The sequence below is a fragment of the Streptomyces sp. Q6 genome (assembly GCF_036967205.1).
Lineage (GTDB): Bacteria > Actinomycetota > Actinomycetes > Streptomycetales > Streptomycetaceae > Streptomyces > Streptomyces citrinus.
The window spans coordinates 336252-450133 of sequence record NZ_CP146022.1 but is presented as its reverse complement, the minus strand read 5'-3'; the positions used below and the strand labels follow the sequence as shown (position 1 = coordinate 450133).

General features: G+C 72.7%; 98 protein-coding genes and 13 pseudogenes (2 of these 111 cut by a window edge). 66 read left to right on the top strand and 45 right to left on the bottom strand.

All coding sequences use genetic code 11. From position 1 onward, the window contains the following. The 5 genes and pseudogenes from V2W30_RS02280 to V2W30_RS02260 form a co-directional block, all read left to right on the top strand. A pseudogene (locus tag V2W30_RS02280) lies at positions 1 to 749 on the top strand (shikimate dehydrogenase); it begins 153 nt to the left of the window's first position. A 44-nt stretch (positions 750 to 793) separates the two neighbouring features. After that, on the top strand, positions 794 to 2578 hold the full coding sequence (locus V2W30_RS02275; RefSeq protein WP_338693182.1) for a bifunctional sugar phosphate isomerase/epimerase/4-hydroxyphenylpyruvate dioxygenase family protein: 1785 nt from the start codon (positions 794 to 796) through the stop codon (positions 2576 to 2578). A gap of 46 nt (positions 2579 to 2624) precedes the next feature. Beyond that, complete coding sequence (gene glsA, locus V2W30_RS02270; RefSeq protein ID WP_338693180.1) at positions 2625 to 3833, top strand: glutaminase A; 1209 nt, start codon at positions 2625 to 2627, stop codon at positions 3831 to 3833. Continuing rightward, positions 3737 to 4366 (top strand): STAS domain-containing protein, encoded by a 630-nt coding sequence (locus V2W30_RS02265; RefSeq protein WP_338693178.1) that lies wholly within the window; start codon positions 3737 to 3739, stop codon positions 4364 to 4366. The genes glsA and V2W30_RS02265 overlap by 97 nt, the downstream gene beginning before the upstream one ends. Further along, a complete protein-coding gene (locus tag V2W30_RS02260; RefSeq protein ID WP_338693176.1) occupies positions 4351 to 4473 on the top strand; it encodes a hypothetical protein in 123 nt (40 codons plus the stop codon). Before V2W30_RS02265 ends, V2W30_RS02260 begins: the two co-directional genes overlap by 16 nt. Before the next feature lie 27 nt (positions 4474 to 4500). On the opposite strand, the gene V2W30_RS02255 is transcribed toward V2W30_RS02260, so the two are convergent. Next, complete coding sequence (locus tag V2W30_RS02255) at positions 4501 to 5220, bottom strand: GntR family transcriptional regulator (protein WP_338693174.1); 720 nt, start codon at positions 5218 to 5220, stop codon at positions 4501 to 4503. Positions 5221 to 5389: 169 nt separating this feature from the next. Between V2W30_RS02255 and V2W30_RS02250 the strand changes: the two genes are divergently transcribed. The 6 genes from V2W30_RS02250 (at position 5390) to V2W30_RS02225 (ending at position 11179) form a co-directional block, all read left to right on the top strand. Further along, positions 5390 to 6415: a BMP family ABC transporter substrate-binding protein gene (locus V2W30_RS02250; RefSeq protein ID WP_338693172.1), complete on the top strand. Its 1026-nt coding sequence runs from the start codon at positions 5390 to 5392 to the stop codon at positions 6413 to 6415. Further along, complete coding sequence (locus V2W30_RS02245; protein WP_338693170.1) at positions 6412 to 7092, top strand: ATP-binding cassette domain-containing protein; 681 nt, start codon at positions 6412 to 6414, stop codon at positions 7090 to 7092. The genes V2W30_RS02250 and V2W30_RS02245 overlap by 4 nt, the downstream gene beginning before the upstream one ends. Continuing rightward, positions 7092 to 7982, top strand: coding sequence for an ATP-binding cassette domain-containing protein (locus V2W30_RS02240; RefSeq protein ID WP_338693169.1), 891 nt, complete (start codon positions 7092 to 7094; stop codon positions 7980 to 7982). Before V2W30_RS02245 ends, V2W30_RS02240 begins: the two co-directional genes overlap by 1 nt. Positions 7983 to 8187: 205 nt before the next feature. Continuing rightward, positions 8188 to 9216 (top strand): ABC transporter permease, encoded by a 1029-nt coding sequence (locus V2W30_RS02235; RefSeq protein ID WP_338693167.1) that lies wholly within the window; start codon positions 8188 to 8190, stop codon positions 9214 to 9216. Then, positions 9213 to 10139, top strand: coding sequence for an ABC transporter permease (locus V2W30_RS02230; protein WP_338693165.1), 927 nt, complete (start codon positions 9213 to 9215; stop codon positions 10137 to 10139). Before V2W30_RS02235 ends, V2W30_RS02230 begins: the two co-directional genes overlap by 4 nt. 44 nt (positions 10140 to 10183) lie before the next feature. Further along, complete coding sequence (locus V2W30_RS02225) at positions 10184 to 11179, top strand: ornithine cyclodeaminase family protein (RefSeq protein WP_338693164.1); 996 nt, start codon at positions 10184 to 10186, stop codon at positions 11177 to 11179. Positions 11180 to 11197: 18 nt separating this feature from the next. On the opposite strand, the gene V2W30_RS02220 is transcribed toward V2W30_RS02225, so the two are convergent. Beyond that, a complete protein-coding gene (locus tag V2W30_RS02220; protein ID WP_425244468.1) occupies positions 11198 to 12022 on the bottom strand; it encodes a DUF1206 domain-containing protein in 825 nt (274 codons plus the stop codon). Positions 12023 to 12260: 238 nt separating this feature from the next. Here V2W30_RS02220 and V2W30_RS02215 point away from each other — a divergent pair, with 238 nt between their 5' ends. Beyond that, positions 12261 to 13484: a 4-hydroxybenzoate 3-monooxygenase gene (locus V2W30_RS02215; protein WP_338693162.1), complete on the top strand. Its 1224-nt coding sequence runs from the start codon at positions 12261 to 12263 to the stop codon at positions 13482 to 13484. 53 nt (positions 13485 to 13537) lie between these two features. Here the strand turns inward: V2W30_RS02215 and V2W30_RS02210 are convergent, their stop codons facing one another. From V2W30_RS02210 to V2W30_RS02195, 4 genes are all read right to left on the bottom strand, one after another. After that, positions 13538 to 14992 carry a SulP family inorganic anion transporter gene (locus V2W30_RS02210; RefSeq protein ID WP_338693160.1) on the bottom strand — a complete coding sequence of 485 codons (1455 nt, stop codon included), beginning with the start codon at positions 14990 to 14992 and terminating at the stop codon, positions 13538 to 13540. 8 nt (positions 14993 to 15000) lie between these two features. Next, complete coding sequence (locus tag V2W30_RS02205) at positions 15001 to 15582, bottom strand: carbonic anhydrase (protein WP_338693159.1); 582 nt, start codon at positions 15580 to 15582, stop codon at positions 15001 to 15003. Positions 15583 to 15652: 70 nt separating this feature from the next. Further along, positions 15653 to 15970, bottom strand: a complete 318-nt coding sequence (locus V2W30_RS02200) for a hypothetical protein (protein WP_338693157.1) — start codon at positions 15968 to 15970, stop codon at positions 15653 to 15655. A gap of 193 nt (positions 15971 to 16163) precedes the next feature. After that, positions 16164 to 16655: an HPP family protein gene (locus tag V2W30_RS02195; RefSeq protein WP_338693155.1), complete on the bottom strand. Its 492-nt coding sequence runs from the start codon at positions 16653 to 16655 to the stop codon at positions 16164 to 16166. Between the two features lie 239 nt (positions 16656 to 16894). On the opposite strand from V2W30_RS02195, the gene V2W30_RS02190 reads away from it, so the two are divergent. The 6 genes and pseudogenes from V2W30_RS02190 to V2W30_RS02170 all read left to right on the top strand — a co-directional run bounded on the left by V2W30_RS02190 (position 16895) and on the right by V2W30_RS02170 (position 22723). Then, entirely contained in the window at positions 16895 to 18220 is a 1326-nt protein-coding gene (locus V2W30_RS02190; protein ID WP_338693154.1) for a lipase family protein, read from the top strand. A 108-nt stretch (positions 18221 to 18328) separates the two neighbouring features. Further along, entirely contained in the window at positions 18329 to 18739 is a 411-nt protein-coding gene (locus V2W30_RS02185) for a RidA family protein (RefSeq protein ID WP_338693153.1), read from the top strand. A gap of 126 nt (positions 18740 to 18865) precedes the next feature. Continuing rightward, a pseudogene (locus V2W30_RS41465) lies at positions 18866 to 19348 on the top strand (ABC transporter ATP-binding protein); the annotation flags it as partial. Positions 19349 to 19438: 90 nt separating this feature from the next. After that, positions 19439 to 19540, top strand: a pseudogene (gene fecE / locus V2W30_RS41460) (Fe(3+) dicitrate ABC transporter ATP-binding protein FecE); the annotation flags it as partial. Between the two features lie 128 nt (positions 19541 to 19668). Beyond that, complete coding sequence (locus tag V2W30_RS02175) at positions 19669 to 20652, top strand: iron-siderophore ABC transporter substrate-binding protein (protein WP_338693149.1); 984 nt, start codon at positions 19669 to 19671, stop codon at positions 20650 to 20652. Positions 20653 to 20657: 5 nt separating this feature from the next. Next, positions 20658 to 22723 (top strand): annotated as a pseudogene (locus V2W30_RS02170) (iron ABC transporter permease). Positions 22724 to 22726: 3 nt separating this feature from the next. Here the strand turns inward: V2W30_RS02170 and V2W30_RS02165 are convergent. After that, positions 22727 to 23203: a peroxiredoxin gene (locus V2W30_RS02165; RefSeq protein WP_338693147.1), complete on the bottom strand. Its 477-nt coding sequence runs from the start codon at positions 23201 to 23203 to the stop codon at positions 22727 to 22729. 146 nt (positions 23204 to 23349) lie between these two features. Between V2W30_RS02165 and V2W30_RS02160 the strand changes: the two genes are divergently transcribed. Further along, positions 23350 to 24168 carry an isocitrate lyase/phosphoenolpyruvate mutase family protein gene (locus V2W30_RS02160; RefSeq protein WP_338693145.1) on the top strand — a complete coding sequence of 273 codons (819 nt, stop codon included), beginning with the start codon at positions 23350 to 23352 and terminating at the stop codon, positions 24166 to 24168. A 127-nt stretch (positions 24169 to 24295) separates the two neighbouring features. Beyond that, positions 24296 to 25285, top strand: coding sequence for an Acg family FMN-binding oxidoreductase (locus tag V2W30_RS02155; RefSeq protein ID WP_338693143.1), 990 nt, complete (start codon positions 24296 to 24298; stop codon positions 25283 to 25285). A 15-nt stretch (positions 25286 to 25300) separates the two neighbouring features. Here the strand turns inward: V2W30_RS02155 and V2W30_RS02150 are convergent, their stop codons facing one another. The 3 genes from V2W30_RS02150 to V2W30_RS02140 all read right to left on the bottom strand — a co-directional run bounded on the left by V2W30_RS02150 (position 25301) and on the right by V2W30_RS02140 (position 30738). Next, complete coding sequence (locus tag V2W30_RS02150) at positions 25301 to 27079, bottom strand: GAF domain-containing sensor histidine kinase (RefSeq protein ID WP_338693141.1); 1779 nt, start codon at positions 27077 to 27079, stop codon at positions 25301 to 25303. Between the two features lie 108 nt (positions 27080 to 27187). Next, positions 27188 to 29863, bottom strand: coding sequence for a pyruvate, phosphate dikinase (ppdK, locus tag V2W30_RS02145; protein ID WP_338693139.1), 2676 nt, complete (start codon positions 29861 to 29863; stop codon positions 27188 to 27190). 14 nt (positions 29864 to 29877) lie between these two features. Next, the gene (locus V2W30_RS02140) at positions 29878 to 30738 is read right to left on the bottom strand and encodes a universal stress protein (RefSeq protein ID WP_338693137.1); all 861 of its coding nucleotides are present in this window, start codon (positions 30736 to 30738) and stop codon (positions 29878 to 29880) included. 337 nt (positions 30739 to 31075) lie between these two features. On the opposite strand from V2W30_RS02140, the gene V2W30_RS02135 reads away from it, so the two are divergent. Beyond that, complete coding sequence (locus V2W30_RS02135) at positions 31076 to 31771, top strand: response regulator transcription factor (RefSeq protein ID WP_338693136.1); 696 nt, start codon at positions 31076 to 31078, stop codon at positions 31769 to 31771. Positions 31772 to 31800: 29 nt separating this feature from the next. Here V2W30_RS02135 and V2W30_RS02130 read toward each other — a convergent pair whose 3' ends face one another. From V2W30_RS02130 to V2W30_RS02115, 4 genes and pseudogenes are all read right to left on the bottom strand, one after another. Further along, positions 31801 to 32424, bottom strand: coding sequence for a universal stress protein (locus V2W30_RS02130; RefSeq protein ID WP_338693134.1), 624 nt, complete (start codon positions 32422 to 32424; stop codon positions 31801 to 31803). Between the two features lie 140 nt (positions 32425 to 32564). After that, a pseudogene (locus tag V2W30_RS02125) lies at positions 32565 to 32654 on the bottom strand (universal stress protein); the annotation flags it as partial. Positions 32655 to 32681: 27 nt separating this feature from the next. Then, the gene (locus V2W30_RS02120; RefSeq protein ID WP_338693132.1) at positions 32682 to 35051 is read right to left on the bottom strand and encodes a phosphoketolase family protein; all 2370 of its coding nucleotides are present in this window, start codon (positions 35049 to 35051) and stop codon (positions 32682 to 32684) included. Between the two features lie 70 nt (positions 35052 to 35121). After that, the gene (locus V2W30_RS02115; RefSeq protein WP_338693131.1) at positions 35122 to 35985 is read right to left on the bottom strand and encodes a universal stress protein; all 864 of its coding nucleotides are present in this window, start codon (positions 35983 to 35985) and stop codon (positions 35122 to 35124) included. 178 nt (positions 35986 to 36163) lie between these two features. On the opposite strand from V2W30_RS02115, the gene V2W30_RS02110 reads away from it, so the two are divergent. From V2W30_RS02110 to V2W30_RS02025, 18 genes and pseudogenes are all read left to right on the top strand, one after another. After that, positions 36164 to 36664, top strand: coding sequence for a hydrogenase maturation protease (locus tag V2W30_RS02110; protein WP_338693130.1), 501 nt, complete (start codon positions 36164 to 36166; stop codon positions 36662 to 36664). Positions 36665 to 36668: 4 nt separating this feature from the next. Then, positions 36669 to 36857 (top strand): annotated as a pseudogene (locus V2W30_RS02105) (acylphosphatase); the annotation flags it as partial. An 83-nt stretch (positions 36858 to 36940) separates the two neighbouring features. Further along, a pseudogene (locus V2W30_RS02100) lies at positions 36941 to 37755 on the top strand (Sua5/YciO/YrdC/YwlC family protein); the annotation flags it as partial. Next, positions 37750 to 38964, top strand: coding sequence for a carbamoyltransferase HypF (locus tag V2W30_RS02095; protein ID WP_425244656.1), 1215 nt, complete (start codon positions 37750 to 37752; stop codon positions 38962 to 38964). The pseudogene V2W30_RS02100 and the gene V2W30_RS02095, both read left to right, overlap by 6 nt. Positions 38965 to 38969: 5 nt before the next feature. Beyond that, on the top strand, positions 38970 to 39338 hold the full coding sequence (locus tag V2W30_RS02090; RefSeq protein WP_338693126.1) for a HypC/HybG/HupF family hydrogenase formation chaperone: 369 nt from the start codon (positions 38970 to 38972) through the stop codon (positions 39336 to 39338). Further along, positions 39335 to 42026, top strand: a pseudogene (locus tag V2W30_RS02085) (GNAT family N-acetyltransferase). Before V2W30_RS02090 ends, V2W30_RS02085 begins: the two are co-directional and overlap by 4 nt. A gap of 39 nt (positions 42027 to 42065) precedes the next feature. Next, positions 42066 to 42776, top strand: coding sequence for a CBS domain-containing protein (locus V2W30_RS02080; protein ID WP_338693124.1), 711 nt, complete (start codon positions 42066 to 42068; stop codon positions 42774 to 42776). Between the two features lie 26 nt (positions 42777 to 42802). Next, positions 42803 to 43318: a flavodoxin domain-containing protein gene (locus V2W30_RS02075; RefSeq protein WP_338693123.1), complete on the top strand. Its 516-nt coding sequence runs from the start codon at positions 42803 to 42805 to the stop codon at positions 43316 to 43318. 927 nt (positions 43319 to 44245) lie between these two features. After that, positions 44246 to 45376, top strand: coding sequence for a 4Fe-4S dicluster domain-containing protein (locus tag V2W30_RS02070; protein WP_338703443.1), 1131 nt, complete (start codon positions 44246 to 44248; stop codon positions 45374 to 45376). Continuing rightward, entirely contained in the window at positions 45373 to 45837 is a 465-nt protein-coding gene (locus V2W30_RS02065) for a cyclic nucleotide-binding domain-containing protein (protein WP_338693122.1), read from the top strand. The genes V2W30_RS02070 and V2W30_RS02065 overlap by 4 nt, the downstream gene beginning before the upstream one ends. Further along, positions 45834 to 46646 (top strand): FAD/NAD(P)-binding protein, encoded by an 813-nt coding sequence (locus tag V2W30_RS02060; RefSeq protein WP_338693120.1) that lies wholly within the window; start codon positions 45834 to 45836, stop codon positions 46644 to 46646. Before V2W30_RS02065 ends, V2W30_RS02060 begins: the two co-directional genes overlap by 4 nt. A gap of 5 nt (positions 46647 to 46651) precedes the next feature. Continuing rightward, positions 46652 to 47449, top strand: coding sequence for an oxidoreductase (locus V2W30_RS02055; RefSeq protein ID WP_338693118.1), 798 nt, complete (start codon positions 46652 to 46654; stop codon positions 47447 to 47449). After that, a complete protein-coding gene (locus V2W30_RS02050; RefSeq protein ID WP_338693116.1) occupies positions 47446 to 48810 on the top strand; it encodes a Ni/Fe hydrogenase subunit alpha in 1365 nt (454 codons plus the stop codon). The genes V2W30_RS02055 and V2W30_RS02050 overlap by 4 nt, the downstream gene beginning before the upstream one ends. 9 nt (positions 48811 to 48819) lie before the next feature. Beyond that, the gene (locus V2W30_RS02045) at positions 48820 to 49458 is read left to right on the top strand and encodes a CBS domain-containing protein (protein WP_338693114.1); all 639 of its coding nucleotides are present in this window, start codon (positions 48820 to 48822) and stop codon (positions 49456 to 49458) included. Next, positions 49455 to 50575, top strand: a pseudogene (gene hypD / locus V2W30_RS02040) (hydrogenase formation protein HypD). Before V2W30_RS02045 ends, hypD begins: the two are co-directional and overlap by 4 nt. Next, a pseudogene (gene hypE / locus V2W30_RS02035) lies at positions 50572 to 51605 on the top strand (hydrogenase expression/formation protein HypE). The pseudogenes hypD and hypE overlap by 4 nt, the downstream one beginning before the upstream one ends. A gap of 111 nt (positions 51606 to 51716) precedes the next feature. Next, complete coding sequence (locus V2W30_RS02030; protein ID WP_338693112.1) at positions 51717 to 53351, top strand: phosphodiester glycosidase family protein; 1635 nt, start codon at positions 51717 to 51719, stop codon at positions 53349 to 53351. 33 nt (positions 53352 to 53384) lie between these two features. Further along, entirely contained in the window at positions 53385 to 54380 is a 996-nt protein-coding gene (locus tag V2W30_RS02025) for an alpha/beta hydrolase family protein (RefSeq protein WP_338693110.1), read from the top strand. A 51-nt stretch (positions 54381 to 54431) separates the two neighbouring features. On the opposite strand, the gene V2W30_RS02020 is transcribed toward V2W30_RS02025, so the two are convergent. The 3 genes from V2W30_RS02020 to yicI form a co-directional block, all read right to left on the bottom strand. Continuing rightward, on the bottom strand, positions 54432 to 55796 hold the full coding sequence (locus tag V2W30_RS02020; protein WP_338693108.1) for an FAD-dependent oxidoreductase: 1365 nt from the start codon (positions 55794 to 55796) through the stop codon (positions 54432 to 54434). A gap of 176 nt (positions 55797 to 55972) precedes the next feature. Then, the gene (locus V2W30_RS02015) at positions 55973 to 56380 is read right to left on the bottom strand and encodes a VOC family protein (RefSeq protein ID WP_338693106.1); all 408 of its coding nucleotides are present in this window, start codon (positions 56378 to 56380) and stop codon (positions 55973 to 55975) included. Between the two features lie 46 nt (positions 56381 to 56426). Further along, positions 56427 to 58655 (bottom strand): alpha-xylosidase, encoded by a 2229-nt coding sequence (gene yicI, locus V2W30_RS02010; protein WP_338693104.1) that lies wholly within the window; start codon positions 58653 to 58655, stop codon positions 56427 to 56429. Between the two features lie 293 nt (positions 58656 to 58948). On the opposite strand from yicI, the gene xylA reads away from it, so the two are divergent. From xylA to V2W30_RS01985, 5 genes are all read left to right on the top strand, one after another. Further along, positions 58949 to 60115, top strand: coding sequence for a xylose isomerase (gene xylA, locus V2W30_RS02005; RefSeq protein ID WP_338693103.1), 1167 nt, complete (start codon positions 58949 to 58951; stop codon positions 60113 to 60115). 126 nt (positions 60116 to 60241) lie between these two features. Continuing rightward, the gene (locus V2W30_RS02000) at positions 60242 to 61516 is read left to right on the top strand and encodes a sugar ABC transporter substrate-binding protein (protein WP_338693101.1); all 1275 of its coding nucleotides are present in this window, start codon (positions 60242 to 60244) and stop codon (positions 61514 to 61516) included. Between the two features lie 14 nt (positions 61517 to 61530). Next, positions 61531 to 62484, top strand: a complete 954-nt coding sequence (locus V2W30_RS01995) for a sugar ABC transporter permease (protein WP_338693099.1) — start codon at positions 61531 to 61533, stop codon at positions 62482 to 62484. A gap of 5 nt (positions 62485 to 62489) precedes the next feature. Then, positions 62490 to 63323, top strand: coding sequence for a carbohydrate ABC transporter permease (locus tag V2W30_RS01990; protein ID WP_338693097.1), 834 nt, complete (start codon positions 62490 to 62492; stop codon positions 63321 to 63323). A 7-nt stretch (positions 63324 to 63330) separates the two neighbouring features. Next, positions 63331 to 64719, top strand: a complete 1389-nt coding sequence (locus V2W30_RS01985) for a GH1 family beta-glucosidase (protein ID WP_338693095.1) — start codon at positions 63331 to 63333, stop codon at positions 64717 to 64719. A gap of 133 nt (positions 64720 to 64852) precedes the next feature. Here the strand turns inward: V2W30_RS01985 and V2W30_RS01980 are convergent. From V2W30_RS01980 to V2W30_RS01950, 7 genes and pseudogenes are all read right to left on the bottom strand, one after another. After that, positions 64853 to 65577, bottom strand: a pseudogene (locus tag V2W30_RS01980) (dienelactone hydrolase family protein). 143 nt (positions 65578 to 65720) lie between these two features. Beyond that, complete coding sequence (locus tag V2W30_RS01975; RefSeq protein WP_338693093.1) at positions 65721 to 66980, bottom strand: ROK family transcriptional regulator; 1260 nt, start codon at positions 66978 to 66980, stop codon at positions 65721 to 65723. Between the two features lie 13 nt (positions 66981 to 66993). Next, on the bottom strand, positions 66994 to 67407 hold the full coding sequence (locus V2W30_RS01970) for a 5-carboxymethyl-2-hydroxymuconate delta isomerase (protein ID WP_338693091.1): 414 nt from the start codon (positions 67405 to 67407) through the stop codon (positions 66994 to 66996). 132 nt (positions 67408 to 67539) lie between these two features. Beyond that, positions 67540 to 68046, bottom strand: a complete 507-nt coding sequence (locus tag V2W30_RS01965) for a hypothetical protein (protein WP_338693089.1) — start codon at positions 68044 to 68046, stop codon at positions 67540 to 67542. Positions 68047 to 68141: 95 nt separating this feature from the next. Continuing rightward, the gene (locus V2W30_RS01960) at positions 68142 to 69017 is read right to left on the bottom strand and encodes an alpha/beta hydrolase family protein (RefSeq protein ID WP_338693087.1); all 876 of its coding nucleotides are present in this window, start codon (positions 69015 to 69017) and stop codon (positions 68142 to 68144) included. Between the two features lie 81 nt (positions 69018 to 69098). After that, positions 69099 to 69758: a YceI family protein gene (locus V2W30_RS01955; RefSeq protein WP_338693085.1), complete on the bottom strand. Its 660-nt coding sequence runs from the start codon at positions 69756 to 69758 to the stop codon at positions 69099 to 69101. A gap of 181 nt (positions 69759 to 69939) precedes the next feature. After that, positions 69940 to 70575 carry an isochorismatase family cysteine hydrolase gene (locus V2W30_RS01950; RefSeq protein WP_338693084.1) on the bottom strand — a complete coding sequence of 212 codons (636 nt, stop codon included), beginning with the start codon at positions 70573 to 70575 and terminating at the stop codon, positions 69940 to 69942. A 153-nt stretch (positions 70576 to 70728) separates the two neighbouring features. On the opposite strand from V2W30_RS01950, the gene V2W30_RS01945 reads away from it, so the two are divergent. Next, positions 70729 to 71118 (top strand): hypothetical protein, encoded by a 390-nt coding sequence (locus tag V2W30_RS01945; RefSeq protein WP_338693083.1) that lies wholly within the window; start codon positions 70729 to 70731, stop codon positions 71116 to 71118. An 83-nt stretch (positions 71119 to 71201) separates the two neighbouring features. Here the strand turns inward: V2W30_RS01945 and V2W30_RS01940 are convergent, their stop codons facing one another. Next, entirely contained in the window at positions 71202 to 71393 is a 192-nt protein-coding gene (locus V2W30_RS01940; RefSeq protein ID WP_338693082.1) for a hypothetical protein, read from the bottom strand. Between the two features lie 215 nt (positions 71394 to 71608). Between V2W30_RS01940 and V2W30_RS01935 the strand changes: the two genes are divergently transcribed. The 6 genes from V2W30_RS01935 (at position 71609) to V2W30_RS01910 (ending at position 76926) form a co-directional block, all read left to right on the top strand. After that, a complete protein-coding gene (locus tag V2W30_RS01935) occupies positions 71609 to 72481 on the top strand; it encodes an oxygenase MpaB family protein (protein WP_338693081.1) in 873 nt (290 codons plus the stop codon). Between the two features lie 116 nt (positions 72482 to 72597). After that, complete coding sequence (locus V2W30_RS01930; RefSeq protein WP_338693080.1) at positions 72598 to 72876, top strand: hypothetical protein; 279 nt, start codon at positions 72598 to 72600, stop codon at positions 72874 to 72876. Continuing rightward, positions 72873 to 74378, top strand: coding sequence for a helix-turn-helix transcriptional regulator (locus V2W30_RS01925; protein WP_338693079.1), 1506 nt, complete (start codon positions 72873 to 72875; stop codon positions 74376 to 74378). Before V2W30_RS01930 ends, V2W30_RS01925 begins: the two co-directional genes overlap by 4 nt. A gap of 63 nt (positions 74379 to 74441) precedes the next feature. Further along, positions 74442 to 74807, top strand: a complete 366-nt coding sequence (locus V2W30_RS01920; RefSeq protein ID WP_338693078.1) for a MerR family transcriptional regulator — start codon at positions 74442 to 74444, stop codon at positions 74805 to 74807. 46 nt (positions 74808 to 74853) lie between these two features. Next, the gene (locus tag V2W30_RS01915) at positions 74854 to 75918 is read left to right on the top strand and encodes a zinc-binding dehydrogenase (RefSeq protein WP_338693077.1); all 1065 of its coding nucleotides are present in this window, start codon (positions 74854 to 74856) and stop codon (positions 75916 to 75918) included. Positions 75919 to 76023: 105 nt separating this feature from the next. Next, the gene (locus V2W30_RS01910) at positions 76024 to 76926 is read left to right on the top strand and encodes an NADP-dependent oxidoreductase (RefSeq protein WP_338693076.1); all 903 of its coding nucleotides are present in this window, start codon (positions 76024 to 76026) and stop codon (positions 76924 to 76926) included. 74 nt (positions 76927 to 77000) lie between these two features. Here the strand turns inward: V2W30_RS01910 and V2W30_RS01905 are convergent, their stop codons facing one another. The 3 genes from V2W30_RS01905 to V2W30_RS01895 all read right to left on the bottom strand — a co-directional run bounded on the left by V2W30_RS01905 (position 77001) and on the right by V2W30_RS01895 (position 80246). After that, a complete protein-coding gene (locus V2W30_RS01905; RefSeq protein WP_338693075.1) occupies positions 77001 to 77606 on the bottom strand; it encodes a GNAT family protein in 606 nt (201 codons plus the stop codon). Then, positions 77603 to 78772, bottom strand: coding sequence for a ThiF family adenylyltransferase (locus tag V2W30_RS01900; RefSeq protein WP_338693074.1), 1170 nt, complete (start codon positions 78770 to 78772; stop codon positions 77603 to 77605). Before V2W30_RS01900 ends, V2W30_RS01905 begins: the two co-directional genes overlap by 4 nt. 148 nt (positions 78773 to 78920) lie before the next feature. Further along, positions 78921 to 80246: a phosphatase PAP2 family protein gene (locus tag V2W30_RS01895; RefSeq protein WP_425244467.1), complete on the bottom strand. Its 1326-nt coding sequence runs from the start codon at positions 80244 to 80246 to the stop codon at positions 78921 to 78923. A gap of 298 nt (positions 80247 to 80544) precedes the next feature. Between V2W30_RS01895 and V2W30_RS01890 the strand changes: the two genes are divergently transcribed. Genes V2W30_RS01890 through V2W30_RS01880 form a run of 3 tightly spaced genes read left to right on the top strand, consistent with a single transcriptional unit; the run spans position 80545 to position 82579 of the window. Then, on the top strand, positions 80545 to 81288 hold the full coding sequence (locus V2W30_RS01890) for a hypothetical protein (RefSeq protein WP_338693072.1): 744 nt from the start codon (positions 80545 to 80547) through the stop codon (positions 81286 to 81288). A 30-nt stretch (positions 81289 to 81318) separates the two neighbouring features. After that, positions 81319 to 81534 carry a DUF6479 family protein gene (locus V2W30_RS01885; protein ID WP_338693070.1) on the top strand — a complete coding sequence of 72 codons (216 nt, stop codon included), beginning with the start codon at positions 81319 to 81321 and terminating at the stop codon, positions 81532 to 81534. A gap of 7 nt (positions 81535 to 81541) precedes the next feature. Continuing rightward, positions 81542 to 82579 carry a PHP domain-containing protein gene (locus V2W30_RS01880; protein WP_338693068.1) on the top strand — a complete coding sequence of 346 codons (1038 nt, stop codon included), beginning with the start codon at positions 81542 to 81544 and terminating at the stop codon, positions 82577 to 82579. An 18-nt stretch (positions 82580 to 82597) separates the two neighbouring features. Here the strand turns inward: V2W30_RS01880 and V2W30_RS01875 are convergent, their stop codons facing one another. After that, positions 82598 to 83593 carry an endonuclease/exonuclease/phosphatase family protein gene (locus V2W30_RS01875; RefSeq protein WP_338693066.1) on the bottom strand — a complete coding sequence of 332 codons (996 nt, stop codon included), beginning with the start codon at positions 83591 to 83593 and terminating at the stop codon, positions 82598 to 82600. A gap of 275 nt (positions 83594 to 83868) precedes the next feature. On the opposite strand from V2W30_RS01875, the gene V2W30_RS01870 reads away from it, so the two are divergent. The 3 genes from V2W30_RS01870 to V2W30_RS01860 all read left to right on the top strand — a co-directional run bounded on the left by V2W30_RS01870 (position 83869) and on the right by V2W30_RS01860 (position 86211). Next, positions 83869 to 85122, top strand: a complete 1254-nt coding sequence (locus V2W30_RS01870; RefSeq protein ID WP_338693064.1) for an MFS transporter — start codon at positions 83869 to 83871, stop codon at positions 85120 to 85122. A gap of 123 nt (positions 85123 to 85245) precedes the next feature. Continuing rightward, the gene (locus V2W30_RS01865) at positions 85246 to 85812 is read left to right on the top strand and encodes a hypothetical protein (RefSeq protein ID WP_338693062.1); all 567 of its coding nucleotides are present in this window, start codon (positions 85246 to 85248) and stop codon (positions 85810 to 85812) included. 84 nt (positions 85813 to 85896) lie between these two features. Next, the gene (locus tag V2W30_RS01860) at positions 85897 to 86211 is read left to right on the top strand and encodes a WhiB family transcriptional regulator (RefSeq protein WP_338693061.1); all 315 of its coding nucleotides are present in this window, start codon (positions 85897 to 85899) and stop codon (positions 86209 to 86211) included. 12 nt (positions 86212 to 86223) lie between these two features. Here V2W30_RS01860 and V2W30_RS01855 read toward each other — a convergent pair whose 3' ends face one another. From V2W30_RS01855 to V2W30_RS01845, 3 genes are all read right to left on the bottom strand, one after another. Continuing rightward, on the bottom strand, positions 86224 to 88182 hold the full coding sequence (locus tag V2W30_RS01855) for an acyl-CoA dehydrogenase (protein ID WP_338693060.1): 1959 nt from the start codon (positions 88180 to 88182) through the stop codon (positions 86224 to 86226). Positions 88183 to 88276: 94 nt separating this feature from the next. Further along, a complete protein-coding gene (locus V2W30_RS01850) occupies positions 88277 to 91405 on the bottom strand; it encodes a discoidin domain-containing protein (protein ID WP_338693058.1) in 3129 nt (1042 codons plus the stop codon). 291 nt (positions 91406 to 91696) lie between these two features. Then, positions 91697 to 92755, bottom strand: a complete 1059-nt coding sequence (locus tag V2W30_RS01845) for a vWA domain-containing protein (RefSeq protein WP_338693056.1) — start codon at positions 92753 to 92755, stop codon at positions 91697 to 91699. A 231-nt stretch (positions 92756 to 92986) separates the two neighbouring features. On the opposite strand from V2W30_RS01845, the pseudogene V2W30_RS01840 reads away from it, so the two are divergent. Further along, positions 92987 to 93841 (top strand): annotated as a pseudogene (locus tag V2W30_RS01840) (IS5 family transposase). Positions 93842 to 93845: 4 nt separating this feature from the next. Here the strand turns inward: V2W30_RS01840 and V2W30_RS01835 are convergent. Together V2W30_RS01835 and V2W30_RS01830 are read right to left on the bottom strand one after the other, a co-directional pair. Beyond that, complete coding sequence (locus V2W30_RS01835; protein ID WP_338693055.1) at positions 93846 to 94151, bottom strand: antibiotic biosynthesis monooxygenase family protein; 306 nt, start codon at positions 94149 to 94151, stop codon at positions 93846 to 93848. A gap of 143 nt (positions 94152 to 94294) precedes the next feature. Continuing rightward, the gene (locus V2W30_RS01830; protein WP_338693053.1) at positions 94295 to 95278 is read right to left on the bottom strand and encodes an SDR family NAD(P)-dependent oxidoreductase; all 984 of its coding nucleotides are present in this window, start codon (positions 95276 to 95278) and stop codon (positions 94295 to 94297) included. 55 nt (positions 95279 to 95333) lie between these two features. Between V2W30_RS01830 and V2W30_RS01825 the strand changes: the two genes are divergently transcribed. Then, positions 95334 to 95765 carry a MerR family transcriptional regulator gene (locus V2W30_RS01825; RefSeq protein ID WP_338693052.1) on the top strand — a complete coding sequence of 144 codons (432 nt, stop codon included), beginning with the start codon at positions 95334 to 95336 and terminating at the stop codon, positions 95763 to 95765. On the opposite strand, the gene V2W30_RS01820 is transcribed toward V2W30_RS01825, so the two are convergent. The 7 genes from V2W30_RS01820 to V2W30_RS01790 form a co-directional block, all read right to left on the bottom strand. After that, the gene (locus tag V2W30_RS01820) at positions 95762 to 95995 is read right to left on the bottom strand and encodes a DUF7489 domain-containing protein (protein ID WP_338693050.1); all 234 of its coding nucleotides are present in this window, start codon (positions 95993 to 95995) and stop codon (positions 95762 to 95764) included. The genes V2W30_RS01825 and V2W30_RS01820 overlap by 4 nt on opposite strands. 48 nt (positions 95996 to 96043) lie before the next feature. Then, positions 96044 to 96868, bottom strand: a complete 825-nt coding sequence (locus V2W30_RS01815) for a SigB/SigF/SigG family RNA polymerase sigma factor (protein WP_338703441.1) — start codon at positions 96866 to 96868, stop codon at positions 96044 to 96046. Between the two features lie 139 nt (positions 96869 to 97007). Then, positions 97008 to 97151, bottom strand: coding sequence for a hypothetical protein (locus V2W30_RS01810; protein WP_338693048.1), 144 nt, complete (start codon positions 97149 to 97151; stop codon positions 97008 to 97010). Positions 97152 to 97314: 163 nt separating this feature from the next. Continuing rightward, the gene (locus V2W30_RS01805) at positions 97315 to 99222 is read right to left on the bottom strand and encodes a glycogen debranching N-terminal domain-containing protein (protein ID WP_338693046.1); all 1908 of its coding nucleotides are present in this window, start codon (positions 99220 to 99222) and stop codon (positions 97315 to 97317) included. After that, the gene (locus V2W30_RS01800) at positions 99219 to 100568 is read right to left on the bottom strand and encodes an MGH1-like glycoside hydrolase domain-containing protein (protein WP_338693044.1); all 1350 of its coding nucleotides are present in this window, start codon (positions 100566 to 100568) and stop codon (positions 99219 to 99221) included. The genes V2W30_RS01805 and V2W30_RS01800 overlap by 4 nt, the downstream gene beginning before the upstream one ends. Further along, positions 100565 to 101365: a sugar phosphate isomerase/epimerase family protein gene (locus V2W30_RS01795; protein ID WP_338693042.1), complete on the bottom strand. Its 801-nt coding sequence runs from the start codon at positions 101363 to 101365 to the stop codon at positions 100565 to 100567. Before V2W30_RS01795 ends, V2W30_RS01800 begins: the two co-directional genes overlap by 4 nt. A 14-nt stretch (positions 101366 to 101379) precedes the next feature. Then, on the bottom strand, positions 101380 to 102426 hold the full coding sequence (locus tag V2W30_RS01790) for a zinc-binding alcohol dehydrogenase (protein ID WP_338693040.1): 1047 nt from the start codon (positions 102424 to 102426) through the stop codon (positions 101380 to 101382). A 130-nt stretch (positions 102427 to 102556) separates the two neighbouring features. On the opposite strand from V2W30_RS01790, the gene V2W30_RS01785 reads away from it, so the two are divergent. Genes V2W30_RS01785 through V2W30_RS01765 form a run of 5 tightly spaced genes read left to right on the top strand, consistent with a single transcriptional unit; the run spans position 102557 to position 108101 of the window. After that, entirely contained in the window at positions 102557 to 103960 is a 1404-nt protein-coding gene (locus V2W30_RS01785; protein ID WP_338693038.1) for an ABC transporter substrate-binding protein, read from the top strand. Positions 103961 to 104000: 40 nt separating this feature from the next. Further along, entirely contained in the window at positions 104001 to 105026 is a 1026-nt protein-coding gene (locus tag V2W30_RS01780) for a sugar ABC transporter permease (RefSeq protein ID WP_338693036.1), read from the top strand. A 14-nt stretch (positions 105027 to 105040) separates the two neighbouring features. Next, a complete protein-coding gene (locus V2W30_RS01775; RefSeq protein WP_338703440.1) occupies positions 105041 to 105907 on the top strand; it encodes a carbohydrate ABC transporter permease in 867 nt (288 codons plus the stop codon). 50 nt (positions 105908 to 105957) lie between these two features. After that, positions 105958 to 107214: an ROK family transcriptional regulator gene (locus tag V2W30_RS01770; RefSeq protein ID WP_338693034.1), complete on the top strand. Its 1257-nt coding sequence runs from the start codon at positions 105958 to 105960 to the stop codon at positions 107212 to 107214. Then, a complete protein-coding gene (locus V2W30_RS01765) occupies positions 107211 to 108101 on the top strand; it encodes a Gfo/Idh/MocA family oxidoreductase (RefSeq protein ID WP_338693032.1) in 891 nt (296 codons plus the stop codon). Before V2W30_RS01770 ends, V2W30_RS01765 begins: the two co-directional genes overlap by 4 nt. Positions 108102 to 108125: 24 nt before the next feature. Here the strand turns inward: V2W30_RS01765 and V2W30_RS01760 are convergent, their stop codons facing one another. Beyond that, positions 108126 to 109079: a helix-turn-helix domain-containing protein gene (locus V2W30_RS01760; RefSeq protein ID WP_338693030.1), complete on the bottom strand. Its 954-nt coding sequence runs from the start codon at positions 109077 to 109079 to the stop codon at positions 108126 to 108128. A 110-nt stretch (positions 109080 to 109189) separates the two neighbouring features. Here V2W30_RS01760 and V2W30_RS01755 point away from each other — a divergent pair, with 110 nt between their 5' ends. After that, positions 109190 to 110221, top strand: coding sequence for a saccharopine dehydrogenase NADP-binding domain-containing protein (locus V2W30_RS01755; RefSeq protein WP_338693029.1), 1032 nt, complete (start codon positions 109190 to 109192; stop codon positions 110219 to 110221). Positions 110222 to 110277: 56 nt separating this feature from the next. Here the strand turns inward: V2W30_RS01755 and V2W30_RS01750 are convergent. The 3 genes and pseudogenes from V2W30_RS01750 to V2W30_RS01740 all read right to left on the bottom strand — a co-directional run bounded on the left by V2W30_RS01750 (position 110278) and on the right by V2W30_RS01740 (position 112519). After that, positions 110278 to 111125 (bottom strand): annotated as a pseudogene (locus tag V2W30_RS01750) (IS5 family transposase). 31 nt (positions 111126 to 111156) lie between these two features. Beyond that, positions 111157 to 111321 (bottom strand): hypothetical protein, encoded by a 165-nt coding sequence (locus V2W30_RS01745; protein WP_338693027.1) that lies wholly within the window; start codon positions 111319 to 111321, stop codon positions 111157 to 111159. Positions 111322 to 111583: 262 nt separating this feature from the next. Continuing rightward, positions 111584 to 112519 (bottom strand): transposase family protein, encoded by a 936-nt coding sequence (locus V2W30_RS01740; RefSeq protein ID WP_338693025.1) that lies wholly within the window; start codon positions 112517 to 112519, stop codon positions 111584 to 111586. A 724-nt stretch (positions 112520 to 113243) separates the two neighbouring features. On the opposite strand from V2W30_RS01740, the gene V2W30_RS01735 reads away from it, so the two are divergent. Next, a protein-coding gene (locus V2W30_RS01735; protein WP_338693023.1) for a hypothetical protein crosses the window boundary here: on the top strand, positions 113244 to 113882 show its 5' portion. The gene runs 21 nt beyond the window's last position; only the first 639 of its 660 coding nucleotides appear in the window; it begins with the start codon at positions 113244 to 113246; its stop codon lies beyond the right edge, outside the window.

Here is a 113882-nt window from a genome sequence, read left to right as displayed (position 1 = left end):
GCGGTGGGCGAGCTGCTGCGCGCCGCACGTGACGTGGGCTTCGACGGACTGAACATCACCCACCCGTGCAAGCAGCTCGTCATCGAGCACCTCGACGCGCTCTCCCCGCAGGCCGAGGCGCTCGGCGCCGTGAACACCGTCGTCATCGCCGACGGCCGCGCCACCGGCCACAACACGGACGTCACCGGGTTCGCCGCCTCCTTCGCGCGCGGCCTGCCCGACGCCGCGATGGAACGGGTCGTGCAGCTCGGCGCCGGGGAGCGGGCGCCGCCGTCGCCCACGCCGTCCTCACCCTCGGCGCGGGCCGGATCACCCTCGTCGACCCCGCCCCCGAGCGCGCCGCGGCCCTCGCCGACTCCCTCGACCGGCACTTCGGCGCGGGCCGTGCCGTACCCGCCGCGCCGGAGTCCCTCGCCGCCGCGCTCGCCGACGCCGACGGCATCGTCCACGCCACCCCGACCGGCATGGCCGCCCACCCCGGCCTCCCGCTCCCCGCCGGCCTGCTGCACCCGGGGCTGTGGGTCGCCGAGATCGTGTACCGGCCGCTGGAGACCGAACTCGTACGGACCGCCCGCGCCCTCGGCTGCGCCGTCCTCGACGGCGGGGGCATGGCGGTCTTCCAGGCCGTCGACGCGTTCCGCCTCTTCACCGGCCGCGAGCCCGACGCCGCCCGGATGCTCGACCACTTCACCGAACTCACCTCCGCGAGCGAGGAGCGGAACCGGTCGGCGGCGGCAGCCGGCCGCTGACCGCGACCGCCGCCCCCTCGCCACCACCCCGGAAGGAACCCGTCGTGCGCACCTCCATCGCCACCGTCTCGCTCAGCGGATCACTCACCGAGAAGCTCACCGCCGCCGCCCGCGCCGGCTTCGACGGCGTCGAGATCTTCGAGAACGACCTGCTCGCCAGCCCCCTCACCCCCGAGCAGATCCGCGACCTCTGCGCCGACCTCGGCCTGAGCATCGACCTCTACCAGCCGATGCGCGACATGGAGGCCGTCCCCGACGACGTCTTCGCCCGCAACCTGCGCCGCGCCGAGCACAAGTTCCGGCTCATGCGCCGGCTCGGCGCCGACACCGTCCTCGTCTGCTCCAGCGTCTCCCCGCTCGCCGTCGACGACGACGCCCTGGCCGCCCGCCAGCTGCGCCGACTCGCCGAACTCGCCGACGGGTCCGGGATCCGGGTCGCCTACGAGGCGCTCGCCTGGGGCCGCCACGTGAACACCTACGACCACGCCGCCCGGATCGTCGAGGCCGCCGACCACCCGGCGCTCGGCACCTGCCTCGACAGCTTCCACATCCTGGCGCGCGGCAGCGACCCCAAGGGCATCGAGGACATCCCCACCGAGAAGATCTTCTTCCTCCAGCTCGCCGACGCCCCGCTGCTCGCCATGGACGTCCTCCAGTGGTCCCGCCACTACCGCTGCTTCCCCGGGCAGGGCGCTCTGGACGTCGCCGGGCTGCTGCGGCACGTCCTGAACGCCGGATACACGGGGCCGCTGTCCCTGGAAGTGTTCAACGACGTGTTCCGGCAGGCCGAGGCCGGACCCGCGGCCGTCGACGCGCTGCGTTCCCTGATCACCCTCCAGGAGGCCGTCGGCGTCGGCGAGCTGCCCGCACCCGTCGTCCCCACCGGGATCGCCTTCGCCGAACTGGTCACCCCCGACGTCGAACCCGCCGCGGCCCTGCTGCACGCGCTCGGCTTCACCCGCACCGGACGCCACCGCGGCAAACCCGTCGACCTGTGGGAGCAGGGCCAGGCCCGCGTGCTGCTCAACACCGGGCCCGCCGCCCGCCGCGACGGGACCGTCCTCGCCGCCGTCGGCCTGGAGACCCCGGACCCGGTCCGCGCCGCGCGCCGCGCCGAGGCCCTGCTCGCCCCGGTGCTGCCGCGCCGCCGCGCCACCGGAGACGTCCTGCTCGACGCCGTCGCCGCTCCCGACGGCACCGAACTCTTCTTCTGCGCCACCGGAAGGCCCGGACTCCCCGACTGGAAGGGCGACTTCGCGCCCACCGGCGAACAGGCCGTCGACAGCGACGTCCGGGGCGTCGACCATCTCGCCCTCACCCAGCCCTGGCACCAGTTCGACGAGGCCGTCCTCTTCCACCGCGGCGTCCTCGGCCTCGACGTCCAGGAGAGCGTCGACGTCGCCGACCCGTACGGACTCCTGCGCAGCCGGGCGGTCTCCACCCCCGACGGCGCCGTCCGCATCGCCCTCGGGGTCGGGCCCGCCCCCGGCGACGACCACGAGCGGGCCCAGCACATCGCCCTCGCCACCGACGACGTCGTCGCGGCCGCACGCCGCTTCCGCGCCGCCGGCGGACAGCTCCTCGCCGTGCCGGGCAACTACTACGACGACCTCGCCGCCCGCTTCACGTTCGGCCCCGGCGAACTGGAGATGTACCAGGAGCTCGGCATCCTCTACGACCGTGACGCCCACGGCGCCTTCCGGCACTGCTACACCCGCACCCTCGGCCGCGTCTTCTTCGAACTGGTCCAGCGCGACGACGGCTACCGGGGATACGGCGCCCAGAACGCCCCCGTACGCCTCGCGGCGCAGCACGCACCGGCGGGGTGACGGCTCCCGGTACGCGGGGACGCCTGGCATGGGTTTGGATGGGCGGGTGCGAGACGATCAGCGGAACCCGAGACATGACGAGGGCCCGGCGTGCGAGCGCGGTCCGGTACCGGCCGGTGACCCGCTGACCGGGCTCCTCGACCGGGTGCGCGCGGACCTGCGCGACCTCGACGACGGCGAGCCTGCCTCCTACATCCCGGAGCTGGGCCGCGCCGACCCGACCCTGTTCGGCCTGAGTCTGTGCACGCTCGACGGCCAGGTCTACGGCAGCGGGGACACGGCGGTGCCCTTCACCGCGCAGTCCGTGTCGAAGCCGTTCGTGTTCGCGCTCGCCCTCGCCGACCAGGGCGTCGAGGACGTCCTGGCCCGGGTCGGCGCCGAGCCGAGCGGCGAGGCGTTCAACTCGATCCGGCTCGAACCCGGCACCGGACGCCCGCCCAACCCGATGGTCAACGCCGGTGCCATCGTGACCAGTTCACTGGTCGCGGGAACCACCCCCGACGAACGGTTCGCCCGCATCCTCGACGGGCTCGGCGCCTTCGCGGGCCGGCCCCTCGCCGTCGACGAGGCCGTCTACGCCTCCGAACGCGCCACCGGCGACCGCAACCGCGCCCTCGCCTACCTCATGCACAACGCGGGCTCCCTCACCGGCGACGTCGAGGAACAGCTCGCCGTCTACTTCCGCCAGTGCTCCGTCCTCGTGACCTGCGACGACCTCGCTGTCATGCACGCCACGCTGGCCGGCGGCGGCGTCAACCCGGTCACCGGCGAACGGGTCGTGGCCCCGCGCCACGCCCAGCACGTCCTCGCCGTCATGGCGACCTGCGGGATGTACGACGCCTCGGGCCAGTGGATGCTGCGCGTCGGCATGCCCGCCAAGAGCGGCGTGTCCGGCGCGATCGGTGTCGCGCTGCCCGGCCAGTTCGGGATCGGCGTGTTCAGCCCGCCGCTGGAGGAGAAGGGCAACAGCGTGCGCGGCATCGCCGCCTGCCATCTCCTGTCCGACCAGTTCGGGCTGCACCTGATGCGGGCCACCGCCCCCGAGCGCCGCCCGCTGCCGCCGCGCTCCCTGCACCCGTCGCCACTGCGCTCCTGCGCCACCGCCCGCGCGCCCAGCGCGCCGCGCTCGACGCGCACCCGGACCGCATCCGCGTCCACGTGCTCCAGGGCGACCTCGACTTCGCCACCGCCGAACAGACCCTGCGCGCCGCCCGCGAACTGGCCGCCGCCGTCGGCTGGTTCGTGCTCGACCTGACCCGGGTCGGCCGCATCGAACCCGTCGCGGCCGACCTGGTGCGCGCCCTCGGCGAGGATCTGCGCGGGCGCGGGGTGCGGATGGTGCTCGCCGATCCGGACGAGCGGCAGGCGATGAGCCGCACCAGCGACGAGTTCCCCGACCTCGGCAGAGCCCTGGAGAGCTGCGAGGACGCGCTCCTCGTCGGCCTCGGGCTCGATCCCGAGGCGCCCGTGCCGCTCGCCGACTGCGATCTGTTCGGCCGCGCCGACGCCCGGCTGCGCGCCGCCCTCGCCGAGGCCTTCGACACCCGGCACCTTGCCGCGGGGAGGCCGTCGAGACCCCGCGCACACCGCGGCCCGAGGTGCTGGAACGGATCGTGCTCTGGTACGTCGAGTCCGGCCGCCTCGCCGTCCGCGCCGACGCGCCGGGCGCCGTCGTGGTGCGCCGCACCTGGTCCGCGGGCCCCGGCGCGGCCCTCACCCCGGCCGACTTCCCGCCGCGCTTCGCCCGCCAGGTCGTCGCCGAGCGGGACACGGTGTGCCGCACCCTGACCGCCGCGGGTCTGGCCCGGCTGCGCGCCGAGGTCCCGGCGGCGGTGGCGTTCCTGGAGCGGGCGCCGCTGGAGGGCGCGGAAACGGTGGACCGGCCCGGCGGCTGAGGGCGGGCGGGGAGGCGACGACGGGCCCTACGAACCGCGGCGCCGCCTGCGGGCCGCGACCTCCTGCGGATCGATCTCCGGATGCGACCAGCGGGCGGCCAGGGCCAGGGACTCGGCGCGCCCGTCGGTGACATGCGCGTGCGCCACGGCGGCGGCACGGTCCGCGTCACCGGCCGAGATCGCCGCGTACAGCTCCTCGTGCTCGGCGCACTGCCGGGCCGGGTCGCGCTGGGCGGTGAGCCGGAACAGCCAGTGCGTCCGCGCTTCGAGGGGCCGCATCATGCTCGTCAGGAGCGGGTTCGCGGCCAGCTCCACGATGTCCGTGTGGAAGCCCGCGTTGGCGGCGGCGATCGCGGCGCGGTCCTCCGCGCGGGTCGCCGCGCGCGCGGCCTCCAGACGGTCCGCGAGACGGGCGAGCCCGTCCGCGTCCGACCGCTCCGCCGCGAGCCGCGCCGCCAGGGACTCCAGGGACTCCCTGACGTCGAAGAGGTCGCGGACGTCGGCCGGGGTGAACGGCGCGACCAGCGCGCCCCGGTGCGGCACGAGCAGCACCAGGCCCTCCGCCTCCAGCCGGCGCAGCGCCTCGCGCAGCGGAATGCGGGAGACCTCCAGCTCGGCCGCGAGGTCCCGCTCCACCAGCCGCTGCCCCGGCTGGAGTTGGGCCTCCAGGATGCGCCGCCGCAGCGTGTCGTACGCACGGTCGCGCAGCGAACCGCGCCCCGTGCCCGCCGGGCCTGCCACTGTCACCAAGGGTTTCCTCCGCTCCATCGCGGTTTCCACAGTATGCGGACCGAGGACGGGGCACCGCACTGCTAACCGGCCGCTAACAAGCGGGAAACACCGGGCTCCCAGACTGAGGACGCGTAACGGTATACCACTAACGGGCTCGCGGGCCCCTCCCTCTGGAGGCACCTCAGTGGCACACATTCCTGCACGGCGTACGGGCGCGGCGCTCGCCGGTGGCGCACTGGTCCTGCTCGCCGGATCGCTCACCGGCTGCGGCGGCGAGTCGGCGGCGAACAGCGGCGACTCGGGCTCCGGCTCCGGCGAGCTCACGGTCGGCGTCCTGTTCCCCGGTTCGCTCTCCGACGACGGCTTCATGGAGTCGGCGTACCGCGGCTACCAGCGGGCCGCGAAGGAACACCGGGGAAAGGTCGCCTTCAGCAAGGTCGAACAGGTCCAGGCCGCCGACTACGAACAGGCCCTGGTCCGCTTCGCCACCACGTCCGACCTGGTCATCTCGCTCGGCGGGCAGACCGACGCGGACGTGCGCAAGGTTGCCGCCCGCTTCCCGAAGGTCAAGTTCGCCGAGGTCGGCGGCCCCGCCGACGGCAAGCCCACCGCCAACCTCGCCCTCTACGACCCGCAACAGGCCCAGGCCGCCTACCTGTCGGGCGCCGCCGCCGCGCTGCTGTCCAAGAAGAACACCGTCGGCTTCATCGGCGGCGCGGAACTCCCCGCCATCGTGAACGCCGCCAAGGAGTTCGAGCGCGGCGCGCGGCAGGCGAAGCCCGGCGTGAAGGTCCTCGCCCCGAGCTACGTCGGCGACTTCAACGACGCGGCGAAGTCCAAGCAGTCCGCGCTCGCCGACTTCGGCGCGGGCGCCGACGTCCTCGGCCAGATCCTCAACCTCGGCCACAAGGGTCTCGCCCAGGCCGCGACCGGCCGCGGCAGCCTGCTCATCGGCGGACCCATCGCCCACCCCTGCGGCAGCGAGAAGGCGTACGCCGGATACGTGGAGACCGACATCGGCGCCGAACTCGAATACGCCACCGACCAGCTGGTGCAGGGGAAGTGGAAGGCCGAGGCCGTCCACTTCGGCCTCACCTTCGAGGATCCGCAGAACAACCTCGTGCTCTGCGACGGCGCCGCCCCGGCCGTCGTCGAGAAGCTCGACGACATCAAGGCCCGGCTGGCGTCCGGGAAGATCACCACCCGATGACCGCGCCCGCTCTCGCGGCGTCCGAACTCGCCAAGTCCTACGGCGGACTGCGAGCCCTGGACGGCGTCGACCTCGTCGTCGAGGCCGGCACGGTGCACTGCGTCCTGGGCGAGAACGGCGCCGGCAAGTCGACCCTGTGCCACGCCATCGGCGGCTCGCTCACCCCCGACGCGGGCACGCTGCGCCTGTACGGCGAGGCGTACGCGCCGCGCCGCCCGGCCGACGCGCTGGCCGCCGGGGTGGCGATGGTGCACCAGCACTTCAGCCTCGTCGCCACCCTCACCGTCGGCGAGAACCTGCGGCTGCTGCGTCTGCCCGACCTCGCGCGGCGTATCGCGCGGGTCCGCGACACGTACGGGCTCCACCTCGAACTCGACGCGGTGGTAGGGGAGTTGCCGGTCGGGGTGCGCCAGCGTGTGGAGATCGTCAAGGCGCTGCTGCGCGAGCCGCGGCTGCTCGTCCTCGACGAACCCACCGGCGTGCTCGGCCCGGCCGAGACCGACGCGCTGCTCGCGACGTGCCGGCGCATCGCCGACGCGGGCCGCGCCGTCGTCCTCGTCACGCACAAGCTCGGCGAGGCCGTCCGCGCCGGAGACGCGGCGACCGTGCTGCGCGGCGGCCGCGTCGCGGGCGGTGGCCCCTCGCCGAGCTGCCCGCCGAACGCCTGGTGCCGCTGATGATCGGCCGCCCGGTGCGGGAGATCGACGCCGCACTGGCGGGGGCCGTGGGCCTCGCGGCCGCGGAACCGGCCTCGCGGACCCCGGAACCGCGCGAGCGCCCCGCGGTGAACGCACTGCGCCTGAGCGGGATCACCGTGCGCAGGCCGGACGGCACCCACGCCCTCGACGACGTCGAACTCGCCGTCGGCGCAGGGGAGATCGTCGGTGTGGCCGGCGTCGAGGGGAACGGGCAGAGCGAGCTGATGGCCGTGCTCGGCGGTGCCCTCGCGCCGGGGCGCGGCCGGATCGAGCTGGACGGCCGGGACGTGACCGCGGCCGGGCCCGCCGCACGCACTCGGGCCGGGCTCGGCGTCGTCCCCGAGGACCGGCACCACGAAGGCTGTGTACCGGCGCTGTCCGTCGCCGAGAACCTGCACCTCGGGCGGTTGGCGGAGTTCCGGCGCCTCGGCGTGCTCCTGGACCGCCCGGCCCTGGCCCACGCCACCGCCACGGTCCTCGACGACCACGGCATACGCGCCGCGGGCCCAGCCGCACCGATGGCCTCCCTGTCCGGCGGCAACCAGCAGAAGGTCGTCCTGGCACGGGAGTTGGCGCTCGATCCGCTGGTCTGCCTGGCCGCCGCGCAACCCACGCGCGGCCTGGACATCGGCGCCGTCGACGCGGTCCACACCCGTATCCGCGAAGCCGCCGCCCGCGGCGCCGGTGTCCTGCTGCTCTCCGCCGAACTCGACGAGCTCCTCGCCCTGTCCGACCGCGTGGTCGTCGCCTACCGGGGCCGCCTGCTCGGCCCGGTCGACCCGCGCGAGTCAGGGGCCCGCGAGCGGATCGGCGAACTGATGGTGGGCGCGGACGCCTCGGCGCAGTCACCGCCGCCGACCGGCGGCTGAGCGGTACCGCAGCCCGCTCGCCTCGTCAGCCCCCTCACACCCGGCGCGCGCCGCGCCGCCTCACCCACCCCGCCTCACCCGCCCCGAGGACCTCATGCCCGTACCGGCCACCACGACGTCACCGTCACCACCCTCACCACCGTCACTCGCCCCACGCCCGTCCCCCTCACGTCGCACGGCGCTGCGGACGCTGCCCCGCCATCCCGTGTCCGTCGCCGCGTTCGCCGCGGTGCTCGCCATCGGCGTCGGGATCCTGCTCGTCGTCGCGGCCGGCGCCGACCCGGCGACCGCCTGGCGGGCGCTCGCCGAGGGGATGTTCGGCTCGCCGTACTCCGTCGGCAGCTCCCTCGACTCCGCCGCCGTCCTGGCCCTGATCGCCACCGGATTCACCGTCGCCCACCGGGCGGGGCTCGTGAACGTCGGCGGCGAAGGGCAGTTGTGCGCCGGGGGAGTCGCCGCGGCCGCCACCGGGCTCGCCCTGCCCGACGCCGTGCCCGGTGTGCTGGGCGTCCCCGTCGTGCTCGTCGCCGGGTTCCTCGCGGGCGGCCTGTGGGCCGGCATCGCCGCCTGGCTCAAGGCGCGGCGCGGAACCAGCGAGGTCATCACGACGCTGCTCCTGAACTTCGTCGGCACCGGACTCGTCGCCGTCGCCGTCCACGAAGAGGCCCTGCTGCGCCAGCCCGTGACGTCCGCGGAGACCCTGCCGCAGTCCGCGCCGCTGCCCGCCGGAGCCCAACTCCCCCTGATCGGCGGCCCGGAGTCACCCGCGACGGCCGTCGTCGTGATCGCCGCCGTCGTGGTCGTGGCGACCGGCATCGCGCTGAAGCACACCGCCGTCGGCGTCCGGCTCGCCGCCGTCGGACACACCCCGGCGGCCGCCGCCCGCCTGGGCCTGCCCGTCCGGCGCCTCGAAGGCGGCGGCCTCGCCTTCGCGGGCGGCCTCGCCGGGGTCGCGGGCGCCGCGCTCGTCGCCACCGCGCCCTATGTGCTGGCCGAGCACTTCTCCTCCGGCTACGGGTTCTCCGGTCTCGTCGTCGGACTGCTCGCCCGCGGCTCGCTGACCGCCGTCGCCGCCGCCTCGCTCCTGTTCGGCTTCCTCACCAGCGGCGGCATCAACCTCCAACTCGCCGCCCAGGTCCCCGCGTCGACCGTCCAGATCGTGCAGAGCGTGCTCGTCCTGTTCATCGCCGCCGCCATGCTGTTCACCGCACGCCGTACGAGGAGCACCCCATGAGCGCCGTCGTCGACGAACTCGCCTCCGGCGGCGTACGGATGGCGCTGCCCCTGCTGCTCGCCTCGTCCGGCGAGCTCCTCAGCGAACGCGCGGGCGTCCTCAACCTCTCCGTCGAAGGCATGATGCTCACCGGCGCGTTCGCGGGCGCCGCCGGAGCCCACGCCGGCGGCAGCGCGGGCGTGGGCGTGCTGACCGCCCTCGCCGCCGGGCTGCTCTTCGCCGCGCTCCAGGCCCTGCTCAGCGTCACCCTGCGCGCCGACCAGATCGTCACCGGCATCACCGCCAACGCCCTCGCCCTGGGCGCGACGACATACGGCTCCCGGCTGCTGTTCGGCGACGGCGCGGGCGACACGGCGCTGCCCGGCTTCGACCCGCTGCCCGTACCCGGGCTGCACAGCATCCCCGTCCTCGGCCCCGCCCTCTTCGAGCAGAGCGCGCTCGGCTACGCGGGCTTCGCCGTCGCGGCCGTCCTCGCCCTCGCGCTGAGCCGCCGTACGACATGGGGGCTCGCCCTCGACGCCGTGGGCGAGGACGCCGTCACCGCCGACCGCTGCGGGCTGCCCGTGCGGTCCGTCCGGTACGCGGCCGTGCTGCTCACCGGCGCCACCTCTGCTCTCGCCGGCGCCCACCTCGCCCTCTCCGAGGTGCACGCGTTCAGCGACAACATCACCGGCGGGATGGGCTATCTCGCCGTCGTCGCCGTGATCGCGGGCCGCTGGCGGGCCTGGCCGACCCTCCTCGCCTGCCTCGTCTTCGGCCTCGCGCAGGCGCTCCAGTTCGCGGCGCCCGCTCTCGGCCTGCACCTGTCGGCGCCGCTCCTGACCACCCTCCCGTACGTCTTCGCGCTCCTCGCGGTGAGCGGTCTGGTGGGCCGCAGCCGCGCCCCGTCCGGACTCACCGTCCCGTTCGTACGCGGCGGTTGACCACCGCCGCGCCCCATCGACCCGCACTCGGGAGAACCCGCACGATGACCCTGATCCTCACCCGCTCCACCCTGCGCACCCTGCTCGCCGACGCGACCGAGGACGTCGCCGACGCCGTGGCACGCGCCCACCGCGACCTCGCCCTGGGACGGGCCGTGCTGCCCGCACCACCGGTCATGGCCGTGCCCGACTCCGACGGGGCGTTCCTCGCCATGGCCGCGGCCAGCGCCCCCGACGGGCTCGCCACGGTGAAGCTCCTCGCCGACCTGCCCGGCAACCGGGCCCGCGGCCTGCCCGCCCAGCGCTCCACCGTCCTCGTCGCCGACACCGACACCGGGGCCTGCCTCGCCCTCCTCGACGGCGCCGAGATCACCCGCGTCCGCACGGCCGCCGCGACCGCCGTCGCCACCCGCGCGCTCGCCCGACCCGACGCGGCGACCCTCGGCCTCGTCGGCACCGGCCCGCTGGCCCGTGCGCACGCCCGCGCGCTGCTGCCCGGCGGCCCGTACGAGCAGGTCGTCCTGTGGGGCCGCACCCCGGAGCACGCGCAGGCCCTCGCCACCTGGATCGGCGCCGAACTCGGCGTCCCCGCGAAGGTGCTGCCCGACCCGCGCGCCGTCACCGAGGCCGCCGACGTCCTGTGCACCCTCACCCCGTCCCGCGCACCGCTCGTGCGCGGCGCCTGGCTCAGCCCCGGCCAGCACCTCAACGCCGTCGGCGCCCCACCCCGCCCCGACCACCGGGAACTCGACACCGAGGCCGTCGTCCGCTCCACCGTCGTCGTCGACGCCTACGACACGGCCCGCGCCAAGTCCGGCGACGTTCTCCTGCCGTTCGCCGAAGGCGCCCTGCGCGAGGACGACTTCCGTCGCGAACTCGGCGACGTCCTGACCGGCAGAGCCCCCGGCCGCACCTCCCGCGACGAGATCACCCTGTTCAACTCCGTCGGCGTCGGACTCCAGGACCTGGCGGTCGCCCGGCTGCTGATCGACCTGGCGCGGCAGCGAGGCGTGGGCACGGAGGTGGATCTCACCGGGTGAGTTCCGGGGGCCGGCCGCTCACAGCTTCCGGTACTTGGCCTGCGCCCACGAGAACATGCCGAACACGGCGAGGCCCGCCGCCACCGCCGCGAGCAGCCAGGGGCCGGCCGGGGTGTGGCTGAACGAGCGGAGCGTGTCGTCCACGCCCTTGGCCTCACCCGGCCGGTGCCGGAACGCCGCCACCAGGAGGGAGGCGCCGCACGCGACGAACACCGCGCCGCGCGCCGTCCCGCCGACCGTCCCCAGCACGTCCACCCCGCGGCGCACCCCTTGCGACATCTCACCGATCCGCAGGTGCTTGCGGTAGCGGCGCATCACCGCACGCCCCGCGAGCCACAGCCCCGCCCCGGCGACACCCGCGCCGGCGGCGCCCACGATCCACTGTCCGCCCGGCCAGCCGAGCGCGGTCGCCGTGAGGTCCTTGGACTGCTTGTCGGAGCCACCGCTGCCGCTGCCCCGGTCCCCGGCCGCGTACGCGAGCACCGAATACCCCACCACGGAGTAGAAGACGAACCGGCCCGCGGCCATCAGCCGGTGCCCCACCCCGTCCCGGTCGAACAACGCCTGGGACAGCCGCCACAGGGCGAGAGCCACGATGCCGAGGCCGAGCGCCCACAACAGGACGTTCCCCAGCGGCTTGTGCGCCACCTCCGCCATGGCCCCGCCCCGGTCGGCCTGGCGCCCGCCGCCGTTGAACGCGATGCGCAGCGCGAGGATCCCGATGAGCACGTACACCACCCCGCGCGCCACGAAGCCCGCGCGGGTCGCCGTCTCCATCACCTTGCCGTCGGCCGCCCGGCGCACCTCGCGCCCGGCCCTCCGTGTATGCGCATCGATTCCCATGACCCCCGTGTTCCCCGACCCGGCCGGGCGACGCGCACCAGAAATTTCGCCGGTCCGCTCACCCTCGACCGGTCCGCCGACGACACCGCGCGTCAGCGGGGCGCGCGGGCGCCGCGCCTGAACCGCGTGCGCTCGAACACCCGCCCGCGCGCCTCCTGCGGCCTGCGTGAGCCGCTACGAACGGGTGCTGAATCCGTGAGGGGCCGCACGCCGTCGCCCGCGTCGGGATAATGGCCGCGTGACCGCCCATCGCCACCCCAAGTCCCCGCCCCCGCACCGCACTTCGGTCGTCATCGTGGGCGCGGGGCCCGCCGGACTCACCGTCGGCTCCGTGCTGCGGGCCGCCGGGGTCGACTGCGTCGTCCTGGAGTGCGAGACGCGCGCGTTCATCGAGACCCGGCCCAGAGCAGGTGTCATCGAGGAGTGGGCCGTGCGCGCCCTGGAGGAACGCGGCCTCGCGGACCACCTCCTCAAGCGCGCCGAGCGCCACTCCGCCTGCGAGTTCCGCTTCGCCGGGGAGCGGCACCGCTTCGACTACACCGAGGTGACGGGCGGCCGTCACCACTTCGTCTACCCGCAGCCGCTGCTCGTCACGGACCTGGTGCGCGAGTACGCCGACGTACGCGGCGGCGACATCCGGTTCGGCGCACGCGACGTCCGCGTGAAGGACATCGACGGCGACCGGCCCACGGTCGCGTACACCTGCCCCGACACCGGCCGCCGCCAGGTGCTGCACTGCGACTTCGTCGCCGGCTGCGACGGGGCGCGCGGCGCGAGCCGCGCCGCGCTGCCCGCGCGCCGGGTCCGCGTCGCCCGGCACGACTACGGGATCGGCTGGCTGGCGCTGCTGGCCGAGGCGCCGCCGTCCGCCGACTGCGTCCTGTTCGGCATGCACCCCGACGGTTTCGCCGGACAGATGCCGCGCAGCCCCGAGGTCACCCGCTACTACCTCCAGTGCGCGCCCGGCGACGACCCGGACAAGTGGAAGCCCGCCAAGGTATGGGAACAGCTCCACCGACGGCTCGCGGCGGCGGGCGCCCCGCCGCTCACCGAGGGCCCGCTGATCGAGAAGCGTGTCCTCGACATGCATGACTACGTCGTCGAACCGATGGCGTACGGGCGGCTGTTCCTCGCGGGCGACGCCGCCCACCTCGTCGCGCCGATCGCCGCCAAGGGCATGAACCTCGCCCTGCACGACGCGTTCCTGCTCGGCGACGCGCTCGCCGCGCACTTCGCCGGCGGCGGCGACGCCGCGCTCGCGTCGTACTCGACGGACTGTCTGCGCCGCGTCTGGGACTACCAGGAGTTCTCGCAGTGGCTGTCGGAGGTCTACCACGGGGTGTCGGGCCGTGACGCGTTCCGCGCGGGCACCACGCTCGCCCGGCTGCGCCGTCTGTTCACGTCGCCCGTCGCCGCGGCCGCCTTCGCCGAGCAGTACCTGGGCACCGCCGCGCGCTACTGAGCGCACGACGCGGCGCCCGGACCCGTGGGGACCCGGGCGCCGCGTGCCGAGACTCAGTCGGCGGTGACCTTCACCGGCTCCGTGCCCGCACTGCTGTGGCGCGCCGCCCAGTTCTCCAGCGCGGTGCGGCAGGCGTGGTCCAGATGGTGCACGCCCGACAGATCCAGCTCGACGGGACGGTCCGCGGGCAGCGCCTCCAGACTGTCCAGGAGCTTCGGCAGCCGGAGGAACGTGGCGTTGCCCGACAGGTACGCCTGGATCGGCCCGGCCCCCTTGTCTATGACGTCGAGCTTGATGTGCGAGGCGTCCCAGGCCGTCTTCACCACGGACAGGGCGAGGCCCACCAGGACCCCCTCGAACATGCTGACCGCGACGATCGACACCGCCGTGACCACCAGGATCAGCGCCTCACCGCGGTGCTCGCGCCACAGTGTCACGAGCGCCTCGACGGGGATCAGTTTGGCGCCCGCGTGCACCAGGACGCCCGCGAGCGCGGGGATCGGGATGTACGCGAGGACGCCCGGCAGGAGCGCCGCGAACAGCAGCAGCCACACGCCGTGCAGGACGCGGGAGGCCTTGGTGCGCGCCCCCGCCTGCACATTGGCCGCGCTGCGCACGATCACCGCCGTCATCGGCAGCGCGCCGAGCACACCGCACACCGCGTTGCCCGCGCCCTGCGCGACGAGTTCCTTGTCGTACGTGGTCCGCGGCCCGTCGTGCAACCGGTCCACGGCCGCCGCGCTGAACAGGGACTCCGCCGACGCGATCAGCGTGAACGCGACGATCGTGCCGAGCACGCCGAGGCCCGCGAGCTCCCCGAACGCGTCGAGGGACGGCGGCTGGACCGACCCGAGCAGGCCGTTGACCTCGACGGTCGCGACGGGGGCGCCGAACACGAGCGCGGCGAGCGTCGCGAGGCCGACCGCGGCCAACTGGGCGGGGACGACCCGGATCCTGCGCGGCAGCCGCTTCCAGAGCACGAGCACCAGCACGGTGCCGACGCCCAGGGCGAGCGAGGCGAGGGCGCGGGTGCTGCCGAACGCGTCGACGAACGCCTCGGGCAGCCCCGCTATCTTGCCGAGCCCCGACTCGGGCGCCTTCGCGCCGACGACCGAGTACAGCTGGCCCGCGATGAGGACCAGGCCGATGCCGGCGAGCATGCCCTCGACCACGGACACCGAGATGGCCCGGAAGTAGCGGCCGAGCTTCAGGGCGCCCATCGCGATCTGGAGGACGCCGGTCGCCAGCACGACGACGCCGAGCACCGGCAGTCCGAAGGCGCGCACCGCCTCGTAGACGAGCACGGTCAACCCGGCTGCGGGGCCCGAGACCTGAAGGCTGCTGCCGCGCATGATGCCGGTCACGATGCCGCCCACGATGCCGGTGATCAGGCCGAGTTCGGCCGGGACCCCGGAGGCGACGGCCACGCCGACGCACAGCGGGAGCGCGACGAGGAAGACGACGAGGGACGCGGTGACGTCCGCCTTGAGATGCGGATACCTGCTCATCGCGGTCCTCACAGGGCCTCGAACGTGTCGGAAGCGGTGCGGTGTTCGCGGACGCCGCCGGTGTGCACCTCGTAGTACCAGGCGCGCAGCCGCAGGCGGCCGTCGGCGAGCCGCCGCTGCACGCACGGGTACGTGCGCAGCCGCAACACCTGGGCGAGGACGTGCTGTTGGACGGCAGCGGAGACCGTCGGATCGGACGGGTCCCGCTGCTCGGGCCGGTCCGCCGCGTGCGCGAGCCAGTCGCGCACGGCGGGCACCGCCGCCAGATCGTCGCCGCGCACCAGCGCGCCGATCGCGCCGCAGTGCGAGTGGCCGCACACGACGACGTCCTGGACGCCGAGGACCTCCACGGCGTACTCGATGGTCGCGGCCTCGCCGCTGGGGCGGCCGCTGGGATAGGGGGGAACGATGTTGCCCGCGGTGCGCAGCTCGAAGAGCTCGCCGGGGCGGGCGCCGGTGATGAGGGCCGGGACGACGCGCGAGTCGGAGCAGGTGATGAACAGGACCTGCGGGGACTGGCCGTCGGCGAGCCGGGCGAACTCCTCAGGGCTCTTGCCGAACAGACGGGCGTGGTCGATGAGGGGCTGCATGGTGTGATTCCTCCTGGCGCGCTGTGGGGGCGCGTCGGGCGTGCAGGACAGGTGCGAAGGACTGTCTCTGTCAGCAGCGGAAGACCTGAAGGGCCGCCGCCGTGAGGGCTCTCGAGGATCTCGTCGGCCGGGAGTGCGCGTCGCCGGAGGGCGACGGGTCCGGCACGGTCACGGGGTCGGCCGCCACCGACACCGGGTGCGGGCAGGGCGATCCGGCGGAGGCCGGAGCTCCGCGCTGCCGGTCGCGGGTACGAGGCCCTTCGACCGGGGCGGGCGCGTCCGTGCAGTCGACGGCGGACACGGTGCGCTCGTGCGGATGTGCGGGAGCGAACGGGTGTGCGGTCGCGAAGAACGGGAGGGCGAGCAGGACAGCGACGAACAGCGCCACCGGTCCACCGACTCGCGTGCCACCTCGGAACATGCACCCCCCCTCTCGCCCGTCCGCATGTCAAGACGATGCCAACGGTTGGTCAACCGAAGGTCAAGAGGCAGGTTAGCTCTGCAAAGTTGATCGGTGGGTTAACAGGATGTTGCGACGCGGAGGAAGCGTGAAAAGTGCCGCTGGTTTGGCGTGAACCGACTCACCAGGAGAGCGGATAGCGCACCGGGTGGGCGCCGACGCGGCCGGGCAACAGGCCGATCAGGACGAGCAGTACGGCGGCGAGCCCGAGCAGGGGCAGGAACGGCAGCGGGTGCGGGGCCTGGAGCACCACGATGACGGCGGTGGCCACGGCGGGGGAGTGGGAGGTGCGGGTGAGCATCATCGCGCCGAGCGAGAGTCCGGCGGCGACCGCCGCGCTCCAGCCGTTGCTGCCGGCCGCGGCGAGGGTGCCGTATCCGATGGTCGCGGATATCAGGTGGCCGGCGACGAGGTTGCGGGGCTGGGAGATCGGCAGGCCGGGCGCGCTGTGCACCAGGGCGGCGCTGGCCGCGAGCGGCGGGATGAGCAGGGGCTGGCGCAGTACGACCCCGACGGCGACGAGCAGCAGCAGGGTGCCGCTCGCGAAGGCGGTGGTGCGCAGGACGTGCAGCGGGTGCGGCCGCGCGGAGGCGGTGGACGGGGGCGTGGACATGCGGGGCTTCCGGGCAGGGGGAGGCGGGGCCCGGTGATCATAAACAGATTGTTGAACGCGGGGTGAAACGTCTTGCCTCCCGGGCAAGATCCGCCGTGCCTCGCAATAAGTTACTCAACCGTAACTCTCCTGGTGCTACCCGCGGTAACTCCGTTGCGGATAGCGTCCCCGCGGCGCGTGGGGGCGGTGGGACGACCGGCCGCACGCCTCGAATCCCGCCTGTTCTCAGGAGGTTTGCCATGCCCGCACCCACCCGCCTGCTGGCCGCCGCCGTCACGGTCGCCGCCTGTCTGGGCGCGCAGGCCGTGCCCGCCGCGGCCGCCACCGGATCCGACGAGGAGGTCTCGCGCGGCGTCACCATCCCGGCCTTCTACAACCCGCCCGCCGAACTGCCCGCCGCCGACGGCGCCCTGATCCGCAGCGAGCCGCTGCCCCTCGCGCTGAGCCTGCCCACGCTGCACGGCCCGCTGCCCGGCACGGCTACGCGCCTGATGTACAAGACCACCGACTCCAACGGCGGACCGGCCGCCGCCACCGGCGCCTACATCGAGCCCACCGCCCGGTGGCGCGGCGCGGGCGCCCGCCCGCTCGTCGCCCTCGCCCCCGGCACCCAGGGGCAGGGCGACCAGTGCGCCGCCTCGCTCGGCCTGGAACACCCGCTCAGGCTCAACGGGCAGACGGTGTCCGTCGGTTACGAGGACCTGGCGATCTACCGGCTCCTCGCCAAGGGGGTCGCGGTCGTCGTCACCGACTACATCGGCCTCGGTGCGACCGACCGTCTGCACACCTACGTCAACCGGCTCGACGAGGCCCACGCCGTCCTTGACGCGGTCCGCGCCGCGCGGGGTCTGCGCGGATCGACGGTCACCACCGACTCCCGCGTCGGCCTCTTCGGCTACAGCCAGGGCGGCGGCGCCACCGCGGCGGCCGCCGAGATCCAGTCGGCGTACGCGCCCGACGTCCCGCTCTCCGGCACCTATGCGGGAGCGCCGCCGGCCGACCTCACCGAGACCACCAAGGCCATCGACGGCACCGACCTGGTGGGCGCCCTCGGCTGGTCCCTCAACGGATTCCTCCAGTCCGACCCCGAGCTGCGGCCCATCGCCGACGCCTACCTCAGCGGCAAGGGGCGCGCGGCGCTCAAGGACCTGTCGACCATGTGCGTCGGCGACGCCATCTTCGGCTACTCCTCGCGGCGCAGCACCTCCTGGACCACCGGCGGCCAGAGCCTGGAGCAGATCATCAAGGCCGAGCCGCGCCTTCAGGCGTTCCTCGCGGAGCAGCGCATCGGCACCATGAAGCCGTCCGGCCCCGTGCGCGTGGCCACCGGTGTCAGCGACAACCTCGTCCCGCACGGGCAGGCGCGCCGACTGGCCGTCGACTGGTGCGGACGCGGCGCGCAGGTCACGTACAAGCCGGTGGTCCTGCCCGACGTCGGGCGGGCGCTGATCAACCACTTCGGGCCGCTCCTCACGGACCAGGGGCCCGCGGTGGACTGGCTGACGGACCGGCTGTCCGGGAAGCCGGCCGCGACCAACTGCGGGACGCTGCCTCTCCGGCCGTGACCCCGCCCCGTCGGGAGGGCGGAGAAATGGGGAGGTGAGGGCGGTGGCGGCGTGGCAGGCTGGCCGGGCTCGCGTGTCCGCCGTACCGCCCGAAGGGACCCCCTGGTCGTGCCCCGTGCTGTCACCCTCATCCGCTCCGCCGCCCTGTCCGACGTCGCGGAGTACGCGTACGCGGCGACCGCCCCGGCCGAGGCCCGGCTCATCTTCCTCGCCGGGGCCTGCCCGTTGGAGAAGGACGGGTCGACCGCCGCCGTCGGCGACCACGCCGGCCAGGCCGCCCGATGCGTCGAGAACCTGCGCACGGCCCTCGCCGCGGCAGGCGCCGACCTCGCAGACGTCATCAGTACGCGGGTGCTCGTCGCGTCCACCCGGCAGCAGGATCTGGTCGCCGCCTGGCAGGTGGTCCGCGACGCCTTCGGCGAGCACGACGTGCCGAGCACCCTGATGGGGGTGACCGTTCTCGGCTACGCCGACCAGCTCGTGGAGATCGAGGCCGTCGCCGCCGTCCTCGACGACTGACGCCGACGGCGCGGACACCCCCCGTTCCCACGTGGGTAAGGTTAGGCTAACCTTCCTCACGTGAGATCTGGTGAACGCGCTGGCAGCGCTCCACGTCCGCGCGGTCATGCCCTGTCGGCCGCGCACATGACCGTGTCGTACGACGGGACCGATGTCGTCCATGACGCGGGCCTCGTCCTGCGTCCCGGCGACGTGACCGCCCTCGTCGGCCCCAACGGCAGCGGCAAGTCCACCCTGCTGCGCTCCATCGCGCGGCTCCAGGGCGCCCGGAGCGGCACCCTGACCCTCGACGCCGGGAGCCCCGACGCCGCCGACGGCTTCGGCCTCACGACCCGTCAGTTCGCGCGCCGCGTCGCCCTGTTGACGCAGGGGCGCCCCACGCCGGGCGGCCTCACGGTCCGCGACGTCGTGGAGTTCGGCCGCTACCCGCACCGCGGGCGCTGGGGGCGGACCGACCCCGAGGGCGCCGCCGTCGTCGCCCGGGTGATGGCCCTGACCGGCGTCGACGGCCTCGCCGAGCGCGGCGTCGACCAGCTCTCCGGCGGACAGTTGCAGCGCGTCTGGCTCGCCGGGTGCCTCGCCCAGCAGACCGGCGTGCTCCTGCTCGACGAGCCGACCACCTACCTCGACCTGCGCTACCAGGTCGAACTCCTCGACCTCATGCGGGATCTGGCCGACGACAGCGGTATCGCGGTCGGCGTGGTCCTGCACGACCTGGACCAGGCCGCCGCGGTCGCCGACCGCATCGCCCTGCTCCACGCCGGGCGCATCGTCGCCGACGGCACCCCCGAGGACGTCCTGCGCCCCGCACTCCTCTCCGAGACGTACGGCATCCGCATCGACGTCGACACCGACCCCCTCACCGGCCGCCTGCGCACCCGCGCCCTGGGCCGCCACCACAGCAGAAGCGAAAGGCTCCACAGCACGTCATGAGACACCCTCGCCCCCTCCTCGCCGGCGCCGCGGCCGCTGCCGCCGCCCTCCTCCTGACCGCCTGCGGCACGTCCGAGACCACCGACGCCGCTCCCAAGGGCGAGAAGTCCTCCGCCATCACGCTGACCGACGCCAACGGCGCCACGGTCCGCCTCGACCGCCCGGCCACCAAGGTCGTCGGCACCGAGTGGAACGTCGTCGAATCCCTCGTCACCCTCGGCGTCGACCCCGTCGGCGTCGCCGACGTCAAGGGCTACACGGCGTGGGACACGGCCGCCCCGCTCACCAACTCGCCCAAGGACATCGGCACCCGCGGCGAGCCCAGCATGGACACCATCGCCGGGCTCACCCCCGACCTCATCGTCACCACCACCGATCTGTCGGCGTCCGCGGTCAAGCAGATGAAGAAGATCGCCCCCGTCCTCCAGGTCACCTCCGCCGACGCCGCCGACCAGGTCGGACAGATGACCGACACCCTCGACGTCATCGCCGAGGCGACCGGCAGGCAGGAGGCGGCGAAGGCCGCGAAGAAGTCCTACGAGGCCAAGGTCGCCGACGGCAGGAAGGCGCTGAAGGACGCCGGACTCGACGGCTCGAAGATCGCCTTCGCCGACGGGTACGCCGCCTCCAACCAGGTGTCCGTACGGGCCTACACCAGCGGCTCCCTCGTCGGCGCCGTCAACGAGGACCTCGGGCTCCGGAACGCCTGGAAGATCAAGGGCGACAAGGACTACGGCCTCGCCACCACCGACGTCGAGGGACTGACCGGGCTCGGCGACGACGTGCGGTTCGCCTACATCGGCAACAAGGCGGAGACCGACGTCTTCACCAAGGACCTCGCCGACAACTCGGTATGGAAGTCGCTGTCGTTCGTGAAGTCCGGCGACGTGCACCGACTGCCTGACGGCGTGTGGATGTTCGGCGGACCCAAGTCGATGGAGAAGTACATCGACGCCGTCGTCTCCGCCCTCACCGCGTAACGCCCGTGGCCGTCACCGCAACCCCCGCCGCCACCTCCGCGCGCCCGGCCGCGTCCCCGACGGGCGCCATCGCGGTGACGGCCGGGCTCGTCCTCCTCGTCGCCGTGCTCGCCGTCGTCGACATCACCCAGGGCACGTCCTCCGTCGGCGCGAGCCAGGTGTGGGACGCCCTCACCGGCCGCGCCGAGCCGGGCGACGCGTCCGTCGTCGTCGCCTCCCGGCTGCCGCGCATGGCCGCGGGAATCCTCGTCGGCGTCGCCCTCGGCGCGGCCGGCGCCGTACTCCAGGCGGTGAGCCGCAACGTGCTCGCCGCTCCCGACACCCTCGCCGTCAACGCCGGCGCGTACCTGGCGCTCGGCCTGCTCACGGTCAGCGGCGTGTCCCTGCCGCTGCTCGCGTCGTCGTCCGTCGCGTTCGCCGGCGGGCTCGCCGCCGCCGCGGCCGTGCTCGTCCTCGCGGGACGCGGCACGGGCACCGTCCGCCTCGTCCTCGCGGGCAGCGCGCTCGCCCTGGGCCTGAGCGCCGTCACCGAGGCGCTGCTCCTGCTCTTTCCCGAACAGACCGACGGCCTCTACCAATGGGGCCAGGGCAGCATCGCCCAGAACGGCTTCGACGGCGTCGCGCAGATGGCGCCCGTCGTGCTCGCCGCGCTGGCCGGGCTGCTGCTCCTCGCCCGGCGCGTCGACGGACTCGCGCTCGGCGACGACGCGGCGCGCGGCCTCGGCATCCCGGTGCGCGGCACCCGCGTCACCGCCGTCGTCCTCGCCTCGCTGCTGTCCGCGGCCGCCGTCACCCTGGCCGGACCGATCGGCTTCGTCGGCCTGTGCGCACCCGCCCTCGTGCGGCCGCTCGCCCGCCGGGTCCGCTCGCTCGTACGGCACCGCGCGCGCGTCCCCGCCGCCGGACTCGTCGGCGCGGCGCTCGTCCTCGGCTCCGACGTGCTGCTGCGCGCGGTCACCTCCGCCGAGACCGCCGTCACCGTGCCGACCGGCGTCATCACCAGCGTCGTCGGCGCCGTCTTCCTCGTCGCGATGGCCCTGCGCCTGCGCGACGGCGAGGCCGCCGCGCCACCGGACCGGCTGCGCATCCCGGGCCGGGCCGCGTTCACCGGCACCCTGGCCGCCGTCGTGGTGGTGCTCGTCGGCGTGGTGATCGCCGCCGTCCTGGTCGGCGACAGCACGCTGCTCCTCGGCGACGTCGCCAACTGGGCGCGCGGGCAAGCGGGTCAGGGCATCACCTTCGTCCTCGACACCCGGGTGCCGCGCGTGTGCGCCGCCCTCGCCGCGGGCGCCGCGCTCGCCCTCTCCGGCACCCTCGTACAGTCCGTCACCCGCAACCCCTCGCCGAACCCGGCGTCCTCGGCGTCTCCGGCGGTGCCGCGCTCGGCGCGGTCCTCCTCGTCACCACCGCGCCCGGCGCCGGATCGTGGAGCATCGCGACGGCGGCCTTCGCGGGCGCCGGGATCAGCGCGGCGATCGTCTTCGGGCTCGCCGCGAAGGGCGGCTTCCGGCACAGCCGGCTCGTCCTCGTCGGCGTCGGTGTCAGTGCCGGCACGAGCGCCCTGATCAGCCTGCTCATCGTGCTCACCGACCGGTTCAGCGCCACCAAGGCCCTGATCTGGCTGTCGGGTTCGACGTACGGGCGCACCGGCCCCGACCTGCTGCCGGTCGCCGCCGCGCTGGTCGTCGGCACCGTCGTGGCGATCACCCGGCGCAGGGAACTCGACCTCGTCTCGCTCGACGAGGACACGCCCCGGCTCCTCGGCATGGACCTCGCGCGCGGGCGCCTCGGCTTCCTCGTCGTGAGTGTGCTGCTCAGCGCCACGGCGGTGGCCGCCGCGGGCACGATCGGCTTCGTCGGCCTCGTCGCGCCGCACGCCGCCCGCGCCCTGGTCGGCCGTCGGCACGTCCGCGTCGTGCCGGTCGCGATGCTCCTCGGCGCGACCCTGGTCTGCGCCGCCGACCTGCTGGGCCGCACCGTCATCGCCCCGGCCCAACTCGGCGCGGGACTCATGACGGCGGTGGTCGGGACGCCGTACTTCGTGTACCTGCTGGTGCGCAGCCGGCGGTAGGGGTCAGTCGGTGGGGGCGGTACGCAGCGCGGCCAGCGCCTTGTCCGCGTGCGCGCTCATCCGGAACTCGCTGCGCACGACCTCGCGCACCCGCCGGTCGGTCCCGATGACGAAGGTGGCGCGCTTGGTCGGCAGCGGTCCGAACCCCCGTGCCACACCGAACCGTTCGCGGACGACGCCCTCCGGGTCGGACAGCAGCGGGAACCCGAGCGTGTGCAGTCCGGCGAACTCCCGCTGCTTGTCGACCGGGTCGGAGCTGATGCCCACCGGCCGCGCGCCCACCGCCGCGAACTCGGCCGCCAGATCCCGGAAGTGACACGCCTCGGCGGTACAGCCCGGGGTCATCGCGGCCGGATAGAAGAACACCACCACCGGACCGTCGGCGAGCAGCGACGACAGGCTCGTCGGCGTACCCGTCTCGTCGGGCAGCGTGAAGTCCTCGACGACCGAGCCGACGTGGATACGGGGCGATGCGCTCATGGGTCTGTCTCCCGACGGGTGGGACCGGCTGTCCGTGTCCCGTGATCCTACTCAGCGGTAGGGGAGGGGGACGGCGCGGGGCGCGAGCCGACGTCGACGTCGGATTCCTGCCAGCCCCCGCCCGCGACCGGGTGTTGACTCCCCGCATGACCACCACGCACCAGGACGCCGTACGCCGCTTCCGCGCCCTGCACACCCCTGCCCGGCCGCTCGCCCTCGCCAACGTCTGGGACGTCGCCGGTGCCCGGCTCGTCGAGGACGCGGGCGCCGCCGCGATCGCCACGACCAGCGCCGGCGTCGCCTGGTCGCTGGGCCGCCCGGACGGCGACGCGCTCAGCCGCGAAGACGCCATGGCGGCCGTCACCCGGATCGCCGCCGCCGTCACCGTGCCCGTCACCGCCGACATCGAGAGCGGCTACGGCGATGACCTCGCCGCCGTCGCCGGAACCGTACGGCAGGTCGTCGCCGCGGGCGCGGTCGGCGTCAACATCGAGGACGGCACCCGGCCCCCGGCCGAACTCGCCGCACGCCTGACCGCGGCGCGCGCGGCCGCCGACGCGCAGGGGACCGACCTCTTCCTCAACGCCCGCGTCGACACGTACCTGTTCGGCCTCGGCGAGGAGCGGGACCGGCTGAAGGAGACGCTGGAGCGGGCCCTGCGCTACGTCGACGCCGGCGCCGACGGCGTCTTCGTACCGGGTGTCGTCGACCGTGACACGATCGCGGCGCTGGCGGACGGCATTCCCGTACCCCTGAACGTCATGGCCGGACCGGGCGCCCCCTCCGTGGCGGAACTCGGCGCCCTCGGCGTCGCCCGCGTCAGCCTCGGGGCGGGCGTCGCCCAGGCCGCCTACGCCGCCGCCCGCCGGGCCGCCCGCGACCTCCTCACCACCGGCCGCTACGACACCCTCGCGGACGGCGTCGACTTCACGGAACTCAACACTCTTCTCACTTCCGGCACTTGAGCACCTGGCACCGGAGGCCGGCCGGCCGCGACCCCGGGACGTGTGGCCCCTGACCCCGGCGACCCCCTGTCCCGCACCCTGAAGGCGGACGCACACACGACCGGCTCCGGAGCGGGAGGTGGGGATCATGAACCACGGGGTGCTGCACGCGGCGGAGTTGGAGACGTGGATCTCCGCGGCCGTCGCCGCGCCGTCCATCCACAACACCCAGCCGTGGACCTTCCGCCTCGACACGGACACCGCCGCCCTGGAGGTGCGCGCCGCCCCCGAGCGCGGGCTGCGCGCGGTGGACGCGGCCGGGCGGGCCCTGCACCTGTCGGTGGGTGCCGCGGTCTTCAACCTCCGGATCGCGGTGGCCCATTCGGGCTGGCTGCCCGTGACCCGGCTGCTGCCGAGCCCGGACGACCCCGAGCTGCTCGCCCGGGTGCGGCTCGCCCCCGCCGTCGTACGCGGCTTCAACGGGCACCGGTCCGACCTGTACGACGTGATCTGGCGCCGGCACAGCAGCAGGTTCCCGTTCTCCGAACACCCCGTTCCCGCCGACGTACGGGCCGAACTCGCCGAAGCCGCCCACGCGAGCGGCGCCGCCCTCACCTTCCCGGACCCCGCCGAGCGCACCGTGGTGCTGCGCGTCACGGCGGAGGCCGAGCAGCGCAACCGGAGCGACGCCCTGCGCGGTGCGGAGAGCCGGCGGTGGGTCCGCCGGGACGGCGGCGCGGGAACGCCCGGGGACGGGATGCCGCGCTCGGTCCTCGGCCCGCAGGACGCCCGTGAGGTGGTGCCCATGCGGGACTTCACCGCGCGGCGCAGGCCGAGCGCGCTGCCCGCCAGGGACTTCGAACGCGCCCCCGCCATCGCCGTACTGACCACCGCGCACGACCGGCGCGCCGACTGGCTGCGCGCCGGACAGGCCCTGGAACACGTCCTCCTGGTGGCCACCGCGCACCAGCTGCGCTCCTCCCTGCTCCATCAGGCGATGGAGTGGCCGGACCTGCGCAGGAAGGTCAGCGCGGCGCCCGACCACCGGGGTCACGCGCACATGGTCGTGCGGTTCGGCTACGGGCCCGAGGGACCCGTCACACCGCGCCGCTCCCCGCGCGAGGTGTACGAGGGGTGAGACGCGCCGCCCGGCTCACCGGCTGCCGGCCGTCAGCGGCACCGACCACTCCAGGACCGTGCCGCTCGGGTGGCCCGCGGACAGCGAGAACGAGCCGCCGAGGCTCTCGGCGCGGGAGCGGATGTTGGCCAGGCCGCTGCGGCGCTCCGTCGCCGACGCCATCCCGCGCCCGTCGTCGGCGACGCACAGTCGCAGCCGGCCGTCCGCCACCTCGGCCGAGATGTCCACGGAGGTGGCGTGCGCGTGCCGTGCCACGTTCGACAGGGCCTCGCGGAGCACGGCGAGCAGTTGCTGGGCCGTGTCGTCGGTGACGGAGGTGTCGAGGAGACCGCTCATCCGCAGCGCCGGGGAGAACCCGAGCGTCTCCGCCGCGCGGCCGGCCTGCGCGACGAGCCGGGCGCGCAGCCCCGCCGCCTCCACCCGGTCGCTCTCGCGCAGCGCGTAGATGGTGGAGCGCACCACCCGGATCGTGTCGTCCAGGTCCTCCACCACGCGCCGCACCCGGTCGGCGGCCTCCGGCCGGTCGGCGATCCGGCCGAGCACCGACTGAAGGCTCAGGCCGCCCGCGAACAACCGCTGGATGGCCAGGTCGTGCAGGTCCCTCGCGATCCGGTCGCGGTCGTTGAGGACGAGCAACTGCTCGGCCTCCCTGCGGTGTTCGGCGATCTCCAGGGCGAGCCCTGCATGGCCCGCGAACCCGGTGATCATGTCGATGGTGGCTTGCTGGAAGTCCGGCCCGCCCTGCCGGTTGGCGACCTGGAGGACCCCGCGGACGTTCTCACGCGTGCCGAGCGGCAACAGGAACGCCGAGCCGAGCCGCGGCCCCGCCGCGTGTGCCGGCTCGTCCCGCGCGTCGTCGCTCAGGGACCCGCTGACGAGCGTCTCGCCGGAGCCGAACACCTTCGCGGCCAGACTCGTGCCGACCGGCAGCGCGAGGCCCAGCAGCCGCTCCGCGTCCAGTCCGTTCGCCGCCTCCACCAGGAGGTCGCCGGTGTCGCCGACCGGCACCGCGAGCGTCACGAGATCCGCCCCTGACAGCTCGCGGACCGTGGCCGTGAACGAGTGCAGGACCTGCGTCGGGTCGGCCCCCGACAGCAGCGTGCGGGTCAGGTCGCTGCTCGCCGCAAGCCAGCGCTCGCGGCGCCGGGCGTCGTCGTACAGGCGTGCGTTGTCGATCGCGACACCCGCCGCGGCGCCGAGCGTACGGAGCACGACCTCGTCCTCCGGGTCGAAGGGCCGGCCCCCGCTCTTCTCCGTCAGATACAGGTTGCCGAATATCCGGCCCCTGACCTGGACAGGGGTGCCGAGGAACGTGGTCATCGGCGGATGGCCCTCGGGGAAGCCCACCGAGTCCGGATGGTCGCTCAGGACGGGCAGCCGCAGGGTGTACGGCTCACGGATCAGCAGCCCCAGGATGCCCTCGCCCTCGGGGTAGTGGCCGATCCGGGCGATGGTCTCGTCGTCGATGCCGACGGTGATGAACTGCTTGATGCCGCCTTCCTCGCCGACCACCCCGAGGGCGCCGTAGCGGCAGTCGACCACCTGCGTCGCGGACTCCACGATCCGGCGCAGCACCACGTCGAGGTCCAGGTCGCTGCCGATCGCGAGCACCGCGTCGAGCAGCGCGTGCACCCGGTTCTGGGTGGCGCGCACGCGCTGCACCTGGTCCTGAAGCTCCTCCAGGAGCACATCGAGCCGGAACGAGGGCGTCGCCGACGTGGCGGACCCGGGCCCCGACGCATCTTCCGTATCCCGGTCCATTTCCGCCCCCAGCTCGTCCCGGACGCGTCCCATGATGCCCGAACGGCACCGGCATCGGTCGAGCATCTGCGTCCTTTCGATCGGCCGCCGGGCGTCGCGCACGTCACCGGGTCCGTCCGCGGCGCCCGGGGGCCGGTCCGCTCACACGGCCGCTCCCGGACCGTCGCCCGCCGCGATCGCCGCGCGGCCCGCCTCCAGCCGGGCCACCGGCACCCGGAACGGGGAGCAGGAGACGTAGTCGAGACCCGCGTCATGGAAGAAGCGGACCGACTCCGGGTTGCCGCCGTGCTCGCCGCACACCCCGATCGTCAGGTCGGGACGGGCGGCACGGCCCTCCGCGACCGCCGACTCGACGAGCCGGCCGACGCCCTGACGGTCGATCGTCTCGAACGGGGAGACGGGGAAGACGCCCTTGGCGAGGTACGCGGAGAAGAACGCCGCCTCGACGTCGTCCCGCGAGAAGCCCCACGTCGTCTGCGTCAGATCGTTCGTGCCGAAGGAGAAGAACTCCGCCTCCGCCGCGATGCCGCCCGCGGTGAGCGCCGCCCGGGGAAGTTCGATCATCGTGCCGACCGGGCAGTCGACGGTGAGGCCCGAGGACGCGGACACCTCGGCGAGCACCCGCTCCACCTCCTCGCGCACCAGGCGCAGTTCCTCGACCGTGGCGATCAGCGGCACCATGATCTCGGCCCGCGGGTGCCCGCCGGACCGCCGGCACTCCACGACGGCTTCCGCGACGGCCCGTACCTGCATCGCCACCAGCCCCGGCACGACCAGGCCGAGCCGCACCCCGCGCAGCCCCAGCATCGGATTGCTCTCGTGCATGCGCTCCACCGCGTCGAGCAGGGCGACGTCGTGCGGGTCGGGGCGCGCGGCGGTCGCGACCCGCACGGCCAGTTCGGTGTGGTCGGGCAGGAACTCGTGCAGCGGCGGGTCGAGCAGCCTGATGGTGACCGGAAGGCCGTCCATCGCCGTGAGGATGCCCACGAAGTCCGCCCGCTGCAACGGCAGCAGTGCGTCCAGGGCCCGCTCCCGCTCCGCGTCCGTGTGCGCCAGGATCATCGCCTCGACCAGCTGCCGCCGGTCGCCGAGGAACATGTGCTCGGTACGGCACAGCCCGATGCCCTGTGCCCCGAACCGCCGCGCCCGCGCCGCGTCCTCGGGGGTGTCGGCGTTGGCCCGTACCTCCAACCGGCGGACCCGGTCGGCCTGGTCGAGGGCGCCCGCCACCGCGTCGACGACACCGTCCGCGCGTTCCCCGGTCTCGAAGTACCGCATGACCGTCGAGTCCATGAGCGGGACCGCACCGACGTACACGGCCCCTTCGGAACCGTCCACCGACAGCACCGCGCCCTCCTCGACGACGGTGTCGCCCACGACGAGACGCCGCCCGCGCACATCCACCGCGAGCCGCTCCGCGCCGCACACGCACACCTTGCCCATGCCGCGCGCGACCACCGCGGCGTGGCTGGTCTTGCCGCCGCGGGCGGTCAGGACGGCCTGTGCCGCGACCATGCCGGGCAGGTCGTCCGGGGTGGTCTCCTCGCGGACCAGGACCACCTTCTCGCCCCGGGCGGCGCGCCGCGCGGCCTCGGCGGAGTCGAACACCGCCGCGCCCACGGCCGCCCCCGGTGACGCCGGGACCCCGCGCGCCAGCGGATCGCCGGTCGCCGACGCGTCGAAGCGCGGGAACATCAGCCGCGCCAGACCGTCCCCGCCGACCCGGGTCAACGCCTCGTCCACGTCGATGCGTCCCTCGTCGGCCAGTGCGGCGGCGATGGTGAACGCCGCCTCGGCGGTGCGCTGCCCCACACGGGTCTGCAACATCCACAGCGTGCCCCGCTCGATGGTGAACTCGACGTCGCACAGATCCCGGTAGTGCTGCTCCAACACCCGCAGATGGCCCATGAGGTGGCTGTACGCGTTCGGGTCGAGGCGTTCGAGCTCGGCCAGCGGGACCGTGTTGCGGACGCCCGCGACGACGTCCTCGCCCTGGGCGTCGGGCAAGTAGTCGCCGTACGCGCCCGGCCGCCCGGTCGCCGGGTCGCGGGTGAAGGCGACACCGCTGCCGGAGGCGGAGCCGAGATTGCCGAAGACCATGCGCTGCACGGTGACGGCGGTGCCCAGATCGTCGGGGATGTGCGCGCGGCGGCGGTAGACGCGGGCCCGCTCCCCGTTCCACGAGGCGAACACGGCGCGTACGGCGCGGCGCAGCTGCTCCGCCGGGTCCTGCGGGAACTCCTCTCCGGTCTCGTCGCGGATCAACGCCTTGTACGTGTCGACGAGTTCGGCCAGGTCGGACGCGCTCAGGGAGACGTCGTCCGGCGCGCCCACGAACTCCTTGAGCCGCGCGAGAGCCCGCTCGAACAGCTCCGCGTCGACGCCCATCACCGTGCTGCCGAACATCTGGAGGAGGCGGCGGTAGGAGTCCCAGGCGAAGCGGTCGCTGCCGGACGCCTTCGCGAGGCCCGCCACACCGGCGTCGGTCAGGCCCACGTCGAGGACCGTCTCCATCATGCCGGGCATGGAGAACCGCGCGCCCGAGCGCACGGACAGCAGCAGCGGATCGTCCGGCTGCCCGAGGCTGCGCCCGGCGGACGCCTCCAGCGCGGCGAGATGATCGGCCAACTCGCCCGCCAGGGAGGGTGGTTCGGCTCCGGTGGTGAGGAAGACCCGGCAGGCCTGCGTGGTGACGATGAAGCCGGGCGGTACCGGCAGGCCCAGGCGGGCCATCTCGGCGAGGTTCGCGCCCTTGCCGCCGAGCAGGGCCGCCATGGACCGGCCGCCCTCGGTGAAGTCGTACACGTAAGGGACCATGACGGTCCGCCTCCTCAGGGCTGGGGGACGACGGCGACGGGGGCCGCCGTGTGGTGCAGAACCGCGTGGGTCACCGGACCGATGCGCGGGCCGAGCGCCGGCCGGTGCAGCCGGCGCCCCACCACGACGAGCCCGGCGTCGGCGGCCGCCTGGAGCAACACCCCGGCCGCGCCGTCGAGTTCGACGGTGAGCGTGACGGGGACCTGCGGATGGCTGTCCTGCCACGGAGCCAGCAGATCGAGCAGCGCCTTCTCGGCGCGGCCCCGCAACGCGTCGCCCGCGCCCTGCGCGGCATCGCGGCGCACATGCGGCGGCGGCGACGGGGCGTGCACGACGCGCAGAGCCGACTGCCGGGCGTCGGCCTCCGCGAACGCGAACTCCAGGAGCGGCGCCGCGGACCGGTCGGGACGGGACAGCCCGACGACGACCTCGGCGTCGTCGTACGCGGCCTCCGACCGGGCGTGCTGCCGCACCAGGACGACCGGAGCGCGCGCGTGGGCGAGGACCTGCCGGCCGACGGAGCCGAGCAGGAACCCGGCCACCGCTCCGTGCCCGCCGGAGCCGAGGACCAGCATCTCGGACGTCTCCGCGCGCTCCACCAGCAACTCGCGTGTGTCGCCGCGCGCTTGTTCCGTCGCGACCGTCAGTCGCGGGTGCAGGTCGAGCAGGCGTCGCTCCGCCTCGCGCAGGATCCGCAGCGCCCAGTGCCGCTGTGTGTCGGGGTCCTGGGGGGCGGGCACGTCGTGCGGCTGCCAGGCCCAGACCTGCACCAGGTTCAGGGGCAGGGTGTGCCGGGCTGCCTCGCGGGCGGCCCACTCGGCCGCGGCCAGACTCTCGGGCGAACCGTCGAGGCCGACGGTGACGGGGCGGATCATGCGGATGACCTCCGTAGGAACCTGAACGCACGGGCCGGTCCCGCCCGGACCGGACGGGGAGCCCTCCATCTCAGCGTCGCGATCCCCGCCCGTCGGCGACATGGGCCACCCGGTCCGGGACGGGGCCGGGTGGCCCCGGTCCGCGACCGCGAAGTCCCGGTCGCCGCACGGCGTTTCGCGGACCTCGGCCACCCGGCCCCCGTCCGGGCGGCCGTCAAGGGACCGAACGGCCCTGTCCTCCCGGCACCGGAACGCGAAGGATCAGGTCCGGCAGGACGGGTGCCGTCGTACGGTGGCCGGACCGAGGCAGTGACGATGCGCAGGACAGGAGCCGTCGATGACGGAGAGCGGCCGCCCCGACAGCCCGCGGACACCGATACGGGTCTTCCTCCTCGACGACCACGAGGTGGTCCGCAGGGGAGTGCACGACCTCCTGGAGGACCAGGAGGACATCAGCGTCGTCGGCGAGGCGGCGACCATCGCCCAGGCCCTCGCGCGGGTTCCCGCGCTGCGCCCGGACGTCGCCGTGCTCGACGTCCGGCTGCCCGACGGCGACGGCGTGACCGTCTGCCGGCAGCTCCGCTCGGACCTGCCGGACCTGGCCTGTCTGATGCTCACGTCCTTCGACGACGAGGAGGCGCTGCTCGACTCGATCATGGCGGGCGCCTCCGGGTACGTCCTGAAGCAGATCCAGGGCTCCGACCTGGTGAACGCCGTACGCACCGTGGCCACCGGGCAGTCGCTGCTCGACGCGACGGCCACCGCCCAGTTGATGGCCCGGCTGCGCGGCGAGCACGCGAAGGCCGCGGAGCCGGACGCGCTCGAAGGGCTCACCCCCAGGGAGCGGGAGATCCTCGGCCTGATCGGCGAGGGGCTGACCAACCGCCAGATCGGCCGGCGGCTCTACCTCGCGGAGAAGACCGTCAAGAACCACATCTCCCGCCTGCTCGCGAAGCTGGGCGTGGAGCGCCGCATCCAGGCCGCGGTGATCGCGACCCAGACACAGGAGCGGCGCCGCGTCAGCGACGAGTGAACCGCCGCGTACGTCAGGTGTCGCGTACGTCAGGTGTGCGGGACGACGACGACCGGGCAGGCCGCGTGACGGATCAGCGTGTGCGTCGTCGCACCCAGATGCGGGCCCGCCCTCAGGGGCCGGCCCACCAGCACCAGCCCGGCCGCCGTGGAGGCCTTCACCAGCTGATGTCCCGGATGCCCGTAGACGAGCCGCTCCTCGGCGTCGACCTGCGGGAACTTGTGCTGCCAGGGTTGCAGGGCCCGGCCGAGCGCCGTGAGCTTCGCCGTCTCGCGCTCGGCGGCGTCGCCCGGCAGCGGCACTCCGGGCGCGTAGCCGCGCAGCGCGGGCAGTGTCCACGCGTGCATCACACGCAGCGGCACACTCCGTGCCGCGGCCGTCTCGAAGGCGGTCTCGAACAGGGCGTCGCTCGCATGCGCGAGATCCACCCCGACGACGACGGGGCGCGCCTCGTCGCGCGCGCTGTCGCCGGCCCGCACCAGCACCACGGGTGTCGCCGCGTGCTCGCAGACGGCCGTCGCCACCGACCCCACCAGATGCCCGGCGAGACCGGTGAGCCCGCGCGAGCCCACCACCACGAGCGACGCGCCGTCCGCGGCGGCGACCAGCGCCTCCACCGGTGGACCGGCGTCGCGCAGGGCCCGTATCTCCAACGCGGGGTGCGCGTAGGTGAGACGGAGCGGGATCTCGCGCAGCGCCGCGTCCGCTCGCGCGGCCGGCGCGTCGAGCTCGGGCAGGTGCGAGGGCCGGCGCCGGGGTCGGCCCCGGCGTGCAGGACGTGCAGGGGCAGTCCGCGACGCAGCGCTTCGCGGGCCGCCCAGTCGGCGGCGTCCTGGCTCTCGGCGGAGCCGTCGACACCGACGACGAGGGGGCGGCGGGACATGGCGGGTTCCTTTCGGGTCGGCCGACGTCAGCCCGTCCACGACCAGTGGGCGACCTCCGGCAGATCGGTGCCGTGCTCACGGATCCAGGCGTGGTGGCGGGTCCGGGCGTCGGCCATGGTCTGCCGGACGGCCGCGGCGCGCACGGCGAGTCCCGGGACCCGGTCGATGACGTCCATGACGAGGCGGTAGCGGTCGAGATCGTTGCGGACGACCATGTCGAACGGCGTGGTCGTGGTGCCGGACTCCTTGTAGCCGCGCACATGCAGGTGCCGGTGGCCGGAGCGGCGGTAGGCGAGGCGGTGGATCAGCCACGGGTAGCCGTGGTAGGCGAAGATCACCGGCTTGTCCGCGGTGAACAGGGCGTCGTACTCGAAGTCCGGCATGCCGTGCGGGTGTTCCTCCTTCGGCATCAGCCGGGCCATGTCGACGACGTTGACGACGCGGACCGCGAGCTCCGGCAGGTGGGTGCGCAGCAGCCCTGCCGCGGCGAGGACCTCCTGGGTCGGCACGTCGCCCGCGCAGGCGAGCACGACGTCCGGGTCGCGGCTGCCGTCGTCCGTGCCCGCCCACTCCCACACCCCGGCGCCGCGCGCGCAGTGGGCGCGGGCCTCGTCCAGGGAGAGCCAGTCGAAGGTGGGCTGCTTGCCGGCGACGACGACATTGACGTAGTCGCGGCTGTGCAGCACGTGCTCGGCCACGGACAGCAGCGTGTTGGCGTCCGGCGGCAGGTACACCCGTACGACGTCGGGACTCTTGTTGAGGACGTGGTCCACGAACCCGGGGTCCTGGTGCGAGAAGCCGTTGTGGTCCTGGCGCCACACGTGCGAGGTGAGCAGGTAGTTGAGCGACGGCACGGGAGCCCGCCAGGCCAACTCCCGTGATGTCCTGAGCCACTTGATGTGCTGGTTGACCATCGAGTCGACGATGTGCACGAACGCCTCGTAGCAGGAGAAGAGGCCGTGCCTGCCGGTCAGCAGATAGCCCTCCAACCAGCCCTGGCAGAGGTGTTCGGACAGGATCTCCATCACCCGGCCGTCGCGCGCCAGATGTTCGTCGGTCGCCACCGTCCTTGCCTGCCACGCCTTGCCGGTGACCTCGAAGAGGGCGTCGAGCCGGTTGGAGGCCGTCTCGTCGGGTCCCACCACGCGGAAGTCGCGGCGGTCAGCGGTGTCCGCCATGACCTGCGCGAGGAGTCCGCCGAGGACGCGCGTGGGTTCGTGCAGCGTGCTGCCCGGCTTGTCGACGGGGACGGCGAAGCGCTCCAGCGGGGCCGTCGGCAGATCCCGGGTGAGCAGCCCGCCGTTGGCGTGCGGGGTGGCGCCCAGCCGCCGTGTGCCCTCGGGGACGTACTCCAGGACGGCGGGCACGGGCCGGCCCTGCGCGTCGAAGAGCTCCCGCGGGCGGTACGAGCGCAGCCACGCCTCCAACTGCCGCAGGTGGTCCGGGTTCTCGCGGACCCCGCCGAGCGGTACCTGGTGCGAGCGCCAGGTCCCCTCGACCGGCTCGTCATCGACGATGCCGGGCCCCGTCCAGCCCTTCGGGGTGCGCAGCACGATCATCGGCCAGCGGGGCCGGCCGTGCTCCGTGCCGCCGTTCGCGCGGGCCTGACTCCGCACCGCCTGGATCCGGTCGACGGCCCGGTCGAAGGCGCGCGCCATGTCCCGGTGGACCCGCATGGGGTCGGTGCCGCTCACGTGGATCGGCTCGTGGCCGTACCCGCGAAGCAGTTCGTCGAGCTCGGCCTCGGGCAGCCGGGACAGCACCGTCGGGTTGGCGATCTTGTAGCCGTTCAGATGGAGGATCGGCAGGACCGCTCCGTCGTGCACCGGGTCGAGGAACTTGTTGGAGTGCCAGGACGCGGCGAGCGGCCCGGTCTCCGCCTCACCGTCGCCGATCACGCACGCCACCAGCAACCGGGGGTTGTCCAGAGCGGCTCCGTAGGCGTGCGCCAGGGAGTAGCCGAGCTCGCCGCCCTCGTGGATCGAGCCCGGCGTCTCGGGCGCGACATGGCTCGGCACCCCGCCGGGGAACGAGAACTGCCTGAAGAGCCGCGCCATGCCCGCCGCGTCCCGCGTCACGTCCGGGTACGTCGCCGTGTAGCTGCCCTCCAGCCAGGAGTTGGCCAGCACGGCGGGACCGCCGTGTCCCGGCCCCCAGACGCACAGGGCGTCCAGGTCGCGTTCCTTGACGACACGGTTGAGGTGGGTGTGCACGAGGTTGAGACCGGGCGAGGTGCCCCAGTGGCCGAGCAGGCGTGGCTTGATGTGGTCGGCCGTGAGGGGTTCGGTGAGCAGGTGGTTGTCGAGCAGATAGATCTGGCCCACGGCCAGGTAGTTGGCGGCGCGCCAGTGCGCGTCGAGCGCCGCCAGGCCGCGCTTCGACAGGTCCTTCGCCATCGGGGCTCCTCAGAAAGGGGTCTCGGGTGTACGGGGTCGGAGCGCGGGTTTCCCGCCGGCCTCCGGTCAGTCAGTCGTGCGGGACGATCGCCACCGGGCACGCGCTGTGGTGCAGCACCGCGTGGTTGACCGGCCCGAGTTGCAGACCGACGCGGCCGTCCCTGCGCCGCGCGCCGACCACCAGCAGGTCGGACAGGGCCGAGGCCTCCAGGAGCACGTCCCGCGCGCGGCCCTCGTGGGCGTGCGCCCGCAGAGGGACCGACGCGTGCGCGGCCCGGGGAGCGCCGAGGGCGCTCTCCAGCTCGTTCTCGGCGCGCACCTGGTGGGCCTCGCTGTCGGACGTCGGATACGCGACGCCCTCGTGCGCGGGGCAGCGCCAGGTCCGTACGGCGAACACCTCCGCGCCGCGCAGCTCGGCCTCGCGCAGCGCGAACTCCAGGGCCGCCGTCGCCTGTCGGGCCTCGCCGACGCCCACCGTGATCTGCCCGAACCCGGCGCTGAGGTTCGCGTCGCCGCCGCGGACCACCACGACGGGCGTCTCGGCGTACGCGGCGACCGGCAGACTCACCGATCCCAGGAGCAGGCCGGAGAGCACACCGCGCCCCCGGCTGCCCACGACCACCGCCGACGCGTCCTTGGCGGCCTCGATCAGCGCGGCCGACGGGTCCTCGGGCACCACCTGGGTGTCGAGCTTCACCTCGCTGGACCGTCGGGCGGCCCGCTCGGCGGCCTGGGCCACGATGTGCTCGGCGTACTGCCGCACCGAACGGCGGTGCACGTCGAAGGACGGCTGGTGCCCCTCGTACCACTCCCAGCGCGAGGCGTGCACGACGCGCAGCGCGACGGACCGCCGCACCGCCTCGTCGACCGCCCAGTCCAGGGCCTGAAGGCTCGGCTCAGAACCGTCGACCCCCACGATCAGCGGACGTTCCACCGTCCCCACCTCCGTACCCAAGGGCCGCCCCGCCGTCGGGGCTCCGCGATGCGATGCACGCTGCCACCCGTGTGACACCCCGATAAGGGACGAACCGGCCTCACCCCTTGGGCCCTTCGGCCCAGTGCCTGCCCCCGGCCCGTCCGGCGACGGTGAGAGGGACCGAGGGGAGTCCGCCATGACCGGACACACACGTATCGCGGTGATCGGCGTGGGCAACGCGTTCCGGCGCGACGACGGAGTCGGCCACGCCGTCGTCGCCGCGCTCGAAGCGCGGGCCAGGCAGCGGCCGTTGCCGCCCGGCACCGTCCTCACCGCCTGCGACGGCGACCCCGCACGGCTCATCGGGCTGTGGGCCGAGGCGCAGCTCGCGGTCGTCGTGGACGCCGCGCACGCGCACCCCGCGCACCCGGGCCGCGTCCACCGCATCGAACTCGACGCCGAACACCTGGAACGGCCACCCACGACCAGCTCGCACGGGCTCGGCCTCGGCGAGGCCGTCGAACTCGCCCGCGTCCTCGGCCGGTTGCCGCGGCGCCTCGTCGTCTACGCGGTGGAGTGCGCCGAGACCACGCTGGGGGAGGAGCTGTCCGCGACCGTCGCCGCCGTCGTGGAACCGCTCGCGGCCGACGTCGAGGCGGAGATCGTCCGGCACCGCGACGCCGCGGCGCGGGGGTGACCAGGTGCCCCGTGCCGTCCGCGACTTCGAGGTCACCGGCATCGTCCAGGGCGTCGGCTTCCGCCCGTTCGTGCATCGCACCGCGACCGCACTCGGCCTGGACGGCTGGGTCGCCAACGTGGACGGCCACGTCGCCGGGACCGTCGCGGGCCCGCCGCACGCCGTCGAGGAGTTCGCCCGTCTCCTGACGGCGGCGGCCCCGCCGCTCGCCCGGGTCCGCGGCGTGCGCACGACCCGCAGCGCGGGGCGCGGCCGGCGCGCGGCAGCGGATTCGAGGTGCGCGCCGGCGGTCCGCCCCGGGCGGCCGGAGGCGCGCGCGAGATCCCGCCGGACGCCGCGCTCTGCGCCGCGTGCCTGCGCGAACTCCTCGACCCGCGCGACCGGCGCCACCGCTACCCGTTCATCAACTGCACCGACTGCGGCCCCCGCGCCACCATCATCGAGGACCTGCCCTACGACCGGATCCGCACCACCATGCGCCGGTTCCCGATGTGCGCCGACTGCGCCGCCGAGTACGCCGATCCGCGCGACCGGCGCTTCCACGCCGAGCCGATCGCCTGCCCCGCCTGCGGCCCCCGCCTCGCCTGGGACGACCTGGCCGGCGAGGACGCGCTCGCCGCGGCCGTCAAGACCGTCGACGCGGGCGGTGTCGTCGCCGTCAAGGGACTCGGCGGCTACCAGGTGGTGTGCGACGCGACCGATCCCGCCGCCGTGGACCGGCTGCGGCGGCGCAAGCACCGCCCCGCGAAACCCCTCGCGGTCATGGTCCGCGACCTGGCCGAGGCGCGCCGCCTCGCCCGTACCGGGGCGGGCGCCGCCGCGCTGCTCGCCTCCCCGGCCCGGCCGATCGTCCTGCTGACGGCCGCGCCCGGGGAGCGGATCACCCCGGCGTGCACCCCGGAACGGACCGGATCGGCCTGTTCCTGCCGACCACGGGACTGCACGAGCTGCTGCTCCGCGAGCTGGCCCGGCCGCTCGTCGTCACCAGCGGAAACCGTGCCGGAGAGCCCCTCGCCCTCGACGCGGCGACGGCCCGCCGCACGCTCGGCGCGGTCGCGGACGGCTTCCTCGACCACGACCGCCCGGTGCACGCCCGCTACGACGACTCGGTGACCCAGGTGAGCGGCCGCACCACACTCACCGTCCGCCGCGCCCGCGGACTCGCCCCCGCACCGCTGCCCTGCCCGGCGCCGGACGCGGTGCTCGGCGCGGGCGCCCAGTCGAAGCACACCTTCACCCTCGCCGCCGACGGCCGCGCCCATCTCGCCCCGCACGGCGGCGACCTGGCCGACCCGGCGACGTACGACGCCTTCACCACCTCCTACGCCCACCTGCGCGCGCTCACCGGCATCGAGCCGCGCGCCGTCGCCCACGACCTGCACCCCGACTACCTTTCGACCCGGTGGGCCGGGGAGCGGCACCTGCCGCTCGTACCCGTCCAGCACCACCACGCGCACCTCGCCGCGTGCGCCGCCGAGCACGGTCTGACGGGCCCGTTCACGGGAGTCGCCTACGACGGCCTCGGCCTCGGTGACGACGGCACGCTGTGGGGCGGCGAGATCCTGGTCGCCGACCTGACCACGTACCGCCGCGTCGCCCGGTTCGCCACCGCGCCGCTGCCCGGCGGCGAAGCGGCCGTCCGCCACCCGTGGCGCACCGCGCTCGGCCACCTCCACGGCGCCGAGTTCTCCCACCCGGTCCCGGAGACACGGGAGTTGTTCGGCGGCCGCGTCGACCCGCGGCGGATCACCGCCGTCCGCACCCTGGTCGAGCGCCGCCTGAACAGCCCGCGCGCCTCCAGCGCGGGACGCCTCTTCGACGCGGTGGCGAGCCTCGTCGGACTCGTCGACAGCGTCAGTTACGAGGGCCAGGCCGCCGTCGCCCTCGAAGCGGCGGCCGGCCGGACCCGCGCCGTCCCCCTCGACCACCGCGTCGTGCGCGTCGACGGACTGTGGGTGTACGACACCGCGCCCACCCTCGCCGACCTCCTGAGGCGGCGCGCCGACGGCGCGGGCCCGGCCCACCTCGCGGCCGCCTTCCACGAGACGCTCGCCCGCGCCACCGCCGAACTCGTGGGCCGCGCCGTCGAGTCGGGCGCCCCGCGCACCGTCTGCCTCGGCGGGGGCTGCTTCGTCAACCGGCGCCTCCTCGGCGACGTACGACGACAGCTGCGCGCCCAGGGCCTGCGCGTGCTGGTCGGCACCGCCGTCCCCGTCGGCGACGGCGGCATCAGCTACGGGCAGGCGGCCGTCGCCGCGGCCCGCCTCGCGGCCGCCCGTGTCGCCGGGACGAAGGAGTGAGGACCATGTGCCTGGGCATCCCCGGAAGGATCACCGAGATCCACGTCCACCACGAACTCCCCATGGCCACCGTCGACTTCGGCGGACTGCGCCGCGAGGTCTGCCTCGCCTACACCCCCGGAGCCGCCGTCGGCACGTACGTGATCGTGCACGTCGGCTTCGCCATCACCACCGTCGACGAGGCCGAGGCGCGACGCACCCTCGACGTGCTGCGCGCCATGGCCGACGCCGTCGAGAGCGAACTCGGCGCGCCCCTGCCGGCGGTGGGGCCGACCGGCCCCACCGCCGTGCCCGGGCAGCCCATGGGGGCCGGGGCGCGCACGCCCGAGGCTGGTCGCGACAGCGCACGGCCGGACGAAGGGCGGACGCCATGACGGACACGCACGGGACCACGGAACCGGTCCACGCACTCCTCACCGACGGCACGACCGCACGGATCCGTCCACCGCGGGCCGCGGACCACGACCTGGTGCAGGGCATGTACGAGGAGATGTCCGACCAGAACCTGCGACTGCGCTTCTTCGGCGTGAGCCGCAGCTCCGCCCGCAGGGCCGCCGACCGGATGTGCGGCCCGGCCCGGGACGGGCACCGCGGACTGCTCGCCGAGGCCAACGGACAACTGCTCGGGGTCGCCGAGTACGAGCGGGCCCCCGGCACGCGGCTCGCCGAGATCGCCCTCGCGGTCGGCGACGACTGGCACCACCGCGGCGTCGGCACCCTCCTCCTCGAACACCTGGTGTCGGCGGCGCGCGCCGAAGGCATCACCGCGTTCACCGCGGACGCGCTCGCCGAGAACCACGAGGTACTCAAGGTCTTCGCCGACCTCGGACTGCGCACCGCCCGCCGCTTCGACGGCCCCGAGGTGCACTGCACCGTCCAACTGGCCGAGGACGACACCTACTTGAGCGCCGTCGAGGAGCGCGGCCGGGCCGCCGACGTCGCCAGCCTTGTACCGCTGCTGCGCCCCGCGAGCGTCGCCGTGGTCGGGGCGGGCCGTACCCCCGGCTCCGTCGGCCGGGCCGTCCTGCGCAACCTGTGCACCGCCGGCTTCACCGGCCGCCTGTACGCCGTCCATCCCGAGGCCCACGCCGTGCTCGGCGTGCACGCCCGGCCGTCCGTGTCCGCGCTGCCGCAGGTCCCCGACCTCGTCGTCGTCGCCGTCCCCGCCTCCCAGGTCGTGCACGTGGCCGAGGACTGCGGCAAGGCGGGTGTGCGCGCCCTGGTCGTCGTCACCGCCGGGCTCGACACCGACCAGGCCACCGGGCTCCTGGAGACCTGCCGCACCCACGGCATGCGCCTGGTCGGCCCCAACTGCCTCGGTCTCGCGCACACCGACGCCGGGGTGCGCCTCGACGCCACTTTCGCCGCCGCGCACCCGCGCCCGGGAACGGCCGGGGTCGCCGTGCAGTCCGGCGGCGTCGGCATCGCGCTGCTCGGCGGCCTGGCCCGGCTCGGCATCGGCGCCTCCACCTTCGTGTCGCTGGGCGACAAGTACGACGTCAGCGGCAACGACCTGCTCCAGTGGTGGGAGAGCGACGGCCGCACCGACCTCGCGCTGCTGCACCTCGAATCGTTCGGCAACCCGCGCGCGTTCTCCCGCACCGCACGCCGCGTCACCCGCCGCATGCCCGTCCTGACCGTCGACGCGGGCCGCACCGAGGCGGGCCGCCGCGCGGCCGCGTCGCACACGGCGGCCGCCGCCACCCGCACCATGACCCGCCAGGCCCTGTTCGCCCAGGCCGGGATCACCGCCACGCGCACCGTCCCCGAACTCCTGGACGCCGCCGCCCTGATGCACGCCCAGCCGCTGCCCACCGGCAGCCGCGTCGCCGTCCTCACCAACGCCGGGGGCGCCGGGGTCCTCGCCGCCGACGCCCTCGCCGAGGCCGGACTGAGCGTGCCCCCGCTGCCCCCGCCCTCGTCGACGCGCTCCTCGCCGTCCTGCCGCCCGGGGCCCGCGCCACGAACCCCGTCGACGCCGGCGCCGCCGTCACCGAGACGCGCTGCGCGCCGCCCTCGAAGCGCTGACCGCCACGGCGTCCGTCGACGCGGTCCTCGTCGCGCTGGTGCCGACCGCGGTCTCCGCGGCGACCGGGGACGACCTCGTCCGCTCCGTCACCCACGCCGCCGGACGCGACCGCGCCCGCCCGGTCGCCGCGGTCCTCCTCGACCAGGCCGAGCCCGTACGCCTGCTCGCCGCCGACGAGGGCCACATTCCCGCGTACGCCGACCCGCAGGCCGCCGCCCGCGCCCTCGCCCACGCCGCCGGGCGCGCCCGCTGGCTGGCCCGGCCCGCGGGCACCGTCCCCGACCTCGACGGCATCGACACGGGCCGTGCCACCGCCCTCGTCGACGAGTGGCTCACGACCCACGAGAACGGCGGCTTCCTCGACCCGCGCACCTGCGCCGCCCTGCTCGACTGCTACGGCATCCCGCAACTGCCCTGGGCCTGGGCCGAGACCGAGGACGACGCCGTCCTCGCCGCCGAACGACTCAAGGGCCCCGACGGCCTCGTCGTCCTCAAGGCCCACTGGCCCGGCCTGCTCCACAAGTCGCAGGAGGGCGCCGTCCACCTCGACCTGCGTGGCGACAGCCAAGTACGCGCCGCCTACCGGGACTTCGAGTCCCGCTTCGGCGACCTGCTCACCGGCGTCGTCGTCCAGCCACTGGCCGCCCGGGGCATCGAGCTGTTCGCCGGCGTCGCCCAGGACCCCGTGTTCGGACCGCTGGTCCTGTTCGGGCTCGGCGGCACCGCCACCGAGGTCCTCGCCGACCACGCGGCCCGCCTCGCTCCGCTCACCGACCACGACGTCCACGACCTGATCACCGCCCCGCGCTGCGCTCCGCTGCTGTTCGGGCACGGCGGCGGGGGACCGGTCGACCTGGAGGGCCTCGAACAACTCCTGCTGCGCGTCTCCCGCATGGCGAGCGACCTGCCGCAACTGGCCGAGGCCGACCTCAACCCCGTCCTGGCCCGGCCCGGCGCCGTCACCGCTCTGGACGTGCGCGTCCGGCTCGCACCGGCGCGCGCCCGCGATCCCCACCTGAGGCGACTGCGCTGAGCCGCGGACCGCCCGGACCACCCGAAGGAGGCAGGAACGATGAAACACAGCAAGGTCGGCTCCGTCATGGTCGGCGACGTCGTGCGCGTGCGGTACGCCACCCCGTTCAAGGACGTCGTCCGCCTCCTCGACCAGCACCGCATCAGCGGACTGCCCGTCGTGGACGAGGAGGAGCACGTCATCGGCGTGATCTCCGAGACGGACCTGCTGACCCGCCAGGCCGCGGGTCAGGAGCACCGCTGGTCGCGCTTCACGGCCCGCGCGCGCACGGTCCGCCGCAAGGCCGAGGCCCGTACGGCCGGGCAGTTGATGTCCGAGCCGCCCGTCACCGCCCACGCCGACGACACGATCGCCGAGGCCGCCCGCGTGATGGCCCGGCACAAGGTGGAGCGGCTGCCCGTGGTCGACGAGGCCGACCGGCTCGTCGGCATCGTCACCCGCCGCGACCTGCTCCAGGTGTTCCTGCGCCCCGACGAGGAGATCCGCCGTGAAGTGATCGACGAAGTGTTCGTCCGCGCCCTGTGGCTGGGCCCGCGGACCGTCTCCGTCCAGGTCCACGAAGGTGTCGCCACCCTCTCCGGCCAGCTGGAGCGGCGCAGCGAGAAGGAGATCGCGGCCCGCATGGCCGGACACATCGACGGCGTCGTCGCCGTCGTCGACAAACTGACCTATCGCCTCGACGACGCGCAGCTCCAGCCCGACGAGCAGGCACTGCACGGCATCCAGGACGACTGGCTGCGCAAGCACTGACATCCGCCACCGAGGAGGCCGACGCCATGGACGAGCACAGCAGCACCCCGCCCCGGGTCCTCGTCGCGTACGGGACCAAGCGGGGCGCCACCGCCGACATCGCCGAGCAGATCGCCGACGTCCTGAACAAGACGGGCTGCGCCGCCGAGACGCGCCCCGCCGGTGAGGTCCGCGACCTCACGGAGTACGACGCGGTCGTGCTCGGCGGCGCGCTCTACGGGAACCGCTGGCACCGCGACGCCCGCCGTCTGGCCCGCCGCAGCGGCAAGGCCCTGGCCCGCACGCCGGTCTGGCTGTTCAGCAGCGGCCCCCTGGACGACTCGGCGACGCGCGGCGACATCCCCCCGGTCTCCGCGGTACAGCGCGTCGCGGACCGGATCGACGCGCGCGGACACATCACGTTCGGCGGCCGCCTCACCGACGACACCCACGGCCGCATGGCCCGGATGATCGTCAGGTCCGGCCACGGCGGCGACTTCCGCGACACCGGACAGATCGCGACCTGGGCGGAAGGGATCGGACGTGAACTGAACCAAGCCTGAAACCGGGCCCGTAAAGGACCGAACGGCCCTCCCGCGCCGCCCCGCGCGTACGCGAGTCTGAGCGCGGGCCGGTCGACCGGACGCCGGCGCTCCGTGGAGGTGAACGGCCGTGCGACAAGCGGTGATGGTGGCGGCGGACGGAACGGCGAGCGGGCGGGCCGCGGCGCAATGGGCCGCCGTGGAGGCGGCCCGCAGCGGCCTGCGGCTGCACCTGACACAGGAACGGCACGCCGACGCCCTGCTGGACGAGGCCCGGCACGCACGCCTCCTGGTCCTGGGCGCGCACGACACCCCCTCGTACGCGCCGCCACCGAACACGCCGCGTGCCCCACCGCGCTCGTACCGGCGGGGACCGCGGACGGCCACGACCCCGGTCTGCCGCGCGAGATCGCCCTGGCGCTCGACGCCCGGCAGCCCGTCGAGGCCGCCCTCGACTTCGCCTTCGACCGCGCGCACAGGCTCGGCGTCCGGCTGCGCGCGGTGCACGCCTGGCGGCTGCCCGACATCGCCGAGCACGCCTGGCCGTTCGCGGTGCCCGAGGCGGACCGCGCCACCTGGGAGGACCACGAGGTCCAGCTCCTGTCCGACGCGCTGCGCCCCTGGCGGGAGAAGTACCCGCAGGTGGACGTCGTCGCGGACGTCGTCAGGCTGACCCCGAGGACGCCCTGGCCGGTGCCGCGCGGCGGGCCGAACTCGTGGTCGTCGGGCGCACGGGACCGCAGGACGCCGCGAGCGTACGGGCCCTGCTCGGCCGCCCCGCGAGGGCCGTGGTCGCGATGGTGCCCGAGTCGCCGTAGCGCCGCACGGGACCCGTCGGCCGCCACCCCGTGTCCTGTGGACCGGCCGCTGGGGCCACTCGGCCCATGCCGCCGCGGGCCGCGACGCAGAACGCTGTTCCTGACGGACCGGGCGACGAAGGAGAGTGCGATGGACCCCTCCACGACGGCGACGGCACTGCTCGACCGCACCGGACTCGGCGCCCTGGTCGACGCGTTGCGCGCCGACGGCCGCACAGTCGTCGGACCCACGGTCAAGGACGACGCGATCGTCCTCGCCCCGCTCACCGACGCCGACGAACTGCCGTGGGGCTGGGGCACCGAACTGGACGCGGGACGCTACCGGTTGGTGCGCCGCGCGGACGGCGCCGGCTTCGCGCACTCCGCGGGCCCGCAGTCGTGGAAGACGTTCCTGCATCCGCAGCGCGAGCAGCTGTGGCAGACCGACCGCGCGCCCGACGGCACCCTGACGGTCACCGAGCACCGGTCCCCGCGGCCCGCGTACGCGTTCCTCGGCGTACGCCCCTGCGACCTGCGGGCCATCGCGATCCAGGACCGGGTCCTGGCCGGCGGGCACTTCGGCGACGACGGCTACGCACGGCGCCGGCGGGGAGCGTTCCTCGTCGCCGTGGACTGCACCGAACCCGGTGGGACCTGCTTCTGCGTGTCCATGGGCGGCGGGCCCGCCGCCGACCCCGGCTATGACCTCGCCCTGACCGAGACGACCGACGAGCGGGGTCACCGCTTCCTCGTCCGGGCGGGCAGCGCCGACGGGGAGCGCGTGCTCGGCCCGCTCCCGCGCGTCGCGGCCGATCCGGACACCGAGGAGCGCGCGCACGCCGCCGTCGACGCCGCCCGCGACCGCATGGGCCGCGCGATGCCGCCCGTCGACCTGCGCACCCTGCTCGGCACGAACCCGGACGCCGCACGCTGGGACGACGTGGCCGCCCGCTGCCTGTCCTGCGGCAACTGCACCATGGTCTGCCCCACCTGCTTCTGCACCACCACCGAGGAGGTCACCGACCTCACCGGCGACCACGCCGAGCGGTGGCAGCGCTGGGACTCCTGCTTCGACCTCGACTTCAGCCAGCTGCACGGCGGCCCGGTCCGCGCCTCCACCCGCAGCCGCTACCGCCAGTGGCTCACCCACAAACTCTCCACCTGGTACGACCAGTTCGGCTCGTCGGGATGTGTCGGCTGCGGGCGCTGCGTCACCTGGTGCCCGGTCGGCATCGACCTCACCGAAGAGGTCGCCGCGCTCGCGAAGGAGGCCCGGAAATGATCGCCACGACCACCCCCCGGATGATGCAGGCCCTGCCCGCCGAGCACCGTGACCGGCTGATGCGCATGGCCCGGCAGGTCAACTTCCCGCAGGACGCCCGGCTCTTCGAGGAAGGCGGCAGGGCCGACCGGTTCTGGATCATCAGGACCGGCACCGTCGCCCTCGACCTGCACGTCCCCGGCCGCCGCCCGGCCGTCATCGAGACCCTCGGCTTCGGTGAACTCGTCGGCTGGTCCTGGCTGTTCGCGCCCCACGTGTGGCAGCTCGGCGCCGAAGCCGTCTCGCCGGTGCGCGCCTACGAGTTCGACGCGAAGGCCGTCCGCGCCCTGTGCGCGTCCGACCCCGAACTGGGCCGCGAGGTCAGCCAGTGGGTCGGCAAGGTCCTCGCCCACCGGCTGCTCGCCGCCCGCACCCGCCTCCTCGACCTGTACGCCCCGCACGGCAGCGGACTGCCCCGATGAGCCCGCCACCCGTCCCGTACACCGTGGTGGCCCGCGCGCAGGAGACCGCGGACAGCGCCACGCTGCGCCTCGCCCCGGCCCGGCGCGGCCACGGCCTCGGCCCGTTCACGCCCGGCCGGTTCGCGATGGTGTACGCGTTCGGGGTGGGGGAGATCCCGCTGTCGGTCAGCGCGATCGAGCCGGGCGGGGTCCTCTCCCACACCGTGCGTTCCGTCGGCGCCGTGTCCGACGCCCTCTACCGGGCGCGCGTCGGCGACACCGTCGGCGTGCGCGGGCCCTTCGGCACGGGCTGGGAACTGGAGCGGGCGTACGGCCGTGACCTGCTCGTCGTCGCGGGCGGCATCGGCCTCGCGCCGCTGCGCCCGCTCGTACGCGCCGCCGTCTCCGCACCGGACGACTTCGGCCGGCTCAACGTCCTCATCGGCGCCCGGACCCCCGAGGACCTCCTCTACCCCGGCGAGGCGGAGAAGTGGCGCACGGCGTGCACCGGCGTGACCGTCGACCACCCGGGCAGCACTTGGCGTGGCGAGACGGGCCTGGTCACCCGCCTCCTGGACGCCGCGCAGTACGACCCGGCGCGGACCACCGCGTTCGTCTGCGGACCCGAGCCGATGATCCGCGCCACCGCCCGCGACCTCGCCCACCGGGGCGTCCCCGCCGAGCACATCCGGGTCTCCCTGGAGCGGAACATGCGCTGCGCGACCGCGACCTGCGGGCACTGCCAGCTCGGCCCGGTGCTGCTGTGCCGCGACGGCCCCGTCATCGGCTTCGAACGGGCCGAACGCCTCATGTCCATCAGGGAGTTGTGACCGCCATGGACCGTACGGAGCGCAGGGATCACGCGGAGCGGGCGGCGCCCACGCTGGCCGTGTTCAAGCTCGCCTCCTGCGACGGCTGCCAGCTCACCCTCCTGGACTGCGAGGACGAACTCCTCGCCCTGACGGGCACGGTGCGCGTCGCCCACTTCCTGGAGGCGTCGAGCGCGGTCCGGCCCGGCCCCTACGACCTCGCCCTGGTCGAGGGATCGATCACCACGCCCGCCGACGCCGAACGCATCCGCGCCATCCGCGCCTCCGCACGCCACCTCGTGACCATCGGCGCCTGCGCCACCGCCGGCGGCATCCAGGCGCTGCGCGACTTCGCCGACGTCGACGAGTTCCGGCGCACCGTCTACGCGCGCCCCGACTACATCGAGACCCTCGCCACCTCCACCCCGGTCTCCGCCCATGTCGACGTCGACTTCGAACTGCGCGGCTGCCCCATCGACCGGCGCCAACTCCTCGAAGTCCTCACGGCGTTCCTCGCCGGACGCAAGCCCGACGTCCCGAACCACAGCGTCTGCTTCGCGTGCAAGCGGCGCGGCACGGTCTGTGTGACCGTCGCCCGCGGAACACCCTGCCTCGGCCCCGTCACCCATGCCGGATGCGGCGCGATCTGTCCCGCGTACGGGCGCGGCTGCTACGGCTGCTTCGGCCCCGCGGGCACGGTGAACCTGTCGGCGCTGATCCCGGTGCTGCACCGCGACGGGCTGGACGACCGGGACACGGAGCGGCTGCTGCGCACCTTCAACGCCGCCGCGTTCGCCCCGTACGACAAGGAGGTCCGGCCGTGACGCACCGCGGATCCCGCGTCCTGCACGTCGGTTCGCTCTCCCGCGTGGAGGGCGAGGGCGCCCTCCACCTCAGCGTGTCCGGCACCGCCGTCACCTCGGCACGGCTCCAGATCTACGAACCCCCACGGTTCTTCGAGGCGTTCCTGCGCGGCCGCGCGCACACCGAACCCCCCGACATCACGGCCCGCGTCTGCGGGATCTGCCCCGTCGCCTACCAGCTCAGCGCCTGCGCCGCGATCGAGGACGCCTGCGACGTCGAAGTCCCCGACCCGATCAGGGAGTTGCGCAGACTGCTCTACTGCGGCGAATGGATCGAGAGCCAGACCCTGCACATCTACCTGCTGCACGCCCCCGACTTCCTCGGCCGCGACGGCGCCATCGACCTGGCCCGCACCCACCGCGCCGACGTCGAGCGCGGCCTGCGCCTCAAGCAGGCCGGCAACGCGATCCTGGAACTGCTCGGCGGACGCGCCATCCACCCCGTCAACGTCCGCGTCGGCGGCTTCCACCGCGCCCCGACCCGCGCCGAACTCCAGCCCCTCGCCGAGCAGTTGCGCCGCGCCATGGACGACGCGCTGGCCACCGTCCACTGGGCCGCGGGCTTCGAGTTCCCCGACGCCCACTGCCCGTACGACCTGCTGGCCCTGTCGGAACCGGGACGGTACGCCATCGACACCGGCACCCCCACCGTGCTGACCGAACAGTCCGACGCAGTACGGCAGTTCGCGCTCACCGACTTCACCGACGAGGTCGTCGAGGAGCAGGTCCCGCACTCCACCGCCCTGCACGCCACCCTGCGCGGCCGCCGCCATCTCACCGGCTCCCTCGCCCGGTTCGCGATCAACCGCCGCTCCCTGTCACCGATCGCGCTCCAGGCCGCGACGGAAGCGGGCCTGTCGGGGGAGTGCCGCAACCCCTTCCGCAGCATCCTCGTCCGCGCCGTCGAGGTCGTGTACGCCGTCGACGAGGCGCTGCGCGTCATCGCCGCCTACGAGCCGCCCGCGCGGCCCTTCGTGGAGGTCCCGCCGCGCGCCGGAGTCGGCCACGGGGCGACCGAGGCGCCCCGCGGACTCCTCTACCACCGGTACGCGCTCGCCGCCGACGGCACGGTCACCGACGCCCGTCTCGTCCCGCCCACCGCACAGAACCAGGGCGCCATCGAGGAGGACCTGCGCCGCATCGCCGAGACCGCGCTCGCGGGACGGGCCACCGCCGGAGTCGGCGGAGCCGCCGACACCGGCACGGTCGACGACGCCGCGCTGACGCTGCTGTGCGAACGGGCCATCCGCAACCACGACCCGTGCATCTCCTGCTCCACCCACTTCCTCGACCTCACCGTCGACCGTGCTCCGCTCCCGTAGGAGGCTGCCGTGAAATCCGGTCCGCACATCGTCAGCGACGTCATGACCCACACCGTGGTGGCCGTCGGTCGTGACGCCCTGTTCAAAGAGGTCGTCGCGCTCATGGAGCAGTGGAACGTCAGCGCCGTCCCCGTTCTCGAGGGCGAGGCCCGCGTCGTCGGTGTCGTCTCCGAGGCCGATCTGCTGCCCAAGGAGGAGTTCCGCGACGCCGACCCGACCCGCCGCGACCAACTGCGCCGCCTGTCCGACCTGGCCAAGGCCGGAGCGGTCAGCGCGGGCGAGCTGATGAGCAGCCCCGCCGTGTGCGTGCACGCCGACGCCACCCTCGCCGAGGCCGCCCGCATCATGGCCCAGCGCACGGTCAAGCGGCTTCCCGTCGTCAACTCCGAGGGCATCCTCCAGGGCGTGGTCAGCCGCTCCGACCTGCTGAAGGTGTTCCTGCGCCCCGACTCCGACATCGAGGAGGAGGTACGCGACACCGTCGCCGCCTACCTGTTCCCCGACCAGCCCGTCACCGTCTCGGTGCACGAGGGCGTCGTCACTTTCGGCGGGAAGCTGGGCAACCGCAACCTGGTGCCCGTCGCCGCCCGCCTCGCCCGGGCCGTCGAGGGCGTGGTCGACATCCGCATGGACTTCACCACGCCATGAAGTACCTCGACGAGTACCGCGACCCGGTCCTGGCCCGTCGCCTCCTCGCCGATCTGACCGCCAGGGCCACCCGGCCCTGGCGGATCATGGAGGTCTGCGGCGGCCAGACCCACACCCTCGTCCGCCAGGGCATCGACGAACTCCTGCCCGCCGGCATCCGCATGATCCACGGCCCCGGCTGCCCGGTCTGCGTCACCCCGCTGGAGACCCTGGACCGGGCGATGGCGATCGCCGCCCGCCCCGGCACCGTCCTCACCAGCTTCGGCGACATGCTGCGCGTCCCCGGCTCCACGACGGACCTGCTCACCCTGCGCGCCCGCGGCGCCGACGTCCGCGTCGTCTACACCCCCATGGACGCGGTGCGCCTCGCCGCCGAACTCCCCGACAGGGAGGTCGTGTTCCTCGCCGTCGGCTTCGAGACGACCGCGCCCGCCAACGCCATGGCCGTGCTGCACGCCGCACGCCTGGGCCTGACGAACTTCTCCGTCCTGGTCAGCCATGTCCTCGTGCCGCCCGCGATGACCACTCTCCTGGAGGACCCGGACTGCGAGGTCCAGGCCTTCCTCGCGGCCGGTCACGTCTGCGCCGTCATGGGCTGGCGGGCCTACGAGCCGATCGCCGCCCGCCACCGTGTCCCCATCGTGGTCACGGGGTTCGAGCCGCTCGACCTCCTCGAAGGCATCCTCATGGCGGTCGAGCAACTGGAGCGGGGCCGCCACGCGGTGGAGAACCAGTACGTACGTGCCGTGCGCCGCGACGGCAACACCGACGCCCAGGACGCCCTGACCGAGGTGTTCCGCGTCACGGACCGGGCCTGGCGCGGCATCGGCGTCATCCCGGCGAGCGGCTTCGAACTCGCCCCCGCCTACCGCGAGTTCGACGCCGCGCACCGCTTCGACGTGGGCGACCTGTGCCCGGCCGAGGACCCGGCGTGCGTCGCGGGAGCCGTCCTGACCGGCGCCGCGCTGCCCACCGACTGCGCCGCGTACGGCACCCGCTGCACCCCCGCACGCCGCTCGGCGCGCCGATGGTCTCCAGTGAGGGCACGTGCGCCGCCTTCCACCTCGCGGGCCGCGCCCGCGCCGCCGACACCCCGCCCGTGAGGAGTGCGCCGTGAACGTGAACTGCCCCCTGCCGCACCCGGAACACGACACGCTCCTGCTCGGCCACGGCGCGGGCGGCCGGCTGACCGCCGAGCTCCTCGAGGACATCGTGCTGCCCGCCCTCGGCGCCCCGCCGGACGGGGTGCTCGAAGACGCGGCGCTGCTGCCCGGCGACGGCCGACTCGTCCTCACCACCGACGCGTTCGTGGTCAGCCCGCTGTTCTTCCCCGGCGGCGACATCGGCTCCCTCGCCGTGCACGGCACCGTCAACGACCTCGCCATGCGCGGCGCCCTGCCGCTCGCCCTCGCGCTGGCCGTCATCGCGGAGGAGGGCCTGCCGCTGGCCGACCTGCGCGCGGTGCTCCAGTCCGCGGGCAAGGCCGCCCGGGACGCCGACGCGCCCGTCCTCACCGGCGACACCAAGGTCGTCGGCCGGGGCGCCGCCGACCGGCTCTTCCTCACCACCACCGGCGTCGGCCGCCGCATCCCGGGCCTCACCCCGTCCGCGGCCCGCGCCCGGCCGGGCGACGCGATCCTCCTGTCAGGCCCCTCGGCCTGCACGGCACCACGGTCCTGTCCACCCGCGAAGGCCTCGGCTTCGCAGCGGACATCGCCTCCGACACCCGGCCCCTGCACCGGCTCGTGGCGCGGCTCGCCCCGCTCGGCCCGGCCGTCCACACCCTGCGCGACCCCACCCGGGGCGGACTCGCCGCCGCCCTCAACGAGATCGCCCGCGACGCCCGGATCGGCGTGGAGATCGACGAGACGACCCTGCCCGTACCGTCCGTCGTCGCCGCGGCCTGCGACCTCCTCGGCCTCGACCCGCTCACCGTCGCCAACGAAGGCTGCATGGTCGCCTTCGTGGACCCGGGCCACGCCGACGCGGCACTCGACGCGCTGCGCGCCCTGCCCGAGGGAGCCCAGGCGACCCGCATCGGAGCAGCGGTCGCCGAAGCGCCCGGCCGCGTCACCCTGCGCACCTCGGTGGGCGCGCGCCGGATCGTCGACCTGCCGCTCGGCGAACAACTCCCCAGGATCTGCTGAACACCGCCGGACCCGTCCCGGTACACCGGCGTAATGACGTGCGCATGCCTTGACTGGTGGTCGTGGTGTCGCGCACCGTTACTGAGGTCCGTGTCGCTGCCTGGGGGGTACGTGAACAGCAGACTGCTCGGCTCGGGGACGGCACTGACCGCCCTCGCCCTGATGTGCGCCCTGCCCGCTCCCGCCCCGGCGTCCGCCGCACCGCCCGCGGCGACCGCCCGCGCGCTGCCGCTGGGCGCCGCGGGACTCACCGAGACCCGGACCACCCGCACGCTCCAGCCGGGCGTCACCCTCACCCGCATCGTGCGCGGCGCCGACGCCCCGGCCATGGCGTGGACCGTCGAGATGTCCATCCCGGGCGGCACCGGCTCACCGGACCCCGACGCCCCGCCGACCGCCCTCAAGGACCGGGCCAGCGCCGACGAACTCGTCGCCGCGCTGCGCCGGGACGGCTTCGACGCCCGCGCCGAGGACGTCGTGACCCCGGCCCTCGCCGACTACACCGGCGGCTCCCTCGGTTGGCGGGTGCGCGTCGGCCGGTTCACCACGCAGACCGCCGCGACCACGGAGCGCACCCGGCTGCGGACCGCCGGGTACACCGGGTCGGCGCTCTACACCGGCTGGGACGGCGACCCCGGCGACCGCGGCCCCTGGCGGATCGACGTACTCACCATCGACCCGCACCGGTTCCGCGGCGCGCTCGACGCCTCGTACGGACCCGACCTGGAGGACCGCGAGACGACCGGCGAGCTGGCGCGCGCGGCCGGTGCCACGGCGGGCGTCAACGCGGGGTTCTTCGTCCTCGATCCGCGCGCCGGCGCCCCGGGCGACCCGGCGGGCGTCGGCGTCTACGACGGACGCCTGCTGAGCGAGCCGGTCAATGGCCGCCCGAGCCTCGTCCTCAGTGAGACGGGAACGAACAGCCGCGTCACCCGGCTGTCCTGGAAGGGACGGGCCGTCGGGCCGGACGGATCGCTGCCGCTCGACGGCGTCGACCGGGTCCCCGGTCTGATCAGGAACTGCGGTGGCACCGCCGACGACGTCCCCACCGCCCGCCCGCTGCACGACGCGACCTGCACCGACCCCGACGAACTGGTCGCGTTCACCGAGGACTTCGGCCCCAGCACACCGGCGGGCGACGGCGTGGAGGCCGTGCTCGACGCCCACCACCGGGTCGTCGCCCTGCGCTCGCCGCGCGGCGGCCCGCTCCCGGACGGCGGCGGCTCCGTCCAGGCGACCGGAACGCGCGCCGCGGCGCTCACCGCCCTCGCCCGGGTCGGCCGCCCGCTGCGCGTCCAGGGCATCCTGCGCGACGGAGCGGGCCGACCGGTCGTCGCGTCGCCCCGCACCAGCATCGTCAACGGCGGCCCCGAACTCGTCCGCGACGGACGGCCGCACGTGACCGTGGCCGCCGACGGTATGGTCAAGCCGGGCGACCCGAGCTTCTTCTACGGCTGGGTCCACAAGCGCAATCCGCGCACGCTCGCCGGCGTGGACGCCGCGGGCCGGACCGTCCTCGTCACCGCCGACGGACGCGGCACCGGCTCGCTCGGTCTGAGCATTCCCGAGAGCGCCGACGTCGCCCGCGCGCTCGGCCTGCGCGACGCGATCAACCTCGACGGCGGCGGCTCCACCACGATGGTCGTCGACGGGGCCGTCATCAACCAGCCGTCCGACGCGACCGGCGAACGCCCCGTCGGGGACGCCCTGCTGATCCTCCCCGCCCGATCGCCCGCCGCGCACTGAGAGCCCGAGTCCGAACCGATCCCGGGAGCCGTCATGACCGCCGCCACCACCCGCCGCGCCGGATCCCTCCTGCTGGTCCTGGCCGCCCTGCTGCTCGTCCTCGCCCCGCTCCCGACCGCGGGCGCCGCCCTGGCGTCGGCGCCGCCCCGGGGCGCGCAGGTCGTCGACGTCACCCAGGTCGCCGACCGCCAGGTCGACCTGTCCGTACGGTCACCGGCCCTGGGCGGTCGCACGGTCACGGTCCGCCTGCTCACGCCCGACGGGTGGGAACCGGGGCAGCGTGGCCGGCACTGGCCGACCCTGTGGCTGCTGCACGGCTGTTGCGGCGACTACACGTCATGGACCGCGAAGACCGACGTCGCCCGGATCGACAGCCTGCGCGACGTCCTCGTGGTCATGCCGGAGGCCGGCTGGAACGGCTGGTACAGCGACTGGTGGAACGGCGGCCGGGGTGGCGACCCGGCCTGGGAGACCTTCCACACGCAGGAGTTGAGGCACCTGCTGGAGCGCGACTGGGGCGCGGGCTCCGACCGGGTCGTCGCGGGCCTGTCCATGGGCGGCCAGGGTGCCCTGCTGTACGCGGCCCGGCACCGCGGCATGTTCAAGGCGGCGGCCGCCTACTCCGGCTCGGCGCACCCGCTCCTGAACGACGAGTCGGTGAACCGCGTCCTCGGCTTCTTCGGCGGCCAGGGCGGCGACCCGCTGCGCGTCTGGGGCGACCCGGTCGCCCAGCGCGACGTGTGGGAGGCACACGACCCGTACTACCTGGCGAAGCGCCTGAAGACGATCCCGGTCTACCTGTCGTGCGGTGACGGAACCACGGGCCCGCTCGACGCGCCCGGCGCCACCAGCGCGCTCGAAGCGGACTTCGACCGGCAGAACCAGGCACTCGCGGGCGCCCTGGAGCGCGCCGGTGCCCGGCAGCTGACGACGCATTTCTACGGGCCGGGAACCCACACCTGGGCCTACTGGCAGCGGGAGCTGCACGCCTCGCTCCCGATGCTCCTCGGCGCGCTGCACACCGCGTGAGCCGCGGCGGGCCGGGGAACATGGCCCCCGGCCCGCCGCCGCGCCGTCGGATCAGGCGCCGCTCGCGTCGAGCATGCCCTCACGCTCGACGATCTTGACGCGCTCGCGGCCCTGCGGCTCGCCGAGCGCCTTCTCGGCGGCGTCGAGCTTGTACCAGCCCTCCCACGTCGTGAACCGGACACCGCGCTCGCCGAGGAACGTCTCGACGGCCTCCGGCTCGGGCGTGCCGGGCGTGTGCAGCCGGCCGGCGGCGTGGTCCTCCAGGAGGTTCGCCACGGTCTCGTTCGCGTCGCCCTTGGTGTGGCCGATGAGACCGATGGGGCCGCGCCGGATCCAGCCGGTCACGTACGTCGACGTGAGGTGCTCGCCGGTCTCCTGGATCACCCGGCCGCCCTCGTCGGGGACGGTGCCCGAGGCGAGGTCCCAGGGCAGCTTGGGCAGTTCGTCGGAGAGGTAGCCGACGGCGCGGTAGACCGCGCCGAGGTCCCAGTCCTTGAACTCGCCGGTGCCCTTGACGTTGCCGGTGCCGTCGAGGGCGGTGCGCTCGGTGCGCAGGCCGACGACCTTGCCGTCCTCGCCGAGGATCTCGGTGGGCGACTCGAAGAAGTGCAGGAACAGCTTGTGCGGGCGGCCGCGCTCGTCGCGGATCGCCCAGTTCTCCAGGGTCTTGGCGACCATGTCGGTCTGCTTCTCGCTGCGGCGGGCGGCGATCGAGCCCTCGTCGTAGTCGATGTCCTCGGGGTCGACGATGACCTCGATGGTCGGGGAGTGGTCCAGCTCGCGCAGCTCCATGGGGCTGAACTTGGCCTGGGCCGGGCCGCGCCGTCCGAAGACGTGGATCTCGCGGGCCCTGTTGGCCTTGAGACCGTCGTACACGTTCGCCGGGATCTCGGTCGGCAGCAGTTCGTCCGCGGTCTTCGCGAGGATGCGGGCGACGTCGAGGGCGACGTTGCCGACGCCGAGGACGGCGACCTTCTCCGCCTCCAGGGGCCAGGTCCGCGGCACGTCAGGGTGCCCGTCGTACCAGGAGACGAAGTCCGCGGCGCCGTAGGAGCCGTCGAGTTCGATCCCCGGGATGTCCAGCGCGCGGTCGGCGGTCGCGCCGGTCGAGAAGATCACCGCGTCGTAGAAGGAACGCAGGTCGTCGAGGTCGATGTCGCGCGGGTAGTCGACATTGCCGAAGAGGCGGATCTGCGGCTTGTCGAGCACCTGGTGCAGGGCCTTGACGATGCCCTTGATCCGGGGGTGGTCGGGGGCCACGCCGTAGCGGATCAGGCCGAAGGGGGCCGGCATGCGCTCGAAGAGGTCGATGGACACGCCGGGGTCGGCGGCCACTGCGGACTTCAGCAGCGCGTCGGCGGCATAGATGCCGGCGGGACCGGCTCCGACAATTGCTACCCGCAGAGGGCGAGGCATGGTCAGGTTTCCCTTCGAGCGACATCGGGGTACTCGAGGAGATCTTAAAGTAAGGCAAGCCTTAGTTGGCAGGCGGGTCGGGTCTATGGGGTCATAAGGCGAAGTTATGAGAAGCCATAGACCCGCTTTGGGGGTCTTCCCGCCCGCCCCGCCCGGTGTTTCGCCGAGCCCGCAGGTCAGGCCTGCGGAGCCCCGCCGTCCGGTGCGGGCACGGTGAACACACAGAACTCGTTGCCCTCCGGATCGGCCAGGATGTCCCAGTCGATGTCGGCGTCGCGGCGCCGGACCACGGTCGCCCCCAGCTCCACGAGCCCCCGCACGTCACCCCAGACGTCCAGATGCATCCGGTTCTTGACCGCCTTGGCCTCCGCGACCGGATTGATCCAGATCAGCGGGGCCGAGCCGGTCGGGTCGACCAACGGGACAGGCCAGTGCCGAGGACGCTCCTCGCCGTCCTCGGCGGGCCTGCGGACATAGCCCAGCGCCGCGCACCACCAGTCCGCGAGGGCCTGGTGGTCGACGGCGTCCAGTGCGAGGTCCTTGAAACGGGCGGGGGCCCTGCCGATACGCGTCATGGCCGCCATGAAACCAGCAACGGTGATCACGCGCAGGGCGGTTGGACCTCCCTGGTCAGAGGTTCTGGATCTCCGGAACGGCGCCGTCCCCGGCCGCCGTCACCGACACGGCACCCGTCTCCGCGTCCCGGGTCACCCGGTACGTCGCCGCGACGCCGCCGTCGTGGTCGGGCACCGTCACCGTCACGTCGTCCGCGCCCGGCGCGACCAGCAGGGTCAGACCGTCGAGCCAGTCCCCGTCGGGGCGCTGGTCGTCCGCGCCGAACGGCAGCACCGCGCCTTCGCGCACGTACAGCGGCAGGCTGTCGAAGCCGTGGCGCTCGTGGCGCCAGGCCGGCCCCTGCACCCGTTCCCCCGTGAGCAGGTGCGTCCAGGTGCCCTCCGGCAGGTAGTACTCGACGTCGCCCTCGGCCGAGAAGACCGGAGCGACCAGCAGGTCCGGGCCGAGCATGTACTGGCGGTCCAGGGCGCGGGCCGTCGGGTCGGCCGGGAACTCCAGGAGCATCGGGCGCATCAGCGGCACACCCGTGGCACGGGCCTCGGCGGCCGCCCCGTACAGGTACGGCATCAACCGGTGCTTGAGCAGCGTGAACCGCCGGGCCACGTCGACCGCCTCGTCGCCGAACTCCCACGGCACCCGGTACGACGAGGAACCGTGCAGCCGGCTGTGCGACGAGAGCAGGCCGAAGGCCAGCCAGCGCTTGAAGACCGCCGGGTCGGGCGTGCCCTCGAAGCCGCCGATGTCGTGCGACCAGAAGCCGAACCCGGACAGCGACAGGGACAGACCGCCGCGCAGCGACTCCGCCATCGCACCGAACGACGACCAGCAGTCGCCGCCCCAGTGCACCGGGAACTGCTGGCCCCCGGCCGTGCCCGAGCGCGCGAACAGCACCGCCTCGCCGCTGCCGCGCTCCTTCTCCAGGAGCTCGAAGACCGTGCGGTTGTACAGGTGCGTGTAGTAGTTGTGCATACGCTCCGGGTCGGAGCCGTCGTGCCAGACGACGTCGGTGGGGATGCGCTCGCCGAAGTCCGTCTTGAAGCAGTCGACGCCCTGGTCGAGCAGGACCTTCAGCTTCGCCTGGAACCAGGCGCAGGCCCGCGGGTTCGTGAAGTCGACGAGCGCCATGCCCGCCTGCCACAGGTCCCACTGCCAGATGTCGCCGTTCGGCCGCGTCACGAAGTAGCCTTCGGCGGCACCCTCCTCGAACAGTGCCGACTTCTGCGCGATGTACGGGTTGATCCACACGGAGATCTTCAGGCCGCGCTCCTTGAGGCGGGCCAGCATCCCCTCCGGGTCCGGGAACACGTCCGGGTCCCAGGCGAAGTCCGACCACTGGTACTCGCGCATCCAGAAGCAGTCGAAGTGGAAGACCGACAGCGGGATCTCCCGCTCGGCCATCCCGTCGACGAAGGACGTCACCGTCTCCTCGTCGTACTGCGTGGTGAACGAGGTGGTCAGCCAGAGCCCGAACGACCAGGCCGGCGGCAGCGCGGGGCGGCCGGTGAGCGCGGTGTAGCGGCGCAGCACGTCCTTCGGGGTCGGGCCCGCCACCACGTAGTACTCCAGCGTCTGGTCCTCGACGCTGAACTGCATCTGCCCGACCGACTCGGAGCCGACCTCGTAGCTCACCCGGCCGGGGTGGGAGACGAACACGCCGTGCGCGCCGGCGGGGGAGACGTGCAGGCTGAACGGCACGTTCTTGTAGGCCTGCTCGCTGCTGGTGCCGCCGTCGGCCTGCCACATGTCGACGACCTGGCCGTTCTTCACGAACGGCGTGAAGCGTTCGCCGAGGCCGTACACCTGCTCGCCCACGCCGAGCGTGAGCTGGCCCGCCATGTGGTGGGCGCCGTCGTCGGTGGTGAAGAAGGCCGTGCCCTTGCGGCCCGCCGAGGTGATCTCGTGCCCGTCGGCGTCCCGGAACGACAGCGTCCAGGGTGCGGCCTCGTCGAGCCGTACGGACAGCGCGCCGCTCGTCAGCTCCACCACGGATCCATCGCGGCGCACCGTGCCGGCCTGCGGGTGCGCGCCGGGGAGTTCGAACTCGGGGCCGCGCCGCCTGCTGCCCGCGAGATGCGTGACGCGGACGCCGATGACGCCCTCGGCGGGGGAGAAGCAGTCCACCGTCAGGAGCGGGGAGTTCAGGGTGTCGCCGCGCCGTTCGACCCGCTTGATCGCGGCGAAGGCGGTGAAGCGGTCGGCGTCCGCGCGGACGTCACGGACCTCGGTGGCGTAGGAGGCCTCGACGCCGTCGCGCATGAGCCAGAAGCCGTCGGTGAACTTCATGATCTTCCTCGGGATGGTGCCGTCCGCCCACTTGCTTGCGATCTTGAAGGCGAAGTGTCTGTAAGTCGCATTTGATCGTACACAAAACAAAAGATCAAGAGGCGTTGGGCGCCGGATCGCGGAAGCGCTTCGACGCAGTGATTCAGCAGGTGACGGAGGAGTAACGGGATGTGAGATCTGCTGGAAGGTCTGGTGTCGAAGCGCTTGATGGCGTATTAGTCATGTCAGGAAACAAACGCGCTCGGTGGACGCCGAGCCGCCCCGCAGAGCCGAGCAGAGTTAAGGGCCGCACCATGTCCGACCGTTTCACCCCCACCCGCGACGACCAGTTCACCTTCGGTCTGTGGACCGTCGGCTGGCGGGGCAACGACCCCTTCGGTGACGCCACCCGCCCGGCGCTCGACCCGGTCGAGTCCGTGCACCGCCTGGCCGAACTCGGCGCGCACGGCGTCACGTTCCACGACGACGACCTCATCCCCTTCGGGGCCTCCGACGCCGAGCGCGACGCCATCGTCAAGCGGTTCCGCACCGCCCTCGACGCCACCGGCCTCACGGTCCCGATGGCGACGACGAACCTGTTCACGCACCCGGTCTTCAAGGACGGCGGCTTCACCGCCAACGACCGTGACGTCCGCCGGTTCGCGCTGCGCAAGACGATCCGCAACATCGACCTCGCCGTCGAGCTGGGGGCGAAGACGTACGTGGCGTGGGGCGGCCGCGAGGGTGCCGAGTCGGGCGGTGCGAAGGACGTGCGCGTCGCGCTCGACCGTATGAAGGAGGCCTTCGACCTCCTCGGCGAGTACGTCACGGAGCAGGGCTACGACCTCCGCTTCGCCATCGAGCCCAAGCCCAACGAGCCGCGCGGCGACATCCTGCTGCCCACCATCGGTCACGCCCTCGCGTTCATCGAGCGCCTGGAGCGCCCCGAACTCGTCGGCGTCAACCCCGAGGTGGGCCACGAGCAGATGGCCGGGCTCAACTTCGCGCACGGCATCGCGCAGGCGCTGTGGGCGGGCAAGCTCTTCCACATCGACCTCAACGGCCAGACCGGCATCAAGTACGACCAGGACTTCCGCTTCGGCGCCGGCGACGTCCGCCAGGCGTTCTGGCTCGTCGACCTCCTGGAGAGCGCCGGCTACGACGGCCCGCGCCACTTCGACTTCAAGCCGGTGCGCACCGACGGCATCGACGGCGTCTGGGAGTCCGCGAAGAACTGCATGCGCAACTACCTGATCCTCAAGGAGCGTTCGGCCGCCTTCCGCGCCGACCCCGAGGTCCAGCAGGCGCTGCGCGACTCCCGCCTCGATCAGCTCGCCCGGCCGACCGCCGAAGGACTCGCCGAACTCCTCGCCGACAAGGCGTCGTTCGAGGACTTCGACGTCACCGCGGCCGCCGAGCGCTCGATGGCCTTCGAGCGGCTCGACCAGCTCGCCATGGATCACCTGCTCGGCGTCCGCTGACGCGGCAGTCCTCGCGACCCAGCTCGTACGGCGCAGGCCGGAGCCGTACCGGGCATCGCGAACACCTCGACGGGACACGGGCGTCCCGTCGAGGCCGGCCACCCCTCCCAGGCAAGGGCAACCACCGTGACAGCAGTACCTCCACCGGACGCGACGCGCGCCAAGCGCCGCCGTACCGGCCGACGGGCCCGTCGAGCAGCGGCCCCGCTCACCGTTGTCTCCGCACTCGTCGCCACCGTCGCCCTCGCGGGCTGCGGCCAGCAGCGCGACGACGACGTGTACACGGTCCTCAACTCGTCGACCGACGACTCGTACCACAGCTGGGACGCCGCCACCCTCAAGCGGTGCAGCGCACAGCTGGGCATCACCATCGAGCAGCAGAGCGTCCCGGCCGCCCAGGTCATGACGAAGTCGCTGCGCATGGCGTCGTCGAAGTCCCTCCCGGACGTCATCCAGTTCGACGCCTCCGAGATGCCGACCTTCGCCGAGCCGGGCGGCCTGGTCGACCTGCGCACCCTCGGCCTGTCCACCCAGGACATCCCCAAGGGCATCGTCGACTTCGGGTCCTACAAGGGCACGTACTACGGCGCCGCGCGCACGGTGAACACCCTCGCCCTCTTCTACAACAAGGACCTCCTGAAGAAGGCCGGACTCCCCGTCCCCACCACCTGGGACGAGATGCGGGAGACCGCCAAGAAGCTCACCCAGGGCAAGCAGTACGGCATCGCGCTGAGCGCGGGCGGCGCGGAGGACGGCGTCTTCCAGTTCACCCCGTTCATGTGGTCCAACGGCGGTGACGAGACGGAGCTCGACTCCAAGAACGTCGCCGGGGCGCTCGACTACTGGAAGGGCCTCCTCAAGGACGGCTCGCTCTCCAAGTCGACCGTCAACTGGACGCAGGCCGACGTCAACGACCAGTTCATGGCCGGCAACGCCGCGATGATGATCAACGGCCCGTGGCAGGTGGAGACCCTCAACACCAAGAAGAGTCTGCACTGGGGGATCGCGCAGATCCCCGTCCCCAAGACCGGGGACAAGTCGGTCGGCCCGCTCGGCGGCGCCATCCTCACCGTGCCCAACACCGGTGACACGGCCCGCGAGAAGACCGCCGCGAAGATCATCCAGTGCATGTCCTCCGAGAAGGAGCAGATCACCTACGCGCGCAACAGCTGGATGGTCCCGGCGAACGAGAAGGCCGCCGCGATCTGGCGCAAGGAAGTGCCCGAACTCGACGCCCTCGCCGACCAGGTGGCCACCGCCCGCTCCCGTACCGCGAAGGTCGGAGCCGGCTGGTCGTCCGTGTCGCTGGCTCTCCAGAGCGCCTTCCAGTCCGCGCTCACCGGTCAGAACAGCGCCGCCGCGCTGAAGAAGGCGCAGGCCCGCGCCACGAGCGGGAACTGAGGGGACACACGAACATGTCGACCACCACCGCTTCGGCGCCCGCCGTCGAGCCTGCCGCTGTCGCGAAGACGCCCCGTCCGCAGCGCGCCCGGCGCCGCCGCAGACTCTCCCAGTGGGGGTTCATCGCCCCCGCCGTCGTCTTCATGCTGCTCTTCTTCGGCTACCCGCTCGTGCGCAACGTCGTGATGAGCTTCCAGGACTTCTCGCCGTCCACGTTCTTCGACGGCAAGTCCCCCTTCAACGGCACCGACAACTGGAGCAAGGTCTTCGAGGACGACCTCTTCGGCAAGGCGCTGTGGCACACGATCGTCTTCACGATCGGCTCGCTCATCGGCCAGTTCGGCATCGGCCTCGCGCTCGCCGTCTTCTTCACGAAGAAGTTCCCGCTCAACGGGTTCCTGCGCTCGCTGATCCTGCTGCCCTGGCTCGTCCCCATGGTCGTCTCCGGCATCGTGTGGCGCCGCATCCTCGACCAGGACACCGGAGTCCTCAACTCCTTCTTCGACACCCTCGGCCTCGGCGGCGGTCACACCCCGTGGCTGACCAGCCCGAGCATGGCGCTGTTCTCCGTGATCATGGTGAACATCTGGATCGGCATCCCGTTCAACATGGTGATCCTCTACGGCGGACTCCAGGAGATCCCCAAGGAGCTGTACGAGGCGGCGTCCCTGGACGGCGCGTCCGCCTGGCGCACCTTCCGCTCGATCACGCTGCCGCTGCTCAAGCCCGTCATCACGGTCGTCCTCGTCCTGGGCTTCATGTCGACGGTGAAGATCCTCGACCTGATCCTCGCCCTCACCGACGGCGGCCCGGCCGACTCCACCCAGACGCTCGGCACGCTCACGTACCAGAACTCCTTCGTGCAGCTGGACTTCGGCGCGGGCGCCGTCGTCGGCAACGTCCTCATCCTCATCTCCGCCGTCTTCGCGGTGTTCTACCTGCGGGCCAACCGCTCCGAGGGGAAGTGACCGGCATGGCAACCGTCTCCGAGACCACCACCGCGCCCAAGCGCCGCTGGGGCGCCACCGTCGCCGGCGTCGTCATCCTCGCCGTGATGCTGTTCCCGCTGTACTGGATGATCAACACGGCGTTGCAGCCCGAGTCCGGGCTCCTCGAAGTCTCGCCCGTACCGCACTCCCTGGACCTGTCCGGCTTCACCTCGGCGCTCAGCGAGCAGGGTGGCCACCTGCTGACCTCGCTCGCCGTCGCCCTCGGCGCCGTCGTCATCTGCCTCGCCGTGGCCGCGCCCGCCGCGTACGGCCTCGCCCAGTTCCGGCTGCCCGGCACGAAGTCGATCGTCTTCGGCACCCTCATCACGCAGATGGTCCCGGGCATCGTCATCGCCAACGCCCTGTACAGCGCGTACGTCGATCTCGGCCTGGTCAACTCCTACTTCGGCCTGATGCTCGCCGACGCCTCGCTCGGCATCCCCTTCGCCATCGTCCTGATGCGCTCGTTCATGGTGGCCATCCCCAAGGAGGTCATCGAGGCGGCCGAGGTCGACGGCGCGAGCAAGATCCGCACGTTCGTCCAGGTCGTGCTGCCGATGAGCCGCAACTCCCTGATCACCGCGGGGCTGTTCGCGTTCCTGTACGCGTGGAGCGACTTCATGTTCGCCCTCACACTGAACACCACGGACGACGTCAAGCCCGTCACACTCGGCATCTACCAGTACATCGGCGCCCACGTCGGGGACTGGGGCTCCGTCATGGCGGCGTCCGTGCTGTCCGCGATCCCCGCCGCCGTGCTGCTCGTCCTCGCCCAGAAGTACATCGCCGCCGGGATCACCGGCGGATCCGTCAAGTAAGGCTGCCATGAGCGACCAGACCCCCTTGCCCGTGTTCCCGCCCGGCTTCGTCTTCGGAGCGGCCACCGCCTCGTACCAGATCGAGGGTGCCGCGAACGAGGACGGCCGCGGCCCGTCCATCTGGGACACCTACAGCCACACCCCCGGCCGCACCGACGGCGGCGACACCGGCGACGTGGCCTGCGACCACTACCACCGCTACCCCGAGGACGTGGCGCTGCTGCGCGACCTCGGCGTCGACTCCTACCGCTTCTCGATCGCCTGGCCGCGCATCCAGCCCACCGGTCAGGGCCCGGCCGAGCAGAAGGGCCTCGACTTCTATTCGCGCCTGGTCGACGAGCTCCTGGAGGCGGGCATCGAGCCGGCCGCCACGCTCTACCACTGGGACCTGCCGCAGGCCCTGGAGGACAAGGGCGGCTGGCGGGTGCGGGAGACCGCCGAGCGCTTCGGCGAGTACACGGCGATCGTCGCCGAGCACCTCGCCGACCGCGTCCCGCGCTGGATCACCCTCAACGAGCCGTGGTGCAGCGCCTTCCTCGGCTACTCGGTCGGCCGGCACGCGCCCGGCGCGCAGGAGGGCACCGGCGCCCTGGCCGCCGCCCACCACCTGCTCGTCGGCCACGGCCTCGCCATGAAGGCGCTGCGCGCGGCCGGTGTGCGCGAGGCGGGCATCACCCTGAACCCGGACTGGAACGTCGCCGCCACGGACTCGGCCGCCGACCGCGCCGCCGCCCTGCGCGCCGACACCCAGCACAACCTGGTGTGGACCGACCCGCTGTTCGCGGGCCGCTACCCGGCCTCCGAGGAGGACACCTGGGGCGAGCTGATCACCGGCCAGGACTTCCGCCGCGAGGGCGACCTCGAACTGATCGGGCAGCCGCTCGACTTCCTCGGCGTCAACTACTACCGGCCCACCCTCGTCGCCGACGCCCCGCACCGCGAGCCCGACCCGGCGCTGCGCGTCGCCACGGACAACCGGTACGCGGAGCGCCCCTGGCCCGACGTACGGCGCACGGCGATGGGCTGGCCCGTCGTCCCCGAGACGTTCACCGAGCTGCTCACGGACCTCAAGGCGCGCTACGGCGACGCCCTGCCGCCGATCCACATCACGGAGAACGGCACCGCCGAGCACGACGAGGTCTCCGCCGACGGCGCGGTGCACGACCCGGACCGCGTCACCTACCTGCACGACCACCTCACGGCCCTGCGCGCCGCCATGGACGCGGGCGTCGACGTGCGCGGCTACTACGTCTGGTCGCTCCTGGACAACTTCGAGTGGGCGCTGGGCTACGCGAAGCGGTTCGGCATCGTCCGCGTCGACTACGACACGCTCGAACGCACCCCGAAGGACAGCTTCCACTGGTACCGGAAGCTGATCGCCGCGCACCGCGGCTGACCCGATGAACGGCGGGCGGGGTCGTGGGGGCCCCGCCTGCTCCCGAGCCCGCCCCCGCACCCCCGCCGTCCGCCTCCAGGGCGCGGCCTGGGCCGCGGGGGCGGGCTCTCGGCGTGGGTGGAAGAACCTCAGGTCACTCCGCCACGGGGAGGCACTCGGCGAGCAGCTCGACGACGTCGCGCCAGGCTCGCCGCGCGTGCCGAGGGTGGTGGCCGACCCCGGGGACCGTGGGGTGATCGACCGTCGGGTGGTGGAAGGCGTGCAGGGCGCCGCCGTAGACCACGAGGCGCCAGTCGACGCCCGCGGCCTGCATCTCGTCGGTGAACGCGACCCGTTGCGCGGGCGGCATGATCGGGTCTTCCGACCCGACCCCGGCCCACACCGGGCAGGTGATGCGCGCCGTCTCTCCCGGCCGGCCCGTGGTCGCCGCGTTGACGGTCGCGATCGCGCGCAGGTCGACGCCGTCGCGCCCGAGCTCCAGCGCGATCGCGCCCCGGTGCCGTAGCCGACGGCGGCGATCCGGTCCGGGTCGGTCCGCGGCTCGGCGCGGAGCACGTCGAGCGCCGCGTGTCCGATGCCCCGCATCCGGTCGGGGTCGGCGAGCAGCGGCAGGCAACGGGCCAGCATCTCCTGCGGGTCGCCCAGATAGCGCCCGCCGTGGAGGTCGAAGGCCAGCGCCACGTACCCCAGCTCGGCGAGCGCGTCGGCCCGGTGGCGTTCGACATCGCTGAGCCCCATCCCCTCGGGCCCGACCAGGACCGCGGGCCGTCGGTCGGCACCGGCCGGGAGCGCGAGGTGCCCGACCATCGTCAGGCCGTCGGCGGCGTAGGTGATCGTGCGCGTGGTAACCGTCGTCATGGGCCTCGACTGTAGGGACCGTGGAGCCCGGCCGGGCCGCTGTTCTGCCGTCGGCAGAGGGCGGGTCTCCGGCGTGCCCCGGGACCGCCGCGGCGCGGGCGCACCGCACTCCGCCGGGCGGACGGGGGTGGTGCGAGAGGCTCTCAGTCCGTTCGTCGCGCCGCGTACGCCGCCGGGTCCGCCAGGACCTCCCTGACCACCCGCGCGGCCGCGCCCCGCGCCGCGTCGCCCGACGAGGACGAGGCCCGCAGGCGGCCGTTGCCCGGCGTCCACAGGCCCGACACCACCCGGGCCGTCAGCTCCGCGTCGGCGGCCGGGGCGAGCCACGGCATCAGGACGCGGAAGGCGCCGCCCAGCATCACCGCGTCCGGGTCGACCAGATTGACGGCGCCCGACAGCACACGGCCGAGGTGTCGCCCCGCGTCCTCCAGGGCGGCCAGCGCCCGCTGGTCACCGGCCCGCGCGCGGCTCTCCAGCTCGGCGACGCCCGCGGCCCCCGACTCCGGGTCGAGGCCCGCGGCACGCAGCAGCGCCGACTGGCCCGCGTACTGCTCCAGGCAGCCGCGCGCACCGCACCGGCACGCGGGCCCCTCGGCGTCCACCACGACGTGCCCGATCTCCCCGGCGAACCCGTGGGCGCCGCGCAGGAGTTGACCGCCGAGGACCAGCGCGCCGCCGATGCCGATCTCGCCGGTCAGATAGATGAAGCTGCGCAGCGGCGGCTCGCCGTCGCCGCCCGCGCACCCGCCGAACCACAGCTCGGCCATGGCCGCCAGGTTCGCCTCGTTGTCGGCGCTGACCGGCAGCGCCCGATGGGCCGGACGCAGCGCGGTGAGCGCCTGCGCGAACAGGCCCTCCACCGGGACGCGGTTCCACCCCAGGTTCGGCGCCTGGCGCACCGCGCCGCCCGAGACCAGGCCCGGCAGCGCCAACTCGGCGGCCACCGGACGCAGTTCCTGCTCCTGCGCCGACTCCATCGCGCGGGCCGCGATCCGCGCCGCCTGCGCGAGCACCGCGGTGGGCGCGGCGGACCGGTTGTCCATCCGCTCCACGAGCCGTACGCGGTCGGTGCCCGCGAGGTCGACGACGCACACGGTGACGTAGTCGATGTTGATCTCGACGCCGAGCCCGGCCGCCCCGGTCCGCGCCATCTTCAGCGCCGTGCCGGGCCGTCCCGCCTGCCCGCTGAAGGTCTTGCCCCACTCGGTGAGGTACCCGTCGGTGAGGAGCTGGTCCACGAGCGAGGAGACCGCGGCCCGGGTCAGCCCGACCAGTCCGGCGACCTGGGCCCGGGTGGCCTCCCCCTCGTCGTGGACGGTCCGCAGGACGAGGCTGAGGTTGTGCCGGCGCACGGTCGCCTTGTCGGCCTTGGGCGGGGTCGCGGAGGGATCGCTGCTGTTCATCGTGGGTCCGAGCCTATGCGACCCGGTCCCTCGGCGGCGGCGCGGAGCACGCGGCGTCGACCGGTTCCGGCTGCCGCGTCGGGTAGAGGCTGTACGCGGCGAGCGGCCGCACCTCGACCGAGCACACGACGTCCTCGCCGCCGCCCGCGCCGACGTGCTCGCGCAGCAGGGCGAGGATCTGCCGGGAGAGCCGCGCCATGGTCGACTCGCTGCGCCCCGGCAGCAGCGCCACCTCCACGTGTGCCATCGGCACGTCGTCGGGCCCGGAACCCGTGACGTACGTCTGGGTCGCGGCGCGGAAGAACGTCTTGCAGGTGCCGCGCGAGCCCGAGCCCTTCAGGACGAGGGCGTGCAGGGCCGTGGCGAAGGCGGCCCGGTCGAAGGCCCCGGCCAGCCGGGGCGAGTAGTCGACGGTGATATGAGGCACGGCGCCCCCAGCGAGCAAGTTAGTTTCTGTATGCATCTACAACCGTGCCACTTTAGCGCGTCGGGTTCGCAGGCTGGTCAGCGGTGGTGTCGGGCCCTGTGGCGGGGGCGCCCCGGCATGCCGGGGCGCCATTCAGTGGCTGTGGCGCTTGCTGGCCCAGAACACCGCACGCGCGGCCCGCACCCGCTCGGCCTGCCGCTCGGGGTCCTGCGCGGAGGTCAGCGCGGTGCGTAACTGCTCGGGATCGGCGAGGTGCCCACTGCCGTCCGGCGCGACCCGCCACAGGAACGAGTGATGGCGTACGCCGGTGAGGGCGTCGGCGGCGGGGGAGGGCATGTTCAGCTCCTGCCCCGCCGTCACCATCCGGATCTCCTCGGTCAGCGGCCAGGTCGGCGCGGTGCCGGTCCGGGTGAGGATGTAGAACACCGGCCGCGGCTTCGCGTGCTCCTCCAGGACCGGCACCGTCTCGCCCTTGCGGCCCAGCTCCCACAGCACGGTCAGCCCGAGCGGCTGCGGCAGGCGCAGCGCGTCCCAGAGGCGTCCCGCGGGCAACGTGACGAGAAACGGCGACTGCTTCCAGGCGGCATATGCCTCAGCGGGCCGCCGGTGACAGGAAGCCAACCACTGCGCTCCGTCCATCGGTTGACCATACGTCACGGACGCGGGCGGGTCAGCGGTTCGTCGAAGGTGACTACCACTCTGGCAATTGCCGCTCACGATTCGGGAGTTGAGGCTCAGTGCCCGTCTGGGGCGAGGTGCTGCCGGAAGAAGGCGGCGGCCTCCTCGCCCACCCGGACGCGGACGGCCGGATCGGCGGGCTCGGGCGCGAAGAAGTCGTCGTGGCGGACGTCGGGACCCGCCGAACGGCCGCGCGCGGTGGGGATGTGCTCCAGATACGGCCGGGTGTCCACCTCGTACGGGTTGACGGTGTCCGCCCCGCCCCAGCGGATGCCCACCGGCACCCGCACGGCCGCGAGGCTCTCCGGGGTCACCAGGGCGCCGACTCCGGGCGCCACTTGGAAGACCGCGCGCACCCGGGGATCCGTGAAGTCCGCCCCGGCGGCCTCCAGCTCGCGTCGTGACGACTCGTCCAACGGGTACTTCTTCCGCAGCGCTGCCAGCGCGCCGGGGAACTCGGGGATGTCCGGCAGCGGAATCTCGCCCGTCAGCACCGCCCACAGGATCCGCGGATCGACCCGTGCGCCGACGAGGGCCGCCGCCGTGTAGCCGCCCAGGGAGAACCCGGCGACACCGACCGGGCCGAGGGGCCGCTCGCGAGCCAGCGTGTCGAGGGCGAAGGAGACGTCCCGGGGTCGCTCCCACACGTGCAGGAAGCCTTCCGGCTCGTAGCCGTCGACGAAGTTGTTGCCGTGATGGTCCAGGGCCACGACCCGCAAGCCCGCCTCGCGCAGCGGTCCCGTCAGCCACTCCATGCTGCTGCCCGAACCCCCGGTGCCGTGCGAGACGACGACCAGCGGGGTGGGGTGCGGCGACGGACGTCGCGGCTCCCACACGTAGAGACGGACGGGACGCGGACGCCCCGGATCCCGAACGTCACTTCGGGACGGGTCGTGCACGACCCGGATCGACGGCTCCCCAGAGATCATCATGGCGACATCGTAGAAAGCCTCCGCCGGAGGGCCCCCGGCGCGTCCGAACGGTGCCGAGCCGGCCGCTCGACCGCCGGACGCTCAAGCGCCGGACGTGGACCGGATCGCGGAGATGTCGAACTGAAGCCGGACCTTCTCGCTCACCATGGTGCCGCCGGCCTCCAGGCGCTGGTTGTAGACCAGGCCCCACTCCGTACGGTCGATGGTGGTGGTGCCGTCGAAACCGGCCCGCTCATAGCCGAACGGGTCCACCACCGACCCCAGGTAGTCGAGTTGCAGCTCGACGGGCCGGGTCACGTCGCGGATGGTCAGATCCCCCGTCATCCGGAAGCTCTCGTCCCCCACGTACGTCGCCGACGTGCTGCGGAACAGTATCTGCGGGTAGCGGCCCGCGTCGAAGAAGTCCGTGCCGATCAGATGCGCGTCCCGCTGCTCCACGCCCGTGTCGACGCTACCCACCCGGATGGCGATCTCGGCGTGCGACGCGGAGGGGCGCTCGCCGTCGAAGTACAAGGTGCTGTCGTAGTCGGTGAAGGCGCCGCGCACCGTCGTGACCATCGCGTGCCGCACGGAGAAGCCGATACGGCTGTGCGGGCGGTCGATGGTCCACTGCCCGGTCAGGGCGCGCAGCGCCGGATCGAGTGCGACGCCGGCGGCCGCGTCCGCCGGGAACGGCGTGCGCGGACCGGCGGACGGCACCGGCTCGATGGTGTCGGTCTGGCGACGGCTGAAGATACCCATGGATCGCACCCTCCTTCGATTCTGATTACTCAGTGTTATCACGGTGTGGAGAAGTGACCGCAGCGAGATGGGCGGCCTCGTCCGTATTCCATGCCGCGGTCTGCAAAGTTGCACAGAATCGCCATGACTGTGGAGGTACCGTCGGGTGGATCTTGATCACGCAGGGTGAGAGCGGGGTCCGCTAGCGGTCCGTGCCGCCGAGGTCCACGGACGCCGCGTCGGTGACGTGCGCCGACATGTTCCGGCGCATCATCTCCAGCGCGGCGTCGGCGAGTTCGGGGTGGATGGCGGCCACGGCGTCGTGCGGCACGGTGACCTCCAGGTGGCGGATGTGCGCGTCGAGCGCCGAGTACAGAACGCACTGTTCCGTCACCTGCCCGCACAACACGATCCGGCCGATGCCGAGTTGCGACAGCAGGTACGAGAGGGGGGTCTCGTAGAAGATCGAGTGGCGGGCCTTGACCACGAACAGTGAGTCCCCGTCCGGCTTGAGGGGGTCGACGAGGTCCGCGTGCGGACCCGCCAGGGCCCGCTCGACCAGTTCGCCGTGGTGGGAGCGCCACTGCCCGAAGTTGTCATTGGCGTAGATCACCGGGGTCCCGGCCGCGCGGGCCCGCGCGATGAGGTCGACGACGACCGGCACGACGGCACGGGAGGCGGGCAGCAGCAGATCCGCGTCGTCGTGGTCGTACGTGTTGATCATGTCGATGACGATCAGCGCGCACCCGGTCCCGGTGCGGCTGACGGCATCGACGGCATCGGCGCGATCGACGGCATCGGCGGCATCGGTCGGGGCGGGGTCTCCGGCGGGCCTCATGACGACCGGCTCCCCGATCTTCGGAGTGGATAACGGCATTGCTCCTCTTGCGGCGTCCGCGTACCCCGGCCGAGTGGTGTGCCCCTCACCCGCGGGAGTGACGGTCGGCGCGCGCCCCGTATCCGCATGATCGCGAGACGGGTTGAGGCGATCATGCGCACTGTGATCAAGGCGGGTCTGACCGCCGTCTCCGCCCTCCTGCTGCTGGCTCCCGCGTCGTCGGCCTCCGCCCCGATGAGCGGCGACGACACCGACGGCTCCGTCTCCCTCTACGTCGACGGCAAGGGGCTGCACGTCGACACCATCACCGTGATGAGCGACAAGCAGCGCAACGGCGAACGCTTCCGCGTCTATTCGCACACGGGCAGCGCGGCCGGCATCGTCGACGAGACGCGCTGGAAGACGGCGAAGTTCCACAGCTACGGGCTGACGAAGATCGCCGAGGCGTCGTGGAAGATCAACCGGAACTTCGCGGACGGCACCTGGCTGTGCGCCACGGCCGCCAAGTCGGACGGCAACCCCTGCATCAAGGTCCACCGCTGATCCACCGCTGACGCCGTGCGGCTGACCGGCGCAGGAGGGGACACGGCCCGGACGGACGCGATCCGTCCGGGCCGTGCCGCGCTCTACTCGCCGGGGGCGCCCATCGCCACCCGCAGCAGCCGAGCCGTCTCCCCGGCCGTCGCCCGTGTCTCGTCGTCGGCCCCGACCGCCGTCAGTTCGTCCAGCAGCAGCACGGCCGCCTGGAGAACGCCCAGCGGTACGGGTACGGGGTGCAGGGCGGCGAGCGCGGCGGCCGCCCGGCCGGCGGCGGACACCTCGGAACCGGACTGAGGGATGAGCGCGGCCACGCCGCGACCGACTTGCCGGGGCGGGGGCGGAGGAAGAGGGGGCACGCGGTGATTCTGCCGCTCCGCCCGGCCGCGGCGCCCGGCGGACGGCCACAACAATGTCCGAACATCGGTTCCCGGGGCGCCGACGGACCGGGATCATGAGGGGCCGACAGCGGCGCCGGCCGCGGGGGAGGACGACCATGCAGCGCAACCACTGGATCCGGCGGATCCTCGACCTCGATCCCGAGCGGGACTTCGAGGAGATCTACCGCATCAGCTCCACCCACGAGTTCCCGTGGGACACGATGCAGGCCCTCGGGTTCGCCCTGTACCGCACGTACGCCGTGCCCAGCATAGGTCAACTGCTCCGCAAGACAGGGGAGTTCACCGCGCGGCCGCAGAAGCGCTACGACGACACCGTGCTCATCCTGGACGCTCCCGGCGAGCACGGCCTCGACTCGCCGCGGGGCCGCGAGGCGATCCGCCGGATGAACCAGATGCACCGCGCGTACGCCATCTCCAACGACGACTACCTCTACGTCCTGTCCACGTTCGTCGTCGTCCCCAAGCGCTGGATGGACGACTACGGCTGGCGGCCCTATTCGCGCCACGAGGTGCGCGCCGCCACGAACTACTACCGCGCGCTCGGCAAGCGCATGAACATCCAGGACATCCCCGCCACGTACGACGAGTTCGAGGCGTACATGGAGGCGTACGAGCGCCGCCACTTCGCCTTCGACGAGGGCGGCCGCGCCGTGTCGGAAGCGACGCTCGACCTCATGTCCTCCTGGTACCCCGGCCCGCTCGGCCCACTGATGCGCACCGCGTCCCTGTGCCTGATGGACGCCCCGCTGCGCTCCGCGTTCGGCTACGACGACCCGCCCGCCGCCCTCGAACGCGCCGTCCGCCGGGGCATGCGACTGCGCGGCCGCGTCATCCGCCTGCTGCCCCCGCGCCGCACCCCGCGCTACGCCCGCCAGAGCGGCAATGTCCGTGGCTACCCCGACGGCTACCGCATACCCGACCTCGGCACGTTCCCGCAGGGCTGCCCGGTACCGCACGAAGAGAGCTGACAGGCGCGCGTGCACCGTCTCCTCACCCGACACGGACCGTTGACGGTCAAGAAATTGAACTCGGCCGTGGAAACAGCGATGCTGGCCGAATGGCGGGCAGAGACAGGGACGCGGGCATGAGCACGGAATCGGGCACGGACACCGACAGGGACGCGTCCGTGGACGGCGAGGGGCGACTCGTCGACGCGGTGGCCGAGCTGCGGGCCGCGGAGGAGCGGGTCGCCGCCGCGCTCCGCGTGTACCTGGCCAGGGACCCGCTGACCGGGCGCCCGGTGCACGGCAGGATCGGGCGTGCCGCGCAGATCACCGGCTGGGGCGAGCAGCGCGTGAAGGAGACCGTCACGCCCGCGCTCGCGGATCGCCGCAGGGCCAAGCGGAAGGTGGCCGACGCATGAGCGACTTCGACGCGATCGACTCCCTCCTGGCCTCGGTCGTCCCGGAGGCCGAACTCCCCGCACCGGGGGTGCGGCGTGAACTGCGGGAACTGGCGGGCCTGTCGAAGGTCCAGGTGGCGCGGGCGCTCGGGGTGAGCCCGGCGACCGTGAGCGCGTGGGAGGCGGGCCGCGACCCGGCGGCGGAGACCCGAGCGAAGTACGCGTACCTCCTGGACGGCCTCGCCGCGAAGGTCATCCAGGAGCCGGAACCAGTACCGGAACCGGAACCAGTACCGGAACCAGAACCCGTGCCGGAGCCCGCGGCTGCGCACCTGGACGACCCGGACGACCCGGACGACGTAGAGACGCTCGCGACGCCGGAGCCGTGCGTGCTGTGCGGGAACCCGGCACCGCAGCGCGTCGCCGGTTTCCCCCAGCACCTGGACCCGGCGGACTGCCACCCCGAACCCGCCGCCCCGCCGTCCCCGGAACCGCGGGTCGACGAGCGGCCGTCCCGCGCATCCGAGCGGCCCAAGCCGCCCACCCGGCGGGCGTTCCAGCCCGCCGCCGCGCCCGGCGACCGCATCGGGCAGGCCGTCCGGGCCGCACTCGCCGCGCACGAGGGCGACGTCGAGGCCGCGACCGCCGCGCTCGTGAAGAAGGCGATCCCGGACGCGATGGCGCTGCTTGACGAGACCCGCAAGGGCGGGCGCTACGACGTGATCGCGCACCCCTGGATGCCGGACATCCTCAAGAAGCAGACAGCGCGGGGAGCGGACCAGGTGTGGGAGGCCCGCCCCAGGTGGACCCGGCCCGAACTGCCGCCGGGTGAGCACGAGGTGACCGCGCTCGACATCAACGGCGCCTATCTGTCCGCCCTCAAGACGCATCTGCCGATCGGCCAGTTGGAACACTCCACCGGCTTCGACCACGACCGGCGCCGGGCCGGCGTCCACCTGATCACGCCGTCGCACTGGGACCACGACGCGGTGCTGCCGAACCCGCTCGGACAGCGCGACGAACCGGGCCCGCTGTGGGTCACCGAGCCGACGCTGCGGCTGCTCCAGCGCCTGTCGGGTCCGAAGTACGGCCTGTGCGAGCCGCCCGAGATCCACGAGTCCTTCACCTCGGGCGCGACGGAAGGCCTGTTGGAGAAGTTCCGTATCGCGCTCAAGGACGCCCGTGACACCGCGATCGCCGAACAGGACGAGGTGACGCTGGAGTACGTGAAGGCGATGTACTCCAAGTTCGTCTCCACGATGGGGGAGTCGAACTACAACCGAGAGCTGTACCGCCCCGACTGGATGCACCTGATCCGCTCGCAGGCCTTCGCCAACCTCTGGATGAAGGCGCTCAAGGCTCACGAGGAGGGGCTCACCGTGGTCCGTGCGATGGGCACCGACGAACTCCACGTGATCGGCGACTGGCGCCGCGTCTTCCCGGAGGGGCGCGCCGTCTCCGAGGTCAAGGTCAAGGACGTCTACACGGCGGGCGAGGACCCGGAGCACGACGCCGACGACTGACCCGGCCGACACGAACCACCACCGGCAGGAAGAGCGCGGAGCATCGGGACGTTGGCTCCCGGTATGAGGATCAGCGATGCGTCCAGGATCAGTGGCGTGAGTGCGCGTTCGTTGCGGTACTACGAGGACGAGGGCCTGATCGTTCCCGGGCGTTGCGGCAACGGGTTCCGCGACTACTGCCGGTCCACGGTCGACCGGGTGCTCGTCATCCGCTCGCTGCTGGAGTCCGGGCTGCCCGTGCGGTTGATCAGGGACGTTCTGCCCAGCCTTACCGATGGAGCCGGTGCCGGCACGGATGCGGTGTGCGCGGAGTTCCTGCACGAGGTGCGGAGCTACCGCGACCGACTCGCCGCACGCATCGCCGTTCTCAGCGAGCAGCAGGCGGCACTCGACGTCTACCTGCGAGAGGCCCGCCGGACTGATCCCTGACAGTCGCTTGACCTTGACGCAAGTGTCAGACTCCTACGTTCGGCGCATGGAGATCAACGAACAGCGGTACGCCGCTGAGCAGACGGTATGCGTACTGGTCCAGCGGTCGCGGCGGGGGCCGAAGGATCTGACCCTCGTGACCGATCACCGCCGACCCGCCGCGGGGCCTGACGAGTACCTGATCCGCGTCGGCGCCGCCGGGGTCAACTTCGCGGACGTCATGCAGGCCCGTGGCACGTACGACGGAGGCCCGCAGGCGCCCTATGTGGCGGGCTTCGAAGCCGCCGGCGAGATCGTGGGCGTCGGCGCGGAGGTCGATCGCCCACTCCCGCTCGGCACCCACGTCGTCGGGGTCGGACCGGGCGCCTTCGCGCAGTACATGACCATGCCGTCCGCGGGCGTGCTTCCCGTGCCGTCCGGTTGGAGCGACGCCGAGGCTCTCGGCTTGGTGCTGAACTGGGCGACCGCGCTGGCGGCACTGAAGCCGTTGGGCCGGATCGCAGCGGGTGACGTGGTGCTCGTTCATGCCGCGGCCGGAGGCGTGGGGCAGGCCGCCGTCCGTCTCGCCCGCCACTACGGTGCGCGCGTGATCGCCACGGCGTCACCGGCCAAGCACGACACCGTCAGAGCGCTCGGCGCCGATGAGGTCCTGGACGGCCGACGTCCCGATCTGGCCGCCGAGATCGACCGTCTGACCGGCGGAGTCGACCTCGTCCTGGAATCGGTGGGACACGCCACGTTCGAGGTCAGCCTGTCGGTGACGAAACCCTTCACCGGACGCGTCGTCGTGTTCGGCGCCGCCTCCGGCGACGCCACACTCGACACGCACGACCTGATCTTCACCCATCAGGTGCAGATCAAGGGCCTGCACATCGGTGCCCTGGCCACCGCGGCCCCCTCCCTCTACGAGGCTCTGCTCGTGGAGATCGAGGCACTCATCGCCCACGGCGTCTACCCGCCCGGCTCCCCCCAGGTCCACCCCTTGGCCGAGGGACCGGCGGTGTTGCGGCGACTCGAAGCGGGCCGGACCCACGGCAAGCACGCCCTCGATCCCTGGCGCCAGGGGCCGGGGATCGAGTGGTCGGATGCCGCTGACCACGACCAGCGGTGACAACGGTCCACGAGTGCGACGTTCACGACGGTACGTACGGTGAGCTCAGAGCCGGTGCGCACACCGAATCCGCGCACCGGACCGCTTACCAGAGTGGAGTGAATCGTGAAGGCAGCCCGCTTCAGCCGTTTCGGAGGGCCGGAGGTCCTTGAGATCGTCGACCTCCCCGTCCCTCACCCGGGTCCCGGCCAGATCCGGATCGCGGTGCGGGCCGCCGGTGTCAACGCGAGCGACTGGAAGAAGCGCCAGGGCCTGATGGACGAGGAACTCCCGCAGACCCTCGGTCACGAGGCGGCGGGCGTCGTCGACGCGCTCGGCGAGGGCGTCGACGACGTGGCCGTCGGCGACCGCGTGTTCGGCTTCAGTGAAGAGGGCGCGGCCCAGGCCGAGTCGGCGGTCCTGTCGCACTACGCGCCGATCCCGCCGTCCCTCGACTTCGCCGCCGCCGCGGGCCTGCCGGCCGCCCTGGAGACGGCGATGCGGGCGCTCGACCAGCTCGGCGTCTCTCACGACAGCACCGTGCTGATCAACGGCGCCTCGGGCAGCGTCGGCAGCGCCGCCGTCCAGCTCGCCGCGGCCCGCGGCGCCCGGGTGATCGGCACCGCCGGCCCCGCCAACCACGACTATCTGCGGAGCCTCGGCGCCGAGCCCGTCGCCTACGGAGAGGGCCTCGTCGACCGCGTCCGCGCGCTCGCGCCGCACGGCGTCGATCTCGCCCTCGACGTCGCCGGAAGTGGCGTGCTCCCGGACCTCATCGGCCTCGCGGGCGGTCCGGAGCACGTCGTGACGCTCGCCGACTTCGCCGGGGCACGCGATCACGACGTGCGCTTCAGCCGCGGAGACACGGGCCGCGCGGTCCATGTCCTCGACGAGATCGGCGCGTTGATCGAGACCGGGCGCTATGTGCCCCCGGCCGTACGGACCTTCCCGCTCGCCGACATCGCGCAGGCCCACCGCGTCGGCGAACGCGGCGGGGTGCGCGGAAAGCTCGTCCTGGTCGTCGACTGACGGGTGGGGCCGGGCGGCGAACACCCCGGCCCCACCCGTCCGAAGCCGGTCAAGGCGGTTCAGAGCCGGGCGGCTCAGGCGTGGACCAGCGCCTCGCCACCGTTCAGCACGGCCCGCTCGGCCCGCGACGCCTGCGGGATCCACTCATGGGCCAGAGCCGCATACGTGGTGACGTCGTGCCACGCCCCCTGGGTGTGGAACAGCTCGCGGAGCGTGGCCTCGGGGCGCAGCCCCGCCGCGAGCATCACCTCCCGCATCCGGACGTGGTCGACCCGGTGGCCGGCCCAGATCCGGTGCAGTCCCAACCGGCCGAAGCCGTACGCCATGAGCAGCCGGCCCGCCTCGTGGCCGTGGCCGCGGACCGGAGCGTCCGGCAGCAGGACGAGACCGGTGAGCATGGCGTTGCGCCCGTACTCCTCGACGAGCAGCGCCATGGTGCCGACCATCGTCGTGTCCCCCGGCGCGCAGACGGCCAGGGTGTGCCTGCGCCGGGGATGCGTGTACGGCTGGGCGAGGCACTGGGCGAAGGCGTCCTGGGCCTGGCGGGCGTCCATCCGGTCGATGCCGAGATAGCGGGTCAGGACGCGGTGGGTGTGGATGCGTTCGAAGGGCGCGAGGTCGGTGGCGCGCATCTCGCGCAACCAGAGCCGTTCGCCGTGCAGTTCGGGCAGATGGTTCATGACGCGACTCCGGCGGGTTCGAGCGCGGCACGCTCCGGGCGGCCGACGAGTTCGTCGAGGTCCACGTAGTAGCGGCCCGACGCCACCGGACGGCCCAGCAGGACGCGGCGGGCCGTGTCGGTGACGAGCGCGCCGCCGAGCATCACCCCGCTGGCCAGCTGCGGCCAGCTGGACAGGGTGCGGCCGATCCTGCCGAGCGCGTCGGTCATCGCGGGGCTCAGCCGGCTCTCGTCGCAGACCCGCAGCAGGAAGGCGAGTGCGGCGTCCGGGTCGAGAACCCGGATGTCCCGCGCCGTGAGGTCACCGGCCCTGCCGTGGAAGAGCGGACGGCCGGGCTCCTCGTCGAAACGCTCCACGTCAAGCATCCCGCGGTCGTTGGCGTCCATGAGGACCGGGACGCGACGGGCCCGCGCGCACTCGCGCACGGCGGCCTTCACCCACGGTGTGTCGCACTCCTCGACCAGCAGGTCGAGAGGGTGTGCGGCGTCGCCGAAGAACTCCTCGACGGTGTTCTCGTCGAGCCCTTCGTGCCACACCTCGATGTCGAGATAGGGGTCGATCTCGTACATCTGCCGTGCGCAGAGCACGGTCTTGGGGACGCCCAGATCGTGCACGCCGGCCCGCAGTCGGTTGAGATTGCTCAGTCCGAGCCGGTCGAAGTCGGCCAGGCGGAACGATCCTCCTACGCCTTCCATGGCGCAGGTCAGCGCGGCGCTGTTGCCGACGGAGAGACCGACGACGCCGATCCGGCGGCCGAGCAGATGGTCTTGTTCCGTGGCGCTGATCTTGTCGCGGTTGCGGTCGGTGCGCACCCGGCGGAACTGGTCCCGCGGCAGCACGTGGACCAGCCGCCGCGACCACGGGTACCAGACCCAGGTGCCGTACCGTCGCCGCTCGGCACCGGCGCACACCGCGTCGACGGCGGCGTCGAGCCGAGCCCCGCGGAGCGCGTCACCGGGGTGCAGGCACCGCACCAGTTCGACGAGTTGGTCGTCGATGCGGTCATGTGTCTCCCGGACGGCGCCGGAAGCGATCAGGTCGTCGAAGCGGGCCAGGTCAGAGGGTTCGGACAGACGCAGGAGGACGGGACGACAGACGTCCTCCGGCTCATGTTCCGGAGCGGGATACGACGCGTCGTCCCGGGCGGAAGCATCAGAAATGATCACGAGGCCGCAAGCTAGCAGCGAACGATCTTGGAAAGCCCTTGCGGCAGGAGCCGCGTGTCACCGAACACTCGCGCGGGTGTTCACCGCGGCCGATCGGCCCGTCGCGCGCGGGCCCGTCCCTTCGACCGGGGCGCAACGGGCCGAGGCCTCACGCGAGTTCGGGATGCGGGTCCGCGGGCCGCGATGTCGGCTGCGGGGTGACCGCGGCCTTCGGGTCCCACAGCTTCATCGTGCGGACGTACATGTGGATCACGGAAGCCATCGCCAGGACGAGCAGCGGTCCGAACACCCACGGGTGGGCGGCCAGATGCCGCGGGACGAAGCGGTACGACACCAGCAGCAGGGCGAAGACCATCGATCCGTAGCTCACCAGCAGGGTGGCGGACCGGTCCCAGCCGCGCGCCACGGCGCGCATGGTGGCCTCGACCGTGAGCGCGAACACCACACCGGCGATGAGATCCGCGCCGTAGTGGTAGCCGAAGCCGAGCGTCGCCGTCAGGGTGGCGACCAGCCAGAACGTACCCGCGTACCGCATGAGGCGTGAGCCCTCGCGGGAGTGGATGAACAGGGACGTGGCCCAGGCCGTGTGCAGGCTCGGCATGCAGTTGCGCGGTGTGATCTCGTCGAACGGGATCGCGTGCGTGGCGATCGGCGGCACCGTGTGCGGCCACAGGTCCGCCACCGCCCAGCTCCCGCCGTCGGGTCCGTAGGCGTACAGCGGTCCGACCACCGGGAAGAGCATGTAGACGGCCGGGCCGATCAGGCCGATGGCCAGGAAGGTCCGTACGAGGTGGTGGGCCGGGAAGCGCCGCTCGATGCCCACGTGGCGCAGTTGGTACAGGCCGACGAGCGCGGCCGCCAGCGGGAGTTGCCCGTAGACCACGCCGAGGACATGGCCGCTGAGCGGACCGGTGGCCTCCATGAAGCGGCCGACCAGCCAGGACGGGTTGCCCAGCGCGTGGTCGACGGTGGCCACGTACGGGTCGAGGACCGTCGGCCGGGTCTTCGATGTGATGAGCAGCCAGGTGTCGCCCGTCTTGTGGCCGAACACCAGGAGGAGCCCGAGCCCGGACCCCTTGAGCAGGAGGGAACGCTCGGCTCCGGTGCGGCGGGTGACGGCGACGACCGCGCAGCCCAGGATCACCCACAGCGCGCCGTTGCCGAAGTTCATGTCGGCGCCGACGGCCCACCGCACCAGCCAGAAGACGACATCGATGCCCACCGCCGCGCCGACGGCGAGGAAACGCTGCCGCCAGGTGAGCACCACCATCGTCAGCGCGAGGCCCGCGTACAGTAGCGGTCCGGAATGCGGCGCGAAGATCACCTCGCGCGCTTCGACGGTGAGGGGGCCCGGTTCGCCGTAGCGGCGCGCCGCGTATTCGAGGACGACGAAGAATCCGAGGGTCACGAGCCCCGCCGCGGCCCACAGGCCGCGCCGACCGGGCGTAGGTATTCGGGGTGGTGTGGTTCTCAATGGCCTGACTTATCGGGGAAAGTCTCTAGAGAGTGTCTAGAAAAGGGATATTTGGCGCACTCTCTGGGTGAACTTCCCGTGAGAAGTGCTGATCTAGGTGATCGTTCTGGGCTCGAACATGCTAGCGGGGCCGTGTCTGCCAGGTAGAGGCACCTCGGAAGGTGGTGAGCCGGTCTGCCACGGGACGGCCCGTCGACCGGCGCGGCGAAATTCCGTCGACGTCACGCGCCGCGCCCTCTAACGTGCCGAGCCGGTGCGGGTCCGCCTGGGGACGCCGCGGGAACGGGGGGACGGGAACATGGGCGCGCGCAGACATCTCATCGGGGGCGGCTGGCGCTCGGCGGACGTCTTCACCGGCTTCCTGCGGGACGCGGGGACGCACGCACGGATCGGCTGCGTCGTCCTCGACGAGGGCGACGGCGAGGTCGACAAGGAGTTCGCCCGCTACGCGCGGCGCCTGACCGAGGCGGCGCCCTGCGTGCCGGTCGCGCTGCCCGTCCCGATCGGCTCCCGCTTCGACCCGTCGGTTCTGGACGCGGTGGACGCCGTCCTCGTGTGCGGCGGCCTGACCCCCGCCTACCAGCAGGCACTCGCCCCGCGCGCGGACGAACTCGTGGACCTCATCGGCCGCAGGGACCTGCCGTACGCCGGGTTCTCCGCCGGTGCCGCGCTCGCCGCCCGGACGGCGCTCGTCGGCGGCTGGCTCGACGGGGGAGTCCCGGTCTGCCCGCCGGACAGCGCGGAGGACCTGGAGGACGTGACGGTCGCGCCGGGGCTCGGGCTCGTCCCGTTCACCGTGGACGTGCACGCCGCCCAGTGGGGCACCCTGCCCCGCCTGATCGCGGCGGTCGCCCGTGGCGACGTGCGCGAGGGGGTGGCACTCGACGAGGACACGCTGATCACGTACGAGCCCGGGGCGGCCCCCTGGTCGGCGGCGCTGGACGTGCGCACGTCGTGCGCCGCGGGGACGATGGTGTGGTCGTGCGCTCCTGTTCCGCGGGCGAGGACCTCCTCGTCGGCCCCTAAGGGGCAGCACGGCTGATCGCACCGTCGGCCGGAAGGACAGCCGCTCATGAGCCCCTCACCCGTCCGGGCGGACACGCTCGCCGCGAGCAGCGGCACCGCCATGTTCTTCACCGTCATCGGCGTCCTGATCGTGGTCGCCCTGCTCGTCCTGCTGTGGACGAGCAGGCGCCGCCTCGCCCAGCGCCCGGACCCGCCGCAGACACCGCAGCCGCGCGCCGACTCGTGGGAGGAGCCCGACGACCCCGACCACGACCCCCGGTGAGCCGGCGATGGACCCCGTGCGGGCGCTGGAACGCATCGCGTTCCTGCTGGAGCGGGGCCGCGCCCCGACCTACCGCGTACGCGCCTTCCGCACGGCCGCGGGCATCGTCGCCGGGCTGAGCGACACCGAACTCGCCGAGCGCGTCAGCAAGAACTCCCTGGAAGCGCTCAAGGGGATCGGCCCCAGAACCGCGGGCGTGATCCGCGAGGCCTGGGCGGGCGAGGTACCCGCGTACCTGGAACGGCTGGAGGAAGAGGCACGGACGCCGCTCCTCGAAGGAGACGCGGGCACGGCGCTGCGAGCCCTGTTGCGCGGCGACTGCCACCTGCACTCCGACTGGTCGGACGGCGGCAGCCCCATCGAGGAGATGGGCCGCGCGGCCCGGGAGATCGGACACGAGTGGGCCGTGCTCACCGACCACTCCCCGCGACTGACGATCGCCCGCGGGCTGTCGCCGCAGCGGCTGCGGGAGCAACTGGAGGCGGTGGCCGCGCTCAACGCCACCTGGGCACCGTTCCGGCTGCTCACCGGCATCGAGTGCGACATCCTCGACGACGGCTCCCTCGATCAGGAGCCCGAACTGCTCGACCGGCTCGACGTCGTGGTCGTGTCCGTGCACTCGAAACTGCGCATGGACGCCGGCGCGATGACCCGCCGCATGGTGGCCGCGGTCAGCAACCCCCGCGCCGACATCCTCGGCCACTGCACCGGGCGGCTGGTCACCGGGCGGGGCCGGCCCGAGTCGCGGTTCGACGCCGACGCCGTGTTCGCGGCGTGCGCCGCCGCGGGCACCGCGGTGGAGATCAACAGCAGGCCGGAACGGCTCGACCCGCCCCGCAGGCTGCTGCGCCGCGCCGTGGCGGCGGGCACCCTGTTCTCCGTGGACACCGACGCGCACGCGCCGGGCCAGCTGGACTGGCAGATCCTCGGCTGCGCCCGCGCCGAGGAGTGCGCGGTACCCGTGGACGACGTGGTGACGACCTGGCCCGTCGACCGGCTCCTGGACTGGACACGGGGCAAGCGCGCACAGGGCCGGACCGCGTGACCTGCCGCGCCCGCGCGATCAGACGGGCGTGACCCGCGCGGCCACCGGCAGATGGTCGCTGCCGGTGGCGGGCAGCGTCCTGATCCGGCCGACCGTCGCCGAGCGGGCCATCACCTGGTCGATCCTGGCCAGCGGGAACGCCGTGGGAAAGCTGAGGGCGAAGCCCCGGTGGGACACGTTCAACCGGGACGTCAGCGGATCGAGACCGCGGTCGTCGACTGTGCCGTTGAGATCGCCGAGCAGGACCACCGTGCCGACCGGCTCGGCCGCAATCGCCCTCCCGAGCAGCCCCGCGCTCTCGTCCCGCGGCGCGGACGCGAATCCGGTCGCCGTGACACGGACCGACGGCAGGTGCGCGACGTACACCGCGATCTCCCCGCCCGGCGCGTGGACCACGGAGCGCAGCCCGCGGCTCCACGCCTCGTCGATCGCGCGCGGCTTGATGTCCACGGCCCGGCTCCCGCTCAGCGGGTACGCCGACCAGAGACCGACCGTGCCGCGCACCGCGTGGTACGGGTAGTCGGCGGCCAGGACCTCGCGGTACGCGGACAGGTCCCGGGGCAACAGTTCCTCCAGCGCGATGAGTTCGGGCCCCGCGGCGGCCAGCGCGCGCGCCGTGCCCGCGGGGTCGGTGTTCTCGTCGCTCACGTTGTGCTGCACGACATCGAGCCCCGGCCGCCCCGGGTCCTCGGCGGGCAGGAGCAGACCCCCGAACTGGTACGCCCAGGCCGCCACCGGCACGAGCAGCGCCAGGAGAGCGGTCGCCGAGCGGCGCAGCAGGGCGCACACCGCCAACGCCGGTACCACCAGGCCGAGCCACGGCAGAAACGCCTCCAGCAGGCTCCCCAGCCGTCCCACCGCGTTGGGCACCAGCCCCGGGAACGCCAGCAGAGCTGCGGTGACCAGGGCCACGGCGGCGAGCACCCGGCCGCGCGTCCACCTCGATGTACCCGGACGTATCCACCGGCCCGCCCGCGCGGACGTACCGGGCCCGCCCTCGTCCGCCGACGTCATCGCGATGCGCCTCCCTCTGCCCACGTCACCCAGGACGACCGGAGGCGAAGAACAGTTGCCGGCGCATGACATAGATCACGAAACAGGCGCCCGGTTTCTGGAATGCGTGGAGGAACACCGAGGCTGGACCCGTAGTGGGTCTGCCCTGTTCCGGGGCCGTGCGGGCCGAAGTGCTCCGCGCGAGGCCGTGGGGGCGGGATGTCCTCCCTCATGGCCCGCTGCCCGCGTCCGCCCGTCCCCGCGGGACCGCTGTCTTCGAAAGGTCTCTCTCCACCATGCCGCTGGCTCTGCTGGCCCTGGCTGTCGTCGCGTTCGGCATCGGCACCACCGAGTTCGCCACGATGGGGCTGCTGCCCCAGATCGCCGACGGCGTCGACGTGTCCGTGCCGCACGCGGGCAACCTCGTGTCGGCGTACGCGCTCGGTGTCGTCGTCGGCGCCCCCGTCCTCACCGGCATCGGCGCGCGGATCCCGCACAAGCGGCTGCTGCTGCTCCTGTCCGCGCTGTTCGTGGCGGGCAACACCGCGTCGGCGCTGGCCCCCGACTTCGGGACGCTCTTCGCCGCCCGCTTCATCGCGGGTCTGCCGCACGGGGCGCTGTTCGGTGTGGGCGCCGTCGTCGCCTCCCGGCTCGTGGCCCCCGAGCGGGCGGCGCGCGCCGTGTCGAAGATGTTCCTCGGTCTCACCGTCGCGAACATCGTCGGCGTACCTCTCGGAACGGCCCTGGGGCAGCACCTCGGGTGGCGTTCCGCCTACTACGCCGTCGCCGTGATCGGACTGGTCGCCCTCGCAGCGATCGCCGCCTTCGTGCCCCACCAGCCACGCGGCGCGCAGTCCGGGATCCGGCACGAACTGCGGGCCATGGGCAACAAGCAGGTCGTCCTCGGCCTGGCCACGGCCGTCGTCGGATTCGGCGGATTCTTCGCCGTCTACAGCTACCTGGTGCCGATGCTCACGCACCTGACCGGCATCTCGGACACCTCCACCACCCTGGTCCTCGCGCTGTACGGCGTCGGCATGACGGTCGGCACCCTGCTCGCGGGACCGCTCACGGACCGCGCCCTGCGCCCGACGCTGTACGGCGGTCTCGTCCTGCTCGCCGCGGCGCTGGTGACGTTCTACTTCACCGTGCACAGCACCGTGCCCGCCCTGCTGACGATCACCTTCATCGGCGCCATGGGCTCGCTCATCACCACGCCCGTCCAGATGCTGCTGATGGCCAAGGCGAAGAACGCGCCGACGATGGCCGCCGCCTCCAACCACTCGGCCTTCAACCTGGCCAACGCGGGCGGCGCCTGGCTGGGCGGCCTCGTCATCACGGCCGGCTGGGGCTGGGCCGCACCCAACCTGGCCGGCGCGGCCCTCGCCGTGGCCGGTCTGGTCCTCGCCGTGATCAGCGGCCGCATCGACCGGGGCGGCGACCCCTCCGAGCCGGCCGCCTCCCGCGCCGTATCCGTCACGAAGGAGTCGGACCGGGCAGCGCAGACAGGGCAGCCGGAGCAGACGGCGCGGGCCGCGGCGAACGGATGACCTCGGGGCCCGGCGCACCCGGGCCCCAACTCCCTTGACGCACCACCTTGTTGGGTGTCCTGCCGCGCGCCGGGGGTACCCGTACGGCGTCGAAGAGCCGGTGGGAGCCTCGGGAGGGCGGACATGGAACGCGTCAGAAACTTTCTGGCCAAGAACCTGTGGGCACAGACGGCGCTGTCGATCGTCGTCGCCGCCCTGCTGATCCAACTGCTCTACCCGGGGCGCTCGTTCCTCGCGACCCTGGCCCGCGTCGTGGTCATCTCGCTCGGCGGAGTCGGCGTCACCCTGGCGATCCGCCGCAGGGAGAAGCGGGCCGCCGGAAGCACGGACGGCCTGGTCTCGCTCGACCGCAGGCTGCGCACCGGTGACGTACCGACCGATCCCGAGGAACGCCGGGCCATGCGCGAACTGGTCGACCAGCGCCTGCGGCGCACGCGCCACCGCAAGGCCGCGCTCGTCTTCCTGGCGCTGATGTTCGTGACGATCACCGTACTGACGGCCCTCACGGCGGGACCGCGCCAGACCATCGGATTCTCCGTCCTCACCGTGCTGTTCATCGGCTGGATGACCTACATGAGCAACCTCCAGGACCGGCGCCTGCACACCATGGACGACGCCCTGCGCTCCGGCCCCCGCGACAGCGGCTCCGAGGAACCCTCCGACCGTCACTCGCTGTTCAACCAGTGGTGATGGGCTGCTCGAAGCGGGGGAGTGCCGTACAGTCGCCCGCCAACTGGCAGCATCAACCGGCAAGAGAGCGACGGGGGTTGGGTCATGGCCGAGAGGCAGGGCTCGTGGTGGGAAGCAGCGGCGTGCCGCACGGCGGACCCGGAGGAGCTGTTCGTCGAAGGAGCGGCCCAGTCCGGCGCCAAGCGGATCTGCGCCGCGTGCGTGGTCAGGACCGAGTGCCTGTCCCACGCCCTGGACGAGCGCATCGAGCACGGCGTGTGGGGCGGCATGACGGAACGCGAGCGCCGGGCGCTGCTGCGCCGGCGCCCCACGGTCACGTCCTGGCGCACCCTCCTGGAGACCGCGCGCACCGACCACGAGCGGTCCGGCGCCGACGGCCGGACCGCCCGCGCCGGCTGACCCGGCGCCCCGTCACCCCACCAGGTCCGGCGAGCGCAGCATCTCGGGCGGGACGCCCCAGGCGTCGACCAGGGCGTCCGCGATCGGCCGGACCCGGCGGCACAGGTCGTTCACCTCGCGTGTGATCGCCTTGGACCGCTGCACCGTCAACCGGCCGTGCTCCATGAACCACGCCCGGTCGGCCTCGATCGACGACAGCGCGAACAGGTCGCACAGCAGCCCCAGCGCCTCCTTGTTGCCCCCGTCGGGGACGCTCCGCAGCTTCTCGACGAACGCCTCGAGGACCAGCCGCTCGACGTGCGCACGGGCCACCGCGATCACATGGTCCTGCACCCGCGAGAAGACGGCGCCGGGGCCGCCCTCCCGCTCGACCCCGCGCTTGAGCCGCCGGGCCACCCCCGCGAGCAGGTGCTCCTCGCGGAAACGCAGCATGGCCAGGTGGTACTCGGAGTCGAGCAGCCCCGCTTCCCGGTCCCACTCGTCGCCGCCCGGCAGCAGGTCGCGCACCCGCTCCAGCAGCTTGTGCGCCGACGTCTTCTCGATCACCGTCTCGACCGCGAGACCGGTCACGAACCGGGCCGTGCCGAGCTGGTCGAGATCCTCGAAGTCGCTCGCGTACCCCGTGAGCAGGCCCTTGGCGACAAGCTGGAGCAGGACGTGGTTGTCGCCCTCGAACGTCGTGAAGATGTCGCTGTCGGCCTTGAGGGCGGCGAACCGGTTCACCGCGAGATACCCGGCGCCACCGCACGCCTCGCGGCACTCCTGGATGACCCGCGTGGCGTGCCAGGTGCCGAGCGCCTTGGTGCCGGCGGCCCGCGACTCCAGCTCTCGCCGCGTCTGCTCGTCGTCCTCGATGCCGGACAGGACCTTGTGCAGATCGGTGCGCACCACGTCCTGCGCGAAGTGCAGCGCGTACGTCCGTGCCAGCAGCGGCAACAGGCGCCGCTGGTGCATGCCGTAGTCGAGGAGGAGCTGCTCCTCGCCGTCGGACGCCGTCTCGAACTGGCGCCGTCGCAGGGCGTACTTGACGGCGATCGCCAGAGCCACCTTGGACGCGTTGATCGCGCCGCCGCCGACGCTGACCCGCCCCTGCACCAGCGTGCCGAGCATCGTGAAGAAGCGGCGGCCCGGGTTCTCGATCGGGCTCTCGTACGTGCCGTCGGGGGAGACGTCGGCGAACCGGTTGAGGAGCGCCTCGCGCGGCACCCGCACCTCGTCGAACCAGATGCGGCCGTTGTCGACGCCGTTGAGCCCCATCTTGCGGCCGTCGTCCTCGATGCGGACACCGGGCGCCACCGCCCCGTCCACCCGGATCGGCACGACGAAGGCGTGCACCCCCTCGGACCGGTCGCCGACCCGCAACTGAGCGAAGACGACGGCCAGTTCGGCGTGGCGGGCGGCGTTGCCGATGTAGTCCTTGCGGGCCGCGTCGCCGTGCGTCGTGAGAACGAACTCCTGGGTGTCGACGTCGTAGGTCGCCACCGTGCCGAGCGCCTGGACGTTGGAGCCGTGTCCGGTCTCGGTCATCGCGAAGCAGCCCATCAGCCGCCCGGTGATCAGATCCGGCAGATAGGCCGCGTGATGGCGTTCGGTGCCGAGTTGCAGGATCGCCCCGCCGAACAGACCGAACTGCACGCCGACCTTCACCAGCACCGACAGATCACCGAACGCGAGCGTCTCGAACGCGGCGATGGACGCGCCGATGTCGCCCCCGCCGCCGTACTCCTCGGGAAAGCCCATCCCGGTCTGGCCGGTCGCCGCCAGCTCGACGACCAGTTCGCGCACCCGCTCACGGAACGCGTCGATGCCGAGTTCCTCGGCGTCCTCCAGGACGGAGGCGTGCGTCACCAGGTTCGTGCGGACGAGGTCCCGGATCGTGGCGTACTCGCCGTCGAGGATCGTGCGCAGCGCGTCGACGTCGACATCGGGCCGCGCGCGGCCGCCCCGGGGTGCAGAGGTGTCGTTGACCATGGTGGCCAGCTACCCCGTCCCCGGAGCGGCCAAGCGAAGTCCGTGCCGGGTGCCCGCCACCGGCGCAATCGTGACGGGCACCCGGCGTCGGGTGTCAGGCGCGCACGGAGAGCCGCACGAGCCGGGCTCCCGCCCGCGGGGTACCGGTGACCTCGAAGGACACGTAGCGGGCCGAGCCCTCGGTGGTCAGCGAGCGCAGCCGCCCCCGGCCGCCGGTCCGGCCCGCGGAGCGGTACGTGGATCCGTCCTCGCTGAACTCCACCGCGGCCTGCGGCGCGCCCGCCGTGGTCCACGCGGCCTCCACGCGCCCGACCGGTCGCACGGCGCCGAGGTCCACGACCAGGCGCCCGTCAGGACCGGGGGTCCACGCGGTGTCCGGGTCGCCGTCCACCGCGGCCGCCGGATCGGACATGCCGTCAGGCAGCGGACTGGTGGGGAACACCGTCCGCCCCAGCGCCAGATCGTCGAAGGGGTAGGCGACGGCGCCGCGCAGCGTGGCCGTCGTCGGGCGGCCCGACCCGACCACCGCGACCGTGTCGCGGCCCTGTGCCGCGACCCGGACCCGGCAGGCGGCGCCGGACAGGCGCACGGTCGCCCCGTCCACGACGTGGACCCGCAGCCCCGCCGGCAGCGCGCCGCCCGACAGCGGAGTGAGCGTGACGCGCGGGGCGAGGACGACGGCTTGCGCGGCGCCCAGCTCCGCCTCGTACACGACCCCGTCCCGTGTCACCGTCTGCACGCCCTCGAAGCAGACCGTGCGCGACCCCCGCTGCCGCAGCTCGACCCGCGCGGACACCGCGTCGTCCGAAAGGTTGAACAGGCTCAGGTGGTCGTCGGTGAACGCGGCCCGCACCGCGTCGTGGTCCGCCGTCGGAGCGGAGGCGTCCGCGTGGGCGCGCAGATCGGACACCGACGCGCCGGGGAAGCCCTCGACCACGACCGGCGCGGCGGGCCCGTCGGCCAGGACGATCGTGTCGTCGAACACCGTGATCGGCAGATCCGCGCCACGCACCACGAACCCGGCCCGCCCGTCCACATCGAGCCAGCCACCGCGGCTGCTCACCGCGGGCGTCGGCCACGCGGCGAGATCGACCCAGTCCGTGCCGTCCGCCGAACCCTGCACGCGGTACGCGCGCCCGGCGGCCGCCTCCCAGCGCAGCGTCACCCGGTCGATCTCGTGCGCGGCACCGAGGTCCACCGCCCACCAGCTGTCGGCGCGCTGCCGCTGCGCCTTCGACACGGCCCAGCGGCTCGCCGCGTCACCGTCGACCGCGAGCCCCGGCGCCTTGCCGGTGTCGTACGAGGACGCCGTGGCCGCCGCCCCGCGGGCGAGGTCGGTGCCGTCCGCGCCGTCGCGCACCTCGACGGCGTACAGCGAGTACCCGTACGACGGATCGGGGCGCACCCCGAGCATGCGCACGTGCCGGACCGTGGTGGGGGTGAACGTGATGTCGTCGACCCGGGCGGCACCGGAGGCGGGCGACAGGTCCTTGGCCCGTACCGAGACCTCGCCCTCGGCGCACCGGTACGTGCGGGAGCCGCCGAGGCCCGCCATGCCCGGCATCGTCAGATTGTGGATCTCCACGTGGCCCTCGCCGACGGCGGTGCCCGTGGTCGCGTAGACGACGGCGCCGCTCGGCAGCGTCGCGAATCCCGCGTGCCCCTTCTCCAGGCGCAGCACGGTCGCGCTCGCGTCGTAGCCGTCGCGCACGGACTCGTACAGCCGCACGGACCGCCCGAGGACCTTGCCCGCCGTCGTCGGCAGGAACATCGGTGTCGCGCCGCTGAGCCGGAACAGCCAGTCGTCGTGAGCGGGTTGCCAGGCGAACTTCACGAAGCCCGGCTTGCTGACCGCGCCCGCCCACGCCGCCGGCGTCTGGTGCGAGACCAGGCCGGGGCCGGTCCCGAAGTCCGTCACGCCCGCCGCCTCGGCGAACAACTCGGCGCGCGAGAGCGGCTCCACGCGCCGCCCGGCCGCCGCCGCCCACACGTGGAGCAGATAGCTGATGGCGATCTCGGCGCGCGCCTCCGGCTCGTACTTCGGCTCACCCGAGAACTTGGCCATCCGGTGCTCCGGCGGATACTTCTGGTACGCCTCCAGCCGGTCGGCGAGCTCCTGCTCCGCGCGCGCCGCCGCCCGGTCGCCCGCCACCTGCGCGAGGAAGGCGAGCGGGATCACGTCGCGGCCGTAGAGATGCTCGCGGTCGTTGACCATCGGCATCAGCGGTTCACCGGCATCGCTCATGACACCGAGCAGCGTGCGCCACAACGGTCGCGCGTTGGGCTGCTTCGTCAGGACCTCGGGCAGCGGCCGCCCGGCGGCGAGGAAGTGTGCCGCGTTACGACCGGAGGTGCGCCACAGCTCCTCCTGGTAGTGCGGGCCGAACGAGCCGTGGTTCTCGACGATGAACGTGTCGTACAGGTTCCTGGCCGTGTTGGCGGACACGGGAACGCCGTCCACGCGGGCCGGGTTGGCGAGATCGGCCGGCGGCAGCCCGGCCTCGTTGCGCGACCACGTCCCGTACGCGGCCGCCCAGGCCCCGTGGCGCGCGTCGTCCGGAGCCCAGGCCAGGGCGGGGGCCAGGGTCTGGGCGTACAGGCCCATCTCCTCCAGTTTGGTGTCGCCGACGTGCCCGCCGTCCAGCCCGTTCGGCGTCCAGTCACCCGAGTCGGGGTCGTCCGCGGTGCCCAACTTGTCGGTGTAGGCCGCCTGCTCGCGCGTGATGGTGTCGATGTGGGCGCGCGTCGTGGCATCGAGGTCGTCCCACAGCAGGCGGGCGGCGAGCACGAAGTACGACTGGAACGTGGTGTCGAAGAACAGCTTTCGACCCCACTCGGTGCCGCCGGTCAGCCGGTTGGTGGCGGCGAACCGCTTGAGCGTGGCGAGCGTGCGCCGCTTGAGCGTGTCGCGGTCGATTCCGGCGAGGCCCTCGTCGTACGTGCCGTGCGTGAGCAGGACGGCATGGCCCAGCACCACGGCGAAACCGAAGTCCTTCCCGGTGTACGCCCCTTGGGCCGCGTCCCACTGCGTCTCGGACCAGTGGGTGTGGTCGAGAAGCACCCGGTGGTACGTCGCCGCGACCGCGTCCGGGGGAGTGCCGGTCCCGTCGGCCGCCCGGGCCGAGGCGGAACCGAGCGCCGTGGGAAGAGTCGTCAGGGCGGCGGTGACGCCGATGAGTTGGAGGAACCTCCGGCGGTCGACCGGGGGAAGTGCGTGCGGCACGAGGTGGGCCTCTCTGGGTGGACAACGTTGTCAACGAGGGATGCGCCTCATTCTTGGGTGCGGTGGGGTGGACGTCAACGGGTGTGACGAGAGTGGTCTGACCTGCGTGGTTGCTCGGGGGGATTGAAGGTCCGCCGCCGGGGCACTCGATGTGCTGGGCCCCGCCGTGTCTCCCCCGTCACGGCGGGGCTCGAAGGTTGTCGCCTCCGAGCCCCGCGTCGCGCGACGCTCGCCCCGGTCCCCGGCCCTCGACTTGCTTGCGTCAGAGACGCCGGCGGGGTAGCGAATGCGTCACAGCATGATGAGCAGACGCGTATTCGGCTTGAGTTTCCTGTTCACCGAGCGGCTCTGCACATACACCTCCAACGTGGGATTGTTCCCCGCCTTCACGGAGACGGTTCCCTGAATTCCGCTGCCGAACAGAAGGGTGCGTGCCGCGTCGCCCGTATAGGCGCGGTCGGTGTCCTTCTCCACGACGATGACTTCTTTGTTCAGCTGAACCTGGGCGCGGGCACCCAACTGGTAGTAGCAAGAGCCGCGTTCGTAGGTGACACCCGGATGCGAGTCGACGAACGGACGTATCTCGATCTCCTTGTCGACCTTGAGGAGCCGGTATTTGTCCGCCGGAATCGGTTCGAGGTTCGCCCGCACGTCGTCGACGGATATGTCCTGCCCGACGGCGAAGAGGTTCTTCGTGCCGCGCACCCCTTGCTCCCGCCCTCGCAGGAAGCTCGTCGCGGCGGCGCGCACGGTGCCGATCGCCTCCTCGACGCCCTTCTGCGAGTCGGCGTCCCAGATCGCGATGTTCCCCGCGGGGAAGCCGTAGTTCTGGGCGGTGCGCTTGGCCAGGGAGTTCGGGACGAGGATCGCGGACGTCCAGTGACCGGGGAGGCCGCCCATCGTCGCCGTGATCCGGTCGAGCCAGGGCCCCAGGATCGACATGTCGCCGTCGTGCCGCCTGTCGCCCCCCGACGCGTTCTCCTCGCCGTCCGTCACCACGATCTGGAGGAAACTGTGCTCGCCGTACTCCTCCCAGATGTGGCTCAGGTCGTCCAGCGACTTGAGTGACGCCTCGATGAGTGCGGTGGCTCCGTTGTTGACCTGATACAGGCCGCGCATGGACGGAAGATGCTTCACATCCATGTCCCACACCAGGTTTTCGACCCGGTGGTCGAAGGAATAGAGACTGATCCTGGTCTCGTGACCGAGGCTGTCCGATTCCGCTTTCAGCCCCGCCACGAACTCGTCCACCACGCGAATGAGTTGACTCTCGTGCGGACGCATGGAACCCGAACAGTCGACCACCAGCGCGACGTGATTCACCTTGTGCCGGATCTTCTTTGCGGGCATGTTTGTGCTCCCCCTCCGAGGCTCCCCGAGTGATGCTTTCACTCTAGGGGGAGGCACTGACAACGCCCCTTGGAGAGAGCCCGGTCGGGCCGGCCATCCCGTTGCCGCCACCTCCGGCGGCGGATTCGCCGGAATTCCGAGGGCGGGTGGCTTTCCCCGACGCGCCACGGCCGGAGCGAGCGTGTCCACCTAGGCCGTGGCTGGTGGATCAGGTGGTCGTTTTAGTGTGGTGTGACTGTTCGTGGGGGCCTGAGCGATGGCCATTGGAGACTGATCGAGCCGCTACTACCGGACCGGACGCCTCGTCGGGGCGGGCGGTGGACGGATCACCGGCGGGTGATCGACGCGGTGGCGTTCAAGTACCGGAACAACCTCGCCTGGCGTGACGTGCCGGACCAGTGCCCTCCCTGGCAGACGGTGTTTGACCGGTTCACCCGTTGGGCCCGCGATGGCACCTGGCACCGCGTCCTCGTCGCTTTGCAGGCCCGCGCGGACGTGGATGGCGATCTGGACTGGCTTGTTGGCGTCGATTCCACGGTCGTCCGTGCCCCCCAGCACGCCGCCGGTGCCGCGAAAAGGGGGCTCCGGCCGGTGAACCGCACGACCACGCTCTCGGCCGATCCCGCGGCGGAGTGAGCACGAAAGTCCACCTGGCCGCCGACGGCCGATGCCGCCGATCGCATTCGTAGTCACCGCCGGACAAGCGGGTGACGCACCGCAGTTCGAGCGTGTCATGGCCGCTACCCGTGTCCCGCGCCCAGTCGGTCGACCTCGTGTCCGTCCCGACACCGTGCTCGCCGACCGCGCTACTCATCTCGGGCGATCCGCGCCCACCTGCGCAGGCGCGGAACCCGCGCGGTCATCCCCGAACCCGCTGACCAGCAGGCCAACCGGAAGCGCCGCGGCCCACGCGGCGGCCGCCCGGTCGCGCTCGATCGTGATGCTTACCGCCTCCGCAACGCTGTCGAACGCTGCATCAACCGGCTCAAGCGATGGCGCGGCATTGCCATGCGTACCGACAAACTCGCGACGAATTGTCAGGCCGCACTCCATGTCGCAGCCATCTTCCTCTGGCTCAAACCATGAGGCATCAGTCACCAGCGCCGAGGCCGCCGGCGACAACCAGTTCGCGACTGGAGAACTCGCCGGTGAGCATGGGCATGGCGGCAGCGATCGCTTCCTTGGCCTCGGGCAACCGCAGGGATGCGTCGTGGTGATCCTTAGATTCCCAGACCTCCGTGACCACGATCGTGTCCGAGTCATCGGCGGCCAGGCCCACCACGTAGCTTCTGCAGCCAAGGTCGCGGAGGCTATCGGCTCCGGACAGCAGGATCGCAACCACGTCGTCGCGCTTGCCGGGCTGGGTCTTCATCGAACCGATGTAGCCATAGGCCATGTCATGCCGCCTTCGTCGGAGTTGCTGTTACTCGGCACCATCATGGCCGCCCCTTCAGACGACGCGGCGGGCACCCTGCCGCAACCCCGGAGCACACGACTCACCGATCTATCAGGAGCCGGGAAAGATCCATCAAACACGGCCTAGCCGATCGGCCCGGCCCCGGTCGCCGCGACGGACAGCTCCCACAGGCGTGCGGCCGAGGCCGGATCGACGGCGTAGCCGCGGACCCGGCCCTCGTCCATGGGCCGGTCGTCGTACGTGACCCGCGCCACCTCGCAGTCCTCCAGGTAGAGGCCCCCGCGGTCGGCGAGGAGCGGGGACGTCGCCGCCCACAGACCGGTGGCGGCGCCCTGCGACGGGGTCTTGAAGCCCGCGCCGATCACGGTGCCCCGCTCGTCCACCCAGCCCAGATCGATCAGCTCCGGCTGGGTCAGTTCCCGTTGGAGGCCGGTGATGATGCTGCCCGGGTGGAGGGCGAAGGCCCGGACGCCGTCGTCGCGGCCGATGGCGTCGAGGTGGACGGCGAACAGGACGTTGGCGGTCTTCGCCTGGCCGTACGCCTCCCAGCGGTCGTAGCCGGTACGGAAGTGCGGGTCGTGCCAGCGGAAGTCGGTGATCGCGTGACCGGCGGAGCTGTAGACGACGACGCGTGCGCCGTGCGCGGCGCGCAGCAAGGGGTACAGCTCGGACACCAAGGCGAAGTGCCCCAGGTGATTGGCGGCAAGCTGGTACTCCCAGCCGGGCCCGACGCGCCGCTCCGAGGTGGCCATCACCCCGGCCACGGCCATGAGGAAGTCGATCCGGTCGGTCGCCTCCCGGATGCGCGCGGCGGCGGAGCGGACGTCGGCGAGGTCGGTGAGGTCCATGGGGACGATCTCGCAGGAGGCGCCGGGGAGTCCGGCGAGCGCCTCCCGGGCGGACTCGGGGCGGCGCGCGGGGACGATGACCCGGGCCCCGGCGGCCGCGAGGGCCCGTACGGTCTCCAGGCCGAGCCCGGAGTAGCCGCCGGTGACGACGGCGGTCCGGCCGGAGAGGTCGACCCCGGCCATGACCTCGTCGGCGGTGGAAGCCGCGGAGAAGGGGGAGTCGATCGGGTGCTGTGCGGTAGCGGTCTGTGTGCTCATGCCGAGGACGCTACGAGCTAGAGGGAGGTCTAGATCAAGCCCTAGAGTGGCCCGCATGGCGACGACCGAGACCTCCACCGAATCGCTCGGCATCGGCGAGGTGGCCGACCGCACCGGCCTGAGCGTGCACGCCCTGCGTTTCTACGAGCGTGAGGGCCTGCTGGTCGGCCCGGTGCACCGCACGGCGGGCGGCCGGCGCCGCTACAGCCCCACCGATGTCGGCTGGTTGGGGATCTGCGTCCGGCTGCGGGAATCGGGAATGCCCCTCGCCGAACTGAAGCGGTTCGCCGAACTGGTCCGGCGGGGCCCGGGCAACGAGCCGGAGCGGCTGCGACTCCTCGACGCCCACCAGCGCCGCGTCGAGGACCAGATCCGCGCCCTGGAGGAGTGCCGCTCCGTCATCGCCCTGAAGGTCGGCGTCTACGCCGAGCACGTGGCCCGCGGTACGGCCACCGGGCTGTGGGACCCGACGGCCGCCGCCGACTAGCCCGGGGGCGCCTTCGTGGGAGCCGTGACGCCCGCCTCCTTCACGAGGCGGTCACCCGCGTCGAGGTTCTCCCACAGTTCCTTCTCGACGCGGATCTTCTTGCGGGAGCCGTCGGTCAGCCGGAGCTCGACGTAGTGGTACAGGTTCGAGCCGTCCGGCGCCCTGCGCGTCTTGTCGACGACGACGCCGTCCCACACGTCGTCCTTGTGAACCTTGCGTGAGCTGAACATGCTTCCACCGTAACGGCGGTGCCCGGCGTGGGCCGGGCACCGCGCGTGTCAGTCGGTGGCGAGCAGGCCCGTGCGCAGGCGCAGCAGGAGCCGGCTCAGCAGCCGGGAGACGTGCATCTGCGAGATGCCGAGACGCTCGCCGATCTCCGCCTGCGTGAGCTCCTCGGCGAACCGGAGCCGGATGATGTCCCGCTCCCGCTCGTCGAGTTCGGCCAGCAGCGGCGCGAGGGACTGGAAGTCCTCCACGAGCTCCATGCGCTGGTCCTCCTCACCGATGAAGTCGGCGAGCAGGGTGTCGCTCTCGTCGTTCCCGGCGCCGATCGTGGCGTCGATCGAGGCGGCGTGGTAGCCGTTGGACGCCTTCTGGGCCTCGACGACCTCCGACTCGGGCAACTGCATCAGCTCGGCCAGTTCGGCGGTGCTCGGCGTGCGGCCGAGCCGCGTGGCGAGCTCCTCGTTGGCCTTGGCCAGTTCGACGCGGGCCTCCTGGAGGCGGCGCGGAACGTGCACGGCCCACGACGTGTCCCGGAAGAACCGCTTGATCTCGCCGGTGATGTACGGCACGGCGAACGTGGCGAACTCGACCTCGCGCGTCAGCTCGAACCGGTCGATCGCCTTGATCAGGCCGATCGTGCCGACCTGGACGATGTCCTCCATCTCCTCGGCACCGCGATGACGGAACCGGCCCGCCGCGTACCGCACGAGGGAGAGGTTCATCTCGATGAGGGTGTTGCGCACGTACTGGTACTCGTGCGTGCCCTCTTCGAGGTTCGCCAGGCGGTCGAAGAAGCGGCGTGACAGGGTGCGGGCGTCACGGGGCGCGACCTCTTGCGCGCATCCGGCTTCGAGCAGTTCTTCCGCCGTGGCGTGCATGAGGGGTCCGGTTTCCGTCAGCGCGGTCATTCGCCCGACCTTCCCTGTCTGTTGACGTGCTTGTGCGGGTGCGTGACTCCGCGTACCCAGGAACCGCGACCCTACTCAAACGAATTCAAAAAAAGATCTTGAGGGGCGTTCAGCGGCGCCGCAGCCGGCCGAGCCAGGAGCGGGCCTGCGCGCGCTTGCGGGGGTCGGCGGCCGCCCGCCGAGCCGACGCGATGGTCCGCCGACCCTGCGGGGTACGGCTGTACTGCTTGATCCGGTTCAGGATTCCCGGCATGAGACCTCCAAGGGGGCGCTGTGTCGGGCACGTTGTCCGTCTGTAGCGCTACGACTACCCCTGGAGCACGGACGTACGCCGTGCCCGCCGGTTTTCCGGCACGGCGGGCACGGGACCCCGGCGGGGTGGCGTCCGGGTCAGGTGCGGACGCCACCCCACGGTCTCAACCGCCCACCGACTCCAGGGCGGTGCGCAGCGCCCACGGCGTCGCGGCCGCCCATGCCTGCGGGGAGCACGAGTGGGGATAGGGGACCGGCGTGGACGAGGCGGCGCGCGCGTAGCCGCCGAGGACCTCGGGCAGCCGGTGGCCGTGGTGGGCCGCCGCGTCGAGCAACCCGGTCGCCACCCGGCGCAGTTCGTCCACGAGTCCGTAGCGGGCCAGGCCGAGCGCGATGACGGCGTTGTCGTGCGGCCAGGCGCTGCCCCGGTGGTACGACAGCGGGTGGTAGGGCCGCTGGTCCGCGGCGAGGGTGCGGATCGCCCAGCCGGAGAAGAAGTCCGCCTCCAGCAGCCTGCGTCCCACGCGCCGCGCCCGGTCGTCGTCGAGGATGCCGGACCACAGCAGATGTCCGGCGTCGGAGGCCAGCGCGTCCGCCCGGTTGCCGTGGCCGTCGAGCGCCAGCGCCGGGAAGTCGTCCTCCGGCAGCCAGAAGTCCCGGGCGAACCGGGCGCGCAGTGCGTCCGCCAGACGATCCAACTCCTGCGCGTAGGCGGGGTCCTGCCACACCTCGTCGGCCAGCCGGGCCGTGCGGCGCAGGGCGTCGTAGGCGTAGCCCTGGGCCTCGGACACGGCGATGGGGCCGCGTGCCTGGGTGCCGGCCTTGTCGCAGACGGCTCCGTCGGAGTCCTTCCAGTTCTGGTTGATCAGGCCGCCCGGGTCCGGGCTGTACACCAGGTACCCGTGCTCGGTCAGGCCGCCGTCCCCGCGCATCCAGTCGACCGCGGACCGGGCGTGCTGCTCCAGGCGGGCGGCGAGGGCCGGGTCCTCGGTCGTCTCGTAATGGGCGTGCAGCAGCACCAGGAACAGCGGGGTGGCGTCGATCGTCCCGTAGTAGCGGCCGTACGGAATCTGCCCGAAGTGGGCGAGTTCCCCGCGCCGGGTCTCGTGCACGATGCGGCCGGGCTGCTCGCCGCGCACGGCGTCGTACTCCCGCCCCTGGACGGCGGCGAGCGCGCTGAGCGTGCCGGCCGCCAGAGCGGGCCGGTAGGGCAGCATGAAGTACGAGGTCAGCAGCGAGTCGCGGCCGAACAGGGTAAGGAACCAGGGCACGCCCGCCGCGGGGACCGCGACGGTCTCGCCGTCGACCCCGGTGGCCGGGATCGTCAGCAGGTCCAGATCGGCGAGGCCCCGGGCGCAGGCCCGCCCCAGATCGTCGTCGCCGAGTGCGGGTGCGCGTACGGGCTCGTCCGCCCCGGCCGCGGCGCGCTGCGGGCCGCCGTGCGGGTGCGCGACGACACGCAGCCGGAGCTCGGCCCGGCCGTGCGGGGCGAGGGCCACCCGCCACACGAGCCGGTGCGGGCCGTCCTCCTCGGCGTGCACGGCGTCGGGCGCGGGCTCGGCGGTCACCGTGGTGCGTGCGTGCCAGTCGGCCCGGCGGTAGTCGAACTCCACGCCCTCGGCCGTGCGGCGCGCACGGCGCACCGCGTCCGGCTTGGGGTAGTGGCGGTCGTCGGCGCGCAGTTCGAAGGTGTCGGCGAAGTCGGCGTCGACGGCGACGACGACCTCGGCGACGACCGGATCGGGGCTGTTGCTCACCAGGTCGAGTACGTCGGTGAACTCGCCCGCCGCGACCGCCTGACGGCGGAAGACGGTGTACGCGGGCGGCGCGTCGCGGGTGCCCCGCGGAGTGAGGACGCACTCCCCGGCACCGTCCGTGGTCGGTGCGAGCGGCGAGAGCGCGGTGGGCGCGCCACCGTCGACGGTGAGCCGCCAGTGACTCAGGTGGCGGCCGTCCCGGACGAACAGTCCGTCGGGGGACGTGCCGCGCGAGCCGGTGATGCCGCCGTCGAGGTCGAGGTGCACGAAGGTGGCATCGCGCACCAGTTGGGCGCGTGGGGCGGTGCCGCTCATCGGTGGTCCTCCCCGGAGGAGAGCAGATCGAGGGTGAGCGCGGCCGTCCAGGAGAACGCGCGGGCGCCACGCCCCTCACCCGTCGTCGGGTCGACGTACTCGGCGAACCCGGAGGCTCCGGCCGTCTCCAGGATCGCCGTACGGATCCGGTTGGCGTGGCGGTGCCGGCCGTGGGCGCGCAGTCCGCGCTCGATCAGCCAGGCGGTGTTGAACCAGGCCGGGCCGCGCCAGTACCGCGTGCGGTCGAAGGCCGGTCCCGTCAGGTCGTAACTGGGCACCAGCGCCGTGCGGTCGGTCCGGAAGGCGGGGCTGTCGAGCGTCGCGACGAGCCGGTCCACGATCGCGTCGGGCAGGCCGGGGACGAGCAGCGGTACGAGTCCGGCCACGCTGCGCTCGCCGACGAGCGTGTCGCCGACCAGGTCGCGGGCCAGGAACACACCCGCCTCGTCGTCCCACAGCCGTGCCACGAGGGCCTCGGTGATCCGGTCGGCCCGTGCGGCGTGCACCGTCGCGTCCTCGCCCAGGTACGCGGCGATCTCGGCGAGTGCCCGCTCGCCCGCGGCCAGCAGGGCGTTGACGCACGGGTCTTCGAGCGCGAAGGGATGCCGCGCCGCCCGGTCGTCGTAGCCCGCGTCGCGGTAGTCGACGGCCAGCCGCACGTACCGGCCGTAGTCGAGGTCGGTGGGGCGGTCGGCGGGGTGCCCGTGGTCGAGGTCGGCACGCCGGAATCCGGCCGGGTCGGCCGGGGTGACGCGGGCCAGCGAGGCGTCCCAGCACGGGCTGTTGTCCATGCCGGGCTCCCACGGGTGGACGACCGCCGTGAGACCGCCGCCGCCCAGGTCGCGGGCGGTCAGCAGATAGTCGTGCCAGGCCACGAGTTTCGGGTAGAGCCGCGGCAGGAAGCCGCGACGCCGTGACTCGCGAGGGTTCGCCCGGTGGGTGAGCCAGGCGGCGAGCGCGTGCACCGGCGGCTGGACGATCCCGGACGTCTCGCGCGCCCGGGGCGCTCCGGCCTCGCGGCCCGCCGTCGACGTCCGCCAGAAGTCGGGGCTCGGGAAGTAGGCGCCGTCGGGCACCGAGGAGTTGAAGACGATGTGCGGGACGCGCCCGTCGCCCCACTGGGCGGCGAACAGCGACTCCAGCTCCCGCTGGGCACGGCGTGCGGACAGGTGCCGCAGGCCGATCGCGATGAACGCGGAGTCCCAGCTCCACTGGTGCGGGTACAGCGTGCGCGAGGGCACGGTGCTGGTGCCCGTCCAGTTGTCGAGGAGAACGCGCGCCGCACCGCGCCGCAGGGTCAGGTCCGCGGCGGCGGTGCGGGCGGGGTGTTCGAGCAGTGCCGTCACGCGCCGGACCCCTTGAGGAACGCCGGTACGGAGCGGACCGCCTCGATCGGGTCGCCGGTCAGCCGGCACTCGGCCGCGAGGTACCCGTCGTAGCCGATGGTGTGCAGGGCGCCGAGCCAGGCCGGCCAGTCGAGGTGGCCCGCGCCCGGCTGGAACCGGTTGGAGTCCGACACCTGGGCGTGGCCGATGTAGGCGGCGTGGGCGACGACGGCGGCGGCCGGGTCGGTCTCCTCGATGTTCATGTGGTAGCTGTCGATGCCGATCTTGACGGAGTCGAGACCGACCTCCTTCAGCAGATCGGCCGCCTGCTCCAGGCGGTTGACCATGTGGTCCTCGTACCGGTTGAGCGGCTCCAGGTAGAGCGTGACGCCCTCGCGGGCGGCGTGCTCACCGAGCTCCGTGAGTCCGGAGAGCAGGACCTCGCGATCCTGCTCCTCGGAGCGCGGCGGCTCGAACGGGGGCAGCCTGCGCGAGAACATCCCGTACGAGGCCGGGGTCTGGGCGCCGCGTCCACCGAGTTCGGCGATGACGCTGAGCTGCGACTTCATCTGCTCGATGGCGTCGCGGCGCAGGGTGTCGTCGAAGGCGCCGAAGAAGTGCAGCATCTCGACGCAGACGGTCGGCATGACGACGCCGTCCTTGCGGGCCTGCCGCAACTCCGGGAGCCGGGAGGCGAAGTGGAGGTCGCCCTTGGCCCGCAGCTCGATGGCCGCGTATCCGGCGGACTGCGCGAAGTCCCACTTCTCCTGGAGGGTCTCGCCCGGCAGCAGCTGTTCCTGGGCAGCGATCTTCAGCATGGTGTCGGTACCTCTCAGAATTCCAGGACGACCTGGAGGGCGTCGGCGGGGCGCTCGTCGAGCAGCACGTAGGCGTCGGCGGCGTCGGCCACCGGGATGACATGGCTGACCAGGCCCGTGACGTCGATCTGGCCCTCGGCGACCAGGCGCAGGAAGGTCTGCTGGAGGCGCTCGACCGACCAGCGGCCGGACAGCGCGGCGGGTACGCCGCCGATCTGGGAGCAGACGATCTCCACCCGGTTGTGGTGGAACTCGTCGCCCAGGCGCAGGCCGATGCCGTCACCCTGGTAGAAGCCGGAGGCCACGACGCGACCGCCGACGGCCACCGAGCGCACCGCCTCGTGCAGCGCGGGGTAGGCGCCGGAGATCTCGATGGCGAGATCCGCGCCGCGGCCCGTGGTGGCCTCCCGGACCCGGTCGGCCACGTCGCCGGAGCGGGCGTTGAGCGTGGTGTGCGCGCCGTACTGCTTGGCCGTCTCGAGGCGTACGTCCATCGCGTCGACGGCGGTGACGCGGGCGCCGCTGAGCTGGGCGAGGCGGGTGGCGATGAGACCGATGACGCCCTGGCCGAACACCGCTACGTCCTCGCCGAGGTTGATGTGCGCGCAGAGGATCGCGTTGTACGCGATGGCGCCGACCCGGGCGAAGGCGCCGGCCAGCGGGTCGAGTCCGGCGGGCAGGGTGTGGCCGATCATGCGCTCGGCCGGGACGATGCCTTCGCTGCGGTGGCCCCAGATGCCCCAGACCATGTCGCCGACGACGGGCAGGCCCGGCGTTCCGGCCAACTCCGGTGAGACCTCGGTGACTTCGCCGACTTCGGAGTAACCCCAGCCGACGACGGGGTAGCTGATGCCGGCCTCACCGTCGCGGAACAGCCGCGACTCTGCGTCCCACGTACGCGTCAGATAGGGGTTCGTCCCGCGGTACGCCGTGAGTTCGGTACCCGCCGAGATGCCCGAGTAGCGGGTGCGGACGCGCAGATGACCGGCCGGCAGCTCGGTGCTCTCGTGCTCGGTCACCTCCACCTGGCGCGGACCTGTGAATTGAACGACGCGTTCCACGGACGACTCCGAAATGGGTGGTGCGGGTGTTGGTTGAGTCGACAATATCCTCAACTTATGTCTTGTCAACAGGCAAAAGTAGTGCTGAGATGCGTACCGGATAGACGTAAGTCGGCGATGAGGACAGGTAATGCGCACCAGGACCCGCTGGTCGAAGACGACCGCGGCCGGCGTCACGGCAGCTCTGGGCATAGGGCTGCTCACCGGGTGCTCGAGCAGCACCGGGCCGGGCACACCGGACCACGAGATCACCGTGTGGTCACAGGAGAACCTCCCGGACCGCGTCGCCGCGACGCAGAAGATCGTCGACGGCTTCGAGCGGAAGACGGGCATCAAGGTCCACCTCGTCGGCGTCGACGAGGGACAGATGCCCCAACTCATCATGTCCGCGGCCGCGTCGGGACATCTCCCGGACGTCATCGGAGCCGCCCCGCTCGGCCAGACCTGGCAGATGTACACCAGCGGCCTGCTCAACACGGACATACCCCGGCAGATCGTCGATGAGTTGGGGACCGGGACGTTCGAGAAGAACGCCCTGGACCTGACCACCGATCACGGGGTGAACCTCGGCGTCCCCTCCGACGCCTGGCTCCAGCTCCTTGTCTACCGCAAGGACGAGTTCGCCAAGGCGGGCCTGTCGACCCCGGACACCTACGGCAAGCTCCTGAAGGCGGCGAAGAAGCTCACCACCCGGGGCCACGACGGCATGTCGGCCGCGACGGACCCCTCCGACGTGTTCACCTCGCAGAGCTTCGAGAGCCTCGCCCTGGCCAACGACTGCCAGATGGTGAACGCCCGGCACGACGTCGCCCTCGACTCACCGCGCTGCGCCACCGCCTTCGACACGTACGACAAACTCGCCCGCACCTACGGGGCGCCCGGCACGCAGACCGTCGACTCGACCCGCGCCACCTACTTCGCGGGCCGGTCCTCGATGATGATCTGGTCCTCGTTCCTCCTCGACGAGCTGGCGGGCCTGCGCAAGGACGCGCTGCCCAGCTGCAAGCAGTGCGGCGGCGACCGGCGGTTCCTCTCCGACCACACCGGGATCGTCACCGCACTCAAGGGCGCGGAGTCCGACCGGGCCGCCCAGTTCGGCGAGGTCACCTCCTGGGTGACCACCAAGACCGCCGAGACGGCCGCATCCCGCGCGTTCATCGAGTACATGATGGGCAGCGGCTACGAGTCCTGGTTCGGCATGGCACCCGAAGGCAAGATCCCGGTCCGCCAGGGCACCGCCCAGGACCCCGACAAGTACGTGGCCGCCTGGCGCCACAGCAAGCTCGGCGTCGACGACCGCAAGCCGCTCGACGAGGTCTACCCGTCGGCGCTCCTCGACCAACTGGCCCACGGCGTCGGCGACATCCGCCGCTGGGGCATCCAGCAGGGCGAGGGCGCACTCGTCGGCGCCACCAACGGCGAACTGCCCGTCCCCAAGGCCATCGGCGCCATGACCAGCGGCCAGACCTCCCCCTCCGAAGCCGCCCGCGAGGCGCAGGAAGAGGTCGCCGCCCTGAAGAAGTCCCTGCAGTAGCAGGCCCGTCGTACACCGTCGTACTCACGAAAGCCGCCTCATGACAACCCCCACCACCAGCGCGGACCAGCGCCCCGGCGCCCCGGACACGCCGCCGGCACCCGCCCGCGGCGCCCGCCGCGAACGCCGTCCCCTCACCGCGAGCCGCCGCGAGGGACGCGCGGGCCTCGCCTTCGTCAGCCCCACCTTCGTCGTCGTCCTCGTCGTCGTGGTGCTGCCGATCCTGTGGACGGTCCTGCTCGCCTTCCAGCACGCCAAGCTCGTCGACATCCAGGGCATGGGCCTGTTCGGCCACTGGAGCCTGGCCAACTTCGAGCAGGTCTTCGACTCCGCCGGATTCTGGTCCAGCCTCGGCACCACGCTGCTCTACACGATCGGCGCCACCTTCGGCTCCGTCGCCCTCGGCTTGATCGCCGCGCTCGCCCTGCGCCAGCCCTTCCGCGGCCGCGGCCTGCTGCGCGCCGCGATGCTCCTGCCGTACGTCGCGCCCGTCGTGGCCGTCGCGTTCGTGTGGGAGACCGCGCTCAGCCCTCAGTACGGCATCGTCAACGACTGGGGCCGGCGCTTCCTCGGCTGGGACGACCCCATCGCCTTCCTGTCGACGCGCGAGTACGAGATCCACCTGCTGGGCCTGCACGTCGACATACCCCTGGCACTGCTCACCGTGATCGCCTTCGAGTGCTGGCGCTACTTCCCCTTCGCCTTCCTCTTCATCCTGGCCCGCCTGCAAGCGGTGCCGGACGGTCTCGAAGAGGCCGCGAAGGTCGACGGCGCCACCCCCACCCAGCGCTTCCGGCACATCCTGCTGCCGCAGCTGATGCCGGTCATCGCCCTGCTGTGCGTCCTGCGCTTCATCATGACGTTCAACAAGTTCGACGACGTCTACCTGCTCACCGGCGGCGGCGCCGGCACCGACGTGGCCGCCGTGCGCGTCTACGACTTCCTCACCTCGCGCTACGACGTCGGCGCCGCGGCCGCCCAGGCCCTCGTCCTGGCCGTCGCCCTGATGGTCCTGCTGGGCCTGTACTTCAAGTTCTTCGGCAACAAGATGCAGGAGGAGTCGTGACCCGTAAGGCGGCCATGACACGCGCCCAGTTCGAGGAGAGGTTCTTCGGCGTCGCACGCTGGGTGGTCATCGCGTTCCTCGTCCTGATCACCTGCGTGCCCTTCTACTACATGCTGCTCCTGTCGGTGAAGCCCATCGACTCGCTGCTGCTCGACCCCGGCTCCCTGTGGGTGTCGGCCAAGCAGTTCACGTTCGCCACGTACACCGAGGTGCTGCGCTCCACCGACGACGGCGGGCAGGGCTTCCTCCAACTCCTGCGCAACTCCGCCCTGGTGTCGCTCGGCACCGTCGCCCTGACCCTGCTCGCCGCCGTGCCCGGCGCCTACGCGATCAGCCGCCTGAAGTTCTTCGGCAGCCGACAGATCAGCGCCCTGTTCCTCGCGGTCTACCTGTTCCCGTCGACATTGCTCGCCGTACCGCTCTTCGTGATGTTCGCGAAGATGGGGCTGTCCTCCAGCCTGATCGGCCTGGCGATCGTCTACGTCGCCCAGACGGTCCCCGTGGCGATCTACATGCTGAAGAACTACCTCGTCACGATCCCGTACTCGATCGAGGAGGCGGCCGCCCTCGACGGTTGCAGCCGATTGCAGACCGTACGCAAGGTGATCCTGCCGCTGGCCCTGCCCTCCCTGATGGCGACCGGCCTGTACGTCCTGATGATCGCCTGGAACGAGTTCCTGTTCGCGCTGCTGTTCCTGGCCGCCGATCCCGGCAAGTGGACGGTCTCGCTGGGCCTCGCCCAACTGGCCAACGGCATCGAAGTGTCCAAGACCGTCCTCATGGCGGGATCCGTGGTGCTCACGATTCCCGTGGTAATCCTGTTCTTCGCCGCCGAACGCCTGCTCACCGAGGGGCTCACCGCCGGCGCCGACAAGAGCTGAACGACACCGAACAGCCACAGGGCGACCAGTTGATCAGGGGGAAAGACGCGATGACCACGCCGAGCCCGGCCAGCGCGGGAGGGCTGTTGCAGCTGATCCGCAGCGGCCGGGCCAACACCCGGGCCGACCTCCAGCGCGCCACCGGCATGTCCCGCTCGACCGTCGGCCACCGCCTCGACGAGCTCAACCGGGCCGGCTGGCTGCGTCAGGACACCGGCACGTCGACCGGCGGCCGCCCCTCGCACCGGATCGTCTTCGACCCCGGCCACGCCGCGGTGATCGCCGTCGACCTGGAGACCCGGTACGCCCGCGTCGCCGTCCTCGACCTCGCCGGCACCGTCCTGGCCGAACACACCGGTGACCTGGACATCGGCGACGGACCCGACCGGGTCCTCGACGAACTGGCACGCCGCTTCCCCGACCTGCTCGCCGCCGCGGGCATCGCGGCGTCCCGGGTCTGCGGCATCGGACTGTCCGTGCCGGGACCGGTCGACTGGGAGACCGGCATGATCGTCCAGCCGCCGATCATGCCCGGCTGGGACCGGTTCCCGGTCCGCCTGCGGATGCAGGAGGCGTACGCCGAGCACGTGGGCGCCTGCATGCGGGACGCGAACAGCGACGCCGTCCCGGTCTTCGTGGACAACGACGCCAACCTGATGGCCCTCGCCGAACAGCAGGCGGGCCACCCCGACTGCTCGGCGTTCGTCCTGGTGAAGGCCTCCACCGGCATCGGCGCCGGAGTCGTCGTCAACGGCGAGAGCTTCCGCGGCATCGACGGCGGCGCCGGCGACATCGGGCACATCCGGCTGCACGACCGGCCCGACGCGCTCTGCATGTGCGGCTCCTACGGCTGCCTCGCGGCCGTGGCCAGCGGGCGCGCGCTCGCCGCGGAACTCGCCGCGCTCGGCCTCGACGTCACCTCGGCACCCGACGTCAAGACCCTGCTGGACCAGGGACACCCCGACGCGGTCCGGCTCGCCAGGGACGCGGGCCGCCGCGTCGGCGAAGTCCTCGTCACCGTCGTCACGCTGCTCAACCCCGGCGTGCTCATGCTCGCCGGCGACCTCGCCGGGATCCCCTTCATGACCGGCGTCCGTGAACTGCTGTACCAGCGGGCGATGCCGCGCACCACCGCACACCTGGACGTCGTCACCTCCCGGCTCGGCGAACACGCGGGTCTGATCGGCGCCGCCGCCATGGTCGTCGACGTCCTCTACGCGCCGCAGCGCGCCGACGCCCGGCTGCGGGTGCTCACCGAGGCGCCGCCCGCCGCCCCCACCCCGCCCGAACCACAGGAAGACCAGTGACCGAAACCGCCGCATGGCCCCACGACCCCGTCCGGGTCGGACTCGTCGGCGCCGGCCCCTGGGCCCGCGCGATGCATGCCCGGATGCTCGGAGCGGGCCCCGAGACCCGCCTGACCGCCGTCTGGGCCCGCCGCACCGAAGCCGCCCAGGAGACCGCCGCACCCCACGGCGCCCGCGTCGCGGCGGACTTCGACGAGCTCCTTGACCACTGCGAGGCCGTCGCCTTCGCGGTACCGCCGTCCGTCCAGGCCGAGTTGGCGCCGCTCGCCGCGAAGGCGGGCAAGGCGCTCCTGCTGGAGAAGCCGCTCGCCCTCGACCTCGCGGCGGCCGAGCGTCTGGTGGACGCCGTCGACGAGGCGGGCGTGGTCTCCCAGCTCGTCCTGACCAAGCGGTACCACCCACGGACGCGGGAGTTCATCGAGCGGGCCCGTCGGCTCGACGTCACGGGCGCGCGCTCCTGCTACCTCCACGGGGCGTTCCTCGGCGGCGAGTTCGCCACGTCGTGGCGCCTGGAGCACGGAGCCCTGTACGACCTCGGACCGCATCTGCTCGATCTCCTCGACGCGGCCGTCGGTCCCGTCGTCGACGTGCGCGCGACCGGTGACTCACGGCGCTGGATCGAGCTGACCTGCGAGCACGAGAACGGCGCCGTCAGCCAGGCGTCGCTGTCCGGATCGGTCGCCCGGGAGCGCGCCCTGACCCGCGTCGAGCTGTTCGGCCCCGGACCCGAACTCGTCTACGACACGGCCGAGATCGACCACGAGGAGTGCTGGCCGGTGCTGCGGCGGGAGTTCGCCACCGCGGTCCGGGCGGGCCGTTCGGGCGAGTTGGACGCGCATCGCGGCCTTGTCCTGCAACGGCTCCTGGAGCGCGCCGGGCGGCGCTGACGCCCGCACCGGCCGGTCAGGTGCTCACACCCTCAGGTCGCCGCGTGCGCGGAAGGTACGGCGGTAGGTGTCCGGGGGGACGCCGAGGGTGCGGTTGAAGTGGCGGCGCAGCGTCGTCGCGGTGCCCATCCCGGTGGCCACGGCGACGGCGTCGATGCTCTCGTCGGTCTGCTCCAGGAGTTCCTGGGCGTGCCGGATCCGCTGGGCCAGCAGCCATTGCAGGGGCGTCGTGCCGGTCGCCGCGCGGAAGTGGCGCCCCAGGTGCCGGGAGCTCATCCGGGCCCGGCGGGCCAGGTCCTCCACGGTCAGCGGTTCGTCAAGCCGCTCCAGGATCCACGGCAGCAGCGCGGTGAGGGGGTGGTCGTCCTGCTCGGGCACCGGAGTGGAGACGAACTGGGCCTGGCCGCCGGACCGGTGCGGGGGCACGACCAGGCGGCGCGCGGTGGTGTTGGCGACGGCGGAACCGTGGTCGAGGCGCACGAGATGCAGGCACAGATCGAGGGCCGCTGCCTTGCCGGCGGACGTGAGGACGCGACCGTTGTCCACGTACAGGACATCGGGATCGACCTCGACCTCCGGGTAGCGCGCGGCCAGCGCGTCGGTGTGCGCCCAGTGCGTGGTCGCGCGCTTCCCGTCGAGGATGCCCGCGGCGGCCAGGACGAACGCGCCGGTGCACAGGGAGACGATCCGGGCGCCCGCGTCGTGGGCGGCCCGCACCGCGTCGACGAGGTCCCCGGGCGGCTCCGTGTCGGTGTCGGCCCAGCCCGGGACGATCACCGTGTCGGCGTCCTTGAGATGGTCGAGACCGCGTTCGGGTTCCAGGCGGAAGGGACCGAACGGCACGGGGGCGGACCCGCAGAGCGCCAGGTCGTACCAGGGGACGGTGACCGCGGCGGGGGCGGAGCCGAAGACCTCGTAGGCGATGGAGAGTTCGAAGTGCAGCATTCCGTCGGTGACGGGCAGCGCGACAGATCTCATGTCCGAAAGTGTACGGCCCATGTCGTTCCGGACGCTCACGTGTGACCGTTCAACCAGGGCAGAGTGAGGACCAGTTGAGCAGTCGATCGGTTCGAGCACAGGAGAAGGTCATGGCAGTGGGGCAGACGGTCACGGTGTACGGGGCCTACGGGCACACCGGCAGGTTCCTCGTGGCGCACCTTCAGGAGCGCGGGTTCGTCCCGGTGCTGTCCGGCCGGGACGCCGACAAGCTCAAGCTGCTGGCGCAGGAGCACCCCGGCCTGGAGGTGCGGCCGGCCTCGGTGGACGACCCGGCCGCGCTCGACGACGCTCTGGCCGGCGCGGCGGCGGTCATCAACAGCGCGGGCCCCTTCGCCACGACGTCCGCCCCCGTGATCGAGGCGGCCCTGCGGGCGGGGATCCCCTACGTGGACGTGGCGGCCGAGATCGAGGCGAACGTCGACACCTTCGCGCACTTCACCGAGCGGGCCCGCGCCGCGGGCACGGTGGTCCTGCCCGCGATGGCCTTCTACGGCGGACTCGGCGACCTGCTCGTCACCGCCGCGATGGGCGACTGGACCGGCGCCGACGAGGCGCACATCGCCTACGGGCTCAACCACTGGGAGCCCACGGAGGGGACGCGCGTCGCGGGGAAGGTGTCCGTCGAGCGGCGCGGCGGCCGCCGTGTCCGCTTCAGGAACGGGCAGCTGGAGTACCACACCGACGAACTGCCCACCGTGCGGTGGCCCTTCCCCGAGCCGATGGGACCGCGGGCCGTCGTCGGCGAGTTCACCATGGCCGACGTCGTCACCGTCCCCAGCCACCTGGCCGTTCCTGAGGTCCGCACCTACATGACGACGGAGGCGGCGACCGGCGTCGCGGCCCCTACCTCCTCGCCCCGCACCCCCGTCGACGCGCGCGGGCGCACCGACCAGACCTTCCTCGTCGACGTCGTCGTACGCTCCGGCGGCGTCGAACGACGTGCCGTCGCCTCGGGGCAGGACATCTACGCGGTCACCGCACCCCTCGCGGTCGAGGCGGTCCACCGCATCCTGACCGGACGGACCCGCACGAGCGGCGTCGCCTCCGCGGGTGAACTCTTCGACGCGCCCGACTTCCTGCGCGCGCTGTCCGAGCACCTCACCGTCGAACTGGAGGGGTGACGCGGCCCACGCCCAGGCGGGGGCCGTCCGGCCGCGACTAGGCAGTTTCTCTCGGATCATCGCGCTGACCAGATGAAGATGGCTGCGACGTGGAGTCCGGCGAGGTAGACGGTGGCGGTCTTCTCGTAGCGAGTGGCAAGCCCTCGCCACTGTTTGAGGCGGTTGATGCATCGCTCGACGGTGTTGCGCTGCTTGTATGCCTCGCGGTCGAAGGCAGGCGGCCGGCCGCCCTGGCTGCCCCGACGGAGCCGGTGGCCCTGCTGGTCGGCTGGTACCGGGATGGCCGTCCGAATCCCTCGCCGTCGCAGGTGTTCGCGGATGGCCCGGGAGGAGTACGCCTTGTCGGCCAGAACCATGTCGGGCCGAATCCGGGGACGCCCGACACGTCGGGGGACGCGCAGTCTCGCCATCACTTCAGTGAAGGCGGGCGCGTCGCCAGCCTGTCCGGCCGTAAGCACGAAAGCCAGCGGCCGGCAGTTGCCATCGGCGGCGAGGTGGATCTTCGTAGTCAGCCCGCCTCGGGAGCGGCCGATGGCGTGGTCCGCTGGCTCGTCGGCTGGAGCCCCTTTTTGCGGGCTCCAGCCGCATGCTGATGTGTCCGAACGACCGTGGAGTCAACGGATACCACCCAGCTCAGGTCCTCATCGGCGTCCGCCTGGGCCAGCAGGGTGGTGAACACTCGCTCCCAGGTCCCGTCAATCGCTCAGTTCCGCAGACGGCTGTAGGCGCCTTTCCACGAGCCGAACTCCGCGGGCAGATCCATCCACGGAGATCCAGTCCGGTACTTCCAGGCGATCGCGTCGATCACCTGCCGGTGATCACGCCACCTTCCCCCTCGGCGGGGAGTCCGGTCCGGCAACAGGGGCTCGATCCTGGCCCACTGGGCGTCGGTCAACACGCTCAATACAACGAGGGGTCGCCTGCGCCGCAACGCCTCAGAACCCAGCCATGGACTTGTCGAGCACCCCGCCCAGCGCACCGTAGACGCTGCAGCGGACCGAGTGCTTCGCCCTGCGACGCAGCGTGAACCCCACGAGGAACGACAACGCGAAGAGACCGCCGAGAACCGTCGCTACGAGCGGGTTGTAGACGAAGTACACGAAAGCACGCGGCTCCGGTCCAGACCAGGATCGGTAGGAGTGAGCCGCGCAGCACCGTCCCGAACCTGATCCGTTCCGGCCCCGACGGCAGCACTCGTCCTTGCCACACCTCAATGTGGTTCCTGGTCACACAGTGCTCAGGTCGCATGAAGCCATCACACCACCAACAGCTCGGGGCTCACGCAGTGATCCGTAAGAAACTGCCTAACGAGCTCGTGCACGGTAGGCGGTGAGACGTCGCGAACTTCGGTGCGACCCAGCTTCACATCTGCCATGTCGGGTTCAGGCCCGCGGTCTGCTGGTGGGACAGCAGGCCGGCGATGGCTTGGACGGTGTCGCTCATGTGCTCGCGGCGGCCGAGGTGGCGGGCCAGGGCCCGCCAGTTCTTCAGATGGGCGATGCCGTGCTCGACACGGATACGTCGTGATGAGTGCGCCTTGCGCTGGCGCTCGTGCATCTCTTCGTACCAGTCCGGGGCGTTCTTCTTGAACTTGCGGTGCGGTGGTGTCACCACCCGGCCACCGGTCTGGGCGCCCAGTCCCTGGTAGCCGGCATCAGCCAGGATCTCGACTGCAGGCCCGTCGGCCAAGAGGTTGACCAGCCCTAACTGGCGGGCATGGGTGATGTCCGCGCAGCTTGCGGGACGGGCCGGGCTGCACCACAGCACGCGGCCTTCGCCGTCCGTGACCACCATGGACTTGACGGCGTTCTGCTTGTTCTTGCCGGAGATGAACTTGTCGCGGTCCTTGCGTCCGGCAGCGGGCCGGCGGACCCGGATCTCGGTGCCGTCGACGATGCCGGTCGCCCCGCTCGCGCCGAGATGGTCGACAACCTCAGCGAGAGACCGCAGCCGCACGTCGGGGCTGACGGTGCAGCCCCGCTCGGCGAGCAGGGGCCGCACCTCACCGATGGCCCGGGTGACGGTGGAACGGTCCGCTCCGAACCAGCAGGCCAGCACATCATGGGTGACCCCGTGACGAAGATGGACCAGCGTGGCCAGCAGCCGGTCGACGAACACCAGCCGGTACTTCGCGCCTGCGCCCACAGCCCTCTGCCGCGGGCGAGCGGCAAGCCTCGCCTGATGACGCTCATGCCACAACGGTCCGATCTCCTCGACGAGTTCAGCAATCACTCCGGCAGTCAGCCCCGTGATCCGCCGATTGCCGATGATCACCGCGCGCGTCGAGTTCCCCACCACCCGACCATGATCAACCATCCAGGCTCGACGTCTCACCGCCTACCGTGCACGAGCTCGTTAGCTCTGGACACATGTGGGGCCCCGCGCGATGCGCGGGGCCCACATGGCGTGATCACAGGGGAGCGGTGCGAGGAGGCACAACCTCGTCTGGTCCGCTCCGCCATCCGACAAGCCCGAGACCTGATTCACGGACAACGAGCCGTTGAACTACCTGACTGTGATGACGCTGGGTCAGCTGCAGTTGTGAGAAGGGGAGTCGGGGGCACCACCCGCCCCTGCCTCAACATCAGCCGCTCTGTTTCTGACGATAGATGGACTGAGCGGGGAATCGCCACCCTCTTCTTGGCGGAATGCCCAGGTATACCCCCACCCTTGCGCCCGGAGTACTACGTTCTTGTCCTGCTCAGGGGGTACCTTTGCTGCGGGCACGCCCTACCTTTAAACCCGGCACTACGTAGCTATTAATTACTGATTCATACTTGTTGATACGGCAGGTGACCCGGTGCAAGCGAAAGATCAGTCGGTGGAGGTGCGTCGCTCCCCATCGAACTCAGCGCTGAAGGCGGCTGAGAACGCCGCCCGGTACGGGCGTCGCAAGGCTCAGCTGCGGTACAGCTTCGTCCAGAGGGTCCATCCTGACGACCCGCCACCACCGTTGGCCCGGATGCTCCGTGGAGGACGCGGAGGCCAGGTCCGGCTCAAGCTGCTCTTGAGTTACCTCTGGATGCAGCGCGACGACACGGCGCAGGGACTCACCTTCGCGGGACGCGCCTGGGCCACACTCCTCGACCTTCGAGACCCCGCCACAGCCGGAGCCCGCCGCATCAGCGACGCCCAGGCCTGGCTCGCACAGAACGATTTCGTCGAGGTGGCCTCCCAGATGGGGCGCCCCAACCAGATCATGGTCCTGAACGAGAGCGGCAACGGCCAGCAGTACGTGGCTCCGGGAGCCGCAGCACGGAAGGAAGCCGCGGACAACACGCTGGGCCTGGGCGCGATGTTCCACCGATACGTGCAGATTCCCGAGGCCTTCTGGATCAATGGGTACCTCACCGTGCTTTCCGGTGCCGGCGTCGCCATGTTCTTGGTGCTGCTCTGCGAGCGAGGTCCGAAACCGAACGATGAGGCGCTGTGGTTCAGCCCGAAGGACGCAGAACGCCGCTACGCCCTCAGCGAGGACACCCGAAGCAAGGGGCTACGGGAGCTGGCCCAGGTCGGACTCGTACGGACCAAGCGACGCCCCATCAACCCAACCGACTTTGAGGTGGTGCACGTCCGCAACGTTCACTACCTCGATCTCGACCGACTCAGCGAGACCGCCGTCGTCCGGCCGCAGGTACGGCGCTTCGTGCGGGTGCCAAAG

What these genes read in the sequence shown, in the direction of transcription:
- V2W30_RS02245 (WP_338693170.1), top strand. Translation starts at nt 6,412, where the DNA reads ATGACCGCGCCCGCTCTCGCGGCGTCCGAACTCGCCAAGTCCTACGGC.
- V2W30_RS02240 (WP_338693169.1), top strand. Translation starts at nt 7,092, where the DNA reads ATGATCGGCCGCCCGGTGCGGGAGATCGACGCCGCACTGGCGGGGGCC.
- V2W30_RS02230 (WP_338693165.1), top strand. Translation starts at nt 9,213, where the DNA reads ATGAGCGCCGTCGTCGACGAACTCGCCTCCGGCGGCGTACGGATGGCG.
- V2W30_RS02225 (WP_338693164.1), top strand. Translation starts at nt 10,184, where the DNA reads ATGACCCTGATCCTCACCCGCTCCACCCTGCGCACCCTGCTCGCCGAC.
- V2W30_RS02220 (WP_425244468.1), bottom strand. Translation starts at nt 12,022, where the DNA reads ATGGGAATCGATGCGCATACACGGAGGGCCGGGCGCGAGGTGCGCCGG.
- V2W30_RS02210 (WP_338693160.1), bottom strand. Translation starts at nt 14,992, where the DNA reads ATGAGCAGGTATCCGCATCTCAAGGCGGACGTCACCGCGTCCCTCGTC.
- V2W30_RS02205 (WP_338693159.1), bottom strand. Translation starts at nt 15,582, where the DNA reads ATGCAGCCCCTCATCGACCACGCCCGTCTGTTCGGCAAGAGCCCTGAG.
- V2W30_RS02195 (WP_338693155.1), bottom strand. Translation starts at nt 16,655, where the DNA reads ATGTCCACGCCCCCGTCCACCGCCTCCGCGCGGCCGCACCCGCTGCAC.
- V2W30_RS02190 (WP_338693154.1), top strand. Translation starts at nt 16,895, where the DNA reads ATGCCCGCACCCACCCGCCTGCTGGCCGCCGCCGTCACGGTCGCCGCC.
- V2W30_RS02175 (WP_338693149.1), top strand. Translation starts at nt 19,669, where the DNA reads ATGAGACACCCTCGCCCCCTCCTCGCCGGCGCCGCGGCCGCTGCCGCC.
- V2W30_RS02165 (WP_338693147.1), bottom strand. Translation starts at nt 23,203, where the DNA reads ATGAGCGCATCGCCCCGTATCCACGTCGGCTCGGTCGTCGAGGACTTC.
- V2W30_RS02160 (WP_338693145.1), top strand. Translation starts at nt 23,350, where the DNA reads ATGACCACCACGCACCAGGACGCCGTACGCCGCTTCCGCGCCCTGCAC.
- V2W30_RS02155 (WP_338693143.1), top strand. Translation starts at nt 24,296, where the DNA reads ATGAACCACGGGGTGCTGCACGCGGCGGAGTTGGAGACGTGGATCTCC.
- V2W30_RS02150 (WP_338693141.1), bottom strand. Translation starts at nt 27,079, where the DNA reads ATGGGACGCGTCCGGGACGAGCTGGGGGCGGAAATGGACCGGGATACG.
- ppdK (WP_338693139.1), bottom strand. Translation starts at nt 29,863, where the DNA reads ATGGTCCCTTACGTGTACGACTTCACCGAGGGCGGCCGGTCCATGGCG.
- V2W30_RS02140 (WP_338693137.1), bottom strand. Translation starts at nt 30,738, where the DNA reads ATGATCCGCCCCGTCACCGTCGGCCTCGACGGTTCGCCCGAGAGTCTG.
- V2W30_RS02135 (WP_338693136.1), top strand. Translation starts at nt 31,076, where the DNA reads ATGACGGAGAGCGGCCGCCCCGACAGCCCGCGGACACCGATACGGGTC.
- V2W30_RS02120 (WP_338693132.1), bottom strand. Translation starts at nt 35,051, where the DNA reads ATGGCGAAGGACCTGTCGAAGCGCGGCCTGGCGGCGCTCGACGCGCAC.
- V2W30_RS02110 (WP_338693130.1), top strand. Translation starts at nt 36,164, where the DNA reads ATGACCGGACACACACGTATCGCGGTGATCGGCGTGGGCAACGCGTTC.
- V2W30_RS02090 (WP_338693126.1), top strand. Translation starts at nt 38,970, where the DNA reads ATGTGCCTGGGCATCCCCGGAAGGATCACCGAGATCCACGTCCACCAC.
- V2W30_RS02080 (WP_338693124.1), top strand. Translation starts at nt 42,066, where the DNA reads ATGAAACACAGCAAGGTCGGCTCCGTCATGGTCGGCGACGTCGTGCGC.
- V2W30_RS02075 (WP_338693123.1), top strand. Translation starts at nt 42,803, where the DNA reads ATGGACGAGCACAGCAGCACCCCGCCCCGGGTCCTCGTCGCGTACGGG.
- V2W30_RS02070 (WP_338703443.1), top strand. Translation starts at nt 44,246, where the DNA reads ATGGACCCCTCCACGACGGCGACGGCACTGCTCGACCGCACCGGACTC.
- V2W30_RS02065 (WP_338693122.1), top strand. Translation starts at nt 45,373, where the DNA reads ATGATCGCCACGACCACCCCCCGGATGATGCAGGCCCTGCCCGCCGAG.
- V2W30_RS02060 (WP_338693120.1), top strand. Translation starts at nt 45,834, where the DNA reads ATGAGCCCGCCACCCGTCCCGTACACCGTGGTGGCCCGCGCGCAGGAG.
- V2W30_RS02055 (WP_338693118.1), top strand. Translation starts at nt 46,652, where the DNA reads ATGGACCGTACGGAGCGCAGGGATCACGCGGAGCGGGCGGCGCCCACG.
- V2W30_RS02025 (WP_338693110.1), top strand. Translation starts at nt 53,385, where the DNA reads ATGACCGCCGCCACCACCCGCCGCGCCGGATCCCTCCTGCTGGTCCTG.
- V2W30_RS02020 (WP_338693108.1), bottom strand. Translation starts at nt 55,796, where the DNA reads ATGCCTCGCCCTCTGCGGGTAGCAATTGTCGGAGCCGGTCCCGCCGGC.
- V2W30_RS02015 (WP_338693106.1), bottom strand. Translation starts at nt 56,380, where the DNA reads ATGGCGGCCATGACGCGTATCGGCAGGGCCCCCGCCCGTTTCAAGGAC.
- yicI (WP_338693104.1), bottom strand. Translation starts at nt 58,655, where the DNA reads ATGAAGTTCACCGACGGCTTCTGGCTCATGCGCGACGGCGTCGAGGCC.
- xylA (WP_338693103.1), top strand. Translation starts at nt 58,949, where the DNA reads ATGTCCGACCGTTTCACCCCCACCCGCGACGACCAGTTCACCTTCGGT.
- V2W30_RS01995 (WP_338693099.1), top strand. Translation starts at nt 61,531, where the DNA reads ATGTCGACCACCACCGCTTCGGCGCCCGCCGTCGAGCCTGCCGCTGTC.
- V2W30_RS01990 (WP_338693097.1), top strand. Translation starts at nt 62,490, where the DNA reads ATGGCAACCGTCTCCGAGACCACCACCGCGCCCAAGCGCCGCTGGGGC.
- V2W30_RS01985 (WP_338693095.1), top strand. Translation starts at nt 63,331, where the DNA reads ATGAGCGACCAGACCCCCTTGCCCGTGTTCCCGCCCGGCTTCGTCTTC.
- V2W30_RS01975 (WP_338693093.1), bottom strand. Translation starts at nt 66,980, where the DNA reads ATGAACAGCAGCGATCCCTCCGCGACCCCGCCCAAGGCCGACAAGGCG.
- V2W30_RS01965 (WP_338693089.1), bottom strand. Translation starts at nt 68,046, where the DNA reads ATGGACGGAGCGCAGTGGTTGGCTTCCTGTCACCGGCGGCCCGCTGAG.
- V2W30_RS01960 (WP_338693087.1), bottom strand. Translation starts at nt 69,017, where the DNA reads ATGATGATCTCTGGGGAGCCGTCGATCCGGGTCGTGCACGACCCGTCC.
- V2W30_RS01955 (WP_338693085.1), bottom strand. Translation starts at nt 69,758, where the DNA reads ATGGGTATCTTCAGCCGTCGCCAGACCGACACCATCGAGCCGGTGCCG.
- V2W30_RS01950 (WP_338693084.1), bottom strand. Translation starts at nt 70,575, where the DNA reads ATGAGGCCCGCCGGAGACCCCGCCCCGACCGATGCCGCCGATGCCGTC.
- V2W30_RS01945 (WP_338693083.1), top strand. Translation starts at nt 70,729, where the DNA reads ATGCGCACTGTGATCAAGGCGGGTCTGACCGCCGTCTCCGCCCTCCTG.
- V2W30_RS01935 (WP_338693081.1), top strand. Translation starts at nt 71,609, where the DNA reads ATGCAGCGCAACCACTGGATCCGGCGGATCCTCGACCTCGATCCCGAG.
- V2W30_RS01930 (WP_338693080.1), top strand. Translation starts at nt 72,598, where the DNA reads ATGAGCACGGAATCGGGCACGGACACCGACAGGGACGCGTCCGTGGAC.
- V2W30_RS01925 (WP_338693079.1), top strand. Translation starts at nt 72,873, where the DNA reads ATGAGCGACTTCGACGCGATCGACTCCCTCCTGGCCTCGGTCGTCCCG.
- V2W30_RS01920 (WP_338693078.1), top strand. Translation starts at nt 74,442, where the DNA reads ATGAGGATCAGCGATGCGTCCAGGATCAGTGGCGTGAGTGCGCGTTCG.
- V2W30_RS01915 (WP_338693077.1), top strand. Translation starts at nt 74,854, where the DNA reads ATGGAGATCAACGAACAGCGGTACGCCGCTGAGCAGACGGTATGCGTA.
- V2W30_RS01905 (WP_338693075.1), bottom strand. Translation starts at nt 77,606, where the DNA reads ATGAACCATCTGCCCGAACTGCACGGCGAACGGCTCTGGTTGCGCGAG.
- V2W30_RS01890 (WP_338693072.1), top strand. Translation starts at nt 80,545, where the DNA reads ATGGGCGCGCGCAGACATCTCATCGGGGGCGGCTGGCGCTCGGCGGAC.
- V2W30_RS01885 (WP_338693070.1), top strand. Translation starts at nt 81,319, where the DNA reads ATGAGCCCCTCACCCGTCCGGGCGGACACGCTCGCCGCGAGCAGCGGC.
- V2W30_RS01880 (WP_338693068.1), top strand. Translation starts at nt 81,542, where the DNA reads ATGGACCCCGTGCGGGCGCTGGAACGCATCGCGTTCCTGCTGGAGCGG.
- V2W30_RS01875 (WP_338693066.1), bottom strand. Translation starts at nt 83,593, where the DNA reads ATGACGTCGGCGGACGAGGGCGGGCCCGGTACGTCCGCGCGGGCGGGC.
- V2W30_RS01870 (WP_338693064.1), top strand. Translation starts at nt 83,869, where the DNA reads ATGCCGCTGGCTCTGCTGGCCCTGGCTGTCGTCGCGTTCGGCATCGGC.
- V2W30_RS01865 (WP_338693062.1), top strand. Translation starts at nt 85,246, where the DNA reads ATGGAACGCGTCAGAAACTTTCTGGCCAAGAACCTGTGGGCACAGACG.
- V2W30_RS01860 (WP_338693061.1), top strand. Translation starts at nt 85,897, where the DNA reads ATGGCCGAGAGGCAGGGCTCGTGGTGGGAAGCAGCGGCGTGCCGCACG.
- V2W30_RS01855 (WP_338693060.1), bottom strand. Translation starts at nt 88,182, where the DNA reads ATGGTCAACGACACCTCTGCACCCCGGGGCGGCCGCGCGCGGCCCGAT.
- V2W30_RS01845 (WP_338693056.1), bottom strand. Translation starts at nt 92,755, where the DNA reads ATGCCCGCAAAGAAGATCCGGCACAAGGTGAATCACGTCGCGCTGGTG.
- V2W30_RS01835 (WP_338693055.1), bottom strand. Translation starts at nt 94,151, where the DNA reads ATGGCCTATGGCTACATCGGTTCGATGAAGACCCAGCCCGGCAAGCGC.
- V2W30_RS01830 (WP_338693053.1), bottom strand. Translation starts at nt 95,278, where the DNA reads ATGAGCACACAGACCGCTACCGCACAGCACCCGATCGACTCCCCCTTC.
- V2W30_RS01825 (WP_338693052.1), top strand. Translation starts at nt 95,334, where the DNA reads ATGGCGACGACCGAGACCTCCACCGAATCGCTCGGCATCGGCGAGGTG.
- V2W30_RS01820 (WP_338693050.1), bottom strand. Translation starts at nt 95,995, where the DNA reads ATGTTCAGCTCACGCAAGGTTCACAAGGACGACGTGTGGGACGGCGTC.
- V2W30_RS01815 (WP_338703441.1), bottom strand. Translation starts at nt 96,868, where the DNA reads ATGCACGCCACGGCGGAAGAACTGCTCGAAGCCGGATGCGCGCAAGAG.
- V2W30_RS01810 (WP_338693048.1), bottom strand. Translation starts at nt 97,151, where the DNA reads ATGCCGGGAATCCTGAACCGGATCAAGCAGTACAGCCGTACCCCGCAG.
- V2W30_RS01805 (WP_338693046.1), bottom strand. Translation starts at nt 99,222, where the DNA reads ATGAGCGGCACCGCCCCACGCGCCCAACTGGTGCGCGATGCCACCTTC.
- V2W30_RS01795 (WP_338693042.1), bottom strand. Translation starts at nt 101,365, where the DNA reads ATGCTGAAGATCGCTGCCCAGGAACAGCTGCTGCCGGGCGAGACCCTC.
- V2W30_RS01785 (WP_338693038.1), top strand. Translation starts at nt 102,557, where the DNA reads ATGCGCACCAGGACCCGCTGGTCGAAGACGACCGCGGCCGGCGTCACG.
- V2W30_RS01780 (WP_338693036.1), top strand. Translation starts at nt 104,001, where the DNA reads ATGACAACCCCCACCACCAGCGCGGACCAGCGCCCCGGCGCCCCGGAC.
- V2W30_RS01775 (WP_338703440.1), top strand. Translation starts at nt 105,041, where the DNA reads ATGACACGCGCCCAGTTCGAGGAGAGGTTCTTCGGCGTCGCACGCTGG.
- V2W30_RS01770 (WP_338693034.1), top strand. Translation starts at nt 105,958, where the DNA reads ATGACCACGCCGAGCCCGGCCAGCGCGGGAGGGCTGTTGCAGCTGATC.
- V2W30_RS01760 (WP_338693030.1), bottom strand. Translation starts at nt 109,079, where the DNA reads ATGAGATCTGTCGCGCTGCCCGTCACCGACGGAATGCTGCACTTCGAA.
- V2W30_RS01755 (WP_338693029.1), top strand. Translation starts at nt 109,190, where the DNA reads ATGGCAGTGGGGCAGACGGTCACGGTGTACGGGGCCTACGGGCACACC.